This window comes from Falsigemmobacter intermedius, from assembly GCF_004054105.1.
In the GTDB taxonomy this organism is placed as follows: domain Bacteria; phylum Pseudomonadota; class Alphaproteobacteria; order Rhodobacterales; family Rhodobacteraceae; genus Wagnerdoeblera; species Wagnerdoeblera intermedia.
Genome location: NZ_SBLC01000009.1, coordinates 1 through 109,253, shown reverse-complemented (window position 1 = coordinate 109,253; position 109,253 = coordinate 1). Strand labels below are relative to the sequence as shown.

114 protein-coding genes, 7 tRNA genes and 1 pseudogene (1 of these 122 running past the window's edge) are annotated in these 109,253 nt (G+C 63.5%); 51 read left to right on the top strand and 71 right to left on the bottom strand.

The genetic code is table 11. The annotated features are described in order from the left end of the window. From EP867_RS08505 to hemE, 32 genes and pseudogenes are all read right to left on the bottom strand, one after another. Positions 1-1,530: the 5' portion of a ribonuclease J gene (locus EP867_RS08505; RefSeq protein WP_128488138.1), read on the bottom strand. 138 nt of this gene lie to the left of the window's left edge; the window shows 1,530 of its 1,668 coding nt (coding positions 1-1,530); it begins with the start codon at positions 1,528-1,530; its stop codon lies beyond the left edge, outside the window. Next, positions 1,527-2,306 (bottom strand): type III pantothenate kinase, encoded by a 780-nt coding sequence (locus EP867_RS08500; RefSeq protein WP_128488136.1) that lies wholly within the window; start codon positions 2,304-2,306, stop codon positions 1,527-1,529. Before EP867_RS08500 ends, EP867_RS08505 begins: the two co-directional genes overlap by 4 nt. 95 nt (positions 2,307-2,401) lie before the next feature. Further along, a complete protein-coding gene (locus EP867_RS08495; RefSeq protein ID WP_241656859.1) occupies positions 2,402-3,094 on the bottom strand; it encodes a biotin--[acetyl-CoA-carboxylase] ligase in 693 nt (230 codons plus the stop codon). Between the two features lie 64 nt (positions 3,095-3,158). Then, positions 3,159-4,595, bottom strand: coding sequence for an NADH-quinone oxidoreductase subunit NuoN (gene nuoN, locus EP867_RS08490; protein WP_128488132.1), 1,437 nt, complete (start codon positions 4,593-4,595; stop codon positions 3,159-3,161). Between the two features lie 10 nt (positions 4,596-4,605). Further along, on the bottom strand, positions 4,606-6,147 hold the full coding sequence (locus EP867_RS08485) for an NADH-quinone oxidoreductase subunit M (protein ID WP_128488130.1): 1,542 nt from the start codon (positions 6,145-6,147) through the stop codon (positions 4,606-4,608). Between the two features lie 12 nt (positions 6,148-6,159). Beyond that, complete coding sequence (nuoL, locus tag EP867_RS08480; protein WP_128488128.1) at positions 6,160-8,220, bottom strand: NADH-quinone oxidoreductase subunit L; 2,061 nt, start codon at positions 8,218-8,220, stop codon at positions 6,160-6,162. 5 nt (positions 8,221-8,225) lie between these two features. Next, on the bottom strand, positions 8,226-8,537 hold the full coding sequence (nuoK, locus tag EP867_RS08475) for an NADH-quinone oxidoreductase subunit NuoK (RefSeq protein ID WP_124964205.1): 312 nt from the start codon (positions 8,535-8,537) through the stop codon (positions 8,226-8,228). 76 nt (positions 8,538-8,613) lie between these two features. Then, positions 8,614-9,147, bottom strand: coding sequence for a hypothetical protein (locus EP867_RS08470; protein ID WP_128488126.1), 534 nt, complete (start codon positions 9,145-9,147; stop codon positions 8,614-8,616). 1 nt (position 9,148) lies between these two features. Beyond that, a complete protein-coding gene (locus EP867_RS08465) occupies positions 9,149-9,763 on the bottom strand; it encodes an NADH-quinone oxidoreductase subunit J (protein WP_128488124.1) in 615 nt (204 codons plus the stop codon). Beyond that, positions 9,760-10,170, bottom strand: coding sequence for a carboxymuconolactone decarboxylase family protein (locus EP867_RS08460; RefSeq protein ID WP_128488122.1), 411 nt, complete (start codon positions 10,168-10,170; stop codon positions 9,760-9,762). The genes EP867_RS08465 and EP867_RS08460 overlap by 4 nt, the downstream gene beginning before the upstream one ends. 112 nt (positions 10,171-10,282) lie before the next feature. Beyond that, positions 10,283-10,777 carry an NADH-quinone oxidoreductase subunit NuoI gene (gene nuoI, locus EP867_RS08455; RefSeq protein WP_128488120.1) on the bottom strand — a complete coding sequence of 165 codons (495 nt, stop codon included), beginning with the start codon at positions 10,775-10,777 and terminating at the stop codon, positions 10,283-10,285. Between the two features lie 466 nt (positions 10,778-11,243). Then, complete coding sequence (gene nuoH / locus EP867_RS08450; protein ID WP_124964200.1) at positions 11,244-12,281, bottom strand: NADH-quinone oxidoreductase subunit NuoH; 1,038 nt, start codon at positions 12,279-12,281, stop codon at positions 11,244-11,246. A gap of 31 nt (positions 12,282-12,312) precedes the next feature. Next, positions 12,313-12,699 carry a hypothetical protein gene (locus EP867_RS08445; protein WP_128488118.1) on the bottom strand — a complete coding sequence of 129 codons (387 nt, stop codon included), beginning with the start codon at positions 12,697-12,699 and terminating at the stop codon, positions 12,313-12,315. A 4-nt stretch (positions 12,700-12,703) separates the two neighbouring features. Next, entirely contained in the window at positions 12,704-14,713 is a 2,010-nt protein-coding gene (gene nuoG / locus EP867_RS08440) for an NADH-quinone oxidoreductase subunit NuoG (protein WP_128488116.1), read from the bottom strand. Positions 14,714-14,809: 96 nt separating this feature from the next. Next, positions 14,810-15,160: a hypothetical protein gene (locus EP867_RS08435; RefSeq protein WP_128488114.1), complete on the bottom strand. Its 351-nt coding sequence runs from the start codon at positions 15,158-15,160 to the stop codon at positions 14,810-14,812. Positions 15,161-15,174: 14 nt separating this feature from the next. Beyond that, the gene (nuoF, locus tag EP867_RS08430) at positions 15,175-16,470 is read right to left on the bottom strand and encodes an NADH-quinone oxidoreductase subunit NuoF (protein ID WP_128488111.1); all 1,296 of its coding nucleotides are present in this window, start codon (positions 16,468-16,470) and stop codon (positions 15,175-15,177) included. Between the two features lie 10 nt (positions 16,471-16,480). Continuing rightward, a complete protein-coding gene (locus tag EP867_RS08425; RefSeq protein ID WP_128488109.1) occupies positions 16,481-16,711 on the bottom strand; it encodes a DUF5337 domain-containing protein in 231 nt (76 codons plus the stop codon). An 18-nt stretch (positions 16,712-16,729) separates the two neighbouring features. Continuing rightward, a pseudogene (nuoE, locus tag EP867_RS08420) lies at positions 16,730-17,608 on the bottom strand (NADH-quinone oxidoreductase subunit NuoE); the annotation flags it as partial. Continuing rightward, positions 17,608-18,084: a hypothetical protein gene (locus EP867_RS08415; RefSeq protein WP_128488107.1), complete on the bottom strand. Its 477-nt coding sequence runs from the start codon at positions 18,082-18,084 to the stop codon at positions 17,608-17,610. The pseudogene nuoE and the gene EP867_RS08415, both read right to left, overlap by 1 nt. Next, complete coding sequence (locus tag EP867_RS08410; RefSeq protein ID WP_128488225.1) at positions 18,084-19,298, bottom strand: NADH-quinone oxidoreductase subunit D; 1,215 nt, start codon at positions 19,296-19,298, stop codon at positions 18,084-18,086. Before EP867_RS08410 ends, EP867_RS08415 begins: the two co-directional genes overlap by 1 nt. After that, positions 19,298-20,167 carry a sulfotransferase family protein gene (locus EP867_RS08405; protein WP_128488105.1) on the bottom strand — a complete coding sequence of 290 codons (870 nt, stop codon included), beginning with the start codon at positions 20,165-20,167 and terminating at the stop codon, positions 19,298-19,300. Before EP867_RS08405 ends, EP867_RS08410 begins: the two co-directional genes overlap by 1 nt. Beyond that, the gene (locus EP867_RS08400; RefSeq protein WP_128488103.1) at positions 20,164-20,766 is read right to left on the bottom strand and encodes an NADH-quinone oxidoreductase subunit C; all 603 of its coding nucleotides are present in this window, start codon (positions 20,764-20,766) and stop codon (positions 20,164-20,166) included. Before EP867_RS08400 ends, EP867_RS08405 begins: the two co-directional genes overlap by 4 nt. 15 nt (positions 20,767-20,781) lie before the next feature. Continuing rightward, complete coding sequence (locus EP867_RS08395; protein WP_174722309.1) at positions 20,782-21,315, bottom strand: NuoB/complex I 20 kDa subunit family protein; 534 nt, start codon at positions 21,313-21,315, stop codon at positions 20,782-20,784. Continuing rightward, positions 21,306-21,671 (bottom strand): NADH-quinone oxidoreductase subunit A, encoded by a 366-nt coding sequence (locus tag EP867_RS08390; RefSeq protein ID WP_128488100.1) that lies wholly within the window; start codon positions 21,669-21,671, stop codon positions 21,306-21,308. The genes EP867_RS08395 and EP867_RS08390 overlap by 10 nt, the downstream gene beginning before the upstream one ends. A 325-nt stretch (positions 21,672-21,996) precedes the next feature. Beyond that, positions 21,997-22,374: a DUF2237 family protein gene (locus tag EP867_RS08385; RefSeq protein WP_128488098.1), complete on the bottom strand. Its 378-nt coding sequence runs from the start codon at positions 22,372-22,374 to the stop codon at positions 21,997-21,999. Next, positions 22,371-23,423, bottom strand: a complete 1,053-nt coding sequence (locus EP867_RS08380) for a DUF2332 domain-containing protein (RefSeq protein WP_128488096.1) — start codon at positions 23,421-23,423, stop codon at positions 22,371-22,373. Before EP867_RS08380 ends, EP867_RS08385 begins: the two co-directional genes overlap by 4 nt. Next, positions 23,423-24,130 (bottom strand): aminoacyl-tRNA hydrolase, encoded by a 708-nt coding sequence (gene pth, locus EP867_RS08375; RefSeq protein WP_128488094.1) that lies wholly within the window; start codon positions 24,128-24,130, stop codon positions 23,423-23,425. Before pth ends, EP867_RS08380 begins: the two co-directional genes overlap by 1 nt. 127 nt (positions 24,131-24,257) lie before the next feature. Continuing rightward, positions 24,258-24,857 carry a 50S ribosomal protein L25/general stress protein Ctc gene (locus tag EP867_RS08370; protein WP_128488092.1) on the bottom strand — a complete coding sequence of 200 codons (600 nt, stop codon included), beginning with the start codon at positions 24,855-24,857 and terminating at the stop codon, positions 24,258-24,260. 283 nt (positions 24,858-25,140) lie between these two features. After that, positions 25,141-25,860: a 1-(5-phosphoribosyl)-5-[(5-phosphoribosylamino)methylideneamino]imidazole-4-carboxamide isomerase gene (gene hisA, locus EP867_RS08365; protein ID WP_128488090.1), complete on the bottom strand. Its 720-nt coding sequence runs from the start codon at positions 25,858-25,860 to the stop codon at positions 25,141-25,143. Between the two features lie 253 nt (positions 25,861-26,113). Then, complete coding sequence (gene hisH / locus EP867_RS08360) at positions 26,114-26,752, bottom strand: imidazole glycerol phosphate synthase subunit HisH (protein ID WP_128488088.1); 639 nt, start codon at positions 26,750-26,752, stop codon at positions 26,114-26,116. Positions 26,753-26,827: 75 nt separating this feature from the next. Next, entirely contained in the window at positions 26,828-27,415 is a 588-nt protein-coding gene (gene hisB / locus EP867_RS08355; protein WP_128488086.1) for an imidazoleglycerol-phosphate dehydratase HisB, read from the bottom strand. Between the two features lie 84 nt (positions 27,416-27,499). Beyond that, complete coding sequence (hemE, locus tag EP867_RS08350; protein WP_128488084.1) at positions 27,500-28,531, bottom strand: uroporphyrinogen decarboxylase; 1,032 nt, start codon at positions 28,529-28,531, stop codon at positions 27,500-27,502. A gap of 143 nt (positions 28,532-28,674) precedes the next feature. Between hemE and hemC the strand changes: the two genes are divergently transcribed. After that, positions 28,675-29,622 carry a hydroxymethylbilane synthase gene (hemC, locus tag EP867_RS08345; protein WP_128488082.1) on the top strand — a complete coding sequence of 316 codons (948 nt, stop codon included), beginning with the start codon at positions 28,675-28,677 and terminating at the stop codon, positions 29,620-29,622. 59 nt (positions 29,623-29,681) lie between these two features. Here the strand turns inward: hemC and EP867_RS08340 are convergent, their stop codons facing one another. The 3 genes from EP867_RS08340 to EP867_RS08330 all read right to left on the bottom strand — a co-directional run bounded on the left by EP867_RS08340 (position 29,682) and on the right by EP867_RS08330 (position 33,323). Next, a complete protein-coding gene (locus EP867_RS08340; protein WP_128488080.1) occupies positions 29,682-31,271 on the bottom strand; it encodes an ABC transporter substrate-binding protein in 1,590 nt (529 codons plus the stop codon). 135 nt (positions 31,272-31,406) lie between these two features. Next, positions 31,407-32,438: a thioesterase family protein gene (locus EP867_RS08335; RefSeq protein ID WP_128488078.1), complete on the bottom strand. Its 1,032-nt coding sequence runs from the start codon at positions 32,436-32,438 to the stop codon at positions 31,407-31,409. Positions 32,439-32,513: 75 nt separating this feature from the next. After that, a complete protein-coding gene (locus EP867_RS08330) occupies positions 32,514-33,323 on the bottom strand; it encodes an SseB family protein (protein ID WP_128488076.1) in 810 nt (269 codons plus the stop codon). Between the two features lie 199 nt (positions 33,324-33,522). Here EP867_RS08330 and EP867_RS08325 point away from each other — a divergent pair, with 199 nt between their 5' ends. Both EP867_RS08325 and EP867_RS08320 read left to right on the top strand, forming a co-directional pair. Continuing rightward, a complete protein-coding gene (locus EP867_RS08325; protein ID WP_128488074.1) occupies positions 33,523-34,176 on the top strand; it encodes an ABC transporter ATP-binding protein in 654 nt (217 codons plus the stop codon). Further along, positions 34,160-35,788, top strand: coding sequence for a capsule biosynthesis protein (locus EP867_RS08320; RefSeq protein WP_128488072.1), 1,629 nt, complete (start codon positions 34,160-34,162; stop codon positions 35,786-35,788). The genes EP867_RS08325 and EP867_RS08320 overlap by 17 nt, the downstream gene beginning before the upstream one ends. 127 nt (positions 35,789-35,915) lie before the next feature. Here EP867_RS08320 and EP867_RS08315 read toward each other — a convergent pair whose 3' ends face one another. Next, positions 35,916-36,170: a DUF2312 domain-containing protein gene (locus EP867_RS08315; RefSeq protein ID WP_124964173.1), complete on the bottom strand. Its 255-nt coding sequence runs from the start codon at positions 36,168-36,170 to the stop codon at positions 35,916-35,918. A 123-nt stretch (positions 36,171-36,293) separates the two neighbouring features. Between EP867_RS08315 and EP867_RS08310 the strand changes: the two genes are divergently transcribed. After that, on the top strand, positions 36,294-36,509 hold the full coding sequence (locus tag EP867_RS08310; RefSeq protein ID WP_128488070.1) for a hypothetical protein: 216 nt from the start codon (positions 36,294-36,296) through the stop codon (positions 36,507-36,509). 88 nt (positions 36,510-36,597) lie between these two features. After that, on the top strand, positions 36,598-37,026 hold the full coding sequence (locus EP867_RS08305; protein ID WP_128488068.1) for a TIGR01244 family sulfur transferase: 429 nt from the start codon (positions 36,598-36,600) through the stop codon (positions 37,024-37,026). Here the strand turns inward: EP867_RS08305 and EP867_RS08300 are convergent. The 5 genes from EP867_RS08300 to EP867_RS08280 form a co-directional block, all read right to left on the bottom strand. Further along, positions 36,996-37,493, bottom strand: a complete 498-nt coding sequence (locus EP867_RS08300; RefSeq protein WP_128488066.1) for a hypothetical protein — start codon at positions 37,491-37,493, stop codon at positions 36,996-36,998. The genes EP867_RS08305 and EP867_RS08300 overlap by 31 nt on opposite strands. A gap of 135 nt (positions 37,494-37,628) precedes the next feature. Further along, positions 37,629-37,705: transfer RNA gene (locus EP867_RS08295), tRNA-Asp, on the bottom strand. A 126-nt stretch (positions 37,706-37,831) separates the two neighbouring features. Beyond that, a complete protein-coding gene (locus EP867_RS08290) occupies positions 37,832-38,548 on the bottom strand; it encodes a hypothetical protein (protein ID WP_128488064.1) in 717 nt (238 codons plus the stop codon). Between the two features lie 82 nt (positions 38,549-38,630). Beyond that, positions 38,631-39,329 carry a ZinT family metal-binding protein gene (locus tag EP867_RS08285; RefSeq protein WP_128488062.1) on the bottom strand — a complete coding sequence of 233 codons (699 nt, stop codon included), beginning with the start codon at positions 39,327-39,329 and terminating at the stop codon, positions 38,631-38,633. 278 nt (positions 39,330-39,607) lie between these two features. After that, a tRNA-Asn gene (locus EP867_RS08280) sits at positions 39,608-39,682 on the bottom strand. Positions 39,683-39,962: 280 nt separating this feature from the next. Between EP867_RS08280 and EP867_RS08275 the strand changes: the two genes are divergently transcribed. Together EP867_RS08275 and EP867_RS08270 are read left to right on the top strand one after the other, a co-directional pair. Next, positions 39,963-41,024 (top strand): substrate-binding domain-containing protein, encoded by a 1,062-nt coding sequence (locus EP867_RS08275; protein ID WP_128488060.1) that lies wholly within the window; start codon positions 39,963-39,965, stop codon positions 41,022-41,024. A 31-nt stretch (positions 41,025-41,055) separates the two neighbouring features. Continuing rightward, positions 41,056-42,564: a M81 family metallopeptidase gene (locus tag EP867_RS08270; protein ID WP_128488058.1), complete on the top strand. Its 1,509-nt coding sequence runs from the start codon at positions 41,056-41,058 to the stop codon at positions 42,562-42,564. A gap of 69 nt (positions 42,565-42,633) precedes the next feature. Here EP867_RS08270 and EP867_RS08265 read toward each other — a convergent pair whose 3' ends face one another. After that, a complete protein-coding gene (locus EP867_RS08265; RefSeq protein ID WP_128488056.1) occupies positions 42,634-43,839 on the bottom strand; it encodes a metal-dependent hydrolase family protein in 1,206 nt (401 codons plus the stop codon). Positions 43,840-43,913: 74 nt separating this feature from the next. After that, the gene (locus EP867_RS08260) at positions 43,914-45,416 is read right to left on the bottom strand and encodes an ABC transporter substrate-binding protein (protein ID WP_128488054.1); all 1,503 of its coding nucleotides are present in this window, start codon (positions 45,414-45,416) and stop codon (positions 43,914-43,916) included. Between the two features lie 292 nt (positions 45,417-45,708). Here EP867_RS08260 and EP867_RS08255 point away from each other — a divergent pair, with 292 nt between their 5' ends. The 6 genes from EP867_RS08255 to EP867_RS08230 are packed head-to-tail and all read left to right on the top strand — an operon-like array spanning position 45,709 to position 51,053. After that, complete coding sequence (locus EP867_RS08255; RefSeq protein WP_164888805.1) at positions 45,709-46,464, top strand: GntR family transcriptional regulator; 756 nt, start codon at positions 45,709-45,711, stop codon at positions 46,462-46,464. After that, complete coding sequence (locus EP867_RS08250) at positions 46,461-47,387, top strand: ABC transporter permease (protein WP_128488050.1); 927 nt, start codon at positions 46,461-46,463, stop codon at positions 47,385-47,387. The genes EP867_RS08255 and EP867_RS08250 overlap by 4 nt, the downstream gene beginning before the upstream one ends. 1 nt (position 47,388) lies before the next feature. After that, positions 47,389-48,234 carry an ABC transporter permease gene (locus tag EP867_RS08245; RefSeq protein ID WP_128488048.1) on the top strand — a complete coding sequence of 282 codons (846 nt, stop codon included), beginning with the start codon at positions 47,389-47,391 and terminating at the stop codon, positions 48,232-48,234. A gap of 9 nt (positions 48,235-48,243) precedes the next feature. Then, positions 48,244-49,215, top strand: coding sequence for an ABC transporter ATP-binding protein (locus EP867_RS08240; protein ID WP_128488046.1), 972 nt, complete (start codon positions 48,244-48,246; stop codon positions 49,213-49,215). Beyond that, the gene (locus tag EP867_RS08235; protein WP_128488044.1) at positions 49,212-50,192 is read left to right on the top strand and encodes an ABC transporter ATP-binding protein; all 981 of its coding nucleotides are present in this window, start codon (positions 49,212-49,214) and stop codon (positions 50,190-50,192) included. Before EP867_RS08240 ends, EP867_RS08235 begins: the two co-directional genes overlap by 4 nt. A gap of 6 nt (positions 50,193-50,198) precedes the next feature. Further along, the gene (locus tag EP867_RS08230; protein ID WP_128488042.1) at positions 50,199-51,053 is read left to right on the top strand and encodes a polysaccharide deacetylase family protein; all 855 of its coding nucleotides are present in this window, start codon (positions 50,199-50,201) and stop codon (positions 51,051-51,053) included. Positions 51,054-51,087: 34 nt separating this feature from the next. On the opposite strand, the gene EP867_RS08225 is transcribed toward EP867_RS08230, so the two are convergent. From EP867_RS08225 to EP867_RS08210, 4 genes are read right to left on the bottom strand one after another with little or no spacing between them, the layout of a single operon-like run. Further along, positions 51,088-52,368, bottom strand: a complete 1,281-nt coding sequence (locus EP867_RS08225; protein ID WP_128488040.1) for an NAD(P)/FAD-dependent oxidoreductase — start codon at positions 52,366-52,368, stop codon at positions 51,088-51,090. Positions 52,369-52,373: 5 nt separating this feature from the next. Next, positions 52,374-53,069: a VOC family protein gene (locus tag EP867_RS08220; RefSeq protein ID WP_128488038.1), complete on the bottom strand. Its 696-nt coding sequence runs from the start codon at positions 53,067-53,069 to the stop codon at positions 52,374-52,376. Then, a complete protein-coding gene (locus EP867_RS08215; RefSeq protein ID WP_128488036.1) occupies positions 53,062-55,053 on the bottom strand; it encodes a hydantoinase B/oxoprolinase family protein in 1,992 nt (663 codons plus the stop codon). The genes EP867_RS08220 and EP867_RS08215 overlap by 8 nt, the downstream gene beginning before the upstream one ends. Then, positions 55,043-57,145, bottom strand: a complete 2,103-nt coding sequence (locus EP867_RS08210; RefSeq protein ID WP_128488034.1) for a hydantoinase/oxoprolinase family protein — start codon at positions 57,143-57,145, stop codon at positions 55,043-55,045. Before EP867_RS08210 ends, EP867_RS08215 begins: the two co-directional genes overlap by 11 nt. Before the next feature lie 229 nt (positions 57,146-57,374). On the opposite strand from EP867_RS08210, the gene EP867_RS08205 reads away from it, so the two are divergent. After that, complete coding sequence (locus EP867_RS08205; protein WP_128488032.1) at positions 57,375-58,691, top strand: enoyl ACP reductase FabMG family protein; 1,317 nt, start codon at positions 57,375-57,377, stop codon at positions 58,689-58,691. Between the two features lie 54 nt (positions 58,692-58,745). Here the strand turns inward: EP867_RS08205 and EP867_RS08200 are convergent, their stop codons facing one another. Next, on the bottom strand, positions 58,746-59,141 hold the full coding sequence (locus EP867_RS08200) for a GIY-YIG nuclease family protein (RefSeq protein WP_164888804.1): 396 nt from the start codon (positions 59,139-59,141) through the stop codon (positions 58,746-58,748). A gap of 305 nt (positions 59,142-59,446) precedes the next feature. On the opposite strand from EP867_RS08200, the gene EP867_RS08195 reads away from it, so the two are divergent. The 6 genes from EP867_RS08195 (at position 59,447) to EP867_RS08175 (ending at position 64,799) form a co-directional block, all read left to right on the top strand. Further along, a complete protein-coding gene (locus tag EP867_RS08195) occupies positions 59,447-60,979 on the top strand; it encodes an acyl-CoA carboxylase subunit beta (protein ID WP_128488028.1) in 1,533 nt (510 codons plus the stop codon). Between the two features lie 21 nt (positions 60,980-61,000). Beyond that, the gene (locus EP867_RS08190) at positions 61,001-61,399 is read left to right on the top strand and encodes a DUF6497 family protein (protein WP_128488026.1); all 399 of its coding nucleotides are present in this window, start codon (positions 61,001-61,003) and stop codon (positions 61,397-61,399) included. 193 nt (positions 61,400-61,592) lie between these two features. Next, positions 61,593-61,727, top strand: a complete 135-nt coding sequence (locus EP867_RS20435) for a hypothetical protein (protein WP_267900258.1) — start codon at positions 61,593-61,595, stop codon at positions 61,725-61,727. Between the two features lie 99 nt (positions 61,728-61,826). Beyond that, positions 61,827-62,234 (top strand): hypothetical protein, encoded by a 408-nt coding sequence (locus EP867_RS08185; protein WP_128488024.1) that lies wholly within the window; start codon positions 61,827-61,829, stop codon positions 62,232-62,234. Positions 62,235-62,427: 193 nt separating this feature from the next. Then, a complete protein-coding gene (locus EP867_RS08180) occupies positions 62,428-62,679 on the top strand; it encodes a hypothetical protein (RefSeq protein WP_128488022.1) in 252 nt (83 codons plus the stop codon). A gap of 116 nt (positions 62,680-62,795) precedes the next feature. Further along, a complete protein-coding gene (locus EP867_RS08175; RefSeq protein WP_128488020.1) occupies positions 62,796-64,799 on the top strand; it encodes an acetyl-CoA carboxylase biotin carboxylase subunit in 2,004 nt (667 codons plus the stop codon). 75 nt (positions 64,800-64,874) lie between these two features. On the opposite strand, the gene EP867_RS08170 is transcribed toward EP867_RS08175, so the two are convergent. Continuing rightward, positions 64,875-65,366: a DUF4174 domain-containing protein gene (locus EP867_RS08170; RefSeq protein WP_128488018.1), complete on the bottom strand. Its 492-nt coding sequence runs from the start codon at positions 65,364-65,366 to the stop codon at positions 64,875-64,877. Positions 65,367-65,446: 80 nt separating this feature from the next. Between EP867_RS08170 and scpA the strand changes: the two genes are divergently transcribed. From scpA to EP867_RS08145, 5 genes are all read left to right on the top strand, one after another. Beyond that, positions 65,447-67,579 carry a methylmalonyl-CoA mutase gene (gene scpA, locus EP867_RS08165; protein ID WP_128488016.1) on the top strand — a complete coding sequence of 711 codons (2,133 nt, stop codon included), beginning with the start codon at positions 65,447-65,449 and terminating at the stop codon, positions 67,577-67,579. Positions 67,580-67,702: 123 nt separating this feature from the next. Then, a complete protein-coding gene (locus tag EP867_RS08160; RefSeq protein ID WP_128488014.1) occupies positions 67,703-68,314 on the top strand; it encodes a VOC family protein in 612 nt (203 codons plus the stop codon). Next, positions 68,311-68,799 (top strand): GNAT family N-acetyltransferase, encoded by a 489-nt coding sequence (locus tag EP867_RS08155; protein WP_128488012.1) that lies wholly within the window; start codon positions 68,311-68,313, stop codon positions 68,797-68,799. Before EP867_RS08160 ends, EP867_RS08155 begins: the two co-directional genes overlap by 4 nt. A 31-nt stretch (positions 68,800-68,830) precedes the next feature. Continuing rightward, positions 68,831-69,514, top strand: coding sequence for a molecular chaperone DjiA (locus EP867_RS08150; RefSeq protein ID WP_128488010.1), 684 nt, complete (start codon positions 68,831-68,833; stop codon positions 69,512-69,514). Positions 69,515-69,649: 135 nt separating this feature from the next. Beyond that, the gene (locus tag EP867_RS08145; RefSeq protein WP_241656858.1) at positions 69,650-70,024 is read left to right on the top strand and encodes an AAA+ family ATPase; all 375 of its coding nucleotides are present in this window, start codon (positions 69,650-69,652) and stop codon (positions 70,022-70,024) included. On the opposite strand, the gene EP867_RS08140 is transcribed toward EP867_RS08145, so the two are convergent. Then, positions 70,021-70,887 carry a lytic transglycosylase domain-containing protein gene (locus EP867_RS08140; RefSeq protein WP_128488006.1) on the bottom strand — a complete coding sequence of 289 codons (867 nt, stop codon included), beginning with the start codon at positions 70,885-70,887 and terminating at the stop codon, positions 70,021-70,023. The genes EP867_RS08145 and EP867_RS08140 overlap by 4 nt on opposite strands. A 396-nt stretch (positions 70,888-71,283) precedes the next feature. Between EP867_RS08140 and EP867_RS08135 the strand changes: the two genes are divergently transcribed. From EP867_RS08135 to cpaB, 3 genes are all read left to right on the top strand, one after another. Beyond that, positions 71,284-71,511, top strand: coding sequence for a Flp family type IVb pilin (locus EP867_RS08135; RefSeq protein ID WP_128488004.1), 228 nt, complete (start codon positions 71,284-71,286; stop codon positions 71,509-71,511). 160 nt (positions 71,512-71,671) lie between these two features. Further along, the gene (locus tag EP867_RS08130) at positions 71,672-71,866 is read left to right on the top strand and encodes a hypothetical protein (RefSeq protein WP_128488002.1); all 195 of its coding nucleotides are present in this window, start codon (positions 71,672-71,674) and stop codon (positions 71,864-71,866) included. A gap of 43 nt (positions 71,867-71,909) precedes the next feature. Continuing rightward, positions 71,910-72,761, top strand: a complete 852-nt coding sequence (gene cpaB, locus EP867_RS08125) for a Flp pilus assembly protein CpaB (RefSeq protein ID WP_128488000.1) — start codon at positions 71,910-71,912, stop codon at positions 72,759-72,761. A 38-nt stretch (positions 72,762-72,799) separates the two neighbouring features. On the opposite strand, the gene EP867_RS08120 is transcribed toward cpaB, so the two are convergent. The 8 genes from EP867_RS08120 to EP867_RS08085 form a co-directional block, all read right to left on the bottom strand. Then, positions 72,800-73,873 carry a 2'-deoxycytidine 5'-triphosphate deaminase gene (locus tag EP867_RS08120; RefSeq protein ID WP_128487998.1) on the bottom strand — a complete coding sequence of 358 codons (1,074 nt, stop codon included), beginning with the start codon at positions 73,871-73,873 and terminating at the stop codon, positions 72,800-72,802. Positions 73,874-73,951: 78 nt separating this feature from the next. Next, positions 73,952-74,029, bottom strand: a tRNA-Pro gene (locus EP867_RS08115). 60 nt (positions 74,030-74,089) lie between these two features. Then, positions 74,090-74,947, bottom strand: coding sequence for a MerR family transcriptional regulator (locus EP867_RS20025; RefSeq protein ID WP_194085561.1), 858 nt, complete (start codon positions 74,945-74,947; stop codon positions 74,090-74,092). Between the two features lie 14 nt (positions 74,948-74,961). Beyond that, entirely contained in the window at positions 74,962-75,264 is a 303-nt protein-coding gene (gene ihfA, locus EP867_RS08105; protein ID WP_124964136.1) for an integration host factor subunit alpha, read from the bottom strand. Positions 75,265-75,342: 78 nt separating this feature from the next. Further along, positions 75,343-76,314 carry a beta-ketoacyl-ACP synthase III gene (locus EP867_RS08100; protein WP_128487996.1) on the bottom strand — a complete coding sequence of 324 codons (972 nt, stop codon included), beginning with the start codon at positions 76,312-76,314 and terminating at the stop codon, positions 75,343-75,345. A gap of 1 nt (position 76,315) precedes the next feature. Further along, complete coding sequence (gene plsX, locus EP867_RS08095) at positions 76,316-77,434, bottom strand: phosphate acyltransferase PlsX (RefSeq protein ID WP_128487994.1); 1,119 nt, start codon at positions 77,432-77,434, stop codon at positions 76,316-76,318. A 28-nt stretch (positions 77,435-77,462) separates the two neighbouring features. Next, the gene (rpmF, locus tag EP867_RS08090) at positions 77,463-77,666 is read right to left on the bottom strand and encodes a 50S ribosomal protein L32 (protein WP_124964133.1); all 204 of its coding nucleotides are present in this window, start codon (positions 77,664-77,666) and stop codon (positions 77,463-77,465) included. Positions 77,667-77,815: 149 nt separating this feature from the next. Further along, positions 77,816-78,358 (bottom strand): YceD family protein, encoded by a 543-nt coding sequence (locus EP867_RS08085; RefSeq protein ID WP_128487992.1) that lies wholly within the window; start codon positions 78,356-78,358, stop codon positions 77,816-77,818. Between the two features lie 99 nt (positions 78,359-78,457). Between EP867_RS08085 and EP867_RS08080 the strand changes: the two genes are divergently transcribed. Continuing rightward, positions 78,458-78,937 (top strand): outer membrane protein assembly factor BamE, encoded by a 480-nt coding sequence (locus tag EP867_RS08080; RefSeq protein ID WP_128487990.1) that lies wholly within the window; start codon positions 78,458-78,460, stop codon positions 78,935-78,937. A 159-nt stretch (positions 78,938-79,096) separates the two neighbouring features. Here the strand turns inward: EP867_RS08080 and EP867_RS08075 are convergent, their stop codons facing one another. Further along, positions 79,097-80,239 (bottom strand): pyridoxal phosphate-dependent aminotransferase, encoded by a 1,143-nt coding sequence (locus EP867_RS08075; RefSeq protein ID WP_128487988.1) that lies wholly within the window; start codon positions 80,237-80,239, stop codon positions 79,097-79,099. A 113-nt stretch (positions 80,240-80,352) separates the two neighbouring features. Between EP867_RS08075 and EP867_RS08070 the strand changes: the two genes are divergently transcribed. The 3 genes from EP867_RS08070 (at position 80,353) to EP867_RS19800 (ending at position 82,569) form a co-directional block, all read left to right on the top strand. Further along, the gene (locus tag EP867_RS08070; RefSeq protein ID WP_128487986.1) at positions 80,353-81,111 is read left to right on the top strand and encodes a DsbA family protein; all 759 of its coding nucleotides are present in this window, start codon (positions 80,353-80,355) and stop codon (positions 81,109-81,111) included. 211 nt (positions 81,112-81,322) lie between these two features. Continuing rightward, positions 81,323-82,324, top strand: a complete 1,002-nt coding sequence (gap, locus tag EP867_RS08065) for a type I glyceraldehyde-3-phosphate dehydrogenase (RefSeq protein WP_128487984.1) — start codon at positions 81,323-81,325, stop codon at positions 82,322-82,324. Positions 82,325-82,428: 104 nt separating this feature from the next. Next, positions 82,429-82,569, top strand: coding sequence for a hypothetical protein (locus EP867_RS19800; RefSeq protein ID WP_164888803.1), 141 nt, complete (start codon positions 82,429-82,431; stop codon positions 82,567-82,569). Positions 82,570-82,684: 115 nt separating this feature from the next. On the opposite strand, the gene EP867_RS08060 is transcribed toward EP867_RS19800, so the two are convergent. Beyond that, positions 82,685-84,280 carry a divergent polysaccharide deacetylase family protein gene (locus EP867_RS08060; protein ID WP_164888802.1) on the bottom strand — a complete coding sequence of 532 codons (1,596 nt, stop codon included), beginning with the start codon at positions 84,278-84,280 and terminating at the stop codon, positions 82,685-82,687. Between the two features lie 310 nt (positions 84,281-84,590). On the opposite strand from EP867_RS08060, the gene EP867_RS08055 reads away from it, so the two are divergent. The 7 genes from EP867_RS08055 to lexA all read left to right on the top strand — a co-directional run bounded on the left by EP867_RS08055 (position 84,591) and on the right by lexA (position 90,126). After that, complete coding sequence (locus EP867_RS08055; protein ID WP_128487980.1) at positions 84,591-85,172, top strand: anthranilate synthase component II; 582 nt, start codon at positions 84,591-84,593, stop codon at positions 85,170-85,172. Next, positions 85,169-86,194: an anthranilate phosphoribosyltransferase gene (gene trpD, locus EP867_RS08050; RefSeq protein ID WP_128487978.1), complete on the top strand. Its 1,026-nt coding sequence runs from the start codon at positions 85,169-85,171 to the stop codon at positions 86,192-86,194. The genes EP867_RS08055 and trpD overlap by 4 nt, the downstream gene beginning before the upstream one ends. Positions 86,195-86,196: 2 nt before the next feature. Next, positions 86,197-86,847 carry a uracil-DNA glycosylase gene (locus EP867_RS08045; RefSeq protein ID WP_128487976.1) on the top strand — a complete coding sequence of 217 codons (651 nt, stop codon included), beginning with the start codon at positions 86,197-86,199 and terminating at the stop codon, positions 86,845-86,847. A 56-nt stretch (positions 86,848-86,903) separates the two neighbouring features. Then, positions 86,904-87,710 carry an indole-3-glycerol phosphate synthase TrpC gene (trpC, locus tag EP867_RS08040; RefSeq protein ID WP_128487974.1) on the top strand — a complete coding sequence of 269 codons (807 nt, stop codon included), beginning with the start codon at positions 86,904-86,906 and terminating at the stop codon, positions 87,708-87,710. Next, complete coding sequence (moaC, locus tag EP867_RS08035; protein WP_128487972.1) at positions 87,710-88,180, top strand: cyclic pyranopterin monophosphate synthase MoaC; 471 nt, start codon at positions 87,710-87,712, stop codon at positions 88,178-88,180. Before trpC ends, moaC begins: the two co-directional genes overlap by 1 nt. After that, positions 88,177-89,355 carry a molybdopterin molybdotransferase MoeA gene (locus tag EP867_RS08030; RefSeq protein ID WP_128487970.1) on the top strand — a complete coding sequence of 393 codons (1,179 nt, stop codon included), beginning with the start codon at positions 88,177-88,179 and terminating at the stop codon, positions 89,353-89,355. The genes moaC and EP867_RS08030 overlap by 4 nt, the downstream gene beginning before the upstream one ends. A gap of 78 nt (positions 89,356-89,433) precedes the next feature. Beyond that, complete coding sequence (lexA, locus tag EP867_RS08025) at positions 89,434-90,126, top strand: transcriptional repressor LexA (protein ID WP_128487968.1); 693 nt, start codon at positions 89,434-89,436, stop codon at positions 90,124-90,126. A 7-nt stretch (positions 90,127-90,133) separates the two neighbouring features. Here the strand turns inward: lexA and EP867_RS08020 are convergent, their stop codons facing one another. After that, positions 90,134-92,113, bottom strand: a complete 1,980-nt coding sequence (locus EP867_RS08020) for a ComEC/Rec2 family competence protein (RefSeq protein ID WP_128487966.1) — start codon at positions 92,111-92,113, stop codon at positions 90,134-90,136. Positions 92,114-92,265: 152 nt separating this feature from the next. On the opposite strand from EP867_RS08020, the gene gltX reads away from it, so the two are divergent. The 3 genes from gltX to EP867_RS08005 all read left to right on the top strand — a co-directional run bounded on the left by gltX (position 92,266) and on the right by EP867_RS08005 (position 95,566). Further along, the gene (gene gltX / locus EP867_RS08015) at positions 92,266-93,705 is read left to right on the top strand and encodes a glutamate--tRNA ligase (protein ID WP_128487964.1); all 1,440 of its coding nucleotides are present in this window, start codon (positions 92,266-92,268) and stop codon (positions 93,703-93,705) included. 73 nt (positions 93,706-93,778) lie between these two features. After that, the gene (locus EP867_RS08010; protein ID WP_128487962.1) at positions 93,779-95,074 is read left to right on the top strand and encodes a citrate synthase; all 1,296 of its coding nucleotides are present in this window, start codon (positions 93,779-93,781) and stop codon (positions 95,072-95,074) included. 144 nt (positions 95,075-95,218) lie between these two features. Beyond that, a complete protein-coding gene (locus tag EP867_RS08005; protein WP_128487960.1) occupies positions 95,219-95,566 on the top strand; it encodes a DMT family transporter in 348 nt (115 codons plus the stop codon). Between the two features lie 5 nt (positions 95,567-95,571). Here EP867_RS08005 and EP867_RS08000 read toward each other — a convergent pair whose 3' ends face one another. Genes EP867_RS08000 through EP867_RS07985 form a run of 4 tightly spaced genes read right to left on the bottom strand, consistent with a single transcriptional unit; the run spans position 95,572 to position 99,503 of the window. Further along, positions 95,572-95,808, bottom strand: a complete 237-nt coding sequence (locus EP867_RS08000; RefSeq protein WP_241656857.1) for a DUF2484 family protein — start codon at positions 95,806-95,808, stop codon at positions 95,572-95,574. Between the two features lie 25 nt (positions 95,809-95,833). Beyond that, positions 95,834-97,240, bottom strand: coding sequence for a UDP-N-acetylmuramate--L-alanine ligase (gene murC / locus EP867_RS07995; protein ID WP_128487955.1), 1,407 nt, complete (start codon positions 97,238-97,240; stop codon positions 95,834-95,836). Positions 97,241-97,243: 3 nt separating this feature from the next. Next, positions 97,244-98,338 carry a UDP-N-acetylglucosamine--N-acetylmuramyl-(pentapeptide) pyrophosphoryl-undecaprenol N-acetylglucosamine transferase gene (locus tag EP867_RS07990; protein ID WP_128487953.1) on the bottom strand — a complete coding sequence of 365 codons (1,095 nt, stop codon included), beginning with the start codon at positions 98,336-98,338 and terminating at the stop codon, positions 97,244-97,246. 1 nt (position 98,339) lies between these two features. After that, positions 98,340-99,503, bottom strand: a complete 1,164-nt coding sequence (locus EP867_RS07985) for a peptidoglycan glycosyltransferase FtsW (RefSeq protein ID WP_128487951.1) — start codon at positions 99,501-99,503, stop codon at positions 98,340-98,342. Between the two features lie 403 nt (positions 99,504-99,906). On the opposite strand from EP867_RS07985, the gene EP867_RS07980 reads away from it, so the two are divergent. Beyond that, positions 99,907-100,233, top strand: coding sequence for a DUF6280 family protein (locus EP867_RS07980; RefSeq protein ID WP_124964111.1), 327 nt, complete (start codon positions 99,907-99,909; stop codon positions 100,231-100,233). 155 nt (positions 100,234-100,388) lie between these two features. Here the strand turns inward: EP867_RS07980 and EP867_RS07975 are convergent, their stop codons facing one another. The 5 genes from EP867_RS07975 to rlmB all read right to left on the bottom strand — a co-directional run bounded on the left by EP867_RS07975 (position 100,389) and on the right by rlmB (position 104,531). Further along, the gene (locus EP867_RS07975; protein ID WP_128487949.1) at positions 100,389-100,895 is read right to left on the bottom strand and encodes a glycerol-3-phosphate dehydrogenase; all 507 of its coding nucleotides are present in this window, start codon (positions 100,893-100,895) and stop codon (positions 100,389-100,391) included. A 72-nt stretch (positions 100,896-100,967) separates the two neighbouring features. Further along, positions 100,968-102,365, bottom strand: coding sequence for a TolC family outer membrane protein (locus EP867_RS07970; protein WP_128487947.1), 1,398 nt, complete (start codon positions 102,363-102,365; stop codon positions 100,968-100,970). Positions 102,366-102,397: 32 nt separating this feature from the next. Continuing rightward, positions 102,398-103,045 carry a protein-L-isoaspartate O-methyltransferase family protein gene (locus tag EP867_RS07965; RefSeq protein WP_128487945.1) on the bottom strand — a complete coding sequence of 216 codons (648 nt, stop codon included), beginning with the start codon at positions 103,043-103,045 and terminating at the stop codon, positions 102,398-102,400. Between the two features lie 115 nt (positions 103,046-103,160). After that, the gene (locus EP867_RS07960; RefSeq protein ID WP_128487942.1) at positions 103,161-103,589 is read right to left on the bottom strand and encodes a CoA-binding protein; all 429 of its coding nucleotides are present in this window, start codon (positions 103,587-103,589) and stop codon (positions 103,161-103,163) included. 162 nt (positions 103,590-103,751) lie between these two features. Beyond that, positions 103,752-104,531, bottom strand: coding sequence for a 23S rRNA (guanosine(2251)-2'-O)-methyltransferase RlmB (gene rlmB, locus EP867_RS07955; RefSeq protein WP_128487940.1), 780 nt, complete (start codon positions 104,529-104,531; stop codon positions 103,752-103,754). A 291-nt stretch (positions 104,532-104,822) separates the two neighbouring features. Here rlmB and EP867_RS07950 point away from each other — a divergent pair. The 4 genes from EP867_RS07950 to EP867_RS07935 all read left to right on the top strand — a co-directional run bounded on the left by EP867_RS07950 (position 104,823) and on the right by EP867_RS07935 (position 105,822). Then, positions 104,823-104,906: transfer RNA gene (locus EP867_RS07950), tRNA-Tyr, on the top strand. A gap of 82 nt (positions 104,907-104,988) precedes the next feature. Then, a tRNA-Tyr gene (locus EP867_RS07945) sits at positions 104,989-105,072 on the top strand. 82 nt (positions 105,073-105,154) lie between these two features. Further along, positions 105,155-105,238, top strand: a tRNA-Tyr gene (locus tag EP867_RS07940). Positions 105,239-105,525: 287 nt separating this feature from the next. Then, the gene (locus EP867_RS07935; protein WP_128487938.1) at positions 105,526-105,822 is read left to right on the top strand and encodes a hypothetical protein; all 297 of its coding nucleotides are present in this window, start codon (positions 105,526-105,528) and stop codon (positions 105,820-105,822) included. A 35-nt stretch (positions 105,823-105,857) separates the two neighbouring features. Here EP867_RS07935 and EP867_RS19795 read toward each other — a convergent pair whose 3' ends face one another. Then, entirely contained in the window at positions 105,858-106,688 is an 831-nt protein-coding gene (locus EP867_RS19795) for a helix-turn-helix domain-containing protein (protein ID WP_164888801.1), read from the bottom strand. Between the two features lie 192 nt (positions 106,689-106,880). On the opposite strand from EP867_RS19795, the gene EP867_RS19790 reads away from it, so the two are divergent. From EP867_RS19790 to EP867_RS07915, 4 genes are all read left to right on the top strand, one after another. Further along, positions 106,881-107,180, top strand: a complete 300-nt coding sequence (locus EP867_RS19790) for a hypothetical protein (RefSeq protein WP_164888800.1) — start codon at positions 106,881-106,883, stop codon at positions 107,178-107,180. A gap of 29 nt (positions 107,181-107,209) precedes the next feature. Then, a complete protein-coding gene (locus EP867_RS07925; RefSeq protein ID WP_128487934.1) occupies positions 107,210-108,121 on the top strand; it encodes an MBL fold metallo-hydrolase in 912 nt (303 codons plus the stop codon). A gap of 88 nt (positions 108,122-108,209) precedes the next feature. After that, positions 108,210-108,284 (top strand) — tRNA-Asn (locus tag EP867_RS07920). Positions 108,285-108,413: 129 nt separating this feature from the next. Continuing rightward, the coding region (locus tag EP867_RS07915; protein ID WP_164888799.1) for a DUF6538 domain-containing protein at positions 108,414-109,253 on the top strand (840 nt) is incomplete at its 3' end.

Sequence of the window (109,253 nt, the reverse complement as noted above, 5' to 3'; positions counted from 1 at the left end):
GAACTCTGCGAGTTCTTCTTCCAGCGTCTCGGAAAGCGGACGGCCCGATTTACCGACCTCCGGCACGCCCTCCAGCTCTGCCCAGGGCTCACCCAGCGGGCTGTCCTGCTCATCCATGATCAGCGTGATGATCACATGGCCGTTCAGCGCCATGCGGATCCGGTCACGCACCACACCGTCCATCGCCCCGATCAGCACCGAGCCGTCGAGATAGATCCGGCCGGTTTCGATATATTCGACCACTTCATGGCGATCGCCGGTCAGATCGACCATCATGCCATTGGTGATCACGGCAGCCTTGCGGCCGTCGGCTTCGACTACCTTGCTGTGCTCACGCAGGTGGCGATGCTCGCCGTGCATCGGGATGACCAGCGCCGGATTGGCCAGGCGGTGCATCTCCTGCAGGTCGGGGCGGTTGGCGTGGCCCGAGACGTGGTAGAGACCGTTCACATCATCGACGACATCGACGCCCATCTCGGAAAACGCGTTCATGATGCGCAGCACGCCGCGCTCATTGCCCGGGATGATCCGCGACGAGAAGAGGAAGGTATCGCCCTCTTTCATCGTCATACCAAGGTATTTGCCACGCGACAGTTGCGCCGATGCGGCACGGCGCTCCCCTTGGGTGCCCGTGACGATCAGCATGACCTTATGGCGCGGCAGCTCCAGCGCTTCTTCGGGCTGGATCACCGTCGGGAAGCTGTCGAGCACGCCCGTCTCAAGCCCCACGGTGACCATCTTGCGCATGGCGCGTCCCATGAGAACGATCTCACGGCCTGCGGCCTTCCCGGCCTCTGCCAGCGCCTTCACGCGGGTGATGTTCGACGCAAAGGTCGTCGCGGCGATCATACCGCCGGATTTCGCCACCAGCTCGGTCAGCGGTCCTGGCAGCGTGCTTTCCGAGCGGCCCGGATGCAGCGAGAAAACGTTGGTCGAATCGCAGAGCAGAACCTTCACACCCTCACGGCCGATGGCCGCGAAGGTCTCGGGATCCCAGGGCTCACCCACGCCGGGGGACGGGTCGATCTTGAAGTCACCCGAATGCAGGATGCGGCCTGCGGGCGTGTCAATGACCAGAGCCGAGCTTTCCGGGATGGAATGCGGGATCGGCACATATTGCACTTTGAAGGGACCGGCTTCGACCCACTCGGGACGCGGCTCAACGATGGTGACGTTGTTCGGGTCCTGCCCCTGGTCTTCCATCTTCAGCTTCGCCAGAGCGCCGGTGAATTTGCGCGCATAGACCGGGGCCCGCAGGCGCGGCCAGAGGTGGCCAAGAGCGCCGACGTGATCTTCATGGGCATGGGTGATGAAGATCGCCTCAATCCGGTCTGCCCGCTCGGCCAGCCAGGAGACGTCGGGCATGATCAGATCGACGCCGGGGGTGGTCTCCATATCCGCGAAGGTCACGCCCAGATCGATGACGATCAGGCGCTCGCGGCCTTTCGGGCCATAGCCATAGACGTAGCAGTTCATGCCGACTTCCCCGGAACCGCCAAGGGGAAGATAGATCAGGCGGTTGGCACTCATGCGGACTCCAGTCTGCGGTTGTGGTCAAAGATCAGCACCAGCCCGTGCATCGTCAGATCGTCTTCGACCGCGTCAAATACTTCGGTTCCCTGTTCAAACAGGGGCGCCAGGCCCCCGGTGGCAACCACTTTCATCGGGCGGTCACGCTCGGCGCGGATCTGGCGCACGATGCCTTCCACAAGCCCGATATATCCCCAATACACCCCGGACTGGATACAGGCCACCGTATTTGTGCCGATCACCTTTTCGGGAAGGGTAATATCGACATGCGGCAGGGCCGCTGCGGCCATATGCAGCGCCTCAAGCGAGAGATTGACCCCCGGCGCGATGACCCCGCCGATATAGGCGCCATCGCTGTCGACCACGTCAAAGGTGGTCGCGGTGCCGAAATCCACCACGATCAGATCGCCGCCGTGGCGGTCAAAAGCGCCATGGGTATTGACCAGACGGTCGGGTCCCACGGACGCCGGCTGATCCACGCGGGGTGCATGGGGCAGCGCGCAGTCGGGCTTGCCCACAACATAGGGCCGGCAGTCGTAATAGCGGTTACAAAGCACACGCAGGTTAAAGACCACCCGCGGCACGGTCGATGAGATGATCGCCTGTGAGATATTCACCTCCAGCCGGTGCAGCTGCATCAGGCTGGAGAGCCAGACGTAATATTCATCTGCCGTCCGCTTGTGATCGGTGGCGATGCGCCAGGTGCACAGGAAGCTCTCACCGTCCCAGATGGAGAAGACGGTATTGGTATTGCCACAATCAATGGCCAGAAGCATGGTCGTTCCTCCCCCGCAGGGCCGGAGCAGTCCCCCATGCGGGCCCCGGCTGCGTCGTCGTCATTGGCTCAGGGTGAGCCGCCCCGAAGGGCAGCTCAGAAGTAGATGTCCGCCGCCGGGATCGCAATGCGCCCGTTGGCGGTTTCAAGGATCAGCGCCCCGGTGGCATCGATTGAGCGGAAGATACCGATATGGGTCTCACGCCCGGTGCGGGCCGTGATCTCGCTGCCAAGGCGCACAGCGCCTGCAAGCCAGGCCTCACGCACGGGGGCAAAGCCATAGGCGCGAAACAGCGCCTCATAACGCGCAAAGGCCGGGGCGATGCGGTCCAGAAGGTCCTCAGGTGTAAAGCGCTGCCCCGTCTCAGAGAGCACCGAGACCGGGCGCGTGGCCCCCGGCTCAACCGCGCTGACATCGGGGGCGGAGATCAGGTTCACCCCGATCCCGACAGCCAGCCAGCCGTCCGGCAGCCCCTCGAGCAGGATGCCCGATATTTTGCCGCCGTTGACCAGCACATCATTGGGCCACTTCAGCCCGATCCCCGCCTCCGAGCCGGTCAGTCCGACGAGAGCATCCCGCAAGGCCAGGGCCGCGATAAAACTGCGCAAAGCGGCCTCTGCCGGGCCGCCCGTGGGCTTCATCAGAAGCGTGCCGTAGAAATTCCCCGCTGGCGAGACCCAGGGCCGCCCCCGTCGCCCGCGCCCGGCGGTCTGCGACAGGCCAAGGATCCACTGAGCCCCCTCCCCTGCCGCCGCGCGGCGGGCGGCTTCCGCGTTGGTGGTGTCCACCTCAGACAAAACAACCCGGCCGGTTCCCACCGGCCAGGTTGCTGCAGTCTGAGAGGCACTCGCCTCAGCGGACAAGCGATTGCGCCGCGCTCAGTGCCGGAGCCTCAATACCAAAGAGGTTCACGACACCTGCGATCACGATGAAGGCCGAAACCAGCATCAGGCCATATTGCGCCGGGCCCATCTTCGTCTCGAGCACTTCGCCCTCACGACCGAAGTACATGAAATAGACGATGCGCAGGTAGTAATAGGCACCAATCACCGAGGCCACGGCCCCAAGGATCGCAAGCCAGGTCATACCCGCGTTCACCGAGGCCATCAGCACCGAATATTTCGCGAAGAAGCCGATGAACGGCGGCACACCGGCCAGCGAGAACATCAGGATCAGCATGACCAGCGCTTTCAGCGGCTCGGCCTTCGAGAACTGATGGAAGCCGTCAAGCGAGGTGAAGGGACGGCCGTCACGCTCCATCGACAGGATGAAGGCGAAGGCACCGATATTGGTGACCACATAGATCGCCATATAGACGAGCATGGCCTGGATACCGGCCTCAGTGCCAACGGCCAGACCGATCAGCGCATAGCCCATATGGGCGATCGAGGAATAGGCCATCAGACGTTTGATGTCTTTCTGACCGATCGCAGCGATGGCACCGACATACATCGACAGCACCGCAAGCGCTGCAATCACCTGGCCCCATTGTGCGGGGATGCCGCCAAAGGCGTCGTGGCACAGACGCGCAAAAAGCGCGATGGCCGCCACTTTCGGCGCGGTCGCGAAGAAAGCGGTGACCGGGGTCGGCGCGCCTTCATAGACGTCCGGGGTCCACATGTGGAACGGCGCGGCCGAAACCTTGAAGGCCAGACCCGCCAGCATGAAGACCATACCGAACATCATTCCCAGCGGCAGATCGGCATTCACCATCGACAGGATGCCGGCAAACTGCGTGGTGCCTGCATAGCCATAGGTCAGCGATGCGCCGTAAAGCAGCAGACCCGAGGCCATCGAGCCGAGCACAAAATACTTCAGACCGGCTTCGGTCGAGCGTGCCGAGTCGCGGCGCAGCGAGGCGATGACGTAAAGTGCCAGCGACTGCAGCTCAAGGCTGACATAAAGCGCCATGAGATCATTGGCCGAAACCATCATCATCATGCCAAGCGTCGCCAGAGCCACCAGGACCGGATACTCAAAACGGTCCATATCCCACTTCTTCACGTAGTCCTGGCCGATCAGCAGAACGGCGGCAGAACCCGCAAGGATCAGGATTTTCGAGAAACGCGCGAAAGCGTCATTGACCAGCAGGCCGCCAAATGCCGTCTGACTGCCCTCAAAACCGGTGCCGATCCAGAAGGCGATGACGAGGAAGAAGGCGGCGAAGCCCCAGGTCAGGGCTCCGGTCAGTTTGTCTTTGCCGGTGTAAACCGCACCCAGAAGCGCGATGATCGCGCCGAGGGCCACCACAATCTCGGGCAGGAAGATCGAAAGATCCGCAGAGGTCATGGGCGGTTCCTCAGTTCACAGCCGCAGCCGCAGCCGTTTCAACGGCAGGCAGCGCAGCTTCATAGTTGGAGATCAGGGCCGAGACGCTCGGTCCGATGATATCGGTGACAAGGCTCGGATAGACGCCGAGCAGCAGGGTCATCACGACGAGGGGGGCAAACATCACCCGCTCGCGCAGATCCATATCGGTGATGGTTTTCAGGCTGGCTTTCAGCAGCTCGCCCCAGACCACGCGGCGGAAGAGCCAGAGCGCATAGGCCGCCGAGAGGATCACACCGGTCGCCGCGATCAGCGCGATCAGCGGATTGACCTGGAAGACGCCCATGATGGTCAGGAACTCACCGATGAAGCCCGAAGTGCCCGGCAGGCCCACGTTCGACATGGTGAAGAACAGGAAAACCAGCGCGTAAGCGGGCATCCGGTTCACCAGGCCGCCGTAAGCGTCGATCTCACGGGTGTGCATGCGGTCATAGATCACGCCGACGCAGAGGAAGAGTGCGCCCGAGATGAAGCCGTGCGACAGCATCTGGAAGATCGCCCCGTCAATGCCCTGCTGGTTCACCGCGAAGATGCCCATGGTCACATAGCCCATGTGCGCGACCGACGAATAAGCGATCAGCTTTTTCATGTCGTTCTGCACCATCGCCACCAGCGAGGTGTAAACGATCGCGATCACCGACATCCAGAGCACCAGCGGCGCCAGCAGATCCGAGGCGACCGGGAACATCGGCAGCGAGAAGCGCAGGAAGCCGTAGCCACCCATCTTCAGCATAACGGCCGCCAGAAGTACCGAACCCGCAGTCGGGGCCTGAACGTGGGCATCGGGCAGCCAGGTGTGCACCGGCCACATCGGCATCTTCACCGCGAAAGAGGCAAAGAAGGCCAGCCACATCAGCGTCTGCGCACCGCCCATGATCTGCCAGCCCAGGATCGGGAAGGCCTCAGAGGCGAAGTTGAAGGTCAGCAGCGTTTCAATATCGGTGGTGCCCGCCTGGACATACATCGAGATCATCGCCACCAGCATCAGCACCGAGCCGAGGAAGGTGTAGAGGAAGAATTTGAACGACGCATAGATGCGGTCTTTGCCGCCCCAGATCCCGATAATCAGGAACATCGGGATCAGACCGGCTTCAAAGAACAGATAGAAGAGCACCAGATCCAGCGCGATGAACACGCCGATCATCAGCGTCTCCAGCAGCAGGAAGGCGATCATATAGTCTTTGACGCGGGTCTCGACCGTCCAGCAGGCCCCGATGGTGATCGGCATCAGGAAGGTGGTCAGCATCACAAAGAGGATCGAGATGCCGTCAACGCCGACTTTATACTTCAGCCCCATGATCCAGTCGTAATTCTCGACGAACTGGAAGCCGGTGTTCTGCGGGTCAAACCCGAAGAGCAGAAAGAGCGAGAAGAGGAAGGTGGCCACGGTGGCAGCCAGCGCCAGCCATTTCGCATTGCGCTGCGTGGCCGCGTCATTGCCCCGAAGGAAGAGCGCCATGATGAGCGCAGCAACCGCCGGGGTGAAGGTGATGATGGAAAGAAGATTGTCCATTGGTCCCTGACCTCAGTGGCTGCCCGAAAGGCTCATCCAGGTGACGAGCACCACGATGCCCAGCACCATGGCGAAGGCATAGTGGAACATATAGCCCGACTGCAGACGGCCCGCGAGCCGCGTGAAGAAAGGAATGATGCCCATGGCAATGCCATTGATGGTGCCGTCGATGACTGCGCCGTCTCCGCGTTTCCACAGGAAGCGGCCAAGGGCCATCGCCGGACGCACGAAGAGGAAGTTATAAAGCTCGTCAAAATACCACTTGTTCAGCAGGAACTGATAAAGGGTGTTCTGCTCCGCCGCGATCTTCGCCGGAAGCTCCGGCCTGCGGATATACATCACGTAAGCCAGCACCAGACCGGTCACCATGGCGACGAAGGGCGCAAGCTTGACCCAGGTCGGCACATAATGGGCCGCATCCAGCAGCAGTTTGGATTTACCGTCGACCTCAACCATGGTGCTCATGGCGATGGCGCCGTGGAACCACTCAAGCACGTGATCTGCGTGACCGAAGAAGGCCTCTTTCCAGAGCATCCCGGCAAAGACCGCACCAAAGGCCAGCACGATCAGCGGGATCAGCATGACCATCGGGCTCTCATGGGGCTCGTGGTGGTGACCATGGCCGTGATCGTCATGGCCGTGACCGTGATCGTCGTGACCATGGGCATGGTGGCCGTGATGATCATCTGAGGGCTTCAGATGCGCGCGGTTTTCACCAAAGAAAGTCAGGAAGATCAGACGCCAGGAGTAGAACGAGGTCATCAGAGCGCCGATGACCAGCAGCCAGAAGACGATCGTCGGAGCGCCGACATAAGCGCCTTCGATCACGGCATCTTTCGAGATGAAGCCCGCAAAGCCGATATAGGTCAGCGGAATACCAACGCCGGTGATGGCCAGGGTGCCGATCATCATCGCCCAGAAGGTGACGGGGATCTTTTTGCGCAGACCGCCATACCAGCGCATATCCTGCTCATGGTGGGTCGCATGGATTACCGAACCGGCACCAAGGAAGAGCATCGCTTTGAAGAAAGCATGCGTAAACAGGTGGAACATCGCGACCGGATAAAGGCCGACGCCGGCGGCGACGAACATATAGCCGAGCTGCGAACAGGTCGAATAAGCGATGACGCGTTTGATATCGTTCTGCACCAGACCCACGGTCGCGGCGAAGAAAGCAGTGAAGCCACCGATATAGACGATCATCATCTTCGCTTCCGGTGCCACTTCATAAAGCGGCGACATACGGCAGACGAGGAAGACACCGGCGGTGACCATGGTTGCAGCGTGGATCAGCGCCGACACCGGGGTCGGGCCTTCCATCGCATCCGGCAGCCAGGTGTGCAGGAAAAGCTGTGCCGATTTGCCCATCGCACCGATGAAGAGCAGAACACCAATCAGGTTCGCTGCGGTCCACTCAATACCGATGAAGGTGAAGCCCATATCAGCCAGTTTCGGCACGGCCGCGAAGATCTCATCAAAGCGCACCGAGTCGGTCAGGAAGTAGATCAGCGCAATGCCCAGCAGGAAGCCGAAGTCCCCCACCCGGTTGACCACGAAGGCCTTGATCGCTGCGGCCGAAGCCGACTGCTTTTTCCAGTAAAAGCCGATCAGCAGATAAGAGGCGACGCCCACACCTTCCCAGCCGAAGAACATCTGGATCAGGTTGTCAGAGGTCACCAGCATCAGCATGGCGAAGGTGAAGAACGAGAGATAGGCAAAGAACCGCGCGCGGTAAGGCTCGTCGTCGGTCCAGTTCTCGTCATGGGCCATATAGCCGAACGAATAGAGGTGCACGAGCGCCGAGACCGAGTTCACCACGATCAGCATGATCGCCGTCATCCGGTCGAGGCGGATGCCCCATTCCGCGCCGAGCGAACCCGAGTCGATCCAGCGCAGCACGGTGATATGCTGCGTCTCGCCGTCAAAGCCGAGAAAGACCACCCAGGACAGCACCGCCGCCAGCATCACAAGTGCCGTGGCGAGGATCTGCCCCGTCTTCTCGCCGATCAGCTTCCAGCCGAAGCCGGTGATCAGCGCGCCGACCAATGGCGCAAAAAGGATGATTGTCTCCATTGGCCTCAGCCCTTCATCACGTTGACGTCTTCGACGTCGATGGTGCCGCGGTTCCGGAAGAAACAGACCAGGATCGCCAGACCGATGGCAGCCTCAGCCGCGGCCACGGTCAGCACGAACATCGTGAAGACCTGACCCGTGAGGTCGCCAAGATGGCTCGAGAAAGCCACCAGGTTGATATTGACCGACAGCAGGATCATCTCGATCGACATCAGGATGACGATCACGTTCTTCCGGTTCAGGAAGATCCCGAAGATCCCGATGACGAACAGCGCCGCCGCCACCGTCAGGTAATGTTCCAGTCCAACTGTCACCATCGTGGTTCCCTCCGGGACTTTGCCCGTTTCCGTTCCGCCTGTCCCGCCACCGCGAACGCCGGCGGGCAGGATTATTCTACTTCGTCGCGCCCGGGTAGAGCGTGGCACAGCCGCAGTGAAGCGGCATCCGCACCTTTCCCCCGAACCGCAGTTCCGACCCCTTCGGGACCGGAACGGATGTCCTTACCCCTGACGCCTCAGCCTGGGCTGAGACTGCAGAGAGGCTGGCAAAGCTGCCGCGGGGGCGCTTTTCCAGCCGGTCCAGAAGCCGCAGGACGGGCAGGCTTTTGGGGCCTTCCATCAGCGTCACTCTGTCTGGTCCGAAGAGCATCGCCTCACCGCTTTTACAGTCCGTCACGAGAAGCGAGGCCGCAAAGCTGCAGGCGTTCCCTTCCCGGAGCCGCTGCGCAATGACGCCGCCCCCCAGATCCGTCAGCCCGCTTAAGCTGACTGCCTCATAGTCTCCCGTGCGAAAGCGCCAGTCGCACCCCGGACCCGTCTCGGGCCGCACGGAGGGCGGATGGGCCGCCGGAGAGCAGGCAGAGGCAGCCTGCGGGCCTGGGCCGGCAGCCAGGATCACGGTGATCATGGCAACCGGCAGCTGTTTCATCTCAGAGCCCCTGCCCCGGTTTCACGTCACGCATCTCCATGGTCTTGGCCGGATCGCGCGACATCTGCACCATGACGTTCTGGCGCTTGACGTTGGTGCGGTGGCGCAGCGTCAGGGTGATGGCCCCGATCATCGCAACCAGCAGAACCATGCCCGCCATCTGGAAGAGGATGAAGTATTTGTCATAGATCAGCAGACCAAGCGCCTTGGTGTTGTGGATCTCAGCCAGATCCGGCGTGATATTGGCACGCAGCCCCATAGCGCCGTCTGCAAATTTCCAGGCCGAGAAGGCCATCACCAGCTGAATGAGCAGGATCGCCCCGATCAGCAGCGCCAGCGGCATGGTGCGCGCCATCTCGCCCTTCAGTTCCGCGAAATCCACGTCGAGCATCATGACGACGAAGAGGAAGAGAACCGCAACTGCGCCCACATAGACGATGACCAGCAGCATGGCGACGAATTCCGCCCCCAGCAGCACCAGAAGCCCTGCCGAAGAGAAGAACGTCAGGATCAGCCAGAGCACCGAATGCACCGGGTTGCGCGATATGGTCACCAGCAGCGCCGCCACCACGGTCACAATGGCGAAGGCATAAAAAGCCAGATCGGCGACACTCATTCCTTTTTCTCCTCGATCTCGGCAAAGACGCTTTGCGCGATTTCCAGTGCCTTCTGCATCGCCGGAAGGCCGCCGAAGAGGCCCGTCTGACAGATCGTTTCGGCAACTTCTCTCTGGCTGGCGCCCGCCTGCAAAGCATGACGGACGGTCAGCCGGATCTGTGGTTCTGCCTGCGCGCCAAGCACCGTCAGCGCGGTCAGTGTGACGAGAAGACGCGTTTTCGCATCCAGCCCGTCGTGGTTCATGGTCTTACCCCAGACCAGCTCCATAAAGTCGCGGTTCAGGGTGGGAATCATGTCTTCAAACCCTTTGACGCGGAAGGTTTCCAGCGCGGGGTTGAAGGTCTCCGAGACTTTGCGGGACTGCTCCAGCATGGTCTCGATCATCTGACTCCAGGGGTTGTTCATCGGATTGCTCACTCTGTGCGGCCTCCGCGACAGGGCGCAAAGCCGCCCGCGCCGCGGGAGAGGGTCCCGGCGGCGGCAGCCTGCGTCATGGCAAAGAGGCGGAGCGAAGCGGTCATCTGTAGGGCGCGTCGAGTTCGAGGTTGCGCGCGATCTGCGCTTCCCAACGCTCGCCGTTCTCAAGGAGTTTTGCCTTGTCGTAGAACAGCTCTTCGCGGGTCTCGGTCGAGAACTCAAAGTTCGGGCCTTCGACGATGGCATCCACCGGGCAGGCTTCTTGGCAGAAGCCGCAGTAGATGCATTTCGTCATATCGATGTCGTAGCGCGTGGTGCGGCGCGAGCCGTCTTCGCGGGGCTCTGCATCGATGGTGATGGCCTGTGCCGGGCAGATCGCTTCGCAGAGCTTACAGGCGATGCAGCGCTCTTCCCCGTTCGGATAGCGGCGCAGCGCATGCTCACCGCGGAAACGGGGCGAGAGCGGGCCTTTCTCGTGCGGGTAGTTCAGCGTGTCTTTGGGCGCGAAGAAATACTTCATGCCAAGGCCAAAGCCTTTGATGAAGTCCACCAGAAAGAAATACTTGGTGGCGCGTGTCCAGTCGATCTGGGTCATTGCTCGGCCCTTTCCGGCGTCCCTTCAGAGCCGCTCTCCGCGTCGCCGGCCCGGCGGGCCTGGGAGACGCTTTGAAGGACTCTGCCGTCATATGTCGAATCCGGGGTCAGTTCGGCCCCGTAGTACAGATACACCCGCGTTGCGGGAAGCCTGCCCTGCAGCCTCTGGCGGGTCCCTGATCCGGCGACATCCCCAAAGAAGATGTCACCGCGGTCCTCACCCATCAGCTCAGCAGAGCGGCGGCAGACGGAGCGACCAGAGCCGCACCGCCGGAAATCGTTAACCGGCACAGCGCTGTCATAGAGGAAGCCGCGCTGACCTGCCAGGCCCTGAACAGGGCTTTGCAGCAAAGGAGAGCGCGCCCGCACCCGCTGCGCACCAGGCATCCGCCCACGGCCCCAAGGGCGGTGGCCTGACACCTGGTCGGCAGACAGACAGATCTGTGCGAGACGGCTCCCCACTACCCTCAGCCCCCGATTGCCCAGCGGGCCCAGAAGCTGCCCAGCACTTCAAACTTGGCGAGGAAGGAGACCAGCACCACCCAGCCGAGCGACAGCGGCAGGAAGACCTTCCAGCCGATCCGCATCAGCTGGTCGTAGCGGTAGCGCGGCACGATCGCCTTCACCATGGCAAAGAGGAAGAAGAACAGGCACATCTTGCCGAACATCCACAGGAAACCGTCGGGGATGCCCGGGATCGGCGAGAGCCAGCCGCCCATGAACAGCAGCGACAGCAGCGCACACATCAGCCAGATGGCGATATACTCACCCGCCATGAACAGCAGGTAAGGCGTCGAGCCGTATTCCACCATGAAGCCTGCGACCAGTTCAGATTCCGCTTCCGGAAGATCGAACGGCGGGCGGTTCGTCTCAGCCAGAGCGGAGATGAAGAAGAGCACGAACATCGGCAGATGCGGCAGCCAGTACCAGTTGAAGAAGCCGAAATCACCGCGCTGCGCTTCGACAATCGCCGTCAGGTTCATCGAGCCGGTCGAGATGATGATGCCAACGATGATCAGACCAAGCGAGACCTCATAAGAGATCATCTGTGCCGCCGAACGAAGACCGCCAAGGAAGGGGTACTTCGAGTTCGAGGCCCAGCCGCCCATAATCACGCCGTAAACCTCAAGCGAGGAGACGGCGAAGACAAAGAGGATCGCGACGTTGATATCCGCCAGCACCCAGCCGTAGTTGAAGGGCACAACCGCAAAAGCCGCCACAGCCAGCACGAAGGAGAGCAGAGGCGCCAGGAAGAAGACCGGACGGTCAGCACCGGCCGGGATGACCACTTCCTTCAGCACATATTTCAGCGCATCGGCAAAGGTCTGCAGCAGACCCCAGGGGCCCACCACGTTCGGGCCACGGCGCAGCTGCACCGCCGCCCAGATCTTCCGGTCGCCATAGACGAGGAAGATCAGCGAGATCATCACGAAGGCGACGACCAGAAGGCTCTGCGCGGCGATGATCACCGCGATGCCAGCCCCCGTCTGAAAGAATTCAGCCATTTTCCCTCACGTCCTCAGTCTCTTTCCGGCCTTACACAGTCGGTATCCCGCGTGCGCCGCAATCGCGCACGGTGGTCTCAGCGTCGATGGTCGCCACCCCCCTCGGCAGGGTTGCCGAGATCAGATAGACCGCATCCGCCCGTCCAATGGCGCCCCGCTGCTCCAGGGTCGTGCGCACGTGGCGTGCGAACATATACCCCCGGATCAGCGCATATTGCGCCGCTGCACAGGCAGCGTAATCTTCAAGCTGACGGCCCTTTTCCGCATGGCGCATGGCAACGCGGAAATTGACCATCTCATCGTCGAGGCGCCGGGTCTCGATCCCCAGATACCCGGGGGGATAGGCGGCCTGGCTGCGCGTCTCTGCTGAGACACACCCTGAAAGCACCAGGGCAACCGCGACCGCCATCCGGCGCATTGTTTTACTCTGCCGCGAGCGGGGCCTGATCCCGCGCTTTGGCATTGGCCGACAGCTCCGCCATCAGCGGCGAGGCGCGCGCGATGGGGTTCGTCAGCCAGAAGTCTTTGATCGCAAAGCGGAAGTCTGCCTTGCCCGGCGCACGCAGTTCCAGCGGCTGCCACTCAGATGCCGTCACCTGATCGACGGCAGCCAGATGCGGCACCTCAGCGACCAAGGCGCGGCGCAGGCCGGCCAGATCGTCGTAGCCCAGTTGCGCCCCCACAGCGGCGGATGCCGCACGCAGGATGGCCCAGTTCTCTTTTGCGTCACCCGGCGGGAAGCCCGCGCGAAGGGCCAGTTGCGGACGGCCCTCGGTGTTCACGAAGAGGCCGTTTTCCTCGGTGTAGCAGGCTCCCGGCAGAATGATATCCGCGCGGTGCGCCCCACGATCGCCGTGGCTGCCCTGGTAGATCACCACCGGACCGGCTTCGATTTCAATCTCATCAGCGCCAAGGTTCCAGATCACTTCGGCGCCTTCGACGGCGGCTTTCACGCCACCTTCCGTCACGGCACCGATGTCCAGCGCGCCGACGCGCGAAGCGGCGGTATGCAGAACCAGCATTTTGCCGCCGAGCTTTTCGGTCAGCGCCATGGCCTGAGCCAGAACCGCTTCGCCGTCAGCCTCATTCAGAGCGCCCTGCCCCACGATCACCAGCGCGCCCTCGGTGGCCTGAGCCTCCGAAATCAGGCGCAGCAGCGCATCGCGGTCCGTGCCATAGTGGCGGTAGTCATAGGTCAGATCCACAGCCGGGCCGACCAGCGTCACATCCGCGCCTTTCGACCAGGCCTTGCGGATCCGCGCGTTCAGCACCGGCGCCTCATTGCGCGGGTCCGAGCCGATCAGGAAAATCGCCTTCGCGCCGTCCACATCCGCAATCTCCGCCGAGCCGACATAGGCCGAACGGTTGCCCGCCGGAATGCGCGAGCCATCGGTGCGGCATTCAACCTTGCCACCGAGCGAGGTCACCAGTTGTTTCAGCGCGAATACCGCTTCCACCGGGACCAGATCGCCGATCAGACCGGCAATCTTTTTGCCCTTCACGGCAGCCGCCACAGCGGCAAGGGCCTCATTCCACGAGGCTTTGCGCAGACGGCCGTTCTCACGGATATAGGGCGTGTCGAGGCGCTGGCGGCGCAGACCGTCCCAGACAAAACGGGTTTTGTCCGAGATCCACTCTTCGTTCACGCCATCATGGTTGCGCGGCAGAATGCGCATGACTTCGCGGCCCTTGGTGTCGACGCGGATGTTGCTGCCAAGGCCGTCCATCACATCGATCGACTCAGTCTTGGTCAGCTCCCACGGACGGGCGGTGAAAGCATAGGGCTTCGAGGTCAGCGCCCCGACCGGGCAGAGGTCAATGATATTGCCCTGCAGGTTCGACGAAAGGGTCTGGTTCAGATAGGAGGTGATCTCGCTGTCTTCGCCGCGACCGGTCTGGCCCATCTGCGTGATGCCCGCCACTTCGGTGGTGAAGCGCACGCAGCGGGTGCAGGAGATGCAGCGGGTCATGGTGGTCTTGACCAGCGGCCCGAGGTTCAGATCCTCAGAGGCGCGCTTCGGCTCGCGGTAGCGCGAGAAATCCACGCCGTAAGCCATGGCCTGGTCCTGCAGGTCGCATTCGCCGCCCTGGTCGCAGATCGGGCAGTCGAGCGGGTGGTTGATGAGCAGGAACTCCATCACCCCTTCGCGGGCCTTCTTCACCATGGGCGAATTGGTCTTCACGACCGGCGGCTCACCATTCGGGCCGGGGCGCAGATCGCGCACCTGCATCGCGCAGGAGGCCGCAGGCTTCGGCGGGCCGCCCACGACTTCGACAAGGCACATCCGGCAGTTGCCGGCGATCGACAGCCGCTCATGATAGCAAAAGCGCGGGATCTCGACCCCGGCTGCTTCAGCCGCCTGGATGATGGTCATCGCGGCGTCGACTTCGACTTCGATCCCGTCGATGATGATCTTCTTGAGCGTGCTCATGCCCCGTCTCCAAACTCGGCCCCCGCTCCGGGTGCCACTTGCATTCGTATGGACCCCGCGGTCATCCCGCCGCGCGACCCGAATTCTCTCTGCCGCTTAAGCCCGGCAGCGGGCGCGGAAGGTCAGATCCCCCCGCTCGTCGCGCGTGGCGGCCCAATCTCCACCCGACGGGTCCATGACCCAATCGGCTGCCGAATTGCCGCGCCGGCGCAGACAGTATTCCGTCACCGGCATCCGCGCGCTTTCGCGCACCGCAGCGATCCCCGCCCCGCCCGCTTTCACGGTGACGGTCAGATTGCCGGCGCGGTCGTCTGAAAGCGAAGCCGCATAGGGCAGATCCGCCGTGGTGCGGCTGCCAAAGGGGTTCAGGCTGGCAATGCGGCTGCAGCCCGACAGAGCCAACGCCCCGCCGAGGATCATCACAAGAACTGCGCCGCGCTGTGCCATAGCCTGCCCTGCCCTTACTCTGCTGCCAGAGCGCCCATGCGCCCGGTTTTCTTCGCTTTGATACGATCTTCGATCTCTTCGCGGAAGTTGCGGATCAGACCCTGGATCGGCCAGGCGGCTGCGTCGCCAAGCGCGCAGATGGTATGGCCTTCGACCTGTTTGGTCACGTCAAAGAGCATATCAATCTCTTCAACCTCAGCCTCGCCCGTCACCAGACGCTCCATGACGCGCATCATCCAGCCGGTGCCTTCACGGCAGGGGGTGCACTGACCGCAGCTTTCGTGTTTGAAGAACTTCGACAGACGCCAGATTGCTTTAATGACGTCCGTGTTCTGGTCCATCACGATGAGGCAGGCGGTGCCGAAAGAGGATTTCTTCTCGCGCATGCCATCGTAGTCCATGATGGCATCTTCACACATCTCAGCGGTCAGAATGGGGCAGGATGCGCCCCCCGGGATCACCGCTTTGAGGTTCTTCCAGCCACCGCGCACGCCGCCGCCATGACGCTCGATCAGCTCGCGCATCGGGATCGACATGGCTTCTTCAACCACGCAGGGCGTGTTGACGTGACCCGACATGCCAAAGAGTTTGACGCCCGCGTTGTTCGGACGGCCGAACGAGGCAAACCACTCCGGCCCGCGACGCAGGATGGTCGGCACGACGGCGATGGACTCGACGTTGTTCACCGTGGTCGGGCAGCCGTAAAGGCCCGCGCCCGCCGGGAACGGCGGCTTCATGCGCGGCATGCCTTTTTTGCCTTCAAGGCTTTCCAGAAGCGCCGTTTCTTCGCCGCAGATATAAGCGCCCGCGCCGTGGTGCAGGTAGAGATTGAAATCCCAGCCCGATTTCGCGGCATTGCGGCCCAGAAGGCCCGCGTCATAGCACTCATCGATCGCGGCCTGCAGGGCCTCGCGCTCGCGGATATATTCGCCGCGCAGATAGATATAGGCGGCATTGGCCCCCATGGCGAAAGAGGCGATCAGCGCGCCCTCAATCAGCGTATGGGGATCATGGCGCATGATCTCGCGGTCTTTGCAGGTGCCGGGTTCCGATTCATCGGCGTTGATGACCAGATAGGCCGGACGACCATCCGAAGCCTTCGGCATGAAGGACCACTTCAGACCGGTCGGAAAGCCCGCGCCGCCGCGGCCGCGCAGCCCCGAGGCTTTCATCTGCTCGATGATGGTATCGCGCCCGCGCGAGATGATCTCAGCGGTGCCATCCCAATGGCCGCGCTTGCGCGCGCCTGCCAGGCTGCGATCCTGCATCCCGTAGAGGTTGGTAAAGATCCGGTCCTGATCCTTCAGCATCCGCGTTCCCTCAAGTTTCCCGACGTTTCCGCCAGAGCATCCAGGCATTGGTCAGCGCCCAGACATAGGCGGCGATGGCCGCCAGATCGATCAACAGGGCGTAACGCCCGTCCCAGTTATACTGCCGCCCGACTTCCCCGAAGATGATCCAGAGCAAAGTGGTGCCCGCGATCATCGCCCCCACAAGGCGCATGCGCCGCGTGAAGGCCAGGTCTTTGTCGCTCGGCTTACGGGCTGTCATGACAGCCCCTCAGTCTTCGGTCTTCGGCTCAGCGACCGGCTGGCCCGGGGCTGCGGTGGCCACACCTGCGGGGGCCGCCACATCCACCTCAACCTTACCGGCGCTCAGCTTTTCGGCCAGCGCTTCGTCAACCCCTGCCGCTGCAGGAGCCGGCGCATCCGCGGCAACCTCAGGCACATCGGCCGCAGGCTTTTCGAGCCAGGACACGACCAGCGGCACTTCGGTGCCGTCGATGCGCTTCAGGGTTTCGCCGATATCAACGGCCGCCTGCACCGAGGCATTATACTGCTTACGGCCCGATTCCACGCCGGTGAGCGAGGTGAGCCCGCCCAGCGGCTCAGAGGCGTAACGGCCGTTCTGCGGGCCGGGCACCGGAACCTTACCGGCCGCCATCTCATCGATCAGCCGCTCGAGGGTCTCAACGGTCAGATCCTCGTAGTAATCCTTGCCGATCTGCGCCATGGGCGCGTTCGAGCAGGCCCCGAGGCATTCGACCTCTTCCCAAGTGAACTTGCCGTCAGCCGAAAGCGTATGCGGCGTCGGCGCAATCTTGCGCTGGCAGACCGAGATCAGGTCTTCGGCGCCGCAGATCATGCAGGAGGTGGTGCCGCAGATCTGGATATTGGCCACCGAACCAATCGGTTGCAGCTGGAACATAAAGTAGAAGGTCGCGACTTCGAGAACGCGGATATAGGCCATGCCCAGCATATCCGCGACATATTCAATCGCAGGCTTCGTGAGCCAGCCTTCCTGTTCCTGAGCGCGCCACAGCAGCGGGATCACCGCCGAAGCCTGACGGCCTTCGGGATATTTGGTGACCTGCGCCTGAGCCCAGGCAAGGTTGGCCGGGGTGAAAGCAAAGCTCTCGGGCTGTTGCGAAGCAAGACGGCGCAGCATCAGAGGCACCCTTCCGTTTTCAGTTGCAGATCCTCGCCGTCTTTGACGAGCTGACCCTGAGACATCATCCACTCAAGCGCCTCTTCGGCAGCGCCCGAGCGCAGACCGCTGTGCTCAAGAATGTCCTCGCTGCCGTCACGGGTCATGCGGCAGTCTTTCGCGCGGATTGCGACGGTGAGGGCAGCCACCGCAGGCGCCAGTTCCGCCGTAAGGCAGGCCGGGGTGCGCAGCAGAAGGCCGTCATCGCCCTCTTCCACCAGGTCCTCCGACATCAGCTCCTGCGCCGCGGCCTTGCCTTCGGTGTCATTGAGACCGGAGGCTTTCTGGATCGCCGCACCGGTCTCTTCGCTGATGACGCAGCCGTTGGCTTCAATGGCGGCGATCAGCTTTTGCGCCTCAGGCGAATGCGCCAGCGCCGGAACCGCCACCAAAGCGATCAGCGAGCCTGCCAGCAGCAGATGAAACATACGCAGCATCAGCGGTCGATCTCCCCGAAGACGAGGTCCATCGTCGCGATAATGGCCGACACATCGGCAAGCTGGTGACCTTTGGACAGATGGTCCATGGCCTGAAGATGGGCAAAGCCCGGCGCGCGCAGTTTCGCACGCCACGGCTTATTGGTGCCATCGGCCACGATATAGACGCCGAATTCGCCTTTGGGCGCTTCAACGGCGGCATAGGCCTCACCTGCCGGGACGTGGAAGCCCTCGGTGTAAAGTTTGAAGTGATGGATCAGCGCTTCCATCGAGCGCTTCATCTCACCACGTTTCGGCGGGGTCAGCTTGCCACGGGCAAGGACGTCGCCTTTGTTCGCCGGATCGCGCAGTTTGGCGATGGCCTGACGGATGATCTTGGTCGACTCGCGCATCTCCTGCATCCGCAGAAGGTAACGGTCATAGCAGTCACCGTTTTTGCCGACGGGGATCTGGAAGTCGAATTCGTCGTAGCACTCATAGGGCTGCGCGCGACGCAGATCCCAGGCCATGCCGGAGCCGCGCACCATCACACCCGAGAAGCCCCAGTCGATGGCATCCTGCGCCGAGACCACACCGATATCGACCAGACGCTGCTTGAAGATCCGGTTCTCGGTCAGCAGGGTGTCGATGTCATCGAGGACTTTGGGGAATTTCTCAGCCCAGGCCTCAATATCGTCGATCAGATCGGGCGGCAGATCCTGGTGGACGCCACCGGGACGGAAATAGGCGGCGTGCAGACGCGCCCCGCAGGCGCGCTCATAAAACACCATCAGCTCTTCACGGGCGACAAAGCCCCAGAGCGGCGGGGTCAGGGCGCCCACGTCCATCGCACCGGTGGTGACGTTCAGCAGGTGGTTCAGGATCCGGCCGATTTCCGAGTAAAGCACACGGATCAGCGAGGCGCGGCGCGGCACCACGGTGCCGGTCAGCTTTTCAATCGCCAGACACCAGGCATGCTCCTGGTTCATCGGCGCCACGTAATCGAGGCGGTCGAGATAGGGCAGGTTCTGCAGGTAAGTCCGGCTTTCCATCAGCTTTTCGGTGCCGCGATGCAGCAGGCCCACATGGGGGTCTGCGCGCTCAACGATCTCACCGTCAAGCTCCAGCACCAGGCGCAGCACGCCGTGTGCTGCCGGGTGCTGCGGCCCGAAGTTGATGTTGAAGTTGCGGATTTTCTGCTCGCCGGTCAGCGCGTCATCAAACTTGCCGTCCATCATCCGGTCACTCCGTCTGAAGTCGCGCGCCAGCTTGCGGGAAGCGTCCCGAAGGCTGAGGCGACAAAGTCATATTGCGATTGCAGAAAAGCCCGCGCACGCAGGCGCTGTTCTGCCGTCATTGCGAGGGGCTGCCCCTCATGCACACGCGCCGTGGTATCGGCAGCCTGTACCCGGATCCCCAGAAAGGCGCAAAGCCGCGCAAGGCCGGGGGCCGAAAAAAGCTCTTCCTGAAAGAGGATCAGGAGTTTGGAGGGCGCAACTGCGGCCCGCAGGCGGGTGATGGCCCCCCGGTAGTCAGACCGCGCGGCCACATCGGATTTCTCACCCGAGAGCGCCCGCTCAAAGGCGACCGAAGCCTGGGTGGCCAGATCGCCCCCTGCCCGTTTGGCCACCATGCGAACATGGCTCCAGAGCCGCGACACCGGCTCCCGCAGCAGATAGACAAAGCGGCAGTCCGGAGCGGCAGAGGCCATCTCCGACAGACGCGCGACAGAGAGCGAGGCATAGGCCGGGGTGATATCCCCCACCAACTTCGCGCCTTCAGCACCGCGCTCAAGGTAGTCCTGATAGCTCTGCTCGCCGCGCAGCACGCGCAGCCAGTCTTCCACATCCGCAATGGAAGCCGCGAGGGAGGCCAGACGCCAGGCGCGGCTCTCACCGGCCAGCTCTGCCTTCAGCCGCTCCAGACGTGCGGTCTCAATGGTGATGCGTTGCGCACGCTGCTGCGGACCGGCTGCATTGAAATAATGCAACTCCTTGACCGCCCGCATGTGGCAGTCCGGATGGCCCGACAGATAGCGGTAAAGCCAAGAAGTCCCGGCTTTCGTCGCACCGACGCCAAAGAGATATGTGGGCCTGCCCGTCACGCCTTCGCCTTGTCATCGCCGGGAAGGATGTATTGCGCACCCTCCCAGGGGGAGAGGAAGTCGAACTGGCGGTATTCCTGCACCAGGCTCACCGGCTCATAGACCACGCGCTTGAGGACTTCGTCGTAACGCACTTCGGTATAACCGGTGGTCGGAAAGTCTTTGCGCAGCGGGAAGCCGCGGAAGCCGTAATCCGTCAGCAGGCGGCGCAGATCCGGGTGGCCCGAGAAGAGGATCCCGAACATGTCGAAGACCTCACGCTCAAACCAGTTGGCCGCGGGCCAGACCGAGACGGTCGAGGCGATCATCTGATCTTCCCCGATCGCCGCTTTCACGCGGATGCGGTGGTTCCGGTGCATCGACAGCAGGTGATAAACCACGTCAAAGCGCTCAGCCCGCTCAGGCCAGTCGATCGCCGTGATATCGACCAGCGTGCCAAAACGGCAGGTCAGGTCGTTTTTGAGAAATTCCATGAAGGCCACGACGGACTGCGGCGTGATCTCCACCGTCAGCTCGCCACGCGCCACCGACCAGCCGCGCACATCCGAGGCGCGGTGCAGGGCGATATAGCCGCCGAGTTCGTTCAGAGCGTCAGACATCTTCCCAATGCTCCCTTAACGGACCAGCGTGCCGGTGCGGCGGATTTTGCGTTGCAGCTGCAGGATGCCGTAAAGCAGCGCCTCTGCGGTGGGCGGGCAGCCGGGGACATAGACGTCAACCGGAACGATCCGGTCACAGCCGCGTACCACGGAATAGGAATAGTGATAGTATCCGCCGCCATTGGCGCAGGAGCCCATCGAGATCACATAGCGCGGCTCGGGCATCTGGTCGTAGACCTTGCGCAGCGCGGGCGCCATTTTATTGGTCAGCGTGCCCGCCACGATCATCAGGTCCGACTGACGCGGAGAGGCGCGCGGCGCGGTGCCGAAGCGCTCCACGTCATAGCGCGGCATCGACATCTGGATCATCTCAACCGCGCAGCAGGCCAGACCAAAGGTCATCCAGTGCAGCGAGCCGTTGCGGGCCCAGTTGATGATGTCTTCGGTCGAGGTCAGCAGGAAGCCTTTGTCCTGCAGCTCGCGGTTCAGCGCCTGGGTTGCGACCTCACGGTCGGCACCGGCGGTATTCGCCCCGGTCATCACTCCCATTCCAGCGCCCCTTTCTTCCATTCATAGGCGAAGCCAACGGTCAGAACGGCCAGGAAGACCATCATTGACCAGAAAGCCGTCATCGACAGATCGGCAAAGGCCACGGCCCAGGGGAAGAGGAAGGCCACTTCCAGATCGAAGATGATAAAAAGGATCGAGACCAGGTAGAACCGGACATCGAACTTCATCCGGGCGTCATCGAAAGCGTTAAATCCGCATTCATAGGCCGAGACTTTTTCGGGGTCCGGATTGCGGACTGCGACGATCACAGCAGACAGCATCAGCACAAGGCCGAGCGCCACTGCAATTCCCAGCAGCATAATGACGGGGAGATATTCTCTGAGAAGCGCGTCCAAGGCTTGCTCCTTCGGCTTGCGGACCTCGGGGCGCGATCATCTGTCGCGCCCAGGCCATCGTTTACTCCCGCCCCCCGCAGGGGTCAACCGAAGGCTGAGGCTGAGCCCCCCTGAAAGACAGACTTTTTTCGCGTTGACTTTTCGTTTTGCGGACATTTCGCCGCAGAGCGAAGCTGACGCAGGGGAAGCCTGACGGCCGCGCGACTCAGCGCGGCCTTTCCGCGCAGCTTCGCGGGTTTTCCAGGTAAAAGACTATGGAATTTTCTTTGCAGGCCCGGGGCCGCGGAAGAAAATTCTCTCCGGCTGCGGCAGACGTCCTGGTCTGTCAGTCTTCCGGCGGCAGGGCACAGGCGCGCAATGCTTCTTCAGGAACGACATCGAGGGTGCTGCGGTGGGTCGCCTCAAGGCGGATGGCGGGGGCGGCCCCCTCCTCCCAGGCCTGAAGGAAGCGCAGCGCACAAAGGCACCAGCGATCCCCCGGCTTCAGCCCCGCAAAGCCATATTCGGGCCGCGGCGTGGAAAGGTCATTGCCGAGATATTTTGAGAAGGCGAGAAACTCAGCGGTCATCACCGCGCAGACCGTGTGACGGCCGGTATCCTGCGGTCCGGTGTCACAGCAGCCATTGCGGTAAAACCCCGTCAGAGGCTGCATCGAGCAGCTTTCAAGCGGACCGCCCAGAACATTGACCGAGGGTTCTTTCATGGCAGATCTCCCTGGAGGGCCGGAGGCTGCCAGTCGATCCAGCGGCCGTGAAAATCCACCCGGCCGAAGGCGATCTCCCGCCCTTCCGCCGGATCATAGAGGGTCATGGCCGCACCGGAGGCCCCGCTGTCATCGCGCTCCATCCCGAAGCGCAAAAGCCGGGGACCGGCGCTTCCGGCGGCCCGGCGCATCAGCCCGTCGATCTTTGCGCGGGTCGTGTCGGGAAAATACTGCCAGGCAATGGTGTGGCAGACCAGATGGATCACGCCGCTGTGAACCTGCCCGAGGCGCCTCTCAAGCCAGTCGGCCGCATCCCCCCGCGCCACGAGGCGCGGGCGCGGGGCGGCATAGGAGAGAGCAACTTCCGTGCGCGCGAGACGGTCGGGCTGTCCGGCCCAGATATAAGACAAAAGCCGCAACCGGTCCGTCACCGGATGCAGCGGGTTCAGATCCACCCCGGCGCGGTCCGCGATGTCAGGGCGGGCGATGACGGGGGCTGCCCCGCGCCACTCAGGCGTCAGACGGACCGGGCTGGTCGCGGGGCCGAAGGTGCCGCCGGGCACCTCAATGCACCAGTCGGGCCAGTAAAGATTGAGACCGGCACTGGCCCCCAGCTCACTCAGCACCAGCGGCCGGCCATAGCGCGCGGTCAGCCAGAGCCCCACCGCCGCCAGCGCCACCGAACGGCGCAGCTCATTGGTCTGAGGCGGGCTGTTGAGCCAGGCCTGCAGATGCGCCTCATGCCGCGCGAGCACTTCGGGAAAGACCCGGGCCATCGCCGCCTCCGGCACGTCATGGCCCTGCACCCAGAGATCGCTCAACTCAGGATCTGCTCCGGTGAGCACCAGGGCGTGCAGCCCGCCCATCAGACGCAGCGCGAGGGCATCCCCGCCGGATGAGGGATCACCCGGCCAGGTCAGGATGCGCCGCCCGACGGCGCTGTCGTCGCTGAGATATTGCGCGAAATACCGGCAATAGCGCGCGGTCTGTTCTGAGCCGAGAGCGGCGCAGTGATCGGCCTGAGCCAGAAAAGACGCGCGGATGTCCATTATCTGAACCTGTCGGCCAGTTTCTGCAGGGCCGTGCGGGGGTCTTCAGCCGCGGTCACCGGCTCCGCAACAGCTTTCTCTTTCGGCTCCGGTCTGGCGCGGGGGGCTTTGGGTCCTTCGGTCCCGGTGGAGCTGCGCGGAGGGGCGGTGCGCAGCGCGACTTTATTAAGAAATTTCGCCCCCTCCCCTGCCGCCAGATCCGCCGCGCCGTCTGAGAGGCCGCGCATCATATCATCGAGCCAGTCCTGCTCAGCTTTGGCGAAATCATTGAGCACGTAAGAGGCCACTTTGTCCTTATGCCCCGGATGCCCGATGCCAAGGCGCACGCGGGCATAGGCCTCGCCCACATGCTGATGGATCGAGCGCAGCCCGTTGTGACCCGCATGGCCGCCCCCCTCTTTCAGGCGGACCTTGCCGGGGGCAATATCAAGTTCGTCGTGAAAGACCGTCAGCTCAGCGGGGGTCAGTTTGTGAAAGCGCATCGCCTCTCCGACCGACTGCCCTGAGAGGTTCATGAAGGTTTCCGGCTTGAGCAGCAGGATCTTTTCGCCGCCCAGACGGCCCTCTGAGATCAGCCCCTGAAAGCTGCGTTTCCAGGGCGAAAATCCGTGATCCTGCGCAATCCGCTCCAGCGCCATGAAACCGATGTTATGGCGGTTGCCCGCATATTTGGTGCCGGGATTCCCGAGCCCTGCCCAGATCAGCATGAGACAGCCCTTTCGTCGTCATCGTCAGGATGAAACCGCGCAAGCCCTTCGGTCAAGCCCGGCCCATAAAAGAAAACGGCGCAGGGTTTCCCCTGCGCCGTCCGGATCAGATCCGCAAAGCGGCTGATTACTCAGCAGCTTCGTCTGCAACCAGCAGACCCGAGGGCGCTGCGATGTTTGCGATGACGAAGTTACGCTCGACGGTCGGCTTTGCGCCTTCCGGCAGAACCACGTCATTGATGTGGATCACGTCGCCGATTTTCTTGCCTTCCAGGTCCACGGTGATGTGGTCCGGGATGTTGCCGGCCAGAACTTCCAGCTCAACCTCGGAACGAACCGTGGTCAGAACGCCGCCGCGCTTGATGCCCGGAGCTTTGTCCGCGTTGATGAAGTCAACGTGGATGAAGAGGTTGATGCGCGAGTCATCGCTGACGCGCATGAAGTCAACGTGGGTCGGCAGATCTTTGACGACATCGCGCTGAACGCCGCGGCAGACCACATGCACTTCTTCGCCGCCTTCAACTTTGAGGTTGAAGAGGGTCGACAGGAACCGGCCCTGCTTGAGGCGCTTGAGCAGGTAGTGGAAGTTCATGTTGATCGAGACCGGCTCTTTGCCGGCACCGTAGATCACGCCAGGAACTTTGTTCTCACGACGAGCTGCGCGAGCGGCCCCCTTGCCCGTCCCCGCGCGAACCTCGGCCAGAAGCTCCGGAAGTTCTTTTGCCATAGTAATTCTCCAATATATATCCGCCGCCCTCCAAGGGTGTGCGGCGCGACCCGCGGGCTATAGCGGGGATCGGGGCAGATGGGAAGCCAAAAGATCGGCGCGGCGGGGAAGAGGCGTCGTCCTGCCGGCCGGAGGGTGGTGGCGCGCAGGGGCAGCCTTTCGGGGCTGTGGCACCCCCCGGGAGGTTTTGCACCTCCCGGACCCTCCGCAGAGTATTTTTGAAAACCCAAAAGAAAAGGCGCCGCAGCGGGCGCCTTTCGGGGTTTTTGAGGTTAGACTTTGATCAGCGGGCGAGCTGGCGGATGGCCTCTGACAGATCGATCGCACCGTCGTAGAGCGCGCGGCCCGAGATGGCGCCGGCAATCACGCCGGTGTCGCGCAGGGCGATCAGATCTTCCATCCGGCTGACACCGCCCGAGGCAATGACGGGGATTGAGACGGCTTCGGCCAGCGCGCGGGTCGCCTCAATATTCGGGCCGCCCATGGCGCCGTCGCGATCGATATCGGTGTAGATGATGGCTGCAACACCTGCATCTTCAAAGCTTTTTGCCAGATCAGTTACTTGGACCGTGGTTTCTTCGGCCCAGCCGCGGGTGGCGACAAAGCCCTTGCGCGCATCGATACCGACGGCGACTTTGCCGGGGAATTCGCGGGCGGCTTCGCGCACGAGATCGGGATTTTCGACCGCGACGGTGCCGAGGATCACGCGGCTGAGGCCTTTTTCAACCCAGGCGCCGATGGTGGCCAGATCGCGGATGCCGCCGCCAAGCTGGACGGGGACATTCACACGCGACAAAATCGCCTCAACTGCGGCGGCATTGACCGGTTTGCCCGCGAAGGCGCCGTTCAGGTCCACGAGGTGGAGCCACTGGCAGCCGGCCGTCACAAAGGCTTCGGCCTGAGCAGCCGGGTCATCACCAAAGACCGTTGCGGCCTCCATATCACCGCGCAGAAGGCGCACGCATTGGCCGTCTTTGAGATCAATGGCAGGATAAAGGATCATATGGATCTCCCCGGGCGCTTCTATCCGTATTTCGGGTCTCATGCCACGGCGGGCCGCAGCGGACAAGAGGAGGAGGCGGAAGCAGGGTCAGCGCTGACAGAATGTACCCCTGAGCCTGCCGCAGAGGGCTGCAACCGGCAGCGAGGGGAAAGCTATGGACGCAATTCTCATGCGACCATAGCTAACCCTGCGGGCGACAGAGTGTCAGAAGGGATTCAATGCCAGGCCGGAGGGGCCGCCCGGGCGCAGGCCCTCAGGGTTTCCAGGAGAGGAAATTGGCGATGAGCCGCAGGCCGGTGGCCTGGGATTTTTCCGGGTGGAACTGCGCGCCGAGAATGTTGTCGCGCCCGACAATGGCCGTGACATCGCCTGCGTAATCGACATGGGCCAGACGCTCGGCGGGGCTGTCGACGCGCATGGCAAAACTGTGCACGAAATAGGCGTGATCGCCGGTTGAGATGCCCGCGAGGACCGGGTGGGGATTGTCGATCACCAGATCGTTCCAGCCCATATGCGGCACCTTCAGCGCGGGATCTGCCGGGGTGATGCGGGTCACCTCACCACCGATCCAGCCGAAGCCTTTGGTGTCTTCATATTCACGGCCCCAGGTGGCCAGCATCTGCATGCCGACGCAGATGCCGAGGAAGGGAATGGCGCGTTTTGTGACCGCGTCATCAATGGCCTCAAAGAGGCCGGTCTGCAGCGAGAGGGCGCGGCGGCAATGCGGGAAAGCGCCGTCGCCGGGCAGCACGATGCGGTCGGCGCGGGCTGCGTCTTCGGGGCGCGCGGAGACGAGGATCTCGCCTGCCCCGGTCTCATCGGCCATGCGCTGGAAGGCTTTGGCGGCCGAATGCAGATTGCCGCTGTCGTAATCGACGAGGACGGTCAGCATGGTTTGCTCCTGTTGTGGGGCACGGCTTTGCCGTGCGGCCTCCGGCGGGAGTATTTGGGAAAACCCAAAGACGCCTCAGAGAATGCCTTTGGTCGAGGGGATGGCATCGGCTTTGCGCGGGTCCGTTTCGACCGCTTCACGCAGCGCGCGGGCGACGGCTTTGAAGGCGGCCTCGGCGATATGGTGGCTGTTGAAGCCGGCTTCCTGCGTTATGTGGAGCGTGATGCCGCCGTGGGTGGCAAGCGCCTGGAAGAACTCACGCACCAGCTCGGTGTCAAAGGTGCCGATCTTCTGGGTCGGGAAGGTGACATCCCAGACGAGGAAGGGCCGCGCGGAGAGATCGAGGGCTGCGGTGACGCGGGCGTCATCCATCGGCAGGATGCAGGCACCGTAGCGGCGGATGCCGCGTTTGTCGCCGAGCGCTTTGCTGAGCGCCTGGCCAAGCGCGATGCCGCAGTCCTCAACGGTGTGGTGATCGTCGATATGCAGATCGCCCTCGCAGCGCATCGTGATGTCGATGAGCGAGTGGCGCGCGAGCTGGTCGACCATGTGGTCAAAGAATCCCACGCCGGTTTTGATGTCATAGGCGCCGGTGCCGTCGAGATTCACGCGCACCTCAATGGCGGTTTCGGCGGTGTTCCGGGTGATGCTGGCCTGACGCATGACATATCCTCGCTCTGTGCTGCGGTCTTATAGGCAGCGGCGGGAGGTAAGCAAAGGGGGCCGCGCGGGCCCCCTTTATGAAAATCAGCGCTCGCGGATCGCGGCCAGCAGGCGGCTGACGTTATCGGGGTCGGCTTGGGGGGTGATGCCGTGACCGAGGTTGAAGATATGCGGGCCCTGCGAGAAGGTATCGACGATGCGGCGGGCCTCATCGACAAGCGCCTGACCGCCGGTGATCATATGCTGCGGCGCGAGGTTGCCCTGAACGCAGCCGTCTTTTTGCACATGTTCCGCAGCCCAGGCCGCGTCGACGGAATTGTCGAGTGCGACGCAGTCCGCGCCGGTCGCTTTGGCAAAGCCGACATATCGCTCGCGCGCCTCACGCGGGAAGGCGATGATCGGGATGCCGGGGTGGCGCTCTTTCAGCGCGGCGATGATGCGGGCAGCGGGCTTCTCGGCGAATTCGGTGAAATCTTCGCCTTTCAGGCTGCCGGCCCAGCTGTCAAAGAGCTTCACCACTTCGGCGCCTGCCGAAATCTGGGCGGAGAGATATTCGATTGTCGCCTCGGAAAGACGGTCGATCAGCGCGGCGAAGCCTGCGCGGTCAGCGGCCTTGAACGCATGGGCGGGGGCCTGATCCGGCGTGCCGCGACCGGCGATCATATAGGTGGCGACCGTCCAGGGGCTGCCGGCAAAGCCGATCAGCGTGGTTTCTTTGGGGAGTTCCGAGGCGAGGATCTTGACCGTCTCATAGACCGGCGAGAGGGTCTCATGGATGTCAGCCGTCGGGCGCAGGGCGGCGACGCCTGCGGCATCGGTGATGGTGGAGAGGCGCGGACCTTCCCCTTCGGCAAACCAGAGTTTCGAGCCCATGGCCTGGGCGATCAGCAGGATATCGGCGAAGAGAATCGCGCCGTCGAAACCAAAGCGGCGGATCGGCTGCAGGGTGACTTCTGCCGCCAGCTCCGGGTTATAGCAGAGCGACAGGAAATCCCCGGCCTTCGCGCGGGTGGCGCGGTATTCGGGCAGATAGCGTCCCGCCTGACGCATGAGCCAGACCGGCGGCACGGCCTGTTTTTCACCGGCAAGGGCCCTGAGAAGTTTTTTGTCCGTCATCACGGCCTCCGGTTCTTTTTGCAACATTCCCCCCGGTTCGTCCCCGGAAGCCCCCGCTTTGTCAAGTCTGCGACATTCTCACCGCCCTGGTGGCTCCGGAGGGATGCTGGACAGAGGCGCGCGAGACTCCTAAGACATGCGTCATGAAAAACGCGCGTCCCACCCCCGCTTCGCCTCTTCGTATCGGCACCCGCGGCTCGCCTCTGGCGCTGGCCCAGGCCTTTGAGACGCGCGACCGTCTGGCCGCCGCTCATGGGTTGAGCGAAGATTGCTTTGAGATCGTGGTGATCAAGGTCACCGGCGATCAGATTCAGGACAAATCGCTGAAAGAGATCGGCGGTAAGGGCCTGTTCACCCGCGAGATCGAGGAGGCCCTTTTGGAGGGCGCGATCGATATTGCGGTGCATTCGATGAAGGACATGCCGGTTGAGCAGCCGGCCGGCCTGATCATCGACTGCTATCTGCCGCGCGAAGACGTGCGCGATGCCTTTGTCTCGCTGCGCTACAAAAGCATCAATGATCTGCCGCAGGGCGCGGTGGTGGGGTCGTCCTCGCTGCGCCGCCGGGCGCAACTGGCCAACCGCCGTCCCGATCTGAAGCTGGTGGAATTTCGCGGCAATGTGCAGACGCGGCTGAAAAAGCTTGATGACAATGTGGCAGAGGCGACCTTCCTGGCCATGGCCGGTCTGAGCCGTCTGGGCCGCACCGAGGTGGCACAAAGCGCCATTGCCCCCGAAGAGATGCTGCCTGCGGTCGCCCAGGGCGCGATCGGGGTGGAGCGCCGCCTGGAGGATGCCGCAGTGGATGCGCTGCTGGCACCGATCCGCGATCTGCCGACGGCGCAGCGCCTGAGTGCAGAGCGCGCTTTCCTCGCCGAGCTTGACGGCTCCTGCGAGACGCCGATTGCGGGTCTTGCCCTTCTGGAAGGAGAGAACCTGTGGCTGCGCGGCGAAATTCTGCGCCCCGACGGCAGCTCCGTGCTGCGCGGAGAGCGCCGCGGCCCCATTGCGGCGGGGGCTGACATGGGACGCGATCTGGCGCGGGATCTGCTGACCCGGGCGGGTCCGGGCTTTTTTGACTTCAAAGCCTGAGCGGGCCTTATCAATGCGAAAAGCCGGGCAGCCTGCCCGGCTTTTTTAATGCAACCCCTTCAGGCGTTCAGCCAGACCCGGATCCCGGCAGCGCCGCCCATCATCTCGCCGTCCGGATGCGCGGTGAAGCCCTGCACCTCTGATGAGGCAAGCTCAAAGCTGTCGCAATGCACCGGGATCAGCGAGCCGCCCTGCTCATGAAGCATCTTCGCCACTTCGGCAAAGCAGTTTTGCTGCAGGGTCGGATCTGCGCTGGCGCGGGCCTCCATCACCAGTTTGTCGAGAGCCTCACCGCCGAAGCGCGTCTCATTCCAGGCTGAGGCCGAGAGGTGATAGGTCGACAAAAGCCGCCCCGCCGAACTGGTGCCGTCGTGATACGAAGCGGTGAAGGGCTTTTTGTTCCAGACTTCGGTGAAATAGCCCTCTGCCGGTTCGGGGCGGATTTCAACCGGCAGCCCTGCGGCGGTGGCGGAGGTGCGAAAAGCCTCTGCCGCCTCAAGCGCGCCGGGCCAGGTGATGTCGGAGACGCGCAGCACCAGGGGCATCCCCTCATGGCCGGAGCGTTTGTAATGCCAGGAGGCCTTTTCCGGATCATAGCTGCGCTGGCTGATCCCGGCGAGAAACGCGTGGTCCCCCGGCGCGAAGGGCAGGTCATTGCCGATCCGGCCATAGCCGCTGAGCACATCGCGCAGGATCGCATCGCGGTCGAGCGCATATTTCAGCGCGAGCCGCAGATCGGACCGGTCATAGGGCGCAGCCCCGGTCTGCATCGAAAAGGCCAGTCGCCCGCCCGAAGCACCACGCACGAACTGCACCTCCGGGATCGCGGCGATTTGCGCGGATTTACGCGGATCGGCGCGATTGGCCAGATGGATCTGCCCCGACGACAGCGCCGCAAGCCGCGCGTCATGATTGTTGATGACCAGGACTTCGATCTGATCCACATGGCCGCGGCTGTTGTCCCAGTCACGGGGATTGCGCTCAAAGACATGGCGCACCCCGGGTTCATTGATGCGCGGGATATAGGGGCCGGAGAACACCTCATGCACCACGCCATTGCCCAGGGGGGCGGGCTGCAGCACCAGACGGTAATCGGTCAGGGCTTCGGCAAACCAGGGATTGGGGTCAGCAAAGCTGATGACAACATGGTCGCCGTCACTGGTCACGCTCTCCATCCCGCTCAGAAGGCCCGAGGCGCCTGAGCGATTCGCGGGATCGGCATGACGCATGAGGGTGGCCGCGACATCCGCGCCGGTCACGGCCTGACCGTTGTGAAACTGCAGCCCCTCGCGCAGGCGCAAAGCCCAGGTGCGATGATCGGGGCTGGCCTCGATCTCCTCGGCGGCGGCGGGAACCGGACGGCCCTCGCTGTCGCTGGCCATGAGTGTGTCGCCGACGCAGCGCAGGTTGAACCGTTCCACCGCAGAGATGGCACGTAAGGGGTTGAGCGTATCGGCATAATCGCCGCCGTGCAGCCCGACCCGCAGCACACCGCCCTTTTGCGGACCCGCCGCCTGAGCCGCGCTTACCAGCAGGCCCTGCGCCATCACCATCGACAGCCCCAGCGCACCGGCCCGCCCCAGGAAGGCCCGGCGACTGTGCAGCCCGCGACTGGTGCGGCCCGCCAGATATGCCAGTTCACCTTCCATAATCGTCCCCTCCGAATGCCATCTTGTCTTTTCAGGGATAACGTGCATGCGGCGGGGGGGCAAATGGTTTAACGTCAAACTACTCCTGCAATTTTCACCACTTTTGCGTGACTTCTGATCACGCGATTCTGTCTCTCACCTCTGAGCGGCAGCGATCCGGCGTATACCGCGCCCCAGCCATTCCGGCAGGGGCTCTGCCGCACGGGCGGCGGCCATGGCGCGCAGCGGCGCGAGGGCCGCCTCTGAGGCGGCTGTTGCGCGGCCTGCAGCCATATCGACATGGATCAGCATCTGCTCAAGCGTGGCGACCTCCTGCCCCTCAACCCAAAGTGTGGTCAGCAGATGCAGACGCCGCGAATCCACGCCCAGGACCCGCGTCCCGCCAAGGATCTCCTGCCCGAGTTTGCTTTCGCGCAGATGACGCAGATGCGTCTCGACGGTGTAATAGCTGAAGCCGCCCGCGACATAGCTCAGATCGATGCCTGCCCGGCGCAGCACCACATCCGTCACCTCCGAACAGACCGCCAGATAGCGGCTTTCCGTCATATGTCCGTTGTAATCGATCCAGGAGGGCAGCACCTTCAGCCGGACCGGCCCCTCTGATGCAGCCTCAGGCACAGTCTCCCGCGCCTGATCGCGGGCGAGCAGCTTCCCCCCCGGCCCCAGCCCCTGATCGCGCAGGGCCCGCAGAAGGACGCTGAGCGCCTCCTCCCGCTGCGGCAGGCCAGAGACCGAGGCCGCCAGCGCATTGAGGCTGTGGATCTCGTCGGGCGTGCAGAGCAGAAAGCCCGCAGCCTCCATCAGCGCCGCGGTCTCCGGCGTTCCCTGCGGCAGATGGCAAAAGGGCAGCCAGGCGGGCTGCGGCAGTTCGGGCTGCAACATCAGGCCCGTCCCGGCGCAGAGCCCGCCACCGGAGCCGATCTGAAGGCAAAGATCCGCGCGCTCCGCTGCGCCTTTCAGATCCTCTGAAACTTCCATGCGCCCGCGCGCGGGCAAAGCATGATCGCTCAACCGCGCCAGCGGCAGTTCCAGCCGGTCAGTGAGTGTATTAAGTCCGGCGCGGCATCCGGCCAGGGCGGCACTGAGGACCACCTCGTGACCGTTCAGGCAGAGCTGTGCCGCGAGCTGCATTGCCCGCTCGCAATCGCCATCAACCAAAATCTGCATAAGGCCCCCCGCTTTTGAAGGCCAGTCTGCCCCACCAGGACCGGTGGGGCCAGCCCTGCAGAGGGAAAGTGGCGCTCAGCGCAGCTTCGGCGGCTTCGTCGGGTCCATCCCGGGCGGCGGCGGCGGAGCGCGCTCAGGCTCAGGCGCAGGGGGCTCCGGCAGGCGCAGCGCCAGCCCGACTTCCTGGAGCGGACGCAGAGCCGCCGTATCCGAGGCATTGAGGAAGAGAAGATCCACCTGCTCATCTTCAAGCCCCGAGAAGGCCAGCGCCGAGGTCAGCGCGCGGGCGAGCGCCTCTTCCGCACCCGGCTCTGCGCCCACATAGGCGAGAACCAGCCCCTCTTCCGAGCCGCCCTTCCACCGCGCCCGTGCCAGCCAGGCCCCGGCGGCCAGACCACCGGCCCCGCCGATGGCCACCGCCAGCGCCTCATTCAGCGCGCGCGGCAGTTCCCCGGGGGCCGCAAAGCCCGCCGGGCGTCCGCGATCCTGCGAGGGGGTCACGCTGAGGACCTCAGCCAGCCAGTCCACCGCATGAGGGGCCATCAGCCAGGCAGCTTCCGGCGTGCCAAGGTTGATCCCGAGCCCGGTGCCCTGCCCGGTCAGATGGTTCACAATCACCCGACCCGGCAGTGCCACATAGGGGCTGGCGATGCCGGTGAAATCCACCATCCGCTCCTGACTGTCGAAGGCCAGGACAACCGGCCCGCTGTCGAGAGGAAAGACCCGCGGCCTGATATTGCCCTCAACCGCCTCTTCTTCGAGCAGCAAAAACAGCTCCGCATCCGAGAGCACCCGGTAATAGCGCAGCCGCGCCCCGTCATCTTCAGGATCGGCCAGCATCAGCGCCTGAGCGCGGTCCAGCGGCGTAAGATCATCTGCGGTCATGGGCCATCCTCCGGGGCAAAAAGGCCCCTTTCCGATACGCGCTCGACCCGCAGGATGCAACGTGAAGCCGCCTGCCGCGTTAGCCTGCCGCAGATCGCCCCCGGAGGCTCCATATTGCTGCCTTATTGCGACCTTAACCTGTTTACCGATAGCCTGCTGCTGCAGCACCCGGGCCTGCCCGCCGGGCCAGAGGAACCCCATGATAGAATTTCACGCCGTCTCCAAAAGCTACTGGACCGGCAAAAAGCGCAAAGTGATCCTCGATAAGGCCTCGTTTCGGGTTGAACCGGGGCGCTCTCTTGGGATTCTGGCGCCCAACGGCACCGGCAAGACCACGCTGATCAATATGATGGCGGGGCTGGAGAAGCCGGATGAAGGCACCATCACCCGCACCAGCCGGATCAGCTTTCCGCTGGGCTTCATGGGCGGGGTGAACAACAAACACAGCGGCACCGAAAATGCCCGCTATATCGCGCGGCTTTACGGCCTTGATCCCGATTACGTCGAAGCCTTCTGCCGCTGGCTCTGCGGGATTGAGGAATATTTCGACATGCCCGTCGGCACCTACAGCCAGGGCATGCGGGCGCGGTTCTCCTTTTCGCTGATGCTGGCGATGGAGTTTGACATCTATCTGATTGATGAGGGGATGCCCTCAACCACCGACGTGGCTTTCAACCGCAAAGCGGGCACGATCCTGCGCGAGCGGCTGGTGGGAAAAACCGTGGTCATCGTTTCGCATCAATCTGAAATTCTTGAAAAGTTCTGTCAGGTCGCCGGGGTTCTGCGCAACGGGCAGCTTTATATGTTCGACAGTCTGGAAGAGGCGAAGCGGCTTTATGACTACACAGAGTGAGCTTCCGCGCTTTCGTCTGACCCTGCCTGAGCCGCTTGCGGCGCTGCGCACGGCTGCCTCTGCCCCCCGTCCGGCGACAAAGCCTGCCCTGACCGGCGAAGTTCTGAGCGAGGAGGCTTCCGGCGCGAAGCCCGCGCCTGTGGCCAGGGGCAGCGATGTCTCCGCCCTCAGCCCGCGCCAGCTGCGCATGCTGCGCCGGATCGCGGAAAAACAGGGGCTGACCCCGGCCAGTGACGAAGATGCCCTGCGCCAGCTGAAGGCCGCGGGGATCGATCCCTTCGCGCGCAGCAATGCCATCGGGGAGGTGATCGCCACCCCCTCGCCTGAGACCCCGCCCCCGGTTCCGCCAAAGAAAGACCCCCGCGCGGAGGGGGCCGGAAAGCTGCCTGCGGTCGCCAAAGGGCGCAATCCTGCCAAAGCGGCCGGGCCGGATCTGCTCCTGCCGCCCGAAGCCCGGGCACAGCAGAACCACGCGGCGGATATTCAGAAAATTCAGCGCGATATCGCACGCAGACGGCGCCGTCGCATGGCCATGCTCTGGGCAAGGCTCTGGCTGTTCGTCGGGATCCCGACGCTGATCGCCGGGATTTATTACAGCCTTCTGGCAACACCGATGTATGCCACACGGGCGGAGTTTGTGATCCAGCAGGCCGAAAGTCAGATCGGCAGCGGGCTGGGCGGGCTGTTTTCAGGGACGCAGTTTGCCACCTCGCAGGATTCCATCGCGGTGCAGGGCTATCTGCAGTCGCGTGATGCCATGCTGCGCCTCGACGCAGATCTGGATTTCCGCGCGGTCTTTGCCGATCCCAATGTGGATGAGCTGCAGCGCCTGGACGATCCAAACTCGATCGAAGCCGCCTATAAAATTTACCAGAAATACGTCAAAATCGCCTATGACCCCACCGAGGGGATCATCAAAATGGAAGTCTCGGCCCCCGATCCGAAGCTCTCCGCCGCCTGGTCTGAACGGCTGATCCATTACGCCGAAGAGCAGGTGAACCAGCTCTCTGAGCGGCTGCGCAACGACCAGATGAAAGGCGCAAACGCCAGTTTCGCAGAGGCCGAGAGCCGGCTTCTGGCGGCGCAGACCCGGCTTGTTGAACTGCAGGAGGTCAATAAAGTCCTCTCCGGTGAGGTGGAAATCACCCTTCTCTCCAGCCAGATCACCGCGCTGGAGACGCAGTTAACCCAGGACCGCCTGGCCCTGGCGCAGATGCTCTCAAACGCCACACCCAACCGCGCCAGGGTGGAGCCGCTGGAGCGGCGGATCTCGACGCTGGAGGTTCAGATCCGGCAGTTGCGCGACCGGCTGACCCAGGACGACACGACCTCCGGCCGCTCCATCGCGCGGATTCAATCTGAGCTGGTTCTGGCGCAGACCGATGTGCAGACCCGCCAGCTTCTGCTGACCCAGGCCGCCCAACAGCTTGAAACCGCCCGCATCGAGGCCAACCGCCAGCAGCGGTATCTGTCGCTCTCCGTGGCGCCGGTGGCCCCCGATGTCGCCAGCTATCCGCGTGCCTTTGAAAATACCGCCGTGGCCATGCTGATTTTTGCGGGGCTTTACCTGATGATCTCGCTCACCGCCTCAATCCTGCGCGAGCAGGTGTGAGCCGCCGTCAGGGGCTCAAACGGCGCTCACGGGCAAAGATCGCCTGAAAATCCGGCGAGCCGTGCGGGAAAAGCAGATTGTGCAGGAAAAAACCCCCGCGGCGCGGGGCCCGGGGGTCTTGCTGTGCTCAGTTCATCCCGAGTGCAGCTTTATACATTTCGAGGATCGCCTCTTCTTCGGCGATGTCATCGGGTTTGCGCTTCCGCAGGGTGATCAGCTTTTTCATCACCTTGGTGTCATAGCCGCGGCCCTTGGCCTCAGCGAGCAGTTCTTTCTGCTGCTCGGTCACGTCTTTCTTTTCCGCCTCGAGCTGCTCAAAACGCTCAATGAACTGACGCAGTTCATCTGCCGTCACGGCATAGGCATCATTCGGGTTGGTCATTTGCGCCTCATTTCGCGGGGGTCCCTGCCTTCCTAAACGCCGCCGCCCCCCGGTTCAAGAAGACTTGCCAGCACAGGGGTGCTGGCCTTAGGTGCGCGGGAAAACTGCAAAAGGGAAACCGCGATGGAATGGCTGATCTGGACCGGGGCGGCGATGACGGTGGCCGGGCTTATCGGAATTTTCTGGTGCATCCGCCGTGTCATCGGCGCGAAACGCGCAGGCCTGCCGCAGCACGAGCTGAATGCGGTTGTGCAACGCGTTGTGGCGGTCAACCTCGCCGCCTTTGCGGTCTCGGCGCTGGGACTTGGTGCGGTGGTTGCCGGGCTTGTGCTGAAATAAGGCTGCGGGCCGCTTTTTGCTGCCCGCGCGGCGAATTATGCTAAACCGGTTCGGCCGGATGATGCCGGGCCCAGGGAAAGAGACAGTGATGACTATCCGCGAAATCACCGAAAACTACAGTGTCAGCCCGCAGATTGCGCTTGAGGATCTGCCGCAGATCGCCGAGGCCGATTACAGCCTGATCATCGACAACCGCCCCGATGGCGAAATCCCCGCCGAGATCGGGACTGATGCCATGCGCGCAGCCGCCGAAGCCGCGGGCCTTGCCTTCATCGCAAATCCGGTGATCGGCGGCGCAATCACCATGGAGAATGTCACGGCCCAGGGTGAGGCAATCGCCGGCGCCTCCGGCCGCGTGCTGGCCTATTGCGCTTCGGGCAACCGCTCCTCGATCGTCTGGGCTCTGAGCCAGGCGGGCAACCGCCCCACCGATGAGCTGGTCGCACTGCCCGCGCGGCATGGCTACAACATGGAAATCTGGCGCGATCAGATTGAGGCGCTGGCCTCCGGCAAATAAGCCGCGCTGAGCGCCGCACTCCGGGCGATTCGATCGCGGATGGCCCGGATCTGCAGCTCTGCTGCCGAGGGCGCATCGTCCCGACTGCGCAATTCCTCAAGATCGCCGGCGATGCGCAGGATCAGGGTCAGCGGATCCTCTTCCGCCTGCGAGCCTTCCGTGTCGGCCAGGGCCCCGGAAGACTCCGTAGCTGTCGCCTCAGCAGATGGGTCCTGCGAAGACCCTTCCTCAGAAAGCCCGGCAGGGGTCTGATCCTCCGCTTCCGGCGATGAGGGCAGCGGGTCGTCGATCGGCGTGACACGCCGCGTGGGCCAGCCCGGTCGCAGCAGCACGCCCCCCGCCTGCAAAACCGCGATGCGATGTTGAATATCCTCCGCCTGACGCGAGATCGCCGTCAGCTCTGTCAGCAGAGGATCCAGGTCTTTCGCGCGCAGGGGGCGCGGGGCGGCGAAATGCGAATGTGCCATATCTCAGCTCCGGCTGTCGAATGACCCACCATCGCATAACCTGGTTAACAAACACCTTCCGGGAACAGCGCCCGGGAACAACACAGTGCCGGAAATGTCAAAAGCCCCCCGGAGAACCGGAGGGCTTTTGAAGCGTGGCGCGGTTGACGGGGCTCGAACCCGCGACCCCCGGCGTGACAGGCCGGTACTCTAACCAACTGAGCTACAACCGCGCTGTGAGGGGGTGTTTACGGAATGTCGGCGGGGGCGTCAACCGCCCGAAAGCAAAAATCATCCGGCCCGAGACAAATAGTTCAGACCCCGGTCACGCCCGGCTTTTCGTCAAGGGTTTCTTTGGCTTAGACGCCAGGCTGCGGCCACAGCTTGCGGCGTGAAATGCCGCCCGCTGAGGAGGCAAGTCGCATCAGCCTGCGCCGATCCCCCTCCATGGCCGCCTCAATCATCCCGCCCAGAAGCCCGCGACTGCGAAGGCCCTGGGCGAGATCTGAATGAGAGCCCCCCGGAAAAAGCAGATGATCGACGCCCGCCCGCACCGGGAAGGCCCGGGCCTGAGCCAGGTCATCCTGCAGCCCGTGCATCAAAGTGACGTAGACCCCGGGCGGGGGCGGCCAGATGCCCCGCACTCCGGCTCCCGCGCGCAGACGGCTTTGCCACAAAGGCCAGCGCGTCTCCTCAGGGTGGTCCGGACCCAGCGCCCATTGCGGACCAAAGGCCAGCACCGCGGTCAGTGGCAGAATCGCTGCCGCCTGGAGCGCAAGGCAGGCCCCCATGGAGGAGCCGGCGGCCAGGAGACGGCCACGCGGGTTCAGCGCTGCCACCTCGCGGCACAGCAGGGGCGCAAACTCCGGGTCCTGCCCCCAGCTTCGGCCGCGATCCGCGATTGAGAGCACCCGCCGCTGCCCGCCCTGCGAGCCGGAGGTGATAAACTCAGGAGAGGGCATCTGATCGGGGTCATGCCCGACCGAGGAAAAGGCCAGCACAAGATCCGGCCCGCTGCCCTCTGACAGGCTGAACCGCCAGTTCCCGCTGTCAGATTGTGTAAGCGCCTGTCGCATGGCCCCGATCCCTGCTCCGGGCCTCAGTGACATCATTGCGGTGGTTTTGCCAAGGGGGCCGAAAGCCGGCCCCCTTGGATGCTCAATGCGCCATCATCTCTGCCGCAACCTCTGCCCCGCTCAGCCTGGCCGGGTAATAGGTCGGCCAATGGGTCACTTCCTGCAAAAGCGCGGCACGATCCCCCCCCCAGTAAAGGTGGAAATGGTCCGAGACCGAGGGCGCGATGCGGTGATCGCTGAATTGCACGAAGGCCGGAGCCTCATCATCGCCGCCGGTCTTTTTAAAGATAAAGCGGACGCCGCGATTTCCCTTCGCATAGGTCAGGATTTCTTCGCCGTCGCTGACGTAGTGTCCCGCAAACCCGCTGCCATCCGCACGGAGGAAGTCAAAGCCCCCTTCAGCCGTAATGGTGATCGCCGCAATGTCGGTCCGATAACCGGTCTCATAATAGGCGGTCCAGTCCGCTGCGGTGCGGCTGCCCGATTTCGCCTTATGCGCCATAACCGGTGCGAGGGTGCCATCCTCAAGCAGCGGCCAGACCGACTGCCACTCCCCTGCCCAGTCAGACAGGGGACGCGGGGCAACCTGAGCATCTTCAAAATAGCCGCGTGCAATCTTTTCCGCCACCTCATCATGGGCGTGATCGTGGGCGTGGTTGTGGGAGTGGTCATGAGCATGGCTGTGGCCATGACTATGGGGCGCCTTCTGCGCCTGAAGCGGCGCCGCAACGGTCAGGGCAGCAGAAAGGCAAAGAGTTGAGAGGAGGAAGGGACGATACATGATGGCTCCGGTCTCAGATTGATTCGTTATGTTATACCATAACAAAGCCCGGGTAACTCAGATGCCCGATCAAAAGCAAGCCTCATCGTGACGGGGCGCGAATGTCCCGGCGGCAGCAAGGGGGGAAATATACGGATACGGGGGCGCGACAGCGGTGCCTGCGTGAAAGTGGCAAAAGCCATGCCAACAGGTGACGGAGTGGATCGCGCAGGCCAGAAACGAAAAAAGCCCCCTCGCGGGGGCTTCTTCGTTAAACTACTGATCTCTCAGAGATTTTATGGCTCCGGCGGTAGGGATCGAACCTACGACCAATTGATTAACAGTCAACTGCTCTACCGCTGAGCTACGCCGGAACATGTGGGGTGGTATAGCTATGGTGTTCGGTGGCGTCCAGAGCAAAAAAGCAGATTTTATGAAGTTTTTTCCGCGCCTTGCGATTTTTCTTCTCCGGGACGGGCCGAAGTCGCGCGCGGGCCTTATTTTACACGCCATGGCAGGCTCAGAGTGGTTACTGCGGCCCCGCAGTCCCCCCCGGCAGCCCCCGCGCTTCTCCCGCCGGAAAAGAGCGCGGACAGCGCCTTTACCCCCCTGCCCCTTCTCTGTAACCCTGAGAGCAGAGAGACCGGATGGACAATGACCGAGCACAAAGCTGACCCGGGCGCTGCGGTGCTGAGCCCCGCCCCTGCCGAAGCGAAGCGCCGTTCGCGCCAGAGCGGGCGTGTGACGCTCGCCGCAGTGGCGCGTCGCGCGGGCGTCTCTCTCATGTCGGCCTCCAATGCCTTCCGCTGCCCCGAGAAGCTGCGCAGTGACACCCTTGCGCGGGTGCAGACCGCAGCGCGGGAGCTGGGCTATATTCCCGATGTGCTGGCCGGCACGCTCGCCAGCGGGCAAAGCCCGGTCGTGGGCGTTCTGCTGCCGACGATGCGGAATTCGTCTTTTGAGCGCTATCTCAGCGGGCTGCGCCGGGCCGCGCGGGAGACGGGGCGGCGGATCATCCTGAGTTTTGCTGACAGCCCTGAGAGCGAGGCGGAGGCCGTTGAGACTTTCATCGGACTGCGGGTCGGCGGTGTGGTGCTGATCGGCGGCGATCACTCTCCCGGCACGCTTCAACTGCTGCGCCAGACCGCCACGCCTTTCATCGAGACCTGGCTCCTTCCGGCGGATGCGGGCAAAGGCGTGGGCTATGACGCGGCAGCGGCCATGACGGCCATGACCGGACTGCATCTTCAGGCCGGGCGGCGGGTGCTGGCGCTGATCGATCACGATGGCGCGCTTGCCGCCCGCTACCGTCTGCGCCGCCCGGCCTTTGAGGCAGCGGTGGCCGCAGTCCCCGGCGCCCGAGGGATCATCCATCCGGTCGGAGCCACAGACAGCTTCAGCGAAGGGGCCGCCGCCATGGCGGCGATTTTGGCGCAGGCGCCGCAGGTCCGGGCCGTGATCTGCCCCACCGATATCATCGCCGCAGGCGCGCTTTTTGAATGCCAGCGCCGCGGGCTGCGGGTGCCGCAGGATATTGCCATATCCGGTTGGGGTAATTACGAAATCTCCGGGCAGACGCTGCCTGCTCTGACCACGGTTGCGCTGGATGCTGAGGCCATTGGCCATGCCGCGCTGCTGCGCCTGATGCCCGGCAGCGGCGAGACCTGCCCGGCCCAGGACACCGGTTTTCAGATCCTGCGCCGCGACAGCGCCTGACGCCTCTCTCTTTCACTGACAGGACCTCCCCATGCCCCGCGCCGCCGTTCTTCAGCTTTTCCACGAGGCCAATGCCTTCACCCCGACCAAAGCCGATTACGATGGCTTTCTGCGCGCGCAATATGTGACCGGCGCGGCGGTGCGGGCTGAATTCGGGGCGACCTCAAACTGGCTCGGCGGCATTACCACGGCGCTGGATGCGGCCGGCTATGAGGTGAGCTTTGGTCTTTGCACCGGCTGCCTGCCCGGCGGCACGCTGGATCTGGCCTCTTACCGGCGGCTTTGCGACGAGATTCTGGCCTCTTTTGATGCGATACTGGCCGAAGGCCCGGTCGATCTGGTCGCCCTGGCCCTGCATGGTGCTCTGCATGTCGAGGGCGAGCCGGAGCCTGAGACCCGACTGGCTGAGGCGGTCCGCGCCCGCATCGGGGCGGATGTGCCCCTGGGGGTCACCCTCGATTTCCACGCCAATCTTGAGCCGCGCCTGTGCGAGGTGGTCGATATCGCCATGGGCGGGCGGCTTTATCCGCATTCCGACACCAAAGAGCGCGGCGCGCGGATGATTGAGCTGCTGCGCGATCCGGCAAAGCCGCGCAGCCGGCGCTACCGCCTGCCGATCATGGTGCCGATGTCGGCGCAGACCTCGGACACCGCGCCTTTCTCGGAACTGGTGGCGCTGAGTGAGGACCTGAGCCTGCGTCCCGGCCTCAGCGATGTGGTGATGATGGGGGGCTTTCCCTATCACGACACCGATCAGGTCGGCACCTCGGTGCTGGTCACCGGCACCGACCGCGCCGCGATGGATCAGGCCTGCCGCGAGATGGCGGCCGCGCTGTGGTCGCGCCGCGAGGCCGCGCTGAGCCGCGCACCGCTCTGGGCTGAAGCCCGCGAGACCATCTTTGCGGCCGCCGCCCGGGGCCGTGTGGTGCTGGCGGATGCGGGCGACAATCCCGGCTCGGGCGGTGTGGCCGATGTGGCAGATATTTTCCGCGATCTGGCACAAAGCGGCCTGGCCTTTGCCGCCGGCTTCCTGGTTGACCCGGAGGCGGTGAAAGCGGCGCAAAAGATTGGCGCGGGCAATCGCGGGGTCATCTCGATGGGACGTCTGCGCGACGGGTCGCCCTGGGAGACGGAGGTGCTGGTTGAGCGGCTCTCAGATCTGAAATACCGCAATGAGGGCGCGAACCTGCAGGGGGAACTGCTGGAGGGCGGCGACAGCGCCATTCTGCGCATCGGTGAGGCAGGCCATATCATCCTGACGACCGAGCGTATTCAGGCCTATGACACTCAGGCTTTCCGCAGCCAGGGCATTGTGCTCGAAGAGAAATCCATCATCCACGTCAAATCCTCCAACCACTTCCGAACCTCCTATACGCCGCTGGCCGAAGCAGGGGTCTTTGTGGTCGACAGCGGCGGTTTCGCCTCCACCGATGCGCGGGTCTTTCCTTTCACCCGCCGCGCCACCCAAATCCTGCCGCTGAAAGATCTGAGCGAGGCGGAGTGGACGGCGTTGATTGACGAAGAAATCGCCCTGCCCTGAGGGCTGCCGGAGAAACAAAAGGCGCTCTCAGATGAGAGCGCCTTTTTCAGTCCTCACAGTCACTGCCGCTCAGACCGGCAGGCCGTCTTTCAGCACAGCCTGCAGATGCTGCGCGAAGGCCGGCAGCACGCCCGGCTCCAGCGGGTTGGCGTTCAGGATGCAAAGATCGGCGCGGAAGCCCACGGCAACCTGGCCAAGGCTCTCCTCCATGCGGATCAGCCTTGCGCCGTTGATCGTCGCCTGCTGCAAAAGACCCAGCGGCGGGATCACATCGGCGCGCAGCGCAAATTCATCCAGCTGGCGGCTCTGCATCGGCCCGATCAGATCGGTGCCATAGGCCATGGGAATGCCCGCCTTCCACGCCAGTTCCAGCGCATTGACGCCACCTTCCAGCACCACCCGGATTTTCTCCAGCCGGTCGGCAGGAAAGCCGCTTTCCAGCCCCACCTCATGGATGGCGCGGAAGATCGACAGCGTCGGCGTGAGCCAGGCCCCCTTTTCCACCATCAGCGCCACGGTCTCGGGATCGATCAGATTGCCATGCTCGATCGAGCGCACCCCGCAGCGCACCGCCCGCGCAACCGAGCGCGCGGTATAGGTATGCGAGACGACGTAAAGGTTCGCCATTTCGGCTTCATCGACGATGGCGCGGATCTCATCTTCAGAGAACTGATCCGAAGTGATGCGGTCGGTGGGCGAGGAAATCCCGCCGTTGGCCATGATCTTGATGTGATGCGCGCCCCGGCGGATTTCATCGCGCGCCGCGCGGCGCACCTCATCCACCCCGTCGCAGCGGCGGCCAAGGCTGTATTGCGCATAGGCGGGCTCTTCGAGATTGCCGCCCATGCCCCGGTGATCGCCGTGCCCGCCCGAGGGCGAAAGCGCCTTGCCGCCGTAAAGCAGCCGCGGGCCCTTAATCAGCCCCTCTTCGACCGCTTTCGCCAGACCAAAATCAGCCCCGCCCACATCGCGCACGGTGGTAAAGCCGCGTCTGAGCATGTCATTCAGAACCACGCCCGCACGCTGCGCCACATAGCCCGGGGAGGCATAGGGCAGCGTGCCAAGATCAGCCGTATAGGCAATGGCATGGACATGGGCATCGATCAGCCCCGGGATCACAAAGCCGCCCCGGGCGTCCAGCACATCTGCCCCCGCCGGGGCCGCCCCGTCCCCGATCGCGCGGATCACGCCGCCTTCGAGAGTCAGCGTCGTCCCGCCCGAGACAGCGCCGCTTTGCACATCAACGATATGGGCGTTTTTCACAAAAACAGACATCGGGTCTCTTTCATAAAGCCAAAAGCCGGGCCACCCTCTGGGCAGCCCGGCCTTGTCTCAGGCCAGGGGCCTGATCATTCCGTGATGCGTACGCGGTTCAGGAACAGGTTTTCATTCGGCAGCGGTTTGAAGTCGATGTTCTTCGCCGCCCCATAGATCACCGAGGCCTGATAAAGCGGGATCATGTAAAGCTGCTCTGCGTTGATCTCATGGACGCGCTTGTAAAGCTCAAGACGCTTGTCCTGGTCGATGGTCACGCGGGCCTCTTCCAGCAGGGCGTCAAGCTCTGCGTTCTCGGCGCTGGCCCAGGCGCTCTTGGAGTTCAGGAGTGAATAAAGCACGCCATCCGCATCCTGGCAGCCGCAGCTCCAGCGACCGAAAGCGGTGCCGGGGGTGGTCTGGCGGTCGGACTGCATCAGCTTCATCCAGTTCGCCATATCACCCGATTCGATCTCTGCGGTCAGGCCGACTTCCGCCAGCATCTGCTGAATGGCCTGCACAACGCGCGGATCATAGGTCGGCGTGGTCAGCAGCTTGAAGGGGGTCTTCGCCTTCTCGCCAACTTCCGCCACCAGGGCGCGGGCCTTCTCGACATCATAGTCCGGCGCGGTAATGCCTTCGACGTGCCCGAAAGAAACCGGGGTCGTCATCTGGTTCAGAACAGCGTCATAGCCACCCAGAATGCCCTCAACGATGCCCTCTTTATCGATGGCATGAGCAATCGCCTGACGAATGCGCAGATCATCCAGCGGCTCAACACTGGGGTTCAGCGCAAAGAAGGCCAGACGCTCTCCCAGAACCGGCAGCACTTTGCCTTCACCCGAGGCTTCGAGCTGATCGGCGAGATCATTGTCAAAGTTCGCTGCAATATCGGTCACACCCGCCTGGATATTGGCAATCCGGGTCGCCCCATCGGGGACCGAGCGGAAGGAAGCCTGCGGGAACTGGCCTTTCTCGCCCCAATATTCGTCGTTGCGCGTGACCAGCACCTCAACGCCACGGGTCCATTTGGCGAATTTATAGGGCCCCGAGCCGACCGGGTTCAGGTTGAACTCTTCTTTCGAGACTTTGCCTGCCACATGCTCAGGCACAATCGACAGCTTCGTCAGCTGCGCCATCAGCACCGGATAGGGGCCTTTGGTGGTCAGAACGACGGTGGTGTCATCCCTGGCTTCCGCCTTTTCGATCTGGTTGAACTGGCCGTTCTGCGGGCTGGCATATTCGGGCGAGATCATACGGTTGACCGAGAAGGCCACATCCTTCGCGGTCAGCTTCACGCCGTCATGGAAGGTGACGTCATCGCGGATTTTGAATTCGACTTCCGTATCCGACAGATAGGTCCAGGAGGTCGCAATCTGCGGCTGGATCGCGCCGGTCTCATCACGGGTCAGCATATTGTCGAAGATATTGCGATAGACCGTGTAGCTTGCCACGTCCCATTGGCCATGGGGATCGAGCGAGGCGGGTTCAGCCACAAAATCCACGACCAGGGTCTCTTTCGCCGCCAGCGGCGCAGCAAAACCCGAAAGCGAAGTGGCCGCCAGAAGGGCCGCGGTGACCCAGGATTTCAGAGCCATCAGTTCAATCCATTGCCGGGGGCGGAGCCTGTCCGCCGATTATTCTGAGATCGCAGTTTGCGCGACTACCATGGCCAAAAGCTGTCACAACGGCTCGATTCCTGCAATGCTCGCGGCATTCCCTTTTTCAGCGCATCTCAGGGAGGCTGTTCTTTTCCCGGTGAGCACCGGAGAAATTTCTTTCCAATGGAGCGATTTATCCTTTCCGTTCATGCGATTCAGGCGGATCGGGTTTGAAATCTCTGCAAAGAGCAGGCTTTTCAAAGCTTCGGCGCGATGGCATCAAGCGAACATGACTGAGATACCAGATCACACCACGCCAGAGGCTCCGGCCTCTCCCGCGACAGGCGACAGCCTGCAGGCGACGCGCATCCTGCGCGACGCGATCGTTTCCTGCGTGCTGCCCCCCGGGGCGCGGCTCTCAGAGGTGGTTCTGGCGCGCGATTTTGACATCGGGCGCGGCGCGTTGCGCGCGGCCCTCAGGGCGCTGCAGGAAAGCGGCCTGGTGTCTTCCAGCCCCCGCAGCGGCTGGCGCGTCACCCCGGTCTCGGCCCCCGAGATCCGCGAAGTCTGCGCCGCCCGCCGCCATCTGGAGCCGATCCTGACCACCGCCACGCTCGATGAGCTGGCCCGCGAAAAGCTGGCCGCCCTGGCGGGTCGCCACGCCGCACTGATGCAGCGCTTTGATGATGATCCGACCGGCTCTGCCGCCATCCGCGCCGCAGAGCGCGAGATCATCGAAAGCGTGGCAGAGGCGCTGTCGATGCCCATGGTGCAGGGCTGGCTGAATGATCTCTGGGACCGCTCAGTCCGGCTGGTGAACTTTTTTGAAGACACCGGCCCGGTCCGCTATACGCCGGCCCCCCGCGCCCGCCTTGTTCAGGCCCTGACGGAGGGCCGCCGCAATGAGGCGCTGGAGCATCTTCAAGCTGCCAACCGCGCGCTGGAGACCTGGCTTCTCGAGCGCTTTCTCGAATCCGGTGCCCGGGTGCAGAGCGGCCGTCCCGCCCCTGCCCGTCGCCGCCGCGCCGCTCAGGTGACCTCATGATCCTTTTTCTTGCCCGGCGCCTGCTGCAGTCGCTGATCGCAATTCTCGGCGTCATGACGCTGATCTTCTTTCTGCAGCGCCTCTCGGGCGATCCGGTTCTGCTGCTGGTGCCGCAGGATGCCTCGGCGGCGGATATTGAGCGGATGCGGGTGGCGCTTGGATTTGACCGCCCGCTGATGGTGCAATATCTGGCCTACTTAGGCGATCTGCTGCGCTTTGATCTGGGCCAGTCTATCGTGCAGAACGTGCCGGTCTGGGATCTGATCAAAAGCCGCCTGCCCTATACCCTCGGGCTGGCCGCCGGGGCACTTGTGGTGGCCTGCGGCATCGGCATTCCGCTGGGCGTCATTATGGCGATGCGGCGCGGCAGGGCTGAGGCCCGGGCCGCAACCGGGCTTGCGCTGGCCGGACAGTCGCTGCCGACCTTCTGGTCTGCGATCCTTCTGATCATGATTTTCGCGGTCTGGCTGAAATGGCTGCCCCCCTCAGGAGCGCGGAGCTTTGATTCGGTGATCCTGCCCGCGATCAGCCTTGGGATCCTGTCCATGGCGACCTTTGCCCGCGTCACCCGCACCGCGGTGCTGGAGGAACTGGGCAAGGGCTATGTCCGCACGGGCCGCTCGAAGGGGCTGTCGCAGTTCACCATTCTGCTGCGCCACATCAGCCGCAATGCCTCGGTTCCGCTGGTGACCATCTCGGCGCTTGAGATCGCCAACCTGCTGGCGGGGGCTGTGGTGGTCGAAAGCGTCTTTGCCTGGCCGGGTCTGGGCCAGCTGACCGTTCAGGCGATCAATGCGCGGGATTTCACTCTGGTGCAGGGGATCGTGATGCTGGGCGCGGTCACGGCCATTCTGCTCAACCTGATTGCGGATCTGCTTTACGGGCTGATCGATCCGCGCATTCGTGTGACGGGGGGCCGCTGAGATGGCATCTTCACTTCTTGCCAGCGCCCGCACGCATAAGATGCTGCTGCCCTTTTTGCTGATCATGGTGCTGCTGGTGCTGGTCGCGGTCTTTGCGCCGCTGATCGCGCCCCATGATCCGGCCTCGCAAAACCTGATGGCGCGGCTGAAAGCGCCGGGCTTTGAATCGCGCGGCAATTTCTATCTGCTGGGCACCGATGAGATCGGCCGCGATATCCTGTCGCGGGTGATCTACGGGGCCCGGGTTTCGCTGCTGGTGGCCTTCAGTTCCGTGATCCTGTCAGGCGTTGTCGGCACGCTTCTGGGCGTCATTGCCAGCACCCGCCGCGGCTGGGTGGAGACGCTGATCATGCGGGCCGCCGATATCGTGCTCTCCGTCCCGGCCCTGCTGCTGGCGATCATCTCGGTGGCGATCATCGGGCCAAGCCTGACCAATGTGGTGGTGGTCCTCGCCCTCACCCGCTGGCCGCGCTATGCCCGCGTGGCCTACGGCCAGACCCTGAGCCTCTCCAGCGCGGCCTTCGTGCGGCTGGCGCAGTTCAGCGGCGTCTCGCAGCCCCGCATCATCCTGCGCCACATCCTGCCCAATATCGCGGGTGCGCTGATCGTGGTGGCCACGCTGGAATTCGGGCTGATGGTGCTCTTTGAGGCCTCGCTCTCCTTCCTGGGTCTGGGCGTGCAGCCCCCGACCGCAAGCTGGGGCTCCATGCTGGCGGTGGGTAAAAACTATGTGGCTCAGGCCTGGTGGATCGCCACGATCCCGGGACTTTGCCTTTTTCTTCTGGTGCTTTCGGTGAATGTGATCGGCGATCACTTCCGCGACCGCATCGAGACCGGTCATCGGTAAGGAGCGCTTATGTCAGACCCAATTCTTGACGTTCGCGATCTGCGTATTGAGATCCGCAATCAGCCGGTGGTCGAAAATGTCACCTTCGCCATCCACCCCGGAGAGATTCTCTCGCTGGTGGGGGAATCGGGCTGCGGCAAATCGCTGACCGCCTTTGGCATCATGGGGCTTTTGCCGGAGGTCGCGCGGATCGCGGGCGGCTCGGTGAAGCTGAACGGGCGTGAGCTTGCGGGCCTGCGCGAGCGCGAGATGCTGGATCTGCGCGGGCGTGAGATGTCGATCATCTTCCAGGAGCCCTTTGCCTCGCTCAATCCGCTGATGCCGGTGGGGCGTCAGGTGGCCGAAAGCCTGATCCGTCACCGGGGCCTGTCGAAACGCGAAGCGGCGGCAGAGGCGCTGGCGATGCTGGCCGAAGTGGGCATCCCCGACCCTGCCACCCGCGCGAAGCAATATCCTTTTGAGCTGTCGGGCGGCATGTGCCAGCGGGTGATGATCGCCATGGCGCTGATCTGCCGCCCGCGCCTGCTGATCGCAGATGAGCCGACGACGGCGCTCGATGTGACGATCCAGGCGCAGATCCTTGATCTGATTTTGCGGCTGCGCGATGAGACGGGCACCGCCATTCTGCTCATCACCCATGATATGGGTGTGGTGGCGGAAACCGCTGATCGGGTGGCGGTGATGTATGCCGGCAATATCGTCGAAGAAAACGCAGCCGAGCCTTTCTTCACAGCCCAAAGTCACCCCTATGCGCGGATGCTTCTCAACACCATTCCGCGCGCTGATACCCCGCCACAGACCCTGCTGCCGGTGATTGAAGGCCGTGTTCCGGACATCGGCAAATGGCCTGAGGGCTGCCGCTATGCGCCGCGCTGCCCGCTGGCGGATGCGGCCTGCCTCAAGGCCCCGGCGCTGATCCCCTCGCCCTCGGGGGGCCGCGCCGCCTGCTGGCATTCTGACCGTGTGGGAGAGATCCGATGACTGCGCCGCTTCTTGAGGTCCGTGACCTTCACGTCCGCTACCCGATCCGCGGCGGCCTTTGGGGCGGTCAGGTCGGCGAAGTAAAGGCCGTAAGTGGTGTCTCCCTCTCGCTGAACCCCGGCGAAAGCCTGGCGGTGGTAGGGGAATCGGGCTGCGGCAAATCCACCCTCGGCAATGCGATCCTCGGCCTGACCCGCCCCACGGAAGGCAGCGTGAGGTTTGAGGGCGAGGCCCTCTCAGCCTCCACCACGGCAGAGCGCCGGGCGCTGGCGGCAAAGATGCAGGTCGTCTGGCAGGACCCCGTCTCGGCGCTTGATCCGAAGATGACGGTGGGCCAGTCGCTGGCAGAGCCGCTCGAAGCCCAAGGGTATCTGAGTGCAGCGGCGATCCGCGAGCGGGTGGCGGAACTGCTGAGCCTGGTGGGCCTGCATCCCGATCACGCAACACGCCGGCCGCATGAATTTTCCGGCGGGCAGCGCCAGCGTCTGGTCATCGGGCGCGCCCTTGCGGCTGAGCCGAAGCTTCTGGTGCTCGATGAGCCGGTCTCGGCGCTTGATGTATCGATCCGTTCGCAGATCCTGAACCTGCTTCTTGATCTGCAAAAGCGGCTGGGGCTGGCCTATCTTTTCATCAGCCATGACCTGTCCGTCGTTCGCCATTTCGCGGACCGCGTGGCGGTGATGTACTTGGGAAAAATCGTTGAAAGCGGCCCCACACAGGCGCTTTTTGCCGATCCGCGCCATCCCTATACCCAGGCGCTTCTCTCAGCCGTGCCCCTGCCCGAAGCGGGTGCCCGCGCGCGGCGCAGCCGCATCCTTCTGAGCGGCGATCTGCCCAGCCCCGCCAATCCGCCGCCCGGCTGCGTGTTCTCCACCCGCTGCCCGATCGCCGCTGAGGAATGCCGCCTGTCGATGCCCGCGCTGCACCAGGGCAGCAAAGGCACGGAGCTGGCCTGCCATCTGCGCGAACCGGGCTGAGCCGCGATGCATCAGCCCTATCCCTGGCCCGAGGGGAAACGCGCGGCCTTCGTCTTTTCGATGGATGTCGACAGCGACAGCCCCTGGGCCTGGATCAACCGCGACCGCAGCGGGCCGCTTTACCTCTCGCATCTGGAGCAGCGCCGCTTTGGCCTGCGCGAGGGGATCTGGCGGGTGCTGGATCTGCTTGAACGTTTTGACATCAGGGGCAGCTTCTATGTGCCAGGCGCGGTGGCTGAAGCGCATCCTTATCTGCTGCCCCGGTTGATCGCGGGCGGGCATGAAGTGGGGCTGCACGGCTGGTTTCATGAATTCGTCACCGAAATCAGCGATGCAGAGTTTTCCGAGGCGCTGGAGCGCTCGCTTGACCTCTTTCACCGTCAGACCGGCCAGCGCCCCCGGGGCTTTCGCTCTCCGGCCTGGGAGATGACGCCGCATATGCTGGCTGAGGTGCAGCGGCTCGGGCTTTACGACAGTTCTCTCTCGGGCTTCGATCATCCCTATCAGATCGGCGGCGTGACGGAAATTCCGGTGCAATGGGCCATGGATGACGCGGTCTATTGGAAGTTCTTAGGCGGCGGCGGGGATCTGGCCCCGCCCTTCGCCCCCGCGCAGGTGCTGGAGATCTGGCAGCAGGAATGGCGCGGGCTGCAGGACTTCGGCGGCCTGCTGATGCTGACGGTGCATGACTATATCACCCCGCGCGCGCATCGCCTGAAGGTTCTGGAGACCCTGCTGGCAGAAGTGCGCGAGACCCCGGGGGCCTGGATCGCGCGGGCCTGTGATCTTGCCGACTGGCACAACAGCCTCAGCGAAAAACATCACTGGCAGGCCAGTCCCACGGCCCCCGCCGGTCCCTAGCAAAAAGCCCCCGGCCTGACACCGGGGGCTTTTGTCATTTCACCTCGCGGCTGTCCTGCCAGCGCAGCCAGGGCAGGATCATCCGGGCAAAACGTTTGACGAAGAAATGGAGCGGCAACCGGCGGATCGGCTGCGGCTTCAGCGCCAGGTCCTCCTCCGGCAGACCGGTGACCGCATCGGCCAGCAGAGGCCCCATGGCGCAGCAAAGCCCGAGCCCGCGCCCGTTGCAGCCGACAAAGGCCGCAAGCCCGTCATCGGTGCGGTGCAGATGCGGCAGCCGGTCGGTGGTCATGCCGATGCGCCCGCCCCAGAATTCCGGCATCTGCGCCTTTGACAGCGCGGGGAACAGCTCCCCCAGACGGCGGCGCACCGCGCGCGGCAGTCGGAACTTCGCGCCTATCTGCACCGCCAGCGCCGCGCCTGACACCAGACGCCCCTCGCGGTCTTTGCGCATATAGCGCAGATCCTGACGGGTGTCTGAAAAGGCCTGATCCCCCGGCAGGATCTGATCGGCCAGCGCCCCGAGCGGCGCGGTTGCCGTCTGATAGGAGGTGACCGGCACCAGGCTCTGAGCCAGCCCGGGCCAGAGATCGCCGGTATGGGCGGCGGTGGCCAGCACCACATAGCGGGCGCGGACCTCTCCCTCAGGCGTGGTGACGCGCCAGTCCTCTCCCGCGCGCTGAAGGCCGAGGGCGGGAGAGTGCTCAAAGATCTGCACGCCTTCGCCTGCGACGCCACGGGCAAGGCCGAGCGTGAAGGCATAGGGGTTGATATGCCCCCCACCCCGGTGCAGCCAGCCGCCCTGATAGCCCGGTGCGCCGATCAGATCGGTCACGTCCTCGCGGCTGAGCGCCTGGGTGTCGGCCCCGGCCCGCGCCCAGCCCGCTGCAAGCCCTGCGGCGCGTTTTGCGCGGCCCGCGCTGTGGGCCGGTTGCAGCCAGCCGCTGCGCCGCGCATCGCAATCGATGTTGAACCGCTCCACCAGCGCGAAGAGCCGGTCGGCTGAGCCTGCCACCAGATCAAGGAAAGGCTGGCCGATCTTTTCGCGGATCTGATCGGGCGGCATGCGGGTCAGCGTCCCGATGACCTGACCATTGGCACGACCAGAGGCACCGGCACCGATGGTGACCGCCTCCAGCAGGATGACGCTCAGCCCGCGCTCGCGCAGCGACAGCGCGGTCGAAAGTCCGGTGATCCCGCCGCCGACCACGACGGCATCGGCCCGGGTGGCTTCGGTCAGTTTCGGGGCAGTGAAGCTCTCACGCGACAGGCGCTGCCAGAGCGGTGAGGGCGGGGTATCGGGCCATGAGGGCATAGGCATCACCGGAACTGAAGGGAAAGACCCGAGATCGCAAAAACCCCGGCGAGCGCGGCCTCTGAGGGCGGGGCCGCGCCCCCAGTGAGCGAGAGTGTCAGTGCCGACGGCCCTGCCGTCAGCGGCAAAAGCGCCTCTGCCGCCAGCAGATCGGGCACCTGCAGCGGTGCCAGAGAGGCCGCATCCGGAAGGCAGGCACCAAGCATCGCAACCGCCTGATTGTCATGCTGCATCAGATGCGGCAGCCAAAGGAGGTCGCGGGTATGGTGCTGACAGTAAAGACATTGCAGCCCCGGCGTGATCTCGCGCGAGAGGCGGGTGATCGAGAAACGCAGCTCCCCCTCCGGCACGTTTCGCGCAAAATGGCGAACCGGCTCAGGCGCAAGCGCGGCCTGTTCCAGCGCGTGATGCGTGGCCGCGATATCCTGGCTTTCAAAGGCCACGCCCCGCAGCCCCGGACCCTGGGCCAGCAGGCTGCGCCAGCCCGCATTGGCCTCGGTCTCAGTGACGATGCCCATCAGTTCCAGATAGCCATTTCCGAACATCACACAGATATTGGCCGTCCCCATGGCCGCGCTGTGGTGCGCGAGCGGGGTCGTGGTGAAGCCCGCCGCCCGAAAGGCCGCGCCCGCGGCCTCCAGATCCGGCACAAGGGCCACGAGATGATCGACCGGCAGGTTAAAAACCGCAGTGTCAGCCATGGGCCATCTCCTCTTCCAGGGCCGCGCGTGCGGCCTGAGCCTGCCCGGCTGAAGCGGCCACCTGCGGGAAGCCCTCAGGCAGCAGCGAAAGGGCTGCCCGCAGAGCGCGGCTGCGCCGGCTGCTGCGGGTGCCGGCCGGAAGCGAGAGAAGCGCCGCGTTGAAGCGGTCCATCAGATCCGCCGGGAACACCGCATCCCAGTGGCGCCGCTCCGGTCCGAAATCGATGCGGCCCTCCGAGGGGCGGGCTGCGGCACGGGCAGCAGCGGTCGCAGCGGCGTCAACCGCGCCTTCACGGATCACCACGCCGTAGTCGCCCAGCGCGGCCTCCGGGCTGACCAGCCCGGCGGCGACATCGCGCAAAACCACCTCCGGGTCCCGCGCCATCGGGTCGCCATAGCCACCCGCACCAGGCGTCAGGAAGGTCACGGTGTCGCCGCGTTTCACGGGCAGCATATCGATCTTGCCAAGGCGGCGCTCATCGGCGCGGCCCTCATTCACGATCAGCGCGGCAGGCGCACCGGGGCGTCCGCCTTCGCGGCCCCATGGACGGAACTTCAGACGCTCCATCCCGCGGGCCAGCACGAAGGAGCCCTCGCGATCAATCCGGAAGCTCAGCGCCATGCCCGCGCCGCCGCGCCACTGCCCGGCCCCGCCGCTGTCAGGCCGCAAAGCGTAGCTGAGGAAGGTGACGCCCAGTTCCGCCTCAACCGTCTCAGCCGGGTTATTGGCAAGGTTTGAGATACCGCTGTCGCGCCCGTCCACACCGTCGTGACCAAAGCGCCCGCCGGTGCCGCCGATCATCGGCTCGACCACCTGCACATTGCGCCCGCCGCGCCCGTCCGGCTCGGTCACCACGACCGGGATGATGGTGCCGGAAGAGGCCGCCGGAAGCGCCTCAGGCAGCGCCAGACCGAAGGCCCCGTTCAGAAGATCATTCACCCGCACTGCCGCCGCATGGCGCACACCTGTGGCCGCAGGCATCAGGGGGTTCACGATGGTGCCTTCCGGCGCGATGATCGAGACCGGATCCAGCAGCCCCGCATTCAGCGGCACTGAAGGATCGAGCGTGGAGACCAGCGCCAGCACGCGCAGCGTCAGCCAGGAATGCGGCCGCCCGTGCGAGGGGATATTCATCGCCGCCTGAACCTGCGGGTCCGATCCGGTGAAATCCAGACAGACGCCGCCGTCTTTCAGCGTCATCTTCAGCGCCAGCCGCACCGGCAGATCGCTGACCGCATCATCGTCAAGATAATCCGAGAAGCTGTACTCGCCCTCAGGCATTGAGGCGATGACAGCGCGTGCCTTTTTGCCCGCCAGCGCCACCAGATCAACAGAGGCCTGCACGACCACATCCGCGCCATGCTGCGCCACCACCTGCTCCACCCGGCGACGTCCGGCAGCGAGAGCAGCCAGCATGGCGCGGATATCGCCCATATTGGCCTCAGGCGTGCGGGAGTTCGCATCAAGGAAAGCGCGTACCTCCGGCACCATCTCACCGCCGCGCATCAGCCGCACCGGGGGAATGCGCAGACCTTCCTGGAAGATCTCGGTGTTCATGGGCGAGATGGAGGAGGGCACACGCCCGCCCACGTCCGAGCAATGCACAAAGCACCAGCCCCAGGCGACGATCCGGCCCTCGTGGAAATAGGGCTCGATCATATGCAGATCGGGCAGATGAGTGGCGAGCCCTTTGGAGAGGTAAGGGTCATTGGTCAGAATGACATCACCAGGCTGCAAAGGCCCCGTCATCGCCTCAACCGCCGCGATGGTCGGCGCGCATTCCAGCCCCACAAAGCCCGACACCCCGATCGAGCGCGGATAGGCAAAGAAGCGGCCGTCGGCCCCCGCCAGCGCACAGGCGAAATCGGCGGTCTCTTTGACGTAGAGGGTGCGACCCGTGCGCTGCAGCGTCAGGCACATCTCTTCCGTGATGGCCGCGACTTTGTTGTTCAGGATCTCAAGGGTAACGGGATCAAGCTGCATCGGTGAGCCTTTCGAGATGCAGGTTTCCGGCCTCATCCACACGGGCGGTCCAGCCCGGCAGAAGAATGGTGGTGGTATCGTCCTGCTCTATCACGGCAGGACCGCTGAGGCTGAGCCCCGGCGCAAGGGCGGCACGCCGCCAGACCGCGGCCTCATGCCAGCGATCCCCGAGCCAGAGCGGACGATGACCTTTGGGGGCAGCCTCTGCGCCGGACGTCAGCTTCGGCGGCAGCAGCGGATCAGCAGGACCAATGGCCGCAAGGCGGATGGTTCCGATGGCAATGCGCCCTTCCGGGTCTGCAAAGCCGTAGATGCGCTTATGCTCAGCCTCAAAGGCGGCGCGGGCGGCCTCAGCGCTCAGATCGTCGTCGAGACGCACGCGCAGCTCATAGGCTTGGCCGTGATAGCGCATATCGGCAGCCCGCTCAAAACGGCGCGGACGCGCGGTGCCGTTTTCCGCATCGAGCCAGAGGGCGGCTTCGCCTTCGAGCGCGGCAAAGGCGGCGCTCAGGGGCGCGGTCAGAGCCGGCGTCACATCAAGGCGAAAGCTGCGCACGAAATCGCGGCGCAGATCGGCCCCGGCGGCGCCTTGGGCGCAGAAGGTGCCTGCAGCGGGGGGCACGATGACGTGGCGGATGCCGGTCTCTTCGGCCAGACGGCTGGCATGGGTCGGCCCCGCCCCGCCAAAGGGCATCAGCGCAAAGCCACGCGGGTCCAGCCCGCGCTCGGCCAGAGTTTTGTAAAGCGCGCTGGCCATGCCTGCGGTGGTGACGGCCAGCGCCCCTTCTGCCGTGCGGGCGGCAACGTCGCGGGGGCTGCCCTCATAGCCAAGCTTTGCGCCGATCTGCGCCAGCGCCGCTTCAGCCGCCGCCGCATCAAGCTGCATCCGCCCGCCAAGAAACCCTGCCGGATCAATATAGCCAAGCGTCAGATAGCAGTCCGTCACCGCCGGGGCCGTGCCACCGCGTCCGTAGCAGACCGGACCCGGTGCCGCCCCCGCGCTCTGCGGGCCGACCTTCAAAAGACCATGCGGATCGACCCAGACCACCGAGCCGCCGCCCGCGCCAATGGCCGAGACATCGACCACCGGCAGCACCAGCGGCAGACCGCCAATATCGGTGCGGGTTGCCAGTTCCGGCGTCGCGCCCCCGGCAATGGCGATATCTGAGGAGGTGCCGCCCATGTCAAAGGTCACGATCCCCTGGCCCGTCAGATCGCCCGCCGCCCGCGCCGCTTCCGCCAGACGCACGGCGGCCATGACACCCGAGGCGGGGCCAGAGAGCACCGTCTCAACCGGCCGCGCCCGGGCAGAGGCCACGGAAAGCGAGCCGCCGTTGGAGGCCGTCACCAGCACCGGCGCAGTGACGCCCATCTGCGACAGACCTGCAATCAGCCCGTCAAAATAGCGATGCATCAGCGGCTGGATATAGGCATTGAGGCAGGCGACCAGCGCGCGTTCATATTCGCGGATCTCAGGCCAGATCACGGCGGCGGCGGAAATCTCCAGCCCCGAGACTTCGGCAATCTGCGCGGCCAGCCCCTCTTCAAAGGCCGGATCGAGATAGCCGTTCACGGTGACCAGCGCGGCGGCATCGAGATCCATCGCCCGAAGCTGCGCGCCCAGCGCGGCGATTTCCCCGGCCTCGGGGGCGGCAGCGAGACTGCCGTCAGAGTTCAGCCGCGCGTTCAGCTCCAGCACCCGCTCACGCGGCACCAGGGGGGTCTCTTTGTCAGCATGCAGATCAAAGGAGGAGGGCATCCGGCAGCGGGCGATCTCAAGAATATCGCGAAACCCGCGGGAGACGATCAGCCCGATTTTAGCGCCTTTACGCTGAATGATGGCATTCAGACCGATGGTCGTGCCATGCATCAGCGCGCCGACCTGATCAAAGGCAATCCCCTCGCGGGTCAGGAGCGTGTGCAGCCCCTGCAACAGCGCGCGCGACGGCTCATCCGGGGTGGAGGGCTCTTTGAAAAAGACCAGCCGCCCGCCCACAGGATCATGCAGCACGAAGTCGGTGAATGTGCCTCCGACGTCAATTCCGACACGGACGCCGCGCCCTTCCGGCAATTGCCCTGATGCCTCAGCCATCTCACCCTCTCAGCCTTATGCCCGAACCTGCCGGGCCGCTCCGAATTTTAACGCTAAAAGCGATATTTTTACCCGGATTGTCAATCAAACTGCGGCCTGCCACAGACTGCATCAGCCGCAGGACAGCCCGTCGTTTCCCCTGCGTCACCCCCTGCGGTGCAATAACCACTGGCACCGCGCGGCACTTCCCTTTACCTTCGCGCGCAAACGACAGCCTTTGTAGGAAAAGATGAAACAACCTGTCCCGCAAAAAACCCTGCAGGAGAACACTCTCTTCGGCCAGGGCGACGTCTTCGTGCTGTTTGGCGAACTTTTTGGCCGTGGTTATGCCACCGGCCTCGTCAATGAAGCCAAAGCCGCAGGCATGACCATCATCGGTATCACCGTTGGCCGTCGCGACGAGAACAACACTCTGCGCAAACTGACCGACGAAGAACTGGCGACGGCTGAAGCCAACCTGGGCGGCAAAATCATCAACGTCCCGCTGATGGCGGGCTTTGATCTCGACGCCCCGGCGGGCGAGCCGACGCCCACCGATCTGGTGAACGCGCTGACCGTGGACACCTGGCAGGACGAAAAGCTCGATTTCGATCACATCGAAAAATGCCGCCAGCTGGGCCAGACCCGCTTCAAGACCGCCCTGGCGGAGGTGATGGAGCAGATTGATGCCCTGATCCCCTCGGGCAAGAATGTCTATTTCGCCCATACCATGGCCGGTGGCATCCCGAAGGCGAAAGTCTTCCTGGTGATCGCAAACCGCATCTACAAGGGCCGCGGCGCGCGCCACATGTCGAGCCAGGCACTGATCGACAGCGATCTGGGCAAGCTGATCCTGCAGAACTTCGATGAAGTCTCGGCCAATACCTTTGGCTATCTGCTGGAAGCCTCGTCGAAAATCCGTGAGCGGGTTGAGGCTTCGGGTGCTCAGGTCCGCTACACCGCCTATGGCTATCACGGCACCTCGGTGCTGATCGATGGCGAATACAAATGGCAGACCTATACCAACTACACTCAGGGCTATGCCAAAATGCGCCTTGAGAACTTCGCCAAAGCGGCCTGGGACAAGGGCATTAAAGCCTCGGTCTTCAACTGCCCGGAAATCCGCACCAACTCTTCGGATGTTTTCGCGGGTCTGGAACTCTCGCTCCTGCCGCTGCTGGATGCGCTGCGCCATGAGCAGGGCGGTGCTTTTGCCGATGCGGTCTGGGCGGAATGCCAGGCGTTGCTGAAAGACGGCGTTGCGCTGGAAGATCTGCTGCAGAAAGTGCGCGACTTCCAGAGCTCGCCCGAGATGCAGCCCTATTACAACTTCGAAGCCTGGCCGATGCCCAACAGCCCCGGACAGGCCGAGCAGACCATCGGCACCTCGCAGGACATCGTGAACCTGCATAAGGACCTGAAGGTGCTGGTCTCGGACGCGCTGAGCCACCATGTGCTCAACGCCACCGGCAGGCTGATCTTCGGCGCGGCCTCCGATCCGGAAGGCCCGGTGCTCTGGCTGAACCACGATGTGGTTGCAAAGCAGCTGATCAAAGACAACGCCTGATCTTCAGGCAGAACCAACGAAAGCCCCGGCCGCCGCGCCGGGGCTTTTTGCTGCTCAATAGGCGAACCACCAGCCGGTAAAGAGCCAGAGCACGACCACCGCCGTCACCAGCTCAAAGCCATAGCTGAGAACGACAGCCGGGCCATGCAGCGGCAGGCGGCGCGGCTTTGCGACCGATTTCAACCGCCGGATGGCATCCTTGAGATCGATCTCAAAAAACTCGCGCCGGCGGTTCACCCGATAGGCCGAGAGTTCCTTGTGGATCACCTGCTCAACCCGGCGGGCATTGCTGACCTCGAGCGAATATTCCAGCCGGAAGGGCGTTGGCACCCCGGTGGCAGAGCCCAGTTCGCGGTTGCGCTGCTGCGGGCTGGTTGTGGTCATGCCGATCTTCAGAAGCCCCGGCATGGAGTCATTGGACATGATATAGACCCACTGATGCTCGGGCATCCGCCTCGGCTTCTTTTTGGGGGTCTTGCGTTTCATGGCGGGCGGGCTGCACTGGTTAACCGGGCGTAGCGTTATAACTGCCTGAATCGAGAGCAAAATACCAGATCATTTCGGGAACAGAGAGGAACATCGGCGGATAAACCGCAAACATGGCTGACGCTTAGCAAAGCGGGACGCCGGAAGTATTCGCAAATTTTCAATTCGCACAGTCTGTGCTGCAACTTATTTGCAAATTTGCCGGAAACCACTTTGTCGCACCCCTGCCCTGCCCTATGGTTGCAACCGGACCACTCGGAGGACATGCGATGAAAGACATCCTGCAGGAGCTTGAAGACCGCCGCGCCGCGGCCCGCCTCGGCGGCGGCCAGCGCAGGATCGACGCGCAGCATGCCAAGGGCAAGCTGACCGCGCGCGAGCGGATTGATCTGCTGCTCGATGAGGGCTCTTTTGAAGAGTTCGATATGTTCGTCGCCCATCGCTCGACCGAGTTCGGCATGGAAAACGACCGCCCCGCAGGCGATGGCGTCATCACCGGCTGGGGCACGATCAACGGCCGTCAGGTCTATGTCTTTTCGCAGGACTTCACCGTCTTTGGCGGCTCGCTCTCGGAGACCCATGCGCAGAAGATCTGCAAGATCATGGATATGGCGCTGCAGAACGGCGCCCCGGTGATCGGCATGAACGACTCGGGCGGCGCGCGCATTCAGGAGGGCGTGGGCTCTCTCGCGGGCTATGCTGAGGTCTTCCAGCGCAATATCACCGCCTCGGGCGTGGTGCCGCAGATCTCGCTCATCATGGGCCCCTGTGCCGGTGGTGCGGTCTACAGCCCCGCAATGACCGACTTCATCTTCATGGTGAAAGACAGCTCTTACATGTTCGTCACCGGCCCCGATGTGGTCAAAACGGTGACCAATGAGGTGGTGACGGCCGAAGAACTCGGCGGGGCTTCGACCCATACGAAAAAATCCTCGGTCGCTGACGGCGCCTATGAGAACGATGTGGAAGCCATCCTTGAGACCCGCCGTCTCTTCGACTTCCTGCCGCTCAACAACCGCGAAAAAGCGCCGGTGCGTCCCTTCTTTGACGATCCGAAGCGCGTTGAGCCCAGCCTCGACAGCCTGATCCCGGACAACCCGAACCAGCCCTATGACATGAAGGAACTCATCACGAAGATCGCCGATGAAGGCGACTTCTTTGAGATCCAGAAAGATTTTGCCGGCAATATCATCACCGGATTCATCCGCATGGAAGGCCAGACCGTGGGTGTGGTGGCCAACCAGCCGATGGTTCTGGCAGGCTGCCTTGATATCGACAGCTCGCGCAAAGCGGCGCGTTTCGTGCGCTTCTGCGATGCCTTTGAGATCCCGATCCTGACGCTTGTGGACGTGCCCGGCTTCCTGCCCGGCACCTCGCAGGAATATGGCGGCGTCATCAAGCACGGCGCGAAGCTGCTCTTTGCTTATGGCGAAGCCACCGTGCCGAAAGTCACCGTCATCACCCGTAAAGCTTACGGCGGCGCTTATGACGTGATGTCGTCCAAGCACCTGCGCGGGGACTTCAACTACGCCTGGCCCACTGCAGAAATCGCAGTGATGGGCGCGAAAGGCGCGGTTGAGATCCTCTACCGCTCGGAACTGGCGGATAAAGAAAAGATCGCCGCGCGCACCAAAGATTATGAAGACCGCTTCGCCAATCCCTTCGTGGCGGCAGAGCGCGGCTTCATCGATGAGGTGATCATGCCGCAGTCGACCCGCCGCCGCGTGGCCCGCGCCTTCGCCAGCCTGCGCAACAAAAAGCTCGTGAACCCTTGGAAAAAGCACGACAATATCCCTCTCTGATCTGACAACCGAGAGGGTATTATGCGGGCAGCTGCCATTGTCTTTCTGCTGGGATCCGCCCTGCCCGTCACCGGGCAGGAGCTGATCCCCGTCCCCTCGGGACAGGCTGTGACGCTTCAGGATGTGATCCTGAACCAGCCCGGTCCCATGGGGCTCAGCGCCCGCTTCCGCTTCATCGCCCCCGCCATCGCGCGCGAGGGCGGTACCATCCCCTTTGAAACGGCCAGCGCTGATATGGAATATCTCTGCAACAGCTTTGCTCTGCCACGGGTGACGACCGGTACCGGTCCGCTGCCCGAGCAGATCATTGTGTCGCTCTCGGATATTCCGGTCACCTTCGGTGAAATCACTCCGGATGCGACTCAGTTCTTTGAGGCTTTCAGCATCGAAGGCGACGCCTGCCTCTGGGAGCAGTTCTGATGGGCGCCCGCCAGGAAGATTTCCGCCTGTCCGGTGATGCAGGGCAGCCACAGAGCGCAAATTGCGCAGGAAATGTGTGCGGGAATACCCGGTTTGGCGTTATGCTCGGCGCTGGCGGCGGCATATCCGCCGTGGTAATCATCTCTCATCCGGGTCAACAGGCCCCGGACCACCAGGATAACAGGAGCAGTCCATGTCCAAAACCGTTCGCGCCGTCGTCGCGCTGTCGCTCGTTGCTTTCATCGCTGCCTGCGCAAAAAAAGAAGAGCCGGTCTACGTCACTGAGCCGGTTCCGGCAGAACCGGTTTACACCGGCAAATACAAATAATCTGATCTCAGATTACGGCCCGCGGGCAGGCGATGGCCTGCCCGGGGTTTGGCTTCGGGCAGAGCCGCGCTTCCTGCGTATCGTTACAGGAGGCAAAACATGCTGAAACACCGTGGTTTCCCCGGGCGTCTGCCCAGCACGGATTATCAATTCGTCATCCGCCGCGCCAACCACAAAGGTGGTGCCACCAAGATCATCCGTCGCGAGCGGTACAAAGACCGTGCGAAGGCCGATCTGCGCGCAGATGAAGGCTTCCTGAAGGCCCTGTGGGACCATTTCGGCGAAGAGCCCTTTGAGCGTGGCAACCTGGATGCCGGACGCCTGTCCTGGCTTTTTGGCCGCGAAGTCGTTCCCGCAGAAGATCCGTTCGATCCCGCCTCTTATGAGGCCATGCTGAAAATCGACGTCGCCCGCGCCCGCGCCTCTTTCCCGGCTGTCTTTGAGACGCCTGCGGAAGACGCCTGGGATGATGAGGACGACTTCTACGACGACGAGGACGACGAATGACGTCTCCGGCTGCCGGTTTTCTGCACAGCGCCTCCCCGCGCCGCGCTCCGGCAGCCGGGCGCTTTTCGCGCCTCTTTGCGCACAGCTTCGTGAGCGCGCTGCGGGATCGGCGGATTTCCCCACGACGCTCTTTCTTTGGTCAGAATGACGCAGTAATCTCGCCTCAGACAACAACCTGTCGAGGCAGTCTCTCATGCGTAAATCATTCCTTCTCATTCCGGTCCTCGCTCTTGGCCTCGCCGGCTGCGTTCAGCAGCAGGGCTATGGCTACGGCAACCAGGGCTACAACAACGCACCGACCAACAGTGCAGCCGTGCGCACCGTCGGTGGTGCTGCTGCCGGCGCTCTCATCGCCGGTGCAACCGGTGGTTCGAAAACCCAGGGCGCGCTCATGGGCGCAGTCGTGGGCGGCGGTTCCTGCGCTGTCACCGGCAGCTGCTACTAAGCATTTGAACGCAGACGCCTGCGCGTCTGACGTTTCTCAATTCGGGCCTCCCGCAGCTTTGGCTGCGGGGGGTCTTTTTATTTCGTGCTCCCGCCAGAGCACACCAAGGAGGACACATGTTTGAGAAGATCCTGATCGCGAACCGGGGCGAGATTGCCTGCCGCGTGATTAAGACCGCGCGGAAAATGGGGATCAAAACGGTCGCCGTTTATTCCGATGCTGACCGCAACGCTCTGCATGTGCGGATGGCTGATGAAGCCGTCCACATCGGCCCGCCTCCGGCCAACCAGTCCTATATCGTGATCGATAAGATCATGGATGCGATCCGCCAGACCGGCGCACAGGCCGTCCACCCCGGTTACGGCTTCCTGTCCGAGCGGATGGATTTCGCCGCTGCCCTCGAAAAAGAAGGCGTGGTCTTCATCGGCCCGCCCTCGCCCGCCATTGAAGCCATGGGCGATAAGATCACCTCGAAAAAGATCGCCCAGGACGCCGGTGTGAACACCGTTCCCGGCTATATGGGTCTGATCGCCGATGCTGAGGAAGCGGTGAAGATCTCGGGCGAGATCGGCTATCCGGTGATGATCAAAGCCTCTGCCGGTGGCGGCGGCAAGGGCATGCGCATCGCCTGGAACGAGCAGGAAGCCCGCGAAGGCTTTGAGATGTCGCAGAATGAGGCGCGCAACTCCTTCGGCGACGACCGGATTTTCATCGAGAAATTCGTCACCCAGCCGCGCCACATCGAAATTCAGGTGCTCGCCGACAAACACGGCAACTGCGTCTATCTGCATGAGCGCGAATGCTCGATCCAGCGCCGCAACCAGAAGGTCATCGAAGAAGCGCCCTCGCCCTTCCTTGATGAGGCCACCCGCAAAGCCATGGGCGAGCAGGCCTGCGCGCTGGCGAAAGCCGTGGGCTATACCTCGGCGGGCACCGTGGAATTTATCGTCGACGGCAACCGAAACTTCTACTTCCTCGAGATGAACACCCGTCTGCAGGTGGAACATCCGGTCACCGAACTCATCACCGGCATCGATCTCGTGGAGATGATGATCCGCGTCGCCAATGGCGAGCCGCTGCCCTTCAAACAGGAAGATCTGAAGATCAACGGCTGGGCGATGGAGAGTCGCCTTTACGCCGAAGATCCCTACCGCAACTTCCTGCCCTCGATCGGCCGTCTGACCCGCTATCGCCCGCCGGTGGAAGGTGAGACCACCCGTGGCGGCGTGGTGCGCAATGATACCGGCGTCTATGAGGGCGGCGAGATCTCGATGTATTACGACCCGATGATCGCCAAACTCTGCACCTGGGCACCGACCCGCGCGCAGGCGATCGAGGAAATGCGCATCGCGCTCGATACCTTTGAGGTCGAAGGAATCGGTCACAACCTGCCCTTCGTGGGCGCCGTGATGGATCACCCGAAATTCGTCTCGGGCGATATCACCACCGCCTTCATCGCTGAGGAATACCCTGAGGGCTTCCAGGGCGCGACGCTGTCGGAGGCGGATCTGAAAAAGGTCGCCGCCGTGGCTGCCGCGATGAACCGCGTGGCCGAGATTCGCCGCACGAAAATCTCGGGCACCATGGACAACCACCAGCGCCGCGTTGGCGACAAATGGGTGGTGAGCCTGGCCGGTCAGGATTTCCCGGTCACCATCAAGGCCGACAGGGACGGCTCAACCGTCAGCTTTGAGGGCGGCGAAGATCTGCGCGTCACCTCGGACTGGACGCCGGGTCAGCAGCTTGCCCGCTCAGAGGTCAACGGCGAGCCGGTGGTGATCAAAACCGCCGAGATCCCGCAGGGCTTCCGCATGCGTCTGCGCGGGGCCGATCTGAAGGTCGCGGTGCGCAGCCCGCGCGCGGCGGAACTCGCGAAGCTGATGCCCGAGAAGATGCCGCCGGACACCTCGAAGTTCCTGCTCTGCCCGATGCCGGGTCTGGTCGTGAAGATCAACGTGGCCGAAGGCGATGAGGTTCAGGAGGGTCAGGCGCTGGCCACCGTCGAGGCCATGAAGATGGAAAACATCCTGCGGGCCGAACGCAAAGGCGTGGTGAAAAAGATCAACGCGGCCCCCGGCGCCAGCCTGAAGGTCGATGAAGTGATCATGGAGTTCGAATAAGCCATGGCACCTGCGCCGGATCTGATCCTGAACCCTGTCAGGACCGGCGCAGCGGGGCATCGGCCGGGGCGCGGTTCAGCGCCCCGGAAACTGCTCCAGTACTTCCTGGCGGCGCGAGGGCAGACGGTCGATGGCACGGGTGATTTCGCGCACATCCCAAGGAGAGGGTTTGCGGAACACCGGCGTCAGATCTTTGTCGAGCTGCACAACCGAAAACCCGCTCGGGCGCAGGCGGCGACGCCATTCAGAGGCGGCTGCCGGATCGGTGTCGAGAATGACCACCACGTCACGCTCGGCCAGATCGCCCAGACCTGCCTGCAGAAGATGCAGCTGGCGCTGAAACTGCGGGTTGTCGGCACTGTCGGCGAAAACCACCAGCGGCCGGGTGTTATACTGCTGTTCGCTCAGCGCTATCTCTGCGGCGGCGAAGGGTCCGGCCGGAGAGGGGACCGCAGCCGGGGCCTCAATCGGGCTCTCAACCGGAGCCTCAACCGGGGTCTCAGCGCGCAGCGGGCTGAGGCCAAGGGCGGCCAGGAAAACGAATGTGAATTTCAGCGCATGTCTCATGCTTCACACATAGGTGAGGCCTGCGCGAAACCCAAGACAATCCGGGGGTTTTCCCCGCATCTGAGTGAGGAGATCTGCCGATGACCGGGAAACTCGATCAATGGCGTCAGGTGGCAAGCAAAGAACTGAAGGGAGCGGACCCTGAGGAGAAGCTCTCGCGTGAGACGCTGGAGGGCATTCGCGTCAAGCCGCTCTACACCGAAGAGGACGTCGCCAACCTGCCGCATATGGGCAGCCTGCCCGGCATTGCGCCTTTCACCCGCGGCGTGAAGGCCACCATGTATGCAGGCCGTCCCTGGACGATCCGGCAATATGCAGGCTTCTCGACGGCAGAGGAATCGAACGCCTTTTACCGCAAAGCGCTGGCGGCCGGTCAGCAGGGCGTCTCGGTGGCCTTCGATCTGGCGACGCACCGCGGCTACGATTCGGATCACCCCCGCGTGGTGGGCGATGTGGGTAAAGCCGGTGTGGCCATCGACTCGGTCGAGGACATGAAGATCCTCTTTGACGGCATCCCGCTCGATAAAGTCTCGGTCTCGATGACGATGAACGGCGCGGTGATCCCGATTCTGGCGAATTTCATCGTCACCGGCGAAGAGCAGGGTCACGACAAATCGCTGCTCGCGGGCACCATTCAGAATGACATTCTGAAGGAATTTATGGTCCGCAACACCTATATCTATCCGCCCGAGCCTTCGATGAAGATCATCGCGGATATCATTGAGTATACTTCGAAAAACATGCCGAAGTTCAACTCGATCTCGATTTCCGGCTATCACATGCAGGAAGCGGGCGCGAACCTGGTGCAGGAGCTGGCCTTCACCCTGGCCGACGGGCGCGAATATGTCCGCGCGGCGCTGAAGGCCGGGATGAATGTCGATGACTTCGCGGGGCGTCTGTCGTTCTTCTTCGCCATCGGCATGAACTTCTTCATGGAAGCCGCCAAACTGCGGGCCGCGCGACTGCTCTGGCACCGCATCATGTCCGAATTTGAGCCGAAGAAGCAGGGCTCGCTGATGCTGCGGACGCACTGCCAGACCTCGGGCGTCTCGCTCCAGGAGCAGGACCCCTATAACAACGTCATCCGCACCGCCTATGAGGCCATGGCGGCAGCGCTTGGCGGCACGCAATCGCTGCACACCAACGCGCTTGATGAAGCGATTGCGCTGCCGACGGAATTTTCCGCCCGCATCGCCCGCAACACCCAGCTGATCCTGCAGGAAGAAACCGGCATCACCAATGTCGTCGATCCGCTGGCGGGTTCCTATTACGTCGAAAGCCTGACGGCGGAGCTGGCTGAGAAAGCCTGGGCGCTGATCGAAGAGATCGAAGAGATGGGCGGCATGACCAAGGCCGTGGCCTCGGGCATGCCCAAGCTCAGGATTGAAGAAACCGCCGCGCGCCGTCAGGCGATGATTGACCGCGGCGAGGAAGTGATCGTCGGCGTCAACAAATACCGCAAAGACAAAGAAGACCCGATCGATATTCTCGAAATCGACAACCAGAAGGTTCGTGAAAGCCAGATTGCGCGCCTCGAGCAGGTTCGCGCCAGCCGCGATGAGGCGAAATGCCAGGCCGCGCTGCTGGAGCTTGGCCGCCGCACCGTTGAGGGCGGTAACCTTCTGGAGGCCGCCGTCGAATGCGCCCGCGCGCGCGCGACGGTGGGTGAGATTTCGCTGGCTATGGAAGGCACCTTCGGGCGCCATCGTGCAGAGGTGAAGACTTTGGCAGGTGTTTACGGTGCCGCCTATGAAGGCGACGAAGGCTTCGCGGCCATTCAGAAAGACGTGGAAGACTTTGCAGCCGAAGAGGGCCGCCGCCCGCGGATGCTGGTGGTGAAAATGGGCCAGGACGGCCATGACCGCGGCGCAAAAGTCATCGCCACGGCCTTTGCCGATATCGGCTTTGACGTTGACGTGGGCCCGCTCTTCCAGACCCCGGAAGAGGCGGCGCAGGATGCGATCGACAATGACGTTCATGTCGTCGGCATCTCTTCTCAGGCAGCGGGCCATAAGACCCTTGCGCCGAAACTCATTGAGGCGCTTGAGGCCGCAGGCGCGGGGGAGATCCTGGTGATCTGCGGCGGCGTGATCCCGCAGCAGGATTACCAGTATCTCTATGACCGCGGGGTGAAGGCGATCTTTGGTCCGGGCACCAATATCCCGGATGCGGCCCGTGATGTGCTGAAGCTGATCCGCGCCGCGCGGGGCTGAGCTGCCCGAAAACCCGGCAGAGCGCCGCCCCCCGGGGTGGCGCTTCGCTTTTTCCCCCAAGGCCCCTTGTGGCCGGAAAGCGACCGCGCCACTCTCAGGCGCGACAGCAGGAGCCTGAACCCTATGCTCAGACCGGATCATCTGGTGATCTCTGCCGAGACGCTCGCGGGCGCCGCAGAGCCGCTGGCGAAGCTTTTTGGTGCCGAATTTGCGCCCGGCGGGCAGCATCCGCTGATGGGCACACACAACCGCCTGCTGTCGCTGGGCCCCGGGGAATATCTGGAACTCATTGCCATTGATCCCGAGGCCCCGCAGCCTGCGCAGCCACGCTGGTTCAACCTTGATCATTTCCGGGGGGGGCCGCGCCTCAGCCACTGGGTCTGCCGCTGTGAGGATCTGGCGGACACCCTGGCCATGGCCCCTGACGGGGCGGGGCGCGTTGCGGCCCTCAGCCGGGGGGATCTCCGCTGGCAGATGGCGGTGACCGACAGCGGCACCCTGCCCTTTGACGACACCTTTCCCGCGCTGATTTCCTGGGAGGGCGAGGCCCATCCGGCCAGACGCCTGCCCGATCACGGCATCCGCCTGCAGGCTTTGCAGATTTTTCACCCCGATGCCGATGAATTACGCGCTGTGCTCACCCCGCTGATGCAGGAGCCGCGCCTGTCTGTTCTGCAGGGCCCGCCCGGCCTGAGCGCTCATTTCACCACCCCTCACGGAGAGATTCGCCTTTGATCCGCCCTGCCCGTTCCGATGATGCCGCGAAGATCCTTGAGTTCTGGAACCCGCTGATCCGCGACACCCTGGTGACCTTTAATCCCCAGGAGAAAACCGTGACCGAGCTTCAGGCCTCTATCCGCGATAAGGCGGTGCTGGGGCATGGGTTTCTGGTCTGGGATGAGGGCGGCGCGATCCTTGGCTTTGCCAGCTACACCCAGTTCCGCGGCGGCGAGGGCTATCGCCGCGCGATGGAGCATACGATCATCCTTGCCCCCGGGGCCCATGGCCGGGGCATCGGTCGCCGCCTGATGGCAGCTCTCGAAGATCATGCCCGCAGCCGTGGCCATCACATCATGGTTGCCGGTGTCTCAGGCGGCAATCCGGCAGGCCGCGCCTTCCACGCCGCCATCGGCTACCTTGAGGCGGGGATCATGCGCGAGGCCGGGTTCAAATTCGGCTCCTACCATGATTTGATCCTGATGCAGAAAATTCTGAACTGACAGTCTGCGGGGGGCACAGTAAGATGCCCTCATGTCACTCTGGACCCGTATCTCCGATGCCCTCGCAGCTCTCGCCAATGGCGAAGGGCTGACTGCTGTTTTCGACCGCCTGCGCACCCCGCCTGAGCGCACGGTGGCTTTCACCATCGCCATCATCGCGCTTGGTGCGAAAATGGCCAAGGCGGACGGGGAAGTCACCCGCGATGAAGTCTCGGCCTTTCGCCGCATCTTTACCATTCCGCCCGGCGAGGAGGCGAATGCCGCGCGTGTGTTCAACCTCGCCCGTCAGGATGTGGCAGGTTTTGAGGCCTATGCCCGCAAGATTGCCGCGATGTTCAAAGGCGACCGCGAGACGCTGATGAACATCATGGAGGGGCTGTTTCATGTGGCGCTCGCCGATGGCGATTATCACGCGCTGGAAAATGAATTTCTCGACGAGGTTGCGCGCATTTTCGGGCTCAGCGCCACCTGCGTGCGCGGGCTGAAAGAGCGCCTGGTGCCGGATCTTCCGCATGATCCTTATGACATTCTCGATGTCTCGCCTGAGGCCACGCTGAGCGAGATCCGGGCTGCCTGGAAAGCCGCCGTGCGCGCCAATCATCCCGACCGCCTGGTGGCCCGCGGCATCCCCCCCGAGGCCGTGCGCCTGGCCGAAGAGCGCCTGATCGCCGTCAACGCCGCCTGGGAAGAGATCGAGCGCGCCCGCGCGGCCTGAGCCACGAGGAAGCGAGTGCCCTCTCTCAGGGGGGCAGCCTGTCCTCACCGGGCCATCGACGGGCCGATCACATCCCGGTGACGCAGCATCTGCCCGCGTGACGCACCTGCGCCGGGGTGGCAGAGTGGAGCGATGATGAGAGCCCTCGCCCTGTCCCTGAGCCTTCTTGCCGCGCCGCTTGCAGCGCAGGAGCCGCCCTCGCCGCCGCCTTCGGCTGAAGAAGGGTTTGACCTTCTTGGCCGCGGCGCACGCAGCCTTCTGCAAAGCCTGATGGGTGAGCTTGATCCCGCACTGCGACAGATGCAGGAGGGGATGCAGGGGCTTGGCCCCATGCTGCGCGATCTCGCAGCCCTTCTGGGCGATGTGCAGCACTATGAGGCGCCGGAGCGTCTGCCCAACGGCGATGTGCTGATCCGGCGCAGGCCCAATGCGCCGCCGCCCCCTGACCTGCCCGAAGCCTCCGGCGGGCCGGGACTCACGCCCGCACCTGACGGATCAATCGACCTTTAACCCCCGGCGGAGATGATCCGGAACACGCAGGGATCCGTCACCAGTTCAGGCGGCGTCAGGCAAAGCCCCTGGGCGACCTGCCAGGCGGCGAGGACTTTGGGCACATAGGCCCGCGTCTCGGCATAGGGCGGGACACCGTCATTTTTTCGCACCGCCCCTTCACCGGCATTATAAGCCGCGAGGGCCAGCACCGGGTCCGAATCAAATTCTTTCAAAAGCCAGTCGAGATAGGCCACGCCGCCTTTGATGTTTTGCTGCGGATCCGTGCTGTCAGAGACGCCAAAGCGCTCGGCCGTGGCGGGGATCAGCTGCATCAGCCCCACGGCCCCTGCGGAACTGACCGCCTCGGCCCGGCCGCCGCTTTCGACCCCCATGACCGCCAGAACCAGGGCCGGGGAGACCCGGGTCCCGATGGTCGCCCGCAGAATATGCGTGCCATAGGCTCCGGCCATCTCCTGCATCGTCTGCATTCTGGGCGCCGGGACGATGCTGCCCCCCGGCCCCTTGCCCAGCATCTCAAGCGCACGGGCAAAGCGGTCGCTGCGATCGTTCAGCACGGGGGAGACCGCCTCCCAGTACCAGTCGAAAAGCCCCGGTGCCGATGGCTTGGCAGGACCCGCCGGCGGAGCCGAAGCGGCAACCGGATCCGGGCGCGCTGCCGGAACGGCCATCAGCCGCGCCTGCTCCGCCGGGTCGATCTGCACAAGGCGGCGTGCCTCTCCCGGCGCAGGGGGGCGGATGCGGCGGAAGGTGAAATCCGCCCGGGCCTCTGTGCCTTCGGCCTGCGCCACAGGTGCGGGCACCCCCGGCACCACCAGCGCGGAGAGCCAGACCAGGGCTGTCACATATCTGAGTCGTCGCATCGCCTGCCCTGCCTGTTCCCCGGCCTTTGCCAGAGCCTGCCAGAGTTTCACGCCCGGGCCCAGAGCCCCGCCGAAATCGCGCCAGAACTGTATCAAATCGGGCCAATTGGCCTGGTTTTGCCCGAATACCGATAATGTGATCAATAATTATTTAGTAAAAACAGTATGTTGAACAAATTAAAGAAAAATGAATGCCCCCTGGAAATACCCAAAGGCGGCCCAGATCATGCCACGATTCAGGGGCTATATAAGCTCATGCCAACGAGGAAGGCGGGACGAAAGGAACCCGCCGGAGACGAAAGCGAAGAGATTAACCCGGCTCACGACCCTGCCAGAGCGGCAGCCAGGAGCCGCCCTGAACACAAACAACATCACCTGTTTAACCGGAGCACTGCTATGAAACTCGCAAACATCCTGAACAAATTCCGCAACGACGAATCGGGCGCTGTGACTGTTGACTGGGTTGTTCTGACCGCTGCCATCGTCGGCCTGGGCGTGCTGGTCGTGACCCAGATCTCGGGCGCCATCGGTGAAGTGACTGCCGACATGGCCAAGGCGATTGGCGATACCGAGACCGGTACCACCACAGCATTCGACGACGGCTTTGAAAAAGGCGGCCAATAAAGCAAACCCGCTCAGCACCGCTTCGCAGGTTGTTTCGAAAGCGGGATGCTCATGTTAGGTCGGCCTGAGGCTGCACCCCAGGTGCAGCCTCAGTTTCGTTGAAGCCTTTGATTTTTTCCCGGATCCGGTCTGCGGCTGAAGGACGTGAGAGGACGAAAGAATGCTCGTGAAATTCCGGCAGAAACTTGTGCAATGGGCCCGGGATGAGTCCGGCGTTGCGACGGTGGACTTTGTTTTGCTCTCCGCTCTGGTCATCGGACTTGCGGTGCTGGTAATGCTGCCCTTCGCAGATGCAGTCATCCTCTTCGCCGAAAACCTCAGCTCGAGGGTCAGCGAAAGCGGGGCGTCGGAATGACCACCCCCGGCCATCTGCCGTCTGAAGCCGTAACGGAGTGAGCATGCGCAATATTTTTCCCCTTGTTCTGGTCCTGGGCCTCGCGCTTGCGGGCTTTGCTGCCTGGAAAACCGCGCAGTTCATCAACCAAAGCCAGCAGCGCGAGCAGGCGGCGCTGAAACAGGTGGTCCCCACCGTCAATGTCTTTGTCGCCAATAAGGCCCTGCCCTTTGGTCATATTCTGACGAAAAACGATCTGCGTCTGATCGCCTGGCCCGCCAATTCGGTGCCGGAAAACGCCTTTACCGATTACAAAGTTCTCTTCCCCGAAGATAAGCCGCAGACCCGAACGGTCGTGCGCCAGATGGAGAAGTTTGAGCCGATTCTCGTCAGCAAAGTCAGCGCCCCGGGTGAAGACGGCGGGCTGAACACGCGCCTCTCGCGCGGTATGCGTGCCTTCACCATTCAGGTGGATGCCGTCTCGGGCGTGGCAGGCCTCGTGCGGATCGGCGACCGGGTCGATGTCTATTGGACCGGCAACAGCGCCGGGCTGACGGATGATGTCTCCGGCCAGTTTACCAAGATTATCGAAACCGGAATCACGGTGATCGCGCTGGACCAGCGTTCTGAAGATACCGGCGGATCGAAGGCGGCTGTGGCGCGCACCATCACGGTTGAGGCCACGCCGCAGCAGGTGGCACGTCTCGCTCAGGCGCAGGTCACGGGGCGGTTGAACCTGGCGCTGATGGGCGTGGCTGAGGATGGCGCTCCCGAAGTGGTGGATGTGGACCGCCGCTCTCTCATCGGCGCAGAGCGCCCGAGTGAGCGCGCCGCACCCGAGGTCGAAAAGGTCTGCACAATCAAAACCCGGCGCGGGGCGGATGTGGTGGAAATCCCGATCCCCTGCACCAACTGACGTTTTAAAAAAGCGCCCCACGGGGCGCTTTTTTTATGTCAGCGGAAGTGCTTGGAGAGTTTGAGGCCCTGCCCCTGATAATTCGACGCAATGCCCTGACCGTAAAGCACATCCGGCACTTCGCGCATCTTTTCATAGACCAGACGCCCCACCACCTGACCGTGCTCAAGCACGAAGGGCGCTTCGTGACAGCGCACCTCAAGCACACCGCGCGACCCCGCCCCACCGGCAGCGGCATGGCCAAACCCCGGATCGAAGAAGCCTGCGTAATGCACGCGGAATTCACCGACCATGGCGATATAGGGGGCCATTTCCGCGGCATGATCGGGGGGAATGGTCACCGCTTCACGGCTGACCAGGATGTAAAACGCACCCGGATCAAGAATGATACGCCCGTCGCGGGTGCGGATCTCTTCCCAGAAGTCTGCCGGATCATAAGCGCCGATGCGGTCCAGATCGATCACACCGGTATGGGGTTTGGCCCGGTAGCCGACCAGATCGCCCTCAGCGGGCTTCAGATCGACCGAGAAGCCCAGACCCGCCGAGATCACCGGCTCACCATCCACAAGCGGCGTCGCCGCATGCAGAGCGCGCAGAGCCTCATCACTCAGTTGCGCCTCACCCTGACGCAGGCGCAGCTGATTGAGCCGCATGCCCGGTCGCACCAGCACCGAGAAGCTGCGCGGACAGATCTCGGCGTAAAGCGGACCGGTGTAGCCCTCAGGGATCCGGTCAAATTCGGTGCCCTGATCAATGATCGTCCGGGTCAGCAGATCGAGACGTCCGGTGGAGCTTTTGGCGTTGGCAACCGCAGACACCCCCTCGGGCAGCGCGAGAGATTCCATAAGCGGCACCAGATAGACGCAGCCCTTCTCCAGCACCGCACCTTCCGAGAGATCAATCCGGTGCATGCCGAATTCTGAGATCCGCTCTGTGACCGTGCGCCCCTTGCCCGCAAGGAAAGACGCCCGCACGCGGTAAGCCACGGTCCCGAGCCGCAGATCAAGGCTGGCCGGCTGCACCTGACCGGGCGCCAGCGGGGCGTCGAGCGAAATTGCGCCAGCCGCGATCAGCTCACGGATCACCTGCGCGGGAAGCACACCTTCAGCCATCATACCCTCAGTTCGGAGACATTTGCCGGAAATGAAAAAAGCCCGCACTGCAGAAATCTGCAGGCGGGCCTTTTACAGTGGTCGGGCCGGTGAGATTCGAACTCACGACCTTCCGCCCCCCAGACGGACGCGCTAACCAGGCTGCGCCACGGCCCGACGAGGAGGATATGTAGCGAATTCTGCGGCAGCGGCAAGAGGCAAAATTCATTTTTTTGCTTATTGACCAGGACTTTGCGAAATCAGTTCCCGCAGGGCCCGCAGATCCGCCGCAATGACCGCCACCTGAGCCTGCGCACCCGGCCGCAATCCGCCCAGCCGCGCCCGACGCAGCAGCGCTGCAACATCCCTGCCCTCGCTGGCCGGCAGGCGCCCCAAAGCGGCCGTCATGCTCTGTGCCGGGGCCTGTGTCATCTCCGTCTCCGCTGTCGTGTGGCCTGCCGTCTCCGGCGCGGCGATGACCGCGGCTTCGGCTTCGGCTTCGGCTTCGGCTTCGGCTTCGGCTTCGGCTTCGGCTTCGGCTTCGGCTTCGGCGAATGAGGCTGGCGGCGCGGCTGACCAGGTCAAGCCCTGAAACGGCGGCGGAACGAAATCGCCGCCGGCGTGAAAGCCCTCAGGGGCTTCACCAAAACCCGCAGACATCGCCACACCCGAAGTCGCCGCCCGTGCAACCGAGGGCATGGCAACAGGGCCGGGCCAGGCCAGCACATCGGCCATAGGAACCGGCTCTTCCGCTTTCGGACGAATAATGGTGACGGGGCGACGGGCTTCTTCCTGCCATTCGGCCTCAGCCTCAAGGCCAAGCCCTTCGGCTGCCAGCGAGCAGACATGCCGCACGCCCTGCTCACGCAGAATGCGCTGAACGCCGCGAATCGTCATGCCCTGATCGTGCAGCAACAGACGGATGCCAGACAACAGAGCAACATCGGTGGGGCGGTAATACCGCCGGCCACCCGCTCTTTTTACAGGGCGGATCTGGGGGAAACGTGTCTCCCAGAACCGCAGGACATGCGCCGGAACGTCGAGGATCCCGGCAACTTCGCTGATTGTCCGGAATGCCTCGGGGGATTTCTCCATCCGCCCTTAGCCTTTCAACTGGCCGAGCCCGCCGCGACCCGGTCTTTCATCAGATGAGACGGCCGGAAAGACAGCACGCGGCGCGGGCTGATCGGCACTTCCTCACCGGTCTTGGGATTGCGGCCCACCCGGGCCGCTTTGTCCCGGACCGAGAAGGTACCGAAAGAAGAGATCTTCACGGTCTCCCCTTCCACCAGCGCGTCAGAGACATGTTTCAGCACAGCTTCAACCAGTTGTGCAGATTCGTTACGGGACAAACCCACTTCGCGGAACACCGCTTCGCTGAGATCCATCCGTGTCAGAGTCTTATCACTCATATCAACCCCCCGGGACTGTGTCACCAGATTGGCGGCACCAGGGGGGTGTGTCAACAGAAAGCCTCTGCGCTCAGGCGCTTACCAGCGAAGAACCACCGCACCCCAGGCCAGACCGCCGCCAATCGCCTCAGTGACGACCAGATCACCCTGCCGGATCTTGCCTTCAGCCTTGCCGACCGAGAGCGCCAGGGGAATCGAGGCGGCCGAGGTATTGCCGTGATCCTGAACGGTCACGATCACCTTATCCATGCCCAGACCCATCTTGCGGGCCGTGCCCTCAATGATGCGGATATTGGCCTGATGCGGCACGATCCAGTCGACGTCCTCTGCGGTCAGATCGGCTTTTTCCAGCGCGGTTTTCGCGGTTGAAGCCAGCTTTTCGACCGCATGGCGGAAGACTTCTTTGCCTTCCATACGCAGATGACCGACCACACCGGTCGAAACGCCGCCATCAACGTGCAAAATGCCCTTCTGGCGACCGTCTGAGTTCAGATCGACCGAGAGAACACCCCGATCCTCCGTGGTGCCCGACAGCTCCTGAGCTTCAAGGATCAGCGCGCCGGCGCCATCCCCGAACAGCACGCAGGTGGTCCGGTCGGTCCAGTCCATCAGCCTCGAGAACGTCTCAGCGCCGATCACCATAACCCGTTTGGCCACGCCACCCCGGATCAGAGCATCGGCATTGCCAAGCGCAAAAATGAAGCCCGCACAAACGGCCTGCACGTCAAAGGCAAAGCCTTTGGTCATGCCCAGCCCGGCCTGAACCATGGTGGCTGCCGAGGGAAAGGTGAAATCGGCAGTCGAGGTCGCAACGATGATCGCGTCGATATCATCCGCCGTCAGCCCGGCATCCGCGAGTGCGGCATTGCCCGCGCGAATCGCCAGATCCGACGTGGTCTGACCCTCTGCCGCGAAATGCCGCCGCTCGATCCCGGAGCGCGAGACGATCCATTCATTGGAGGTCTCGACAATCTCCTCGAACCAGCTGTTGGGCACTACGCGTTCGGGCAGATAATGCCCCACGCCCCTGACGACGGCACGAATAGTCATATCAGTTCGAGGCTCCTTCCCCATCGGAGGCCGCATCCTGCCCTGCTGCTGCTGCGGGCGCAACCTGCGCCGCGATCCGGCCGGTAAAGTCCTCGCGCGCAAGCTGGCAGGCCAGCGAGATCGCCGCCGCCACACCGGTCGCATCCGAGGAGCCGTGGGATTTCACCACAGCGCCGTTCAGCCCCAGAAAGACCCCGCCGTTGACGCGGCGCGGATCAATCCGCAGCTGCATCTTCTTCAGCGAAGACATCGCCAGCAGGGCGCCGACTTTCGACAGCAGGGTGGATCTGAGCGTGCTTTTCAGCACCTCTCCGACAAATTTCGCAGTGCCCTCACCGGTTTTGAGAGCGATATTCCCGGAGAACCCGTCGGTCACGATGACATCCACCCGGTCACCGGGGATGTCACCGCCCTCAACGAATCCCTCAAAGCTGAAAGCACCGTCCTCCGAGGCTTCCTGCACCAGCTCATAGGCGGTGCGCATCTCGGGGCGGCCTTTGTGCTCTTCGGTGCCGACGTTCAAAAGCCCCACACGCGGAACATCCAGCGACAGCGCTGTGCGGGCATAGGCAGCCCCCATCCGCGCATATTGCAAAAGATCTTCCGGATCGGCTTTCACATCGGCGCCCACGTCGAGCATGACGTTGAAACCCGCCTGATTGCGCGAGGGCCAGAGGCAGGCGATCGCCGGACGGGTCACACCGCGCAGGCGGCGCAGGCGGATCATGCTAACCGCCATCAGCGCGCCGGTATTGCCGCAGGAGACGGCAACCTGGGCCTCTTTCAGACGCACCGCCTCGATGCAGGACCACATCGAGGTGTCCTGACCGCTGCGCATGATCTGAGACGGCTTGTCGTGCATCGTGACAGCCCGCACCGCATGGCGCAGGGTCACGACAGACGAAAGACTCCGCTTCTGATCCAGAAGCGGAGTCAGCACGGCCTGGTCGCCATGCAGAATAAATCGGGCATCAGGATGCTCTGCCGCGGCAAGCTCAAGCCCGCCAATCACAGCCTCAGGGCCGCGATCACCACCCATGGCGTCGACCGAAATCACGAGCTGTTGCAGGTTCGTCGCCGATGCAACAGGGGCGCGCGGGTCCGGTCGGCTCTGGGTCATGACAGAGATTCAGATACCAGACGCAGCCTTAAGCTGCGTCCTCATCGGTGTCGACTGCAGCGGTCGCAACGATTTCACGCGAGTCGTAGTGACCGCATGCGCCGCAGACGTGGTGCGGGCGCTTCAGCTCACCGCAGTTGCTGCACTCGTTCGGGTTCGCTGCCACCAGAGCGTCATGCGCACGACGCATGTTGCGACGCGAACGGGTGACTCGGTTCTGCGGAACTGCCATTTTATCAACCTCGGGCTTGTCGGGGACACGCCCCTGAATCTGTTGCGTAAATCGTGCCGAGCCCCGGATTCGCAGGGCGTCGGCATGACATGTCTTGCGAAGCGCGGAAAATAGACAGTTTCCGGCCGGGCGCAAGACCTTTCGAGTGCTTATTTTTCCAGCTTCGCCTTCAGCGCTGCAAGTGCGGCAAAAGGCTTCACCTTTTCCTCTTCAATCGGCTCTGCACCGGGCGGAACCGCCTGAAGAACCACCGTCTCTGCCCCTGCAGCCCGCGGGTAATCCGGAAGCGCCAGCGCCAGCGCCTCGATCAGCACGGCATCGAGATCGATCGCATCGGGCAGCGGCTCGCGGGTGTCGTCCTCGGGCATCTCGGCTTCTTCGGCATCGGGATATTCCATGCCGGCCACATAATGACGCTCAACCGGAACTTTGATCTTTGCCGGGACCGGCGCAAGGGTCACCACACAGGACTGCACCACATCGGCCTCAAGCTGCGCGATCAGCGAGACATCCTCGCGCCCGGCCGGGGCCAGCTCGCCTTTGAAGGTCAGATCTTTGATCGCCTGCAGCCCGAGTTCTTCAGCCAGCGCCGCGAGCCCCGGTTTGCCCGGACGGATTTTAAAGCTGCGTTTGCGGTTGCCGGTCAGCTCGGCTGTGCGGATGCGGTTGGACCGGATCTCTTCTGCGGCCATGGCGCTCTCCTTCAGCAATGCGCGTGTCGGAACTTGAACGACACGCAGGGTTTCTGTAAGCCGGATAGGCAGCAGAGAGAGTCAAGGCAAGAGGACACGATGGCAAGGGCATTTCCGGCTGTGCGGATGGCACTGGCAGCAATCGTGATCGGCGCGCTTGGCGCCTGCACGACCTCGGTGCGCAACCACGGCTTTACGCCGGGCGATGAAGATCTCTCGACCATTCAGATCGGCAAGGACACCCGCGCGACCGTCGGCAATAAAGTCGGCCGTCCCTCGATCGGTGGTCTGATGGCAGACAGCGGCTGGTATTACGTGCAGAGCCGCTGGGAAAGCCGCGGCCCGCTCGCACCGAAAGAATCCGATCGTCAGGTCCTGGCAATCAGCTTTGACGCTCAGGGCCGGGTCGAACAGATTGAGCGCTTTGGCCTTGAACAGGGCCGTGTGGTCACGCTTTCGCGCCGTGTAACCGACAATGGCGTCACCAAATCGGGCTTTGTGGCGCAGATGCTGGGCAATGTGGGTCGTTTCAACCCCGGCCAGTTCTTCGACGACGGCAGCCGTCGCGGCCGCCTGTAACGCCCCGTATCGCTTTCGGATCGCCGCAGCGCGTCCCGCTCACACCGCCCCTCGGGGCGGTGTTTTCATTCGGCGGCCAGCCGCAGCCTTACACCCGCCCGAACGCAAACCGCCGCCCCGAGGGGCGGCGGCAGTTCGGCAAAACGGCAGCGGTCAGCCTCAGCCCCGCGCTTCAAACCAGGCCTTCAGGCGCCGCAGACCTTCAGCGATATCTTCCGTCGCCCGCGCATAAGAGAATCGCAGCGTCTGCAATCCGCGCTCCGGATCGAAGTCGAGACCCGGCGTCACCGCCACCCCGGCTTTTTCGAGAATCTCGGCCGCAAGCTCCCGGCTGTCTTCTGTCAGATCCGAGACATCGGCATAGATAAAGAAGGCCCCGTCCGGCGGCGCGATCTTCGGGAAACCCGCTTTCGGCAGGCCCTCCAGCATCAACCGGCGGTTTTCCGCGTAGACGGCGCGGTTGGCTTCCAGCTCCTCAATGCAGTCAAGCGCGGCAAGTGCCGCGATCTGGCTGGCATGGGGCGGGCAGATGAACATGTTCTGCGCAAGGCGCTCAATGCGGCGCACCAGATCCTCCGGCACCACCATCCAGCCGATGCGCCAGCCGGTCATCGAGAAGTATTTTGAGAAGCTGTTGATGACGACCACATCATCGGTGACTTCCAGGGCCGAAACCCCGCGCCCTTCATAATGCAGCCCGTGATAGATCTCATCCGAGATGAAGGTGATGCCCTTCGCGGCGCAGGCGTCGGCAATCTCTTTCAGTTCGGCATGGCCCAGCATGGTGCCGGTGGGATTGCCGGGGCTGGCCACGATCAGACCCTCAAGATCATCGGGCAGCATCGCGCCGGTGGGCTGGAAGCGGGTCGCCTCAGTGGTCTGCATACCCACCGGATCAAGCGAGAGCGCCTTCATGATATGGCGGTAGCTGGGATAACCCGGCAGACCAAGGCCCACCTTATCGCCCGCATCAAAAAGCGCGGTAAAGGCCAGGACAAAGGCCGCCGAAGAGCCTGCGGTGACGATCACCCGCTCGGGGTTCAGATCGACGCCATACCAGGTCTTATAAAGCTTCGCGATGCCGGCACGCAGTTCGGGCAGTCCGAGGGCCACCGTATAGCCAAGCGCATCTTCCGACATCGCTTTGGTCAGCGCGTCGCGCGCGGCAGCAGGGGCGGGCGTGCCCGGCTGTCCCACTTCCATATGAATGATTGAGCGTCCGGCGGCTTCGGCCTGACGCGCTTTTTCCATGACATCCATCACAATGAACGGATCGACATCACCCCGGCTTGAAACCCGCATCATTCCCCCTATGGTTCTCACGCGACGCCCTCGTCTTGCCCGCTTTGCGGTTTGGGTCAAGGGCTCTGACCTGCCAAGACGCCGGGACGCCGGCCCCTTCCCGGAGACGTGATATGCGCTTTCTCACCGCCGCCGCCCTGAGCCTGGGGCTGGCCGCCCCGGCTTCTGCCCTTGATCTCTCCGCGATGTCCGAAGCTGAGCGCACGGCCTTTGGCGCGGCGGTCCGCGGCTATCTGCTGGAAAATCCGGAAGTTCTGATGGAGGCCATCGGCGTGCTGGAGCAGCGCCAGCAGGAAGCCCAGGCCATGGGCGAGACCGAGTTTCTGCGCGCCAATGCCGATACCATCTTCAATAACCCCGCCGACTGGGCAGGTGGCAACCCTGAGGGCGATCTGACCCTTGTGGAATTTGTCGACTACCGTTGCGGCTATTGCCGCAAGGCCTGGACCGAGGTGGAAGAGCTGGTCCGCAGCGACGGCAATATCAGGCTCGTCATGAAAGAATTCCCGATCCTCGGAGAGGATTCGCTGGCCTCGTCGAAATTCGCGATCGCGGCGCGGAATCTGGGCGGGGATGAAGTCTATAAAAAGGCCCATGACGCGCTGATCTCGCTGAAAGGTCCGGCCAATGAGGCGGCCCTCTCCGGCCTCGCGAAAGAGATCGGCCTTGCCTGGGATGAGGTGAAACCCGCCATGGAAGCGCCTGAGACGCTGGCCGTGATCGGTGCGAACCAGCAGCTGGCCTCGTCTTTGCAGATCAACGGCACGCCCACTTTCATCCTGCGCGAGACCATGCTGCGCGGCTATGTACCGCTTGACGGCATGCGCCAGATCGTGAGCCAGCAGCGCGAAGCGGCAAAAGCGGCAGACTGAACAGAGCGGCGGCGGGGCGGCGGACGATTCGCCGCCCCTGCCCGCCGGGCCCCGTCAGCCAGCGCCGGTCTAAGTCAGCACGAAGCCCGCGGCCCCTCACCCGGGCGTGATGGGTTGTTTGCGATAACACCCTCAGAACCCGGGCTTTGTGCCTTCACGGGTGGGAAAAACCCGTGTATCGCAGCCCAAACGTTTCCCACGGAGGCATTCCATGACCATCACTCTCGGCATCAACGGTTTCGGCCGCATCGGGCGCTGCACGCTGGCGCATATCATCGAAGCAGCCCGCGAAGATGTGAAAGTGGTTGCCATGAACGCAACCGGGCCGGTGGAAACCAACGCGCATCTGCTGAAATACGACAGCGTGCACGGCCGTTTCGCCGGCAATATCACCATCGGTGAGGGCACCATGGATGTGGGTCAGGGCCCGATCCGCATGATGTCGACCTATAACCCGGAAGAGCTGGACTGGACCGGTGTCGACATCGTTCTGGAATGCTCGGGCAAGTTCAATGACCGCTCGAAAGCCGCCGTTCACCTGAACCACGGCGCAAAGCGCGTGCTGGTCTCGGCTCCGGCGAAAAAGGCCGATCTGACCGTGGTTTACGGCGTCAACCATGACGCGCTGACCGCCGATCACCTGGTCATCTCGAACGCATCCTGCACCACCAACTGCCTCGCACCGCTGGCAAAAGTTCTGCATGAAGCCGTGGGCATCGAGTCCGGCATCATGACCACGATCCACTCCTATACCGGTGACCAGCCGACGCTTGATCGTCGTCACTCGGATCTCTACCGCGCCCGTGCGGCCGCGATGTCGATGATCCCGACCACCACCGGTGCGGCAAAAGCCATCGGCGAAGTGCTGCCCTCGCTGGCCGGAAAGCTGGACGGTTCGGCCATCCGCGTGCCGACCCCGAATGTCTCCTGCGTGGATCTGACCTTCTTTGCGGGCAAAGACGTCACCGTTGAAGACATCAATGAGATCGTCCGCGAAGCCGCTGCCGGTCCGCTGAAAGGCATTCTGGGCTATGACCCCGAGCCGAAAGTCTCGATCGACTTCAACCACACCACCGAATCCTCGACCTTCGCGCCGGATCAGACCCGTGTGGTCGGCAAGCGCATGGTGCGCGTGCTCTCGTGGTACGACAACGAGTGGGGCTTCTCGGCGCGTATGGCCGATGTCGCCGCCGCCATGGGCAAACTGCTCTGAGCACTACCGAAATTCTGAAAAGGCGCCCTTCGGGGCGCCTTTTTGATTGGATAACGACGATGGTATAGGCTGTCGCCCGATGTCCCCTTTTAAGGAGCCCTCCCGTGACCAACCGGCTGGCGCTGATCCTTCTTGCTGTTATCGCTGCGGGCATCCTGCTCGACAGCCTTTTAGGAACCGGACTGACGCGAGGGGTTTTGCGCCGCCTCGTCGATCTGGTGGAATGGCTGATCTTCTGGCGCTGAGGCACCGCGCGGGCCTGCCCCTGGCGGATCGTAACGGCGCGCGGACATAGGATCGGGGGCGCCCTTCTGACGGGGCGCACTCCCCGCCATTCGGGGGACAGCGAAGAACCGGAACCTATTTCAGAACAGCCGAGAGAGGCGCGGGGGTGAGTGAGGCGGCACGGGCCGACAGCGACCAGCTCATCAGCGCTTCGATCGTCGCCGGGTCCAGCCGCCCGAAGACCAGCGCCCGCCCGTCCTGCTGCGCTTTAAAGGCAGCCCGGTCCAGCGCGCGGGTCATCACCGGGCCGCTGTCATCGCGCCCGCTCAGATCGCGGTAGATGGTGGCCGCAGCCAGCCCTTCGCGCCGCGCGACCTGATCGGCGGCATTGAGCCCCTGATCCCAGGTCACCAGACCAAAGCCCCGCGCCGCCAGCGCAGGCACAACAGCCGCCGCTGCCATCCGGTCGCTTTGCAGCGCACTTCCCGCCGTCGGAGCCACGAGCGCCAGGGCCTGAGGGATGGCTTTCACCATAGCCTCAACCGCAATCTCTCCGTCGCTGCCTTTCGCCCCGGCGGCGATGCCCCCGGCCAGCAGGGCCACCTCCTGCCCCGCAGCGCGCCAGAGCGCTGCACGCTCAGGCGCCTCAGCCGCAGCGGGATCCACCACCAGCGTCAGCGGCAGCTTTGAGGCAGCCACCGTGGCCAGATCCGCTGTTGCGATTGCGCCATCATCAAGCAGCAGAACGGCGAAAGGCGGGCGGCCCGACGGGTTGGCAAAGCTGCGCGCATTGCGCGTCATGGCATCCGCCAAGGGCTGTGTTTCATCAAGGATCGCCGCAGGCGCGCTGCCGATGCTGGGAAGGCGATTGCGCGTGACCCCCTCAGCCGCATCGCTCAGCGACGGAGCGGGCTGCAAAAGGCGGGGACGACCGGAGGCGCTTTCCTCGCCCGGAAGGCCAGCCTCCGCCCCGGAGGTCTGCGGCAGATCCGCATCAGGCGGGGCCGCCACCTGTCCGGTGGCATCGCCCTCCGGCTCAGGGGTCTCTGCCGGAGCCTCGCTCTCAGTTTTTGCCTGAGCGGCGTCAGAGGCATCCGTGCCCGGCTCAGCCCCGAGCGGGGTGTCCTGCGCGGCCGCGGAGGGATCGGCACTTTGCGGCAGGGCGGCCCGGGCGGTGGCATCGCCCTCCGGCATCGGCTGCGCTGCGGGCATCCCGTCAGCCGGGACGATCTCCGCCGGATCGGCGGTCTGTTGAGAAGGCTCCGCAAGTGCCGATGCACTCTGCTCTGTCTGAGCGGGGGCGCTGTCCGGCGAAGCGGCGTCGCTTTCAGCCGCAGCGTCGTCAGAGGGCGCGGCTGTGGCAGCGCCTGCCGCCTCCTGCGGGTCACCGGAGGCCACCACCTCAGGCACCTCCTGGGGCACAGTGTCAACCGCAGCCTCCGAAGGCTCAGCCGCTACCGGAGCTTCCGGCACAGGCACCGCAGTCACGTCAGAAGCGGCGCCGGAAGCCTGCGCCGCAGCGCCAACCTCAGCGCCAGCCTCAGCCCCGGCCTGAGCGGAGGACACCTCGCCGCCCGGAAGCTCTGCAGGGCTTTCGGCAGGCGACGCGGGCGATGAGACAGCCTCGGGCACTGTGGCCTTCGGCGGTGGCAGGACCAGCGAAATCCCTGCGAGACCAAGGGCACCGGCGAGACCACCGCTTACCACACCTGCCAGAAATCCACGCGGCATGCATCCTCCTGCACCTCTTCCGGCTCCTGATGCGCGGAGTGCCGGATCTTTGGCACTGTTATAGCGACACCTCTCCCGGGTTCCAGCAGGGAAAATCACACCCTTGAGATGATCTGGCAAAGTGTTTTTCACTTTGTGACCGTCAGTCAGGCTCTTTTGCAGAGCCCGCATCCGCTTGCCCCGGCATCCGGGATGCGCGATAAGCCCTTGAGATCCCCGTGCCCTGACCGGCCGTGCGGCGGAACCGGCAGACGGCCCGCCCGCGTCCCCGCAGTGTGCGTGGACCCCGAGAGCAAAGGGTGAGGACCGCATGCTGCTTCTGATCGACAATTACGACAGCTTCACCTTTAATCTGGTGCACTACTTCGGTGAACTCGGAGCCGATGTGAAAGTGGTGCGCAATGACGCGCTGAACGTGCAGGAAGCTCTTGGCCTGAACCCCTCCGCCATCGTGCTCTCGCCCGGCCCCTGTGATCCGGATCAGGCGGGGATCTGCCTGCCGCTGACCCTTGCGGCTGCAGAGGCGAAGATCCCGCTGATGGGCGTCTGCCTTGGTCATCAGACCATCGGTCAGGCCTTTGGTGGCAAGGTGATCCGGGCCCCTGAGGCGATCCACGGCAAGACCGATCAGATGTATCATGAAGGGAAAGGCGTTTTCGCGGGCCTGCCCTCACCGCTGACGGCCACGCGCTATCACTCGCTGATCGTGGAACGCGCCGGCCTGCCCGCCAGCCTTGAGGTGACGGCTGAGACGAAAGACGGCCTCATCATGGGGCTGCGCCACCGCGATCTGCCCATCGAAGGCGTGCAGTTCCACCCGGAATCCATCGCCTCTGAGCATGGTCATGCGATGCTGAAAAACTTTCTCTCGCGCGCGGAGGTGCCGGCATGAGCAACGCCCTGAAGCCGCTGATCGCCGCCGCCTGCACCCGCCCGCTGACCCGCGCAGAAGCCGAACAGGCCTTCGCCGTTCTTTTCGCCGGAGAGGCCACCCCCGCACAGATGGGCGGCTTTCTGATGGCGCTGCGCACCCGCGGCGAGACGGTGGATGAATATACCGCCGCAGCCACCGTGATGCGCGCGCGTGGTGTGCCTGCAAAGGCGCCCGCAGGCGCGATCGATATCGTCGGCACCGGCGGAGACGGTAAAAGCACGCTGAACATTTCGACTGCCACGGCGCTGGTTGTGGCGGCAGCGGGTGTGCCGGTCGCCAAACACGGCAACCGCAATCTCTCATCGAAATCCGGGTCTGCCGATGCGCTGACTGAACTCGGGCTCAATGTCATGGTCGGCCCCGATGTGGTTGAGGCCTGTATGTCAGAGGCCGGGATCGGCTTTATGATGGCGCCCATGCACCATCCGGCGATGCGCCATGTCGGCCCCGTCCGGGCGGAGCTTGGCACCCGCACGATTTTCAACATTCTGGGTCCGCTGACCAATCCGGCCGGTGTCAAACGCCAGCTGACCGGCACTTTCAGCAAAGACCTGTGCCGTCCGATGGCGGAAACGCTGCAGAAGCTCGGCTCAGAGAAGGTCTGGATCATGCATGGCGGCGACGGCACCGATGAGCTGTCGATCGCCGCACCAAGCCATGTTGCGGAACTCGCCGGGGGTCAGATCCGCGAGTTTGAGGTTCATCCCGAAGACGCAGGTCTGCCGGTTCATCCCTTTGAGGCCATCGTCGGCGGCACGCCGAAAGAGAATGCCCAGGCCCTGCTGCGGCTTTTGAACGGGGAAAAGGGCGCGTACCGCGATGCGGTTCTGCTCAATTCAGCAGCCGCGCTGCTGGTGGCCGATAAAGTGGCGGATCTGAAAGCCGGGGCCGCTCTGGCGGCTGAAGCGATCGACAGCGGCAAGGGCCTGCGTGTGGTTGAGGTGCTGCGCCGCCTCTCGCCCGCTCTGCCCGCCGCCTGAGCATGAGCGCGATTTCCCTGCCTGCCCCCTGGGCGGATCTGCCCTTTTTTCAGGACCAGTGGCCGGCCCTTGAGGCGCGGCTGAGCGCTGAACAAAAGCCCTGGCTGCCGGGGCCTTCGCGGGTCTTTGCGGCCCTTGCTCTGCCGCCGGAGCGGGTTCGGGTGGTGATCCTCGGCCAGGACCCCTATCCCAATGCGCATCATGCCATGGGGCTGGCCTTTTCCGTCCCGCCGGGTACCCATCCGCTGCCGCGCTCGCTGGCCAATATCTTTCGCGAGCTTCATGACGATCTGGGGGTGGCGCGGCTTTCGGGGGATCTGACACCCTGGGTCGATCAGGGGGTTCTGCTTCTGAACACTGTGCTGACCCTGCCGGAGGGCGAGAGCTTTGGCCATAAATCCTGGGGCTGGCAGGAGCTGGCGCGTCAGGTTCTGGCGCGGGTCGCCGAAAAGCCAACGGCCTTTGTGCTTTGGGGCAAACCGGCCCAGGCCTTTGCCGCGCCGCTGGTCGTGGGCGGGGATCATCTGATCGTCACTTCTGCCCATCCCTCACCGCTTTCTGCCTCGCGCGGGTTTTTCGGCTCCAGGCCCTTCTCGCAGGTGAATCACTGGCTGACTGCCCGCGGTTCGCCCCCGATCGACTGGGCCGCCTGAGCGCCCGCTTCCCTTTCGCGCCTCCCCGCGCTAGCACTTGTCAAGGAGGACCCGCCATGTCCACGATCCTGGAACGCATCAAAGCCTATAAACTCGAAGAGATCGCTGCTGCGAAAGCCGCGCTGCCGCTCTCGGATCTGCAGGCGCAGGTCGCGGCCGCCCCGGCCCCGCGCGGCTTCGGCGCGGCGCTGAGCAGGGCTGCGCAGACCGGCTATGGCCTGATCGCTGAGATCAAGAAAGCCAGCCCCTCAAAGGGCCTGATCCGCGCAGACTTCGATCCCGCCGCGCTGGCACAGGCCTATGAAGCAGGCGGTGCCGCCTGCCTTTCGGTGCTGACCGATACGCCGTCTTTTCAGGGCGCGCCGGAGTTTCTGATGCAGGCGCGTGAGGCCTGCAGCCTGCCCTGCCTGCGCAAAGATTTCCTCTTCGACACCTGGCAGGTCCAGGAGGCCCGCGCCTGGGGCGCCGACTGCATTCTGATCATCATGGCATCCGTCGATGATGCGCTGGCCAAAGACCTTGAAGATGCGGCGATTGACCTTGGCATGGATGCGCTGATCGAAGTGCATGACCTGCCCGAGCTTGAGCGCACCAGCCATCTCCGCTCGCCGCTGATCGGCATCAACAACCGCAATCTGCACACCTTTGAGCTCTCGCTTGACGTTACCCGCCAGCTCTCGCGCCGTGTCTCGGAGGAGCGTCAGGTGGTCTGTGAATCGGGTCTCTTCACCCCCGCCGATCTTGCCGATATGGCGCAATATGGCGTGCGCCGCTTCCTGATCGGCGAAAGCCTGATGCGTCAGGAGGATGTCACCGCCGCCACCCGGGCGCTGCTGGCACAGCCGCTGACCGGAGCGATCTGATGCTGACCCATTTTGACGCGGCAGGTCAGGCCCATATGGTCGATGTCTCGGAAAAGGTTGAGACATCGCGCATGGCCATTGCCAAAGGCTTTGTGAAGATGAGCGCAGAGACTCTGGCGCTCGTCTCGGAAGGTCGCGCCGGGAAAGGCGATGTCCTGGGGATCGCGCGTCTGGCGGGCATTATGGCCGCGAAGAAGACCGCAGATCTGATCCCGCTCTGCCATCCGCTGCCGCTGACCAAAGTGGCGCTGGAACTGACAGCCGATCCGGCGCTGCCGGGCGTGCGCATTGAGGCCACGGTCAAAACCGCCGGGAAAACCGGGGTTGAGATGGAGGCTCTGACGGCGGTTTCGGTTGCGGGGCTCACGGTCTATGACATGCTGAAAGCCGCTGAGAAGAGCATGGAAATCGGCGGCATTCATCTTCACATCAAAGAAGGCGGCAAATCGGGCCGTTACGAGGCGGAATGATCTCAGTCGCTGAAGCTCTCGAGCGGCTTTTGTCGCTGGCCGTGCCGCTGGCCTCAGAGGAAGTGCCCCTGGCGAAGGCCGCCGGGCGCGTCCTGTCAGGTGAGGTGCAGGCCGCACGGGCGCAGCCGCCCTTCACGGCTTCAGCGATGGACGGCTATGCCGTCAGCGGCGATCCTCAGCCCGGCGAGACCCTTAAGGTGATCGGAGAGGCACAGGCAGGCGGTGCCTGGACGGGCCGGATCGCACAAGGTCAGGCCGTGCGGATCTTTACCGGCGCCCCCCTGCCTGCGGGTGCCGACCGCGTGGTGATCCAGGAGAATGTCACCGCCACGGAGGGGCAGATCACCATCAATGAGACCAGCGCGACGGCCCATATCCGCCGCGCAGGCTCTGATTTCGCGGCCGGTCACAGCCTCCCGGGGCCGCGGCTGCTGCGCCCGGCTGATCTCGCGCTGCTGGCGGCGATGAATGTGGCCCGCCCGCAGGTCGCGCGCCGACCGGTGGTGGCGCTGATCGCCACCGGGGATGAACTGGTCCTGCCCGGCGAGGCCCCGCGCGAGGATCAGATCATCTGCTCAAACACCTTCGCCATCAAAGCCCTGGCTGAAACGGCCGGAGCTGAGGTGCGGCTGATGCCGCTCGCCCGCGACCGGGTGGAGGCTCTGCGCGATGTGATCGCCCTGGCAGAGGGCGCCGATGTGATCGTGACCATCGGCGGCGCCTCTGTGGGCGATCATGATCTGGTGGCGGGTGTGGCGCGGGGGATGGGCATTGATATGGCCTTTCACAAGGTCGCCCTGCGTCCGGGCAAGCCGCTGATGTCGGGGCGGCTTGGCAATAGCGTCTTTCTTGGCCTGCCGGGCAATCCGGTCTCTGCCATCGTCTGCAGCCATCTTTTCCTGCTGCCGCTGCTGCGCCGCCTGCAGGGCCTGCGCGAGGTTGCGCCCGTCCTGCGCCGTGCCACGCTCGCCCATGCTGTTGAGGCCAATGGCAACCGCGCTCATTACATGCGTGCCATCGTCGAAGAGGGCACGGAAGGCCCTGTCCTGCGCGCCGGAGACAGCCAGGAAAGCGCCTTTCTGGTGCCGCTTTCAGAGGCCAACGCCCTTCTCCTGCGCCCGCCTCATGCCCCTGCCGCTGCGGCGGGAGATCCGGCACTCTGGCTGGCCATCTGAGGTCAGATCCCAGGCAGGATTGACACAAACCGGGAACGGTGGCAGAACACAGGATGAAACTTCGACCGGAGGACCGGGATGCTCACCCGCAAACAGCTTGAACTGCTGGACTTCATCCGCAGCCGTGTGGATGCAGAGGGTGTTCCCCCCTCTTTCGATGAGATGAAAGAGGCGCTGGACCTGAAGTCCAAATCGGGCATTCACCGCCTGATCACCGCCCTGGAAGAGCGCGGCTTTATCCGCCGCCTCGCTCATCGCGCCCGCGCCATTGAGATCCTGCGCCTGCCTGAGGCCATGGAGCGTCGCGAGAACCGCAACCGCCCGCGGCGCACTGAGCCCGTGGTCACCGCCCTGCCCGCCGCTCTGCCGGAAGCCGCGGTCATCCATGCGATGGAGCTGCCGGTTATGGGCCGCATCGCGGCGGGTGTGCCGATTGAGGCGATTTCGCATGTCTCGCATCATGTGGCCGTGCCCGGCTCAATGCTGGGCGGACGGGGGCAGCATTTCGCCCTCGAAGTGCGCGGCGATTCGATGATTGAGGCCGGGATCAATGACGGCGACATCGTGGTGATCCGTCAGCAGGCCACGGCGGACAACGGCGATATCGTCGTGGCGCTGATCGAAGAGCAGGAGGCCACCCTTAAGCGCTATCGCCGCAAGGGCGGACAGATCGCACTTGAGGCGGCAAACCCGGCCTATGAAACCCGCGTGCTCCCCGAGGGCGCTGTGCGTGTTCAGGGCCGCCTGGTCGGGCTGATCCGCAACTACTAAGCGCCGCCTAGGGCAGGCGCAAAGGTCGCTGGGTCCAGGCCTTTGGCGGTGTTTCGCGGGCAGACCGGATCAGAAGACCGCCCTGCCCGTCCCCGCTCAGTGCCATGGCCCCGGAGGCCGCGATCTCCACCGTGTCGATCAGGCGACAGCCCGCCTCTCCCGCAGGCGCAGGGAAGGCGAGAATCACCAGATCCGCGCCGTCGCAGAGATCCCCTTCAGGCAGCCTGCGCAGATAGCGCCCCCGCAAAGATCCGAAGGTGAAGCGGCGATCCTCGGGCGGGCCGGTGAAGCCCGGGCGCGCCGCGGCCTGCGCAGGCGTGGCACTGTCCCCGTCGGCGGCGAGCCAGGACCTCGCCGCAAACCCCGCTCCCCTTCCATGCGAGAGCGCCCGCCCCTCCGGCGTCATCAGCCCCAGAAGCCTCGCATCCGGGGAAATCAGAAGGCCAGGCCGATCAGGCCGGATAAATGCGCTCGCCCCCAGCAGAAGAATCACAAATCCCGCCAGCCTTACGCGCCGCCCGGCCAGTACCAGGATCATTCCGCCGAGGCTCAGCAGCGGCAGTCCATAGGCCGCAGGCCGCGCCACAGGCTGCACCATGCCCTCAAAGCCGGCGGCAAAAGCAGCAACTTCCAGCGTCGCCCAGGTCCCCGCCCCCAGCATCAGCCGGGCGGGGGCTTCGAGGCCAAAAGGGGCGAGCAGCGCCATCAGCACACCACCCGGCATAACCAGAAACCCCATCAGGGGCGAGGCCAGCAGATTGGGCAAAAGCCCCAGCGGCGTCGCGCGATAGAAATGCGCCGCCGCATAGGGCGCACTCGCCAGTCCCGCCAGCGCTGAGCCCGCGACCACCAGCAGCACGGGCGCCAGGACCGGCGGCAGACCGCGCCTGCGCAATGCCTCAAGCCCCGCAATCAGCGCGGTGGTGGCGGCAAAAGACATCTGAAATCCCGGCTCTGTCAGCCCCTCGGGTTGCAGCAGCAGGATGAGCAGCGCCGCCAGCCCCACCGAATGCAGCGAGAGCGCGCGACGGTCCGCAAGGATCGCACCCAGCATAACCGCCACCATGATGAAGGCCCGCAGCGTGGCAACATCACCGCCCGACAGCACCAGGTAGAACACCGAGACCGGCAGCGCCACCGCCGCCGCCAGCTTATGCGCCGCAAGCCGCATGGCAAGCGCCGGCCAGAGCGCGAACAGAAAGCGCAGCGCCTGGTACACAAAGCCTGCCAGCAGGCTCATATGCACCCCGGAAATCGACACGAGGTGATAGAGGTTCGAATCGCGCAGATCCGCCACCGCCCCGGCCCCCATGCCCGAGCGGTCGCCCGTCAGCATAGCGGCGGCAAAGGCCCCCGGCTCGCCCGGAATGCGGGCCTGGATCGCCGCCGAGAGATACATCCGAAGCCGTGCCACCGTTGTTGCCGACCCGCCCTCGCCGTCCGGCAGCCGAAGGACCGGGCTGCGGGCCGATCCCACCGCCCCCAGGCCGTCAAACCAGGCGTGTCGCGCAAAGTTGAAGCCCCCCGGCTCCGCCGGCCCCTCCGGCGGCGAGAGCCAGGCCGTCAGCATCACCCGCTGACCCGGCTGCGGCGGCGCCTCCGCGTCCCCCGGCTGCAGCGTCAGCCGCAGCTTCCGGGGCCAGTTCCCCCGCGCCACGGGCCGCAGCTCATCAAGGGTGATCCGCATCCGGTCACCCGCGCTGCGATCAACATGAATGACGCGCCCTTCAACCGGGCCATACCAGCGCCCCGTCAGCACCGGAGCCGCCAGACTGCGCGCACGCAGCTCTGCCGCCAGGAAGCCCGCAGCCCCTGAGGCAAGCATCAGCGCGGCCAGAAACAGCCGGTAGCGCCCGAAGCGATGGGCCGCGAGCGGCAAAAGCAGCAGAGCGGCCGCGATAAGACAGGGGGCCGGCCCCGGCATCCCGGGCCAGAGAAACCAGGCCTGGATCCCCAGGGCAACCGGCAGCGGCAGCCATGGCAGCAACCGCTGCCCCCGCCTTTCCAGGCCGGGTCGGGCCCTGCGCCCCTGCCCCCCGCGCTGCCCTGACACTTGCCGCGCCCCCCTCAATTTTCTAGACAGGCATATCCGAAGCTACGCCTGTGATAGTTTCTCAAAGGTTAACCGAAAGGCCCCCGATGACCGGCCCCACCGAGCTCTCCGACACCCGCCCCGTGGTCACGCGCTTCGCTCCCTCGCCCACCGGATATCTGCATATCGGCGGTGCGCGCACGGCTCTGTTCAACTGGCTCTTTGCCCGTGGCCGCGGCGGTAAATTTCTGCTGCGTATCGAAGACACCGACCGTGAACGCTCTACCCCGGAAGCCACTGCCGCGATTTTGCAGGGCCTGACCTGGCTTGGCCTGGACTGGGACGGCGAAGCGATCAGCCAGTTTGAACGCGCCCCCCGCCATGCCGAAGTGGCGCATGAAATGCTGGCCCGTGGCCGCGCCTATAAGTGCTTCTCCACCGCCGCTGAAATCGAAGCCTTCCGCGAAGCCGAAAAAGCTGCCGGCCGCTATCCGGTCTTCCAAAGCCCCTGGCGCGATGCCGATCCCTCAACCCATCCCGATGCGCCCTATGTGATCCGCATGAAGGCGCCGCGCGAAGGCGAGACGCTGATCGAAGACGCCGTGCAGGGCACGGTTCGCGTGAAAAACGCCACGCTTGACGATATGATCGTCCTGCGCTCGGACGGCACGCCGGTCTATATGCTGGCGGTGGTGGTCGATGACCACGACATGGGCGTGACCCATGTGATCCGCGGCGATGACCACCTCAACAATGCCGCCCGCCAGCAGATGGTCTATAACGCCATGGATTGGGAGGTCCCGGTCTGGGCGCATATCCCGCTGATCCACGGGCCGGATGGCAAGAAACTCTCGAAACGCCACGGCGCGGTTGGCCTGCATGAATATGCCGCCCTCGGCTATCCGGCTGTTGCCATGCGCAACTACCTCAGCCGCCTTGGCTGGGCGCATGGCGACAATGAATTCTTCTCTGACGCCCAGGCGCTGGAATGGTTCGGTCTTGGCGGAATCGGCAAAGCCCCCGCCCGCCTTGATTTTAAGAAACTGGAAAACCTTTCCGGGCAACATATCGCTGCCATGGAGAATGAAACCCTGTTGCGCGAAATCGAAGCTTTCCTCATCGCGGCTGACCGCCCGGCCCTGACCGCAGCGCAGAAACCGCTGCTGCTGGCGGGCATGAACAGCCTGAAGGAACGGGCCAAGACCTTCCCGGAACTGCTCGACAAAGCCGCCTATATTCTCAGCGACCGCCCGCTCTCGCCTGAGCCGAAGGCGCTGGCTTCGCTCGATACTGTATCCCGTGGTATACTGAACCAATTGACGCCGCTCCTGGAGGGTGTTACCTGGGAACGCGAGGCGCTGGAGGCACTTGTTGCTGAAACCGCCGCCGAACACGGGCTGGGAATGGGTAAGATCGCAGCGCCTTTGCGGGCAGCTCTTGCAGGTCGCTCAGTAACGCCTAGTGTCTTTGATATGATGCTGGTCCTTGGCCGGCAGGAGACGATCGCGCGGCTGACGGAGGCTGCGGGCTGGCCCGGGGAGGCCTGACCCCTTCGTCAAGCGGCAAGACTTTCGCCGGGGGACAAGGACTGCCCCCCGGCCCGAAGAAGAGGGACCACGGATGTCGACGCCAACCAGGATCGCTAAGCTGACACTCGACGATAAGACCTACGATTTGCCGGTGATGTCACCGACCGTGGGTCCGGACGTCCTCGACATCCGTAAGCTCTACGGCCAGGCGGATGTCTTCACCTTCGATCCCGGCTTTACCTCGACGGCATCGTGCGAATCGACCATCACCTATATCGATGGCGATAAAGGTGAACTGCTCTATCGCGGCTATCCGATCGAACAGCTTGCAGAACATTCGCATCACCTCGAAGTCTGCTACCTGCTGCTCTACGGAGAACTGCCGACCGCAGCACAGCTCGCCGACTTTGAGACCCGTGTGACCCGTCACACCATGGTGCATGAGCAGATGCACAACTTCTTCCGCGGCTTCCGCCGCGATGCCCACCCGATGGCGACCATGGTCGGCGTCGTGGGCGCCATGTCGGCCTTCTACCACGATTCGACCGATGTGAATGACCCCTGGCACCGCGAGGTCTCGGCGATCCGCATGATCGCCAAGATCCCGACCATCGCCGCCATGGCCTATAAATACTCGATCGGTCAGCCCTTCGTTTATCCGAAGAACGACCTGTCCTATTCGGCCAACTTCCTGCGGATGTGCTTTGCCGTCCCGGCGGAAGACTATGTGGTCAACCCGATCCTCGAAAAGGCCATGGACCGCATCATGATGCTCCATGCCGACCACGAGCAGAACGCCTCGACCTCGACCGTGCGTCTGGCAGGCTCCTCGGGCGCCAACCCCTTCGCCTGTATCGCAGCCGGCATCGCCTGCCTCTGGGGCCCGGCTCACGGCGGCGCCAACCAGGCCTGCCTTGAAATGCTGCGCGAGATCGGCACCGTCGATCGCATCCCGGAATTCATCGCCCGCGCGAAAGACAAAAATGACCCCTTCCGCCTGATGGGCTTTGGTCACCGCGTCTATAAAAACTTCGACCCGCGCGCCAAGGTCATGAAGGAATCCGCAGATGAGGTGCTGAACCTCCTCGGCATCCAGGACAATGAAACCCTCAAGGTCGCCAAAGAGCTTGAGCGGATCGCCCTCGAAGACCCCTACTTCGTTGAGAAGAAGCTCTACCCCAACGTCGATTTCTACTCGGGCATCATCCTTGAGGCCATGGGCTTCCCGACCTCGATGTTCACCCCGATCTTCGCGCTCTCGCGTGCAGTGGGCTGGATCGCCCAGTGGAAAGAGATGATCTCGGATCCGGCAGGCAAGATCGGTCGCCCGCGCCAGCTTTATGTCGGCGCTGCCGCCCGCGACTATACCCCGGTCGAAGGCCGCTGAACTCAGACACATCCCGCGCCGCTCCCTCCCCGGGGGCGGCGCTCTTCTTTGCTTTGGTTTTTAAAAATACTCCGGGAGGGGTCCGGGGAGGGCAGCGCCCGCCCCGGCCTCCCCCCCCCCTCACACTGCTGGAAAAAGGTCCCCATGTCCCCTGCCACACTCTCCTGGGTCGCCCTGATGATCGCGATCTGCTTTGAAGTGGCAGGCTCTTCGGCCCTGCTGAAATCGGCCCAGTTCACCCGGCTCTGGCCGACTGTGATCATGCTCATCTGCTACGGATGCGCCTTTTACGGCCTCTCGCTTGCGCTGCGCCACATCCCGCTGGGCGTCGCTTATGCGATCTGGTCCGGCGTCGGCATCGTGCTGACCGCGCTGATCGCATGGGGACTGTTTGGCCAGAAGCTCGACACCCCGGCCCTGATCGGCATCGGCTTCATCCTGACCGGGGTGATGATTATGAACGTCTTCTCAAAGACCGCCACACACGGCTGAGGCGGTCACTCGCGCCCGCCCCGCGCCGTCAGGCGCGGCAGACGGCAGCGCAGCAATACCGCCGCACCGATCAGCAAACCTCCGAGGCCCGGCAAAGGGCCCAGGGCATAGGTGATCCAGCCCACAAGCGGAACCCCCGTCACCACCAGCGCCAGCCGCGCCAGACCGGCAAGCGCCATGGCCTGGCGCGAGGTGACGATCACCGCCGCCACCAGCCAGAGGGCCGCTGCGGTAAGGATCATGCCCATGACCGCGACAGCCGCGCGATCACGCGTTCAGACGCGCAGGAAGGCCATTGGCCCAAGCCGAAATCGTGCCCGCACCGAGGCAGACCACAAAATCCCCGGGCCGCGCCTGCTCGCGCACAAGACGCACAAGATCGCCTTCATCAAGGATCGCACGGGCATGACGATGGCCATGGGCGATCAGCCCCGCCACCAGATCATCACGCTCAGCGCCCGGGATCGGCTCTTCTCCGGCGCTGTAAACCTCTGCGATCGCCACCACATCCGCCTCGTTAAAACAGGTGCAGAAATCCTCAAAAAGGCTCGACAGGCGCGAATAGCGATGCGGCTGGTGCACCGCAATCACCCGACCCGCCGTGGACTGACGGGCCGCCTTCAGCACGGCGGCAATCTCCACCGGGTGATGGCCGTAGTCATCGATGATGGTCACCCCGTCCACTTCCCCCACCTTGGTGAAGCGGCGGTTCACCCCGCCAAAGCCTGCCAGAGCGGCGCGGATGTCCTCTTTCGACATGCCCAGATGACGCGCCACGGCCACAGCTGAAAGTGCATTCGAGACGTTGTGATCGCCCGGCATCGGCAGGGTGCACCCTTCGATCAGCTCGCCCTCCCCCTCGCCCTGCAGCGCCACATCAAAATGCGCGACACCGGCCTGATAGGTCAGATTGATCGCCCGCACATCGGCCTGGGCATTGAAGCCAAAAGTTACGATGCGGCGGTCGGTGACACGGCCCACCAGCGACTGCACCTCGGGATGATCCGTGCAGCAGACGGCCAGACCATAGAAGGGAATGTTTGAAACGAAATCCGTGAAGCCTTTGCGCAAAGCGTCAAAGCTGCCCCAATGCTCCATGTGCTCGGGGTCGATATTGGTCACGATCGCGATGGTCGCGGGCAGTCGGTTGAAGGAGCCGTCGGACTCGTCGGCCTCCACCACCATCCACTCACCCGCCCCCGCGCGCGCGTTTGAGCCATAGGCATGGATCACGCCGCCGTTGATCACTGTCGGATCAAAACCGCCCTTATCAAGAAGCGTTGCCACCATGGTGGTCGTGGTGGTTTTGCCATGGGTTCCGGCAATCGCCACGTTGGACTTCAGGCGCATCAGTTCGGCCAGCATCTCGGCACGGCGCACCACCGGAAGGCCGCGACGACGGGCCTCTTCCAGCTCGGGGTTGCCTTTTTTGATGGCAGAGGAGATCACCACCACCGCCGCCTCGCCGATGTTCTCAGCGCGCTGGCCCTCAAAGAAGACCGCGCCCAGGGTCACCAGACGATCGGTGATCTTAGAGGCTTTGGCGTCAGAGCCCTGCACGCGGTAGCCCAGCGTAATCAGGACTTCCGCGATCCCGGACATGCCAATGCCGCCCATGCCGATAAAGTGGATCGGGCCAAGTTCATGCGGCAGTTTGGTGGCGGTGATATTCATCGTTCAGGCAGTCCTGGAAAGTTCACTGACAAGGGTCACAAGGGTTCCGGTGGCATCCGGCCGGCTCGCGGCCAGGGCATTGCGTGACATCTGCAAAGCCGCCTCCGGTTGCGATAGCAGAAAGGCCGTGGCCTCCGCCAGAGCCTCGGGGGTGCATTGCGCCTCGGGCATCAGGTTCGCCGCTTCGGCATTCACCAGCCCGCGGGCATTGGCGGTCTGATGATCCCCGGTCGCGGCCGCAAAGGGGATCAGAATCGACGGACGCCCGATCACAGAGATGTCGGCCACAGAAGAGGCCCCCGAGCGGGAGATCACCAGCTGCGCCTCGGCCAGACGGGCCGGAATATCGCTGAAGAAGGGCTGCACATCGGCGCGGATGCCGGCATTGGCATAGGCCTCAACCACCCGGTCGCGATCTTCTGAGCGGGCTTGGTGTGAGATGATAAGATTGTCCCGCATCGCCTCAGGCAGCGCTGCCATCGCAGCCGGGACCACATCGGACAAAATCCGCGCGCCCTGGCTGCCGCCGATGATCAGGAGATTCATCGGATAATCGCCCGGCACGATATAGGGCGCGCCAGCCCGCTCCAGCACAGCGGCGCGCACCGGGTTTCCGGTGTGGATCCCCTCCACCCCGGCGGGCAGATCGGTCGGCCAGGTACCGCAGGCGACCCGATGGACGCGCTTTGCAAAAAGCCGGTTCACCTTGCCCAGAACGCCGTTCTGTTCATGGATCATCCGCGGAATGCGCAGCGCGGTGGCCGCACAAAGCGCCGGGATCGACGGATAGCCGCCAAAGCCCACCACCACCGCCGGCCGGTCTTTCAGCATCGAGGCCGTGGCCGCAGCCACCCCCCCGGCGATACGAAACGGCACGAGGGCTTTGCCCGCAGCGCCGCCCCGGGCAAAGGTCGCTGCGCTGACTTTCTCAATCGTCACCTGCGCCGGAAAGCCCCCGGCGTAGCGCGCGCCGCGCTCATCGGTCGAGAGCGTCACCCGCCAGCCACGCGCGATCATCGCCTCAGCCAGCGCCTGCGCCGGGAACATATGGCCGCCGGTCCCCCCGGCAGCGATCAGAAGCAGCGGTGCCTGGCTCATGTCAGACCCTCCGGCGGAAGAAGTCACTGATCTGCCCCTGCGGACGGTGACGGGTCATGGCAAACAACATGCCAAGCGTGATCCCCGCAGCCACCACCGAGGAGCCGCCATAGGACACGAAAGGCAGCGTCATCCCCTTGGTCGGCAGAAGTCGCACGGCCACGCCCATGTTCACCATGGCCTGAACCGCGAAAATACAGGCAAGCCCCGAACCCGCCAGGCGAATGAAGGGATCGCGCTCGCGCGTCAGCCGCATCAGTGACCGCATCAGGATCGCTGCATAAAGAAAGAGAATGATCGAGACGAGAACGACGCCATATTCCTCAGCCGCCACGGCAATAATGAAGTCGGTATGCGCGTCGGGCAGCTGCCATTTCACCTGCCCCTCACCCACGCCGACGCCAAAGAAGCCGCCGTTCTGAATGGCGGTGGTGGCATAGCCGATCTGGGTGCGCGGATCGATCTCAGCGGCCAGATAGCCGTTGATCCGGCCTGCGAAGTGGTCGGAGCTGCCATAGGCGACAACGCCCCCGGCCACGATGAGACCACCGACCACCAGCAGAATGCGCATGGGGGCTCCGGAGATGAAATAGACCACGCCCCAGCCGAAAAGTACCAGAGAGGCCTGGCCGAAGTCCGGCTGCAGAACCAGCAGCGCCACCACGATGAGCAAAAGGCCGAAAGACCAGGCCCGCCCCGGCGGACCGTTGAGATCCTGGGCCGCCGCCATCAGCCAGGCGGAGACGATGATAAAGCCGGGCTTGAGAAACTCAGAGGGCTGGACCGAGCCGAAGCCGATCGAGAACCAGCGCACCGCGCCTTTGCCATAGTTCGTCCCGAAGAACGGCAGCAGAAAGAGCGAAACCAGCGTCACCGCAAAGAGCACGATTCCCAGACGCCGGATCTGTCGCGGCTCCATCATCGAGACGAGGACCATTGCAAGAATTGCAAGGCCGCCGAAGGCCAGCTGACGCGTCACATAATAGAACGCGGGCTGGTCATTGCGCTCTGCGAGCGGCACCGAGGCGGCAAGCCCCAGCAGCAGACCGATGCAAAAAAGCGCCATAACCGCCCCCATCGACCACTTGTCGATGGTGCGCCACCAGCGCGGAAGAACCGGATCCCCCGCCCGCGCGGGCAGAGTGCCATGCACCATATCCGTCATTGCAGACCGCCTGTCTTGTGTTTGATCTTTTTAAATAAAACTGCCCGTCCGGCCCCTTATGATCAGGACCGCCCGCCTTTGCGGATCTTGGAATGCATCTTAGCCTGAGGCCCGGCTTCTTGGCCAGCAAAAAGGCAGGTCAAGAGGGGAAATCACGAAGGCGTGCCCCTGCGACAATGACGCAGGTCCGGTGCCTTGACAGAAGTTCCCTGCACCCCCACATCCATCCAACTATTCGCCGGTCTAGCGCTAAACTGAGGACATTGACGACCCCAGTCATGCACAGGTTGCATGGCAGACATTCCAAATGGGTATTTCCCCGGAATGCAAAAAGGGCCTAAGTCAGGTCGGACGTCTTAAGACGCATGACTGTATTCCAACACGACTATCCAAGGACGACGAAATGGCTGATTTCGTTGACGGCAGCGCATTTAACTTTGAGCAGGGCCAACGCGCACGCAAGCTTTTTGCAGCCGTTGTACTCGCCGCTCTCGATGATGCGATCGCTGACGACAAAAAATATGGCAACGGACCCGAGCAGATCGCCCGCTGGGCGCGCTCGCGTGATGGCCGTGAAGTTCTGTCCTGCGCCGGGATTGACCCGAACGAGCGTGTGGTCAAAGGCCTGATGGAATTTGTCGCAAAAGGCGTGCGCACCTCGGTCGCACTCTCGCGCGAAGAATCGGAACGCCGTGCGGCTCTCGAAGCCGATATGCACGACGCTGCCTGAGGTCTGTGACCTGACCGGTCTCCGGTCAGGCTGATGACGAAAGCCGCGCCCTCACGGGCGCGGCTTTCGTTTTAGCAGGGCGCCGCCCGACGATGCGGCCATCTGAAATGAAAAAGCCGCCCGGATGGACGGCTTAAGGCCGATAAAGGCAGCCTTCAGTCGCGGCGCGCGGTCGAGACGGTCAGCACCCGGGCCACCTCAGCACGCACAATCTTGCGGATATTTCGGGTCACCCGCTCCCCCAGATCGCCCTGCAACTCTTCCCGAAGAACGTCGCGGATCAGACTGCGCAGAATCTCTTCATCGCGGCGGGCCTCTTCCTCGGCTTCGGCCTCAGGCTCATCGGGCCAGGACAACAGCCCCGCGCCCTGCCGCGTGATCTGCCCGGGCTCATCCTCAATGAAGGGAGCCTCCTCTGCCGCAAGCATTGCATCCCGGGCTGCAAGCTCAGCCTCAATCCCCTCAAGCCTGGGCACCGCAGGGGCGGGCGCGGGCGCATCCACCCGCAGCGCGGGGGTCAGCATCAGCCGCGCGGGGCGCGCAGCGGTCAGCCGCAGCGGCGCAGGTGCTGCCCCCTCAGCGGAGGCGGCCTCATCGGTGACAAGCCGGCGCAGAGAGGAAAGCACCTCATCGGCCCCCGAAGGTCTGGTCTGTTCGCTCATCTGTTCCGGTCTACTCTGCGCCACACGCGGATATGCTACCTGCTTGCAGGCAGCGTCACAACCGCGTGCGGCTTACTTCCGCCCGCTGGACTGCAGAATGCGGTCGAGCCGCTGCCCCTGGGGCGAGGTTACCGGAGCAGATTTAACAGCGTTATAATAAGCGCTGACATCATAGGTCGGGATGCCGAGCTTCAGGTGATCAACCGTCAGATAGCCCATCGCGGCCAGAAGGCTGTAATTGGCAACATATTGGCTCGTCACCGCCTCAAGCCGGCTGGCCTGAGCGCTCAGAAGTTCCTGCTCGGCGTTCAGCAGATCAAGCGTGGTGCGCGCGCCAAGACGGGTCTCTTCGCGCACACCGTCATAGGCGGCGCGTGCGGCGGTGATCTGGCGATCCATCGCGGTGATCGAGGCTGAGGTCACAAGCCGCATCGCCCAGGCCTCACCCACGGCCTGTTCGACCTGAGCGACGGTATGGTGAAGCTGCGCCCGAACGGCATCGCGGTTGGCAATCGCGCGGCGATGCTCAGAGGACAGCGCTCCGCCGCGATAGATCGGCTGCGACAGGCGCAGCCCGAGAGTGCGGTCGGTCATGCCCTGATTGTCGTGCGAAAGCCCCGCACTCAGCGCGATGTTCGGGCCCATCGCAGCCTCAGCGATCTTCACATTGAGGTCTGCGGCGGCGAGCTGGTGCTGCATCTGACGGATGGCATAATGCTGCTGACGCGCGATGCGCTTGGCTTCCTCGACGCTGCGGGCGGTCACGGGCTGGCGCGGCGGGGCCGAAAGACGCCCGGGCGCCTGACCGACGGCAAGCTGATAGGTCTCACGCCCGACGAGGACATCACCCTCAGCCGCGGTCAGCTGCGCGCGGGCGGCCGCCAGACGGGCCTCTGCCAGGGCGACATCAGTGCGGGTGATCTCACCCAGTTCAAAACGGTCGGTTGCGGCCTGCATCTCACGGGCCAGGACGCGGACGTTGCCCTGACGCAGAGCAACGATGTCCTGCGCCAGACGCAGCCTCATATAGGCCTGAACCGCCGACAGCAGAACATTCTGCTCCACCCCGATCAGAGCCTGACGGGTGGCCAGAACCGATTCTTTGGCAGCCTGAACGGCCAGGCGCGACGCCCCGCCGTTATAAAGCACCAGACTTGCGGTCAGCGAGGCCGTGGTGGACAGCGCCTCAACCCGCGTCTGCCGCGTCAAACCCGGCCCGGCCGAAACCTGCACGTCGTTCTTGGCATAGCCTGACTGCAGCACAAAATCGATCGTGGGACGCAGAGCGGCAACGGAGCGCGCCACCCCTTCATCGGTCGCCCGCAGCAGCGCCCTGTTCTGCTCAAGCAGCTGCGAGTTCCGATAGGCCAGGACCAGCGCATCCCCAAGCGTTTCAGAAAATACCGGCGCGGCGGTCATAACCGCAGCTGCCAGCCCCATCATCAGCGTCCGGGCCTTGCTGATCACCATTCTGAACCCCTGTTCCGCCCCGTCTGAGGGCTTTAAAGCGCGAACTCCGGCTTGCGTGCAAAATCTGCAAGCACCGGCGCTGCCGCGTTAAACGCATCCCGCCATGCGATTGCGTCGCCGGCTTTCACACCAACGCGCACCACACCCACAGCCGCCTCCATAAAGAGCGCGCCGATGCGGCCGCCCTCTTTCAGCTGCGCCAGAAGGGCGGCGGGAATTTCCTGAACGCCGCCCTCAATGAGGATGACATCAAAAGGCGCCTGGGCCATGACACCGGCGCTGAGCGCACCGGTCACCGGGGCCACATTGTCCACGGCGGCAAGACGCTGTGCGGCAACAGCCGCCATGGTCTCATCTTCTTCCAGGGCCACGACAGCCTGCGCCATCCGGCCGATCACGGCGGCCGAATACCCAAGCGCCGAGCCCACATCGAGCACCAGCTCATCTTTCTGGATATTAACCGCGTCGAGCAGCTTGGCGAAGGTGCGCGGCTCCAGCAGAACGCGACCCGGTGCCACCACCAGATTCTCGCCCATATAGGCAGCCTCGATCAGGTGATCGGGGACAAAGCTCTCACGCGGAACATCCAGCATGGCAGCGATGACGGGGTATTTGGTCACGTCCGAAGGCCGGACCTGGTTGTCGACCATCATCACACGGCGCGCGGCAAAATCCGACATGGGCAGGCCTTTGATAGTGTTAATCTTGTGCGACGTTCTGCCACAAAGCTTCGGGCGGAGCAACTGTCGGCACGGCTGGCACCGCAGCGCAATGAGGCGCTGCGGCTTTGCGGCCTCAGACGGCTCTCAGGCGGTGCTCAACTTTCAGGCAGCGGTCTTCGACGAAGATCACACCCTTCTCCTCAGAGAGCGCCCGCGCCTCGGGGCTGGTGACCCCCATCTGCAGCCAGAGCGTGCGCAGATACGGCAGATGCGCAATCGCCTCAGCAGCAATTGCAGGCACCTGATCCGAGCGGCGGAAGACATCGACGGTATCCACCGGGATTTCTGCGGGGATTTCGCTCAGCGAGGCATAGACCTTTTCGCCCATCAGAACCTGGCCCGCGAGGCCGGGGTTGACCGGGATAATCCGCAGACCCGCAGCCTGAAGGTACTGCGACACCCCCCAGACCGGACGATCGGCATTGGCCGAAAATCCGACGACCGCCACGACACCTGCCGCCGAGATCGCCTGATCAATTGAATTTTCCTTGGAATTTTGCATCTTTTCCTCCCCCTTTAAAAGAAAAATGGCGCCCGGGCTTTACGACCAGGCGCCAGTCACGGAACGAGGGACAGTGAGACGCAGCGCGGGGGTTCCGGACCCGCACCTGTTACAGATAACGCGCAATCCCTGAAAAAGTACCAGGCTCGCGAAACTGTGATCTCACTCCCCGCGCGCCGCCTCATAGAGCGCCACGGCAGCGGCATTCGACACGTTCAGAGAGCCGAAATCGCTGCCATAGGGAACGCGGACCAGCGCATCGCAGGTCTCGCGGGTTTTCTCACGCAGGCCCGGGCCTTCCGCGCCCATGACCAACCCGATCGGGCGGCCCTTTGCGGCAGCAACGCCCTGAGCCAGGGTCTGATCCGCCTGACCATCAAGGCCAAGGAGGATGTAGCCCATATCCTTCAGCGTCACCATGGCCTCGGAAAGGTTGGTCACGCGCAGATAGGGCTGACGCTCCAGCGCACCGGAGGCGGTTTTTGCCAGGGCACCGGTCTCGGGCGCCGAATGGTGGCGCGGCGCGATCACGGCGCGCGCGCCGAACACCTCTGCCGAGCGCAGAATCGCGCCGACGTTATGCGGATCGGTCACGCGGTCGAGCAGAACGAGCAGCGGCTTGCCCTCCCCCCCGGCGGCCACATCGCTGAGGCTGCCCCAGTCGAGAGCCTTCACTTCAAGCGCCGCGCCCTGGTGCACCGAATCCTTATCGATCGGCGCGCTGAATTTGCGCGGATCCTCAATCTCGGGCTCCATGCCCGAGGCGGCGATCGCATCCGCCAGTTTGTCGGCGGCATTGCGCGTCAGCAAAAGGCGCAGCTTTTCACGCTTGGGGTTCATCAGCGCATCGCGCACGGCATGCAGACCGAAGAGCCAGACGGTCTCTGCGGCTGAGGCGCGACGCGAGCGTTCTTTATCAATCACCCAGGACGGTTTTTTCATTGTCTGTCTCCTGACGGCAGGATGCGCTGCCAAATCTCTCCGCGCAAGGGCGGCGCAGCCCCCCATTCCGCAAGCAGATCGTCCGGGGCCAAAGCAGCCGCCCTCGTGCCGTGTTTCGCTGCCCGGCGCAAGAAGCCAGGGCGTCGCCCCTGCCCCGACGAACTTCGCGAACGCCGCCTAACCCTGTGGCTGTAAACTTTTTTCCCGAATTTCCGGGAATTTGCATTTTCCTTCCGACAGAACCCTTGACGCCCCCGTGGTGCCCCGGTAGATACCCCCTCACACAGCGTCGGGCGACGTGCTGCAAGGTGCGGCAGCGGACTGTAACTCCGCCGGGGAGACCCATGCCTGGTTCGATTCCAGGGTCGCCCACCACTTCCTCAGGAAGGGGCAGGACTGCTGTGATGAGGGAGCCGCCCACGGGCGGTTTTTTCAATAAATGAAGCCATGAAGCGTCGGGCGACGTGCTGCAAGGTGCGGCAGCGGACTGTAACTCCGCCGGGGAGACCCATGCCTGGTTCGATTCCAGGGTCGCCCACCACTTCCTCAGGAAGGGGCAGGACTGCTGTGATGAGGGAGCCGCCCACGGGCGGTTTTTTCAATAAATGAAGCCATGAAGCTTCGGGCGACGTGCTGCAAGGTGCGGCAGCGGACTGTAACTCCGCCGGGGAGACCCATGCCTGGTTCGATTCCAGGGTCGCCCACCACTTCCCTACATCGATACGGAAACGGGTGGCTGTCCTGACGGGCGGCACAAGGCGGCTGTCTGATCCGCTGAGAGCGGCTTCCTGGGTAACGCCGCCCGGCACCAACACGCTTGCCGTCCCTGCCAGGCCGGATTTCGCCAGGACCACGCGCGCGCTTCGGCAAAGCTTCGCCTTCTCACGCGGTGTGAACGGGGCGCTCCTGTCCTCCCGGCCCGCCCCGGTTTAAGGTGCCCGCCCGGCATGTCGGCCCCAGCGGCCTCAGGCCACTGAACTCTCAGAGGATTCCCGTGCAGGCTCAGGCTCCCGTCCCCGCTCCGCAACCTGTGTCATCGCTGATTGATGATGCAAGCTTTCGACACCTCACCCACACGTTGCGCGGGGTGCATTCGGCGCGGCTGCGCTTTTACGGCACCGACAGCGCCTATGAGGATGAGATCATCGCCCTGCTGCTCGCCCTGGAGATTTCGGTGGAGAGTGAGCATATCACCCGCATCGCCCCGCCGCCGCGCCAGCGCTTCAGCTTTCAGTTTCAGGGCCGCCACGCCACGCTGACAGTGGCCCCGGGCCTGCCGCTGCGGGGCTGATCACAGCCCCGCCTGCTGCAGTCTCTCACGCGCCCTCAGAAACTGTCCCGCAACTCAAGCACCCCGCGCAGCCGGGGCGGCAGCGCCTCAACCCCCATCATGCCACATCCTCTCGCCGCGCGCAGCAATTCGCCGCGTCCGGCGCCCACCGGCTCAACCAGAAGGGGTGTGGTGCGGGTTGCGCCCGCCATCTCGCGCCGCGCCACGACCGAGAGGCCGCGCAGATAGCGCGAGGAGTTCGGCGCGCCGAATTCAAGAAAGCTGAAGGTCATAATGGTTTCGTCCTCCGCGCGGGTATAGATCTTCAGCCCGTCAAAGGTCTGTACCACCACACCGGACCATGGCGATTTACGCGAAAAGCGCCGGGTCCCGCTGCGCACCGGATGGGGATAGAGATCCCAGCCATCCACCTGCTTCACAGCCCCTGCACGGCGCACCCGCCACAGCCCGCTGACAAATTGCCCGGCACAGGAAAAAGAGCGCCGCCAATAGCGGTAATCGCCATCAGGAAAGAAATAGTCGTCAAAAGGCCGGCTGCCTTCCGGCATGATAATCCTGCGTAAAAGCGGATCTGCGGGGGTTCCGGAAAGCGGACGGATCTGCGCCAGCGGCTCCAGCAGGATCCGCCCGTCGACACCAAAATAATCGCAGATTTTCTTGAGAACATCCTGCCGCGGACAGGCTTCGCCGGTGAGAAAGCGGTGAAACTGGGTCCGGTTCAGCCCCAGTTCGCGACACAGCGAGGCAATGGAGGGGCCATTTCTGAGCAATTGCCGGAGGTTCTCGGAAAGCACCATCCGGATTTCCTGCGGAGACTGTGCCCGGCGGGCCGTGGCGGTCTGAAACGAGGTCCTGAATTCTTTCACGCTGTCGCCTCTGTCAGTGTTTGAGAATTTCAACTTCCTTAACTCTGACAGCCTGTCACAACCCCTGCGTGCAAAACAATAGGATTGCTGAATAGTCTGACACAAATCCGCGTCTTTGCAGTTACAAAGGTGATCGCCATCATGGCAGGCAATCGTGCGGTAACGAGTAGCCTGTTTTACAGGGAGGAAAGCTTGGAAGCGATTGTCCTGTCCCGCTCGAAAACATCGCAGGCTTTTTTGTTGTGGTGCGAAGATCAGGGCGCCTTGGCGATCCTGCCTCTCTCGCTCTGCACGCGCGAAATGCCTGAGGTCGGGGATCTTCTTAAGGTTGATCTGATTGAGGATGGCCTGTCGCGCATCTGCAGCGGATTTTCGATCATCACAGTCGGGGCATTGCCCGGGGTCGGGCAGATGCTGCGCCACATGGCCGGCCCGCCGGAACCGCCTGAGCCTGAAAATCGGGTGTTTCTTTCTCTCGTCTCCCCGGTCTAACTGCATTTGCAGTGCCGCAGGAGTGAGAGATGACCACAGGCCACCCGTTTGATTCCGCAGCCCCCGGACAGCCGGTCCGCCTGACCGACACTCTGCGCGTCCTGCTCGCGCCCAATCCCTCTGCGCTCACCGGTCGGGGCACCAACAGCTATCTGATCGGCCAGGGAGAGGTGACGCTCCTCGACCCCGGGCCGGATGATCCGAGCCATCTTCAGGCGATCCTCGCGGCCCTGAGCCCGGGAGAACGGATCACGCGAATCCTGGTCAGCCACGCCCATCATGATCACAGCGACCTGGCACCGGCCCTGAAAGCGGCCACCGGCGCTCCGGTTTTCGCCTTCGGGACAGCCAGGGACGGTCTGAATCCGGCGTGGCAGGCAATGTCGGACCTTGGCGGCGGCGAGGGCTGTGACCACAGCTTCACGCCCGACATCCTGATTGCCGACGGCGAGATCCTGACCGGTGACGGCTGGCAGCTTGAGGCGCTTCACACCCCCGGCCATCTCGGAAACCACCTCTGCTTCGTGATGGGAGACGGGATCTTCTCAGCCGATCTGGCGATGGGCTGGGCGACCAGCATCGTCTCGCCACCCGATGGCGATATGTCAGATTATATGACCTCTCTTGATCGGCTGATCGCGCGGGCACCAAGGGTGCTCTGGCCGGGACACGGCAGCCCGGTCGAGCCTGCCCTGCCCCGGCTGGAATATCTGCGCAGCCACCGCCTGGGCCGCGAGGCGCAGATCCTCGCAGCACTGTGCGATGGCCCGGGCAGCGCGGCTGAGCTTGCCGCAAGGATCTATGCCGACGTCGATCCCTCCCTTCTGCCCGCCGCAGGCCGCAATGTTCTGGCTCATCTGCTGGATCTTCATCAGCGCAATAAGGCCCTCGCGAGCCCCGCCCCGGGGCGGGACGCCCTTTGGTCACTGCCCGCGGAGTGATGGCCCGCGGGCCATTGAAAAATCTTCACAAAATCTGATTTTTTCCTCTGGACGCCACCGAACACCATAGCTATACCACCCCACATGTTCCGGCGTAGCTCAGCGGTAGAGCAGTTGACTGTTAATCAATTGGTCGTAGGTTCGATCCCTACCGCCGGAGCCAAAATCATCTAACATTCTGATGAATTTGGTATTTTTGCGTAAATAGCGCGAAAACCATGTGAGTGTGATACGTATCACACTCGGAAGAGATGCCGATAATCGGATTTGCCCTGTCCATTAAGGGTATCCTATGACTTTCCAGTCGCATCTTTACCGCCGTGGCGCGTCCTATGTCTGGCGTCGCCGCACCCCTGCCCGCGCTGGTGGCAGGATCCTTCAAATCAGCCTTCGGACGAATGAACCGTTGATTGCACGACGCCGTGCTGCAATCGTAACGGTCGAAAGCAACAACCTGTTCGATGCCATGTCCGTCCAAGGCCTGACCGTCGCTGAAGCCCGCACGTTCCTCGAGTTCATCATTGAACGCGAGCAAAAGAAGATTGCGATCTTCCGCGCCGACGTGCGCCACAGGGGCGATTCTGAAAGCAATCAGGCGCAGGATTGGGCCATGGGCACCGCTCTACGCATGATCGCCCAGCATGGACGGGGTGCCGCACCCTTGACTGAAGCCCAAGCCGAGGCCCTGCATATCGAAGGCCGGAGCCAGGTTGAAATTGCACTGCTTCGCGAGAACCTTGAGAACAACGTCTCGCTCGCCACCAGCACCCCGAAGGATAGGCATGGCAGCCAGATCCTCGATCAACTCCAGACTTCCATCGGCCGCCAAGACATTGGTGCAGCTGACTTTCTTATTGCGAGGAATAAATATATCCAAGGTCGAGCGGCGGCTTATATTCAAGCAGCCAAGGACACGACCGTCGGTTTTGACGAAGCCCTACAGATTGCGGAGGCCCTCGCGAGCCCTGGCGCAGCTCCACAACCGCAGAGCACGCAGCCTGCTGTTCAAGCAGAACCAGTGGCCGCCTATTCGCCCGCTTGGGAAGACCTCATCGCGAGATTTGAGGCACAGCAGCGCAAGGCCGAGGTCAAGGCACTGAGCATCGATCAGCAGGTCAGAATTTTCCGTCTG

Excerpts from the sequence above, each read along its gene's own strand:
- plsX (WP_128487994.1), bottom strand. The coding sequence starts at position 77,434 with ATGACCCAGAGCCGACCGGACCCGCGCGCCCCTGTTGCATCGGCGACG.
- scpA (WP_128488016.1), top strand. The coding sequence starts at position 65,447 with ATGACCGGGAAACTCGATCAATGGCGTCAGGTGGCAAGCAAAGAACTG.
- EP867_RS08400 (WP_128488103.1), bottom strand. The coding sequence starts at position 20,766 with ATGTCTGACGCTCTGAACGAACTCGGCGGCTATATCGCCCTGCACCGC.
- EP867_RS08435 (WP_128488114.1), bottom strand. The coding sequence starts at position 15,160 with ATGGCACAGCGCGGCGCAGTTCTTGTGATGATCCTCGGCGGGGCGTTG.
- EP867_RS08260 (WP_128488054.1), bottom strand. The coding sequence starts at position 45,416 with ATGGCTCTGAAATCCTGGGTCACCGCGGCCCTTCTGGCGGCCACTTCG.
- EP867_RS07985 (WP_128487951.1), bottom strand. The coding sequence starts at position 99,503 with ATGACGGATATGGTGCATGGCACTCTGCCCGCGCGGGCGGGGGATCCG.
- rlmB (WP_128487940.1), bottom strand. The coding sequence starts at position 104,531 with ATGAAAAAACCGTCCTGGGTGATTGATAAAGAACGCTCGCGTCGCGCC.
- EP867_RS08325 (WP_128488074.1), top strand. The coding sequence starts at position 33,523 with ATGATAGAATTTCACGCCGTCTCCAAAAGCTACTGGACCGGCAAAAAG.
- EP867_RS08060 (WP_164888802.1), bottom strand. The coding sequence starts at position 84,280 with ATGCCGCGTGGATTTCTGGCAGGTGTGGTAAGCGGTGGTCTCGCCGGT.
- EP867_RS07980 (WP_124964111.1), top strand. The coding sequence starts at position 99,907 with ATGGCTGATTTCGTTGACGGCAGCGCATTTAACTTTGAGCAGGGCCAA.
- trpD (WP_128487978.1), top strand. The coding sequence starts at position 85,169 with ATGAGCAACGCCCTGAAGCCGCTGATCGCCGCCGCCTGCACCCGCCCG.
- EP867_RS08300 (WP_128488066.1), bottom strand. The coding sequence starts at position 37,493 with ATGGCACATTCGCATTTCGCCGCCCCGCGCCCCCTGCGCGCGAAAGAC.
- EP867_RS08410 (WP_128488225.1), bottom strand. The coding sequence starts at position 19,298 with ATGGACGGCAAGTTTGATGACGCGCTGACCGGCGAGCAGAAAATCCGC.
- hisA (WP_128488090.1), bottom strand. The coding sequence starts at position 25,860 with ATGATCCTTTATCCTGCCATTGATCTCAAAGACGGCCAATGCGTGCGC.
- EP867_RS08235 (WP_128488044.1), top strand. The coding sequence starts at position 49,212 with ATGACTGCGCCGCTTCTTGAGGTCCGTGACCTTCACGTCCGCTACCCG.
- EP867_RS08415 (WP_128488107.1), bottom strand. The coding sequence starts at position 18,084 with ATGCTGCGTATGTTTCATCTGCTGCTGGCAGGCTCGCTGATCGCTTTG.
- EP867_RS08200 (WP_164888804.1), bottom strand. The coding sequence starts at position 59,141 with ATGCCCGAGCATCAGTGGGTCTATATCATGTCCAATGACTCCATGCCG.
- EP867_RS08190 (WP_128488026.1), top strand. The coding sequence starts at position 61,001 with ATGCGGGCAGCTGCCATTGTCTTTCTGCTGGGATCCGCCCTGCCCGTC.
- EP867_RS08310 (WP_128488070.1), top strand. The coding sequence starts at position 36,294 with ATGGAATGGCTGATCTGGACCGGGGCGGCGATGACGGTGGCCGGGCTT.
- rpmF (WP_124964133.1), bottom strand. The coding sequence starts at position 77,666 with ATGGCAGTTCCGCAGAACCGAGTCACCCGTTCGCGTCGCAACATGCGT.
- EP867_RS08215 (WP_128488036.1), bottom strand. The coding sequence starts at position 55,053 with ATGCAGCTTGATCCCGTTACCCTTGAGATCCTGAACAACAAAGTCGCG.
- EP867_RS08275 (WP_128488060.1), top strand. The coding sequence starts at position 39,963 with ATGACCGAGCACAAAGCTGACCCGGGCGCTGCGGTGCTGAGCCCCGCC.
- EP867_RS07970 (WP_128487947.1), bottom strand. The coding sequence starts at position 102,365 with ATGGTGATCAGCAAGGCCCGGACGCTGATGATGGGGCTGGCAGCTGCG.
- EP867_RS08010 (WP_128487962.1), top strand. The coding sequence starts at position 93,779 with ATGTCGACGCCAACCAGGATCGCTAAGCTGACACTCGACGATAAGACC.
- hisB (WP_128488086.1), bottom strand. The coding sequence starts at position 27,415 with ATGCGTCAGGCCAGCATCACCCGGAACACCGCCGAAACCGCCATTGAG.
- moaC (WP_128487972.1), top strand. The coding sequence starts at position 87,710 with ATGCTGACCCATTTTGACGCGGCAGGTCAGGCCCATATGGTCGATGTC.
- EP867_RS08170 (WP_128488018.1), bottom strand. The coding sequence starts at position 65,366 with ATGAGACATGCGCTGAAATTCACATTCGTTTTCCTGGCCGCCCTTGGC.
- EP867_RS08075 (WP_128487988.1), bottom strand. The coding sequence starts at position 80,239 with ATGCGGGTTTCAAGCCGGGGTGATGTCGATCCGTTCATTGTGATGGAT.
- EP867_RS08080 (WP_128487990.1), top strand. The coding sequence starts at position 78,458 with ATGGCAAGGGCATTTCCGGCTGTGCGGATGGCACTGGCAGCAATCGTG.
- EP867_RS08305 (WP_128488068.1), top strand. The coding sequence starts at position 36,598 with ATGACTATCCGCGAAATCACCGAAAACTACAGTGTCAGCCCGCAGATT.
- EP867_RS08120 (WP_128487998.1), bottom strand. The coding sequence starts at position 73,873 with ATGGCTGAAGGTGTGCTTCCCGCGCAGGTGATCCGTGAGCTGATCGCG.
- EP867_RS08055 (WP_128487980.1), top strand. The coding sequence starts at position 84,591 with ATGCTGCTTCTGATCGACAATTACGACAGCTTCACCTTTAATCTGGTG.
- EP867_RS08370 (WP_128488092.1), bottom strand. The coding sequence starts at position 24,857 with ATGGCAAAAGAACTTCCGGAGCTTCTGGCCGAGGTTCGCGCGGGGACG.
- EP867_RS08485 (WP_128488130.1), bottom strand. The coding sequence starts at position 6,147 with ATGGACAATCTTCTTTCCATCATCACCTTCACCCCGGCGGTTGCTGCG.
- EP867_RS08465 (WP_128488124.1), bottom strand. The coding sequence starts at position 9,763 with ATGAGTGTCGCCGATCTGGCTTTTTATGCCTTCGCCATTGTGACCGTG.
- EP867_RS08100 (WP_128487996.1), bottom strand. The coding sequence starts at position 76,314 with ATGACTATTCGTGCCGTCGTCAGGGGCGTGGGGCATTATCTGCCCGAA.
- EP867_RS08500 (WP_128488136.1), bottom strand. The coding sequence starts at position 2,306 with ATGCTTCTGGCCATTGATTGTGGCAATACCAATACCGTCTTCTCCATC.
- EP867_RS08210 (WP_128488034.1), bottom strand. The coding sequence starts at position 57,145 with ATGGCTGAGGCATCAGGGCAATTGCCGGAAGGGCGCGGCGTCCGTGTC.
- EP867_RS08045 (WP_128487976.1), top strand. The coding sequence starts at position 86,197 with ATGAGCGCGATTTCCCTGCCTGCCCCCTGGGCGGATCTGCCCTTTTTT.
- nuoK (WP_124964205.1), bottom strand. The coding sequence starts at position 8,537 with ATGGTGACAGTTGGACTGGAACATTACCTGACGGTGGCGGCGGCGCTG.
- EP867_RS08185 (WP_128488024.1), top strand. The coding sequence starts at position 61,827 with ATGCTGAAACACCGTGGTTTCCCCGGGCGTCTGCCCAGCACGGATTAT.
- EP867_RS08000 (WP_241656857.1), bottom strand. The coding sequence starts at position 95,808 with ATGATCCTTACCGCAGCGGCCCTCTGGCTGGTGGCGGCGGTGATCGTC.
- nuoF (WP_128488111.1), bottom strand. The coding sequence starts at position 16,470 with ATGCTGAAGGATCAGGACCGGATCTTTACCAACCTCTACGGGATGCAG.
- EP867_RS08290 (WP_128488064.1), bottom strand. The coding sequence starts at position 38,548 with ATGCGACAGGCGCTTACACAATCTGACAGCGGGAACTGGCGGTTCAGC.
- EP867_RS08250 (WP_128488050.1), top strand. The coding sequence starts at position 46,461 with ATGATCCTTTTTCTTGCCCGGCGCCTGCTGCAGTCGCTGATCGCAATT.
- EP867_RS08225 (WP_128488040.1), bottom strand. The coding sequence starts at position 52,368 with ATGCCCTCATGGCCCGATACCCCGCCCTCACCGCTCTGGCAGCGCCTG.
- EP867_RS08285 (WP_128488062.1), bottom strand. The coding sequence starts at position 39,329 with ATGTATCGTCCCTTCCTCCTCTCAACTCTTTGCCTTTCTGCTGCCCTG.
- pth (WP_128488094.1), bottom strand. The coding sequence starts at position 24,130 with ATGCTGATCTGGGCAGGGCTCGGGAATCCCGGCACCAAATATGCGGGC.
- EP867_RS20435 (WP_267900258.1), top strand. The coding sequence starts at position 61,593 with ATGTCCAAAACCGTTCGCGCCGTCGTCGCGCTGTCGCTCGTTGCTTTC.
- EP867_RS08445 (WP_128488118.1), bottom strand. The coding sequence starts at position 12,699 with ATGCGCCGGATGGCGGTCGCGGTTGCCCTGGTGCTTTCAGGGTGTGTC.
- nuoL (WP_128488128.1), bottom strand. The coding sequence starts at position 8,220 with ATGGAGACAATCATCCTTTTTGCGCCATTGGTCGGCGCGCTGATCACC.
- EP867_RS08335 (WP_128488078.1), bottom strand. The coding sequence starts at position 32,438 with ATGCAGATTTTGGTTGATGGCGATTGCGAGCGGGCAATGCAGCTCGCG.
- nuoH (WP_124964200.1), bottom strand. The coding sequence starts at position 12,281 with ATGGCTGAATTCTTTCAGACGGGGGCTGGCATCGCGGTGATCATCGCC.
- EP867_RS08245 (WP_128488048.1), top strand. The coding sequence starts at position 47,389 with ATGGCATCTTCACTTCTTGCCAGCGCCCGCACGCATAAGATGCTGCTG.
- EP867_RS08340 (WP_128488080.1), bottom strand. The coding sequence starts at position 31,271 with ATGGAAGGTGAACTGGCATATCTGGCGGGCCGCACCAGTCGCGGGCTG.
- EP867_RS08255 (WP_164888805.1), top strand. The coding sequence starts at position 45,709 with ATGACTGAGATACCAGATCACACCACGCCAGAGGCTCCGGCCTCTCCC.
- EP867_RS08460 (WP_128488122.1), bottom strand. The coding sequence starts at position 10,170 with ATGAACAACCCCTGGAGTCAGATGATCGAGACCATGCTGGAGCAGTCC.
- EP867_RS08160 (WP_128488014.1), top strand. The coding sequence starts at position 67,703 with ATGCTCAGACCGGATCATCTGGTGATCTCTGCCGAGACGCTCGCGGGC.
- EP867_RS08320 (WP_128488072.1), top strand. The coding sequence starts at position 34,160 with ATGACTACACAGAGTGAGCTTCCGCGCTTTCGTCTGACCCTGCCTGAG.
- nuoI (WP_128488120.1), bottom strand. The coding sequence starts at position 10,777 with ATGACCCAGATCGACTGGACACGCGCCACCAAGTATTTCTTTCTGGTG.
- EP867_RS07990 (WP_128487953.1), bottom strand. The coding sequence starts at position 98,338 with ATGAGCCAGGCACCGCTGCTTCTGATCGCTGCCGGGGGGACCGGCGGC.
- EP867_RS08330 (WP_128488076.1), bottom strand. The coding sequence starts at position 33,323 with ATGACCGCAGATGATCTTACGCCGCTGGACCGCGCTCAGGCGCTGATG.
- EP867_RS08205 (WP_128488032.1), top strand. The coding sequence starts at position 57,375 with ATGAAACAACCTGTCCCGCAAAAAACCCTGCAGGAGAACACTCTCTTC.
- EP867_RS07960 (WP_128487942.1), bottom strand. The coding sequence starts at position 103,589 with ATGCAAAATTCCAAGGAAAATTCAATTGATCAGGCGATCTCGGCGGCA.
- cpaB (WP_128488000.1), top strand. The coding sequence starts at position 71,910 with ATGCGCAATATTTTTCCCCTTGTTCTGGTCCTGGGCCTCGCGCTTGCG.
- EP867_RS08180 (WP_128488022.1), top strand. The coding sequence starts at position 62,428 with ATGCGTAAATCATTCCTTCTCATTCCGGTCCTCGCTCTTGGCCTCGCC.
- EP867_RS08470 (WP_128488126.1), bottom strand. The coding sequence starts at position 9,147 with ATGAAACAGCTGCCGGTTGCCATGATCACCGTGATCCTGGCTGCCGGC.
- hemE (WP_128488084.1), bottom strand. The coding sequence starts at position 28,531 with ATGACGGACAAAAAACTTCTCAGGGCCCTTGCCGGTGAAAAACAGGCC.
- EP867_RS08315 (WP_124964173.1), bottom strand. The coding sequence starts at position 36,170 with ATGACCAACCCGAATGATGCCTATGCCGTGACGGCAGATGAACTGCGT.
- EP867_RS08230 (WP_128488042.1), top strand. The coding sequence starts at position 50,199 with ATGCATCAGCCCTATCCCTGGCCCGAGGGGAAACGCGCGGCCTTCGTC.
- EP867_RS08005 (WP_128487960.1), top strand. The coding sequence starts at position 95,219 with ATGTCCCCTGCCACACTCTCCTGGGTCGCCCTGATGATCGCGATCTGC.
- EP867_RS08145 (WP_241656858.1), top strand. The coding sequence starts at position 69,650 with ATGAGAGCCCTCGCCCTGTCCCTGAGCCTTCTTGCCGCGCCGCTTGCA.
- EP867_RS07975 (WP_128487949.1), bottom strand. The coding sequence starts at position 100,895 with ATGAGCGAACAGACCAGACCTTCGGGGGCCGATGAGGTGCTTTCCTCT.
- gap (WP_128487984.1), top strand. The coding sequence starts at position 81,323 with ATGACCATCACTCTCGGCATCAACGGTTTCGGCCGCATCGGGCGCTGC.
- EP867_RS08425 (WP_128488109.1), bottom strand. The coding sequence starts at position 16,711 with ATGACAGCCCGTAAGCCGAGCGACAAAGACCTGGCCTTCACGCGGCGC.
- EP867_RS08195 (WP_128488028.1), top strand. The coding sequence starts at position 59,447 with ATGAAAGACATCCTGCAGGAGCTTGAAGACCGCCGCGCCGCGGCCCGC.
- ihfA (WP_124964136.1), bottom strand. The coding sequence starts at position 75,264 with ATGAGTGATAAGACTCTGACACGGATGGATCTCAGCGAAGCGGTGTTC.
- EP867_RS08140 (WP_128488006.1), bottom strand. The coding sequence starts at position 70,887 with ATGCGACGACTCAGATATGTGACAGCCCTGGTCTGGCTCTCCGCGCTG.
- EP867_RS07965 (WP_128487945.1), bottom strand. The coding sequence starts at position 103,045 with ATGTCGGATTTTGCCGCGCGCCGTGTGATGATGGTCGACAACCAGGTC.
- gltX (WP_128487964.1), top strand. The coding sequence starts at position 92,266 with ATGACCGGCCCCACCGAGCTCTCCGACACCCGCCCCGTGGTCACGCGC.
- murC (WP_128487955.1), bottom strand. The coding sequence starts at position 97,240 with ATGAATATCACCGCCACCAAACTGCCGCATGAACTTGGCCCGATCCAC.
- EP867_RS07925 (WP_128487934.1), top strand. The coding sequence starts at position 107,210 with ATGACCACAGGCCACCCGTTTGATTCCGCAGCCCCCGGACAGCCGGTC.
- EP867_RS08385 (WP_128488098.1), bottom strand. The coding sequence starts at position 22,374 with ATGAAAGAACCCTCGGTCAATGTTCTGGGCGGTCCGCTTGAAAGCTGC.
- nuoN (WP_128488132.1), bottom strand. The coding sequence starts at position 4,595 with ATGACCTCTGCGGATCTTTCGATCTTCCTGCCCGAGATTGTGGTGGCC.
- EP867_RS08395 (WP_174722309.1), bottom strand. The coding sequence starts at position 21,315 with ATGGGAGTGATGACCGGGGCGAATACCGCCGGTGCCGACCGTGAGGTC.
- EP867_RS08150 (WP_128488010.1), top strand. The coding sequence starts at position 68,831 with ATGTCACTCTGGACCCGTATCTCCGATGCCCTCGCAGCTCTCGCCAAT.
- EP867_RS08380 (WP_128488096.1), bottom strand. The coding sequence starts at position 23,423 with ATGGACATCCGCGCGTCTTTTCTGGCTCAGGCCGATCACTGCGCCGCT.
- EP867_RS08030 (WP_128487970.1), top strand. The coding sequence starts at position 88,177 with ATGATCTCAGTCGCTGAAGCTCTCGAGCGGCTTTTGTCGCTGGCCGTG.
- EP867_RS08070 (WP_128487986.1), top strand. The coding sequence starts at position 80,353 with ATGCGCTTTCTCACCGCCGCCGCCCTGAGCCTGGGGCTGGCCGCCCCG.
- hisH (WP_128488088.1), bottom strand. The coding sequence starts at position 26,752 with ATGCTGACCGTCCTCGTCGATTACGACAGCGGCAATCTGCATTCGGCC.
- EP867_RS08220 (WP_128488038.1), bottom strand. The coding sequence starts at position 53,069 with ATGGCTGACACTGCGGTTTTTAACCTGCCGGTCGATCATCTCGTGGCC.
- lexA (WP_128487968.1), top strand. The coding sequence starts at position 89,434 with ATGCTCACCCGCAAACAGCTTGAACTGCTGGACTTCATCCGCAGCCGT.
- trpC (WP_128487974.1), top strand. The coding sequence starts at position 86,904 with ATGTCCACGATCCTGGAACGCATCAAAGCCTATAAACTCGAAGAGATC.
- EP867_RS20025 (WP_194085561.1), bottom strand. The coding sequence starts at position 74,947 with ATGGAGAAATCCCCCGAGGCATTCCGGACAATCAGCGAAGTTGCCGGG.
- EP867_RS08175 (WP_128488020.1), top strand. The coding sequence starts at position 62,796 with ATGTTTGAGAAGATCCTGATCGCGAACCGGGGCGAGATTGCCTGCCGC.
- EP867_RS08130 (WP_128488002.1), top strand. The coding sequence starts at position 71,672 with ATGCTCGTGAAATTCCGGCAGAAACTTGTGCAATGGGCCCGGGATGAG.
- nuoG (WP_128488116.1), bottom strand. The coding sequence starts at position 14,713 with ATGAGCACGCTCAAGAAGATCATCATCGACGGGATCGAAGTCGAAGTC.
- EP867_RS08085 (WP_128487992.1), bottom strand. The coding sequence starts at position 78,358 with ATGGCCGCAGAAGAGATCCGGTCCAACCGCATCCGCACAGCCGAGCTG.
- EP867_RS08265 (WP_128488056.1), bottom strand. The coding sequence starts at position 43,839 with ATGTCTGTTTTTGTGAAAAACGCCCATATCGTTGATGTGCAAAGCGGC.
- EP867_RS08270 (WP_128488058.1), top strand. The coding sequence starts at position 41,056 with ATGCCCCGCGCCGCCGTTCTTCAGCTTTTCCACGAGGCCAATGCCTTC.
- EP867_RS08135 (WP_128488004.1), top strand. The coding sequence starts at position 71,284 with ATGAAACTCGCAAACATCCTGAACAAATTCCGCAACGACGAATCGGGC.
- EP867_RS08240 (WP_128488046.1), top strand. The coding sequence starts at position 48,244 with ATGTCAGACCCAATTCTTGACGTTCGCGATCTGCGTATTGAGATCCGC.
- hemC (WP_128488082.1), top strand. The coding sequence starts at position 28,675 with ATGAAAAACGCGCGTCCCACCCCCGCTTCGCCTCTTCGTATCGGCACC.